Raw genomic sequence first — 114,065 nt, forward strand, 5'->3', positions numbered from 1 at the left:
GATCCAGATCATCCCCGGCCAACTCATGCGCCTCATCCTGACATCCACCAGGTGCTTTGATGGCCGCGTGGACTTCGAAGTACGAACGGCACCGTTTCGCCGCGAGCTGCTGGCCCTCTGCTATCGGATGTCCGGGTCCAACCACGATGCCGAGGACCTGCTGCAGGAGACGATGATCCGCGCCTGGCGGGCCTTCGACCGGTACGACGAGACGCGCGCCTCGCTGCGCACCTGGCTCTACCGGATCGCCACGAACACCTGCCTCACCGAACCCTCCGGCTCGCACTCATCGCCGCGCTGCAGTTCCTCCCGGCCAAGCAGCGCGCAGTACTGATCCTGCGCGACGTCCTCGCCTGGTCCGCGGCCGAAACCGCCGGCATGCTCGAGTTGAGCACAGCGTCGGTGAACAGTGTTCTGCAGCGAGCGCGAGCGAAGCTCAAGGAGACAGGTCTGGCGGAGGAGGACCTCCTCGAGCCCGACGACCCCAAGTGCGTCGACTTCCTCAACCGGTACATCGAAGCCTTCGAGCGCGCCGACGTCGCGGCCTTCACGGACCTGCTGACCGAGGATGTCCTGCTGGAGATGCCGCCGTTCTACAACTGGTTCCGCGGCCGGGAGTACCGCCTGCGGTTCGTCGCGCGGGTCTTCAAGCTCCGCGGTACCGACTGGAAGGTCCACACGATCGCGGCGAACGGCCAGCCCGGGCCTCCTCCCCCCATCGACAGCCCGAGTCGTCCACCCCCACCGGCTGACCGAGCGGTCCAGACCCAGGTGGGTCCGAAGTCGCATGCCCTGCCAGGCGCCTCCGGACCCACCTGCCTCCACCTCACTTCCGGTATCGCCCCAGCCTCCGCCCCCACACATTTCGGTGGTTAACCCCTCACCTTGTGGGTTGCCACCCCCGAACCCGGGGTGACAACCCACAAGGTGAGGGGTTAACCACCGAAATGGGGGACGGGGGACGGGGGCGATGGGGGATTGGGACGAGTAGACGGTGTCTACCTCGATGGTGTAGACACTGTCTACGTGATGGTTCTGGGGATTCTCACGGTGGCGGCGTTGTGTCATGCCGGGTGGAATTTGTTGATGAAGAGGTCGGGGGAGCAGGGGCCGCAATTCGTTTGGTTGTGTGCGGTCATTGCTGCGCCGGCGTCTGTGGGGCTGCTGGTGTGGGCCGGGGTGCAGGGGGAGTTGGCGAGGAGTTGGCCGGCTGGGGTGGTGAGCATGGTGTTGCACACCGTGTACTCGGTGGTGTTGCAGTGGGCTTATAAGAACGGCGACTTCAACGTTGTGTACTCCGTCAGCCGGGGGACGACCCCCGTCATCGTCACCCTCGCCGCCATCCCGTGGATCGGGAGGCCGTCCCCGCAGGCGTGGTGTGGTGTCGCGGCGGTCCTCATCGGTGTGATGGTGATGGATCGCGTCGCCTCCAGCCGCGGAAGCGTCCCAGGACTGGCCGTGGCGGCCTGCAGTGCTGCCTACACGCTCTGGGACGGGTATGCGATCGCCTCACTCGGTGCGAGTGTGCTGCCGTATCTGGCGGTGACCAATGTCGGCCAGCTACTGGTACTGAGCCTGGTCCTCGGTCCGCGCCGCCGCCTGGATCTCAAGGCCTGGCGGCGGGCCTTGCCGATCGCGGTTCTGACGCCGGCGAGTTACGGGCTGGTGCTCGTGGCGATGTCGCTCTCGCCGGTCAGCACGGTGGCGGTAGGGCGGACGCTTAACGTTGCCGTGGGCAATCTTCTGGGAGTTGTCGTACTCCGGGAACGCCTCACCCTCGTCACCCTGGCCGGCCTGGCCGCGGTGCTGGGCGGCGTCCTCCTCGTCTCGATGGGAACCTGATGAAACACCTCGTCTGCCTGCACGCCGCCGGAAGCAGCCCGGCCACCTGGGACCACCTCAAGCCTGCCCTGGTCGGCCTCGGCTATCGCGTGCACACGCCTACGCTGCTGGGACATGGGAGTGCCGAGCGGCGTACGGCGTACCCGCTGGATGCCTTCGCGGACCACGTGCTGAAGGAAATCGACGGCCGGTTCACCCTGATCGGGGCCTCGCTAGGCGCTTTCGTAGCGACCCTGATCGCTCAACGCGAGCCGGACCGGATCGACCGACTGGTACTAGAGGAGCTGCCCGTACCGCGACGGACCAGCGACGACGACCCACCAAGCAACAAACGCGGTACCGGCCTGGTACTACGAGCAATGGGCCTCCTCAACCGCGGCCGCTTCGACCCGGCGATGCTCCGCCAAATCGTCGCCGAGCTCCACAAGCCCCGCCCGCAATGGTGGGCCGCCCTACCGACGATCACCGCCCCCACACTCCTGCTCGCAGGCGGAACCACAAGCCACCTCGACCAGAGCCGCTTCGCACTCGTCGCCAAGGAGCTGCCGGCCTCGACCGTCACCACGATCGAGGCAGGCCACCGAATCCACTCCAAGGCGCCGGACCGATGGCTGGCCGCGGTCTCGCCCTTCATCGGTTAGCTACAGCTCAAGCGGGCCGAGCAATGCGCCGGCCGTGAACTCCGCGGTCCGGGAAGCCATCGTGTCGAGCTCAAGGACAACCAGTTCGTTCGCCCCACGAAGAACGACAGGCCCAGGTACGTACAGCGTGTGCTGAGGCCCGCGATGCCAGTACCGCCCCAGACAGAAGCCGTTCACCCACGCAAACCCCTTGCCCCAGGCATCGGTCTTGAGGAAGTGGTCGACCGGCCCGTCGGCCTCGAAGCTCGCTCGCCAGGCGGTCGGCCCTGGAACCAGGCCACCACCACCGACGGCCGCGGGGACAGCGTCGAGATCGATGACGCAGGTCTCCCAGTCGGTCAGCGGTGTCGAGTCCAGCAGGACCCCACCAACCAGCCCCTTCGGTTCGCCGATCCGCGGACCGTAGTTGACCCGCCCCTGATCCTCGACCACCAGCTCCAGCCGCCCGCGACCATGCGGAAGGAGGATCGCCCGGTCATGGTTCTCGCGTTCCAGAACGCCGACCGGCTGCCCGTCGAGCAACACGTGGGCCCGATCACGGACCTCACCAACCGAGAGCAGCGCGGGCCCGTCGACGGCGATCTCGGTCCGATAGATCGCGAGCCGGGCACCTAGCTCGTCCAGGGTCGGCAGCGACGCATGCGGCGTCCAGTTCCGTCGAACGGAAACCGGGTCGCCCAGTGGTACCGAGAACTCCGGCGCCGGCTCGACCGCATCCAGTGCGAGAGGCGGTACCGGCGCATAGCGCGAGATCACTTCCCGGAAGGCGTGGTACTTCGCGGTGAAGTTGCCCGCCTCGTCCAGCGGCGCGTCGTAGTCGTACGACGTGACCGTCGGCCGATAGACCCCTTTGTCATTGGCCCCATTGGTGAGGCCGAAGTTCGTACCGCCATGGAACATGTACACGTTGACCGACGCCCCTGCCGCCAGCAATGTGTCCAGCTCGGCCGCTGCCTCAGAGACCGAAGTCGTGTGATGTGGACCGCCCCAGTGGTCGAACCATCCGTCCCAGAACTCCATGCACATCAACGGCCCCGTCGGCTGATGCGCCCGCAACGTCCGCAGCCTCTCGGTACTACGGGAGCCGAACGACCCAGTACGCAGCACACCGTCCAGCCCGCCGGCCGCGAGCATCTCGTCCACCGGCTGATCCACGGTCACCAGTGGCACCGTGATCCCGCCCTGGCCGATCAGGTCCGCGACCGCCTTCAGGTAAACCTGGTCATCCCCGAAGGCGCCGTACTCGTTCTCGACCTGGACGAGCAGCACCGGGCCACCGTGATGGACCTGCAGCGGCTCCACGATGCGCAGTACCTGCTCCAGGTACTGCGCGATCGCGGCCATGAACTGCTTCTCGTACCGGCGAACCCCCACGCCCGACTCCCGGAAGAGCCAGGCGGGGAGGCCACCGTTGTCCCACTCCGCGCAGATGTACGGACCCGGGCGGACGATCGCGTACATCCCGGCATCGGCCACCAACCGCAGGAACCGCGCCAGGTCGAGGATCCCCGAGGTGTCGAAGACCCCCGGCCGCGGGCTGTGCGCGTTCCACGGCACGTAGGTGTCGATGGTGTTGAGTCCCATCAGGCGGGCCTTCTCGATCCGGTCCGCCCAGGAGTCCGGGTGGACGCGGAAGTAGTGCAGGGCGCCGGACAGGATCCGGAACGGCGCACCGTCGAGGAGGAAATCGGACTCACCGATCGTGAAGTCGGACATGGATCCCTTTCTGCGCGGGAAACGTGGAGGTCAGCCGTTGGTCTGGAAGCCCTGCTGGTTGCCGTAGCTCACCAGCGCGTCCTGCCAGGCCTTGAGCGCCGGGTTCAGGTCGGACTTGCTCTGGTACGCCTTGCCGACGGTGTCGCCGAAGATGCTGTTCGCGTAGAGCTGGAACGGCAGGTAGCTCCAGTCCTTCACGACCGAGTCGGCCGCGCCGGTGAGTACCTGGTTGATCTTCTGCCCACCGAAGTACGCGCTCGGCTTGTCGACGAAGGCGGGATCCTTGAGGTCGGCAACGGTCGACGGGAAGCCGCCGCTGGCCAGGAACGGCTTCACGCCGTTGTCATGGTTGAGCCATTTGACGAAGCCGGCCGCCAGCGCCGGGTTCGCGCTCTGCTTGAGGACCGACTGGGTGCTGCCGCCGTTCTCCGCGGTGGCCGGCTGTCCGTCGTACGTCGGGAGCGGCGCGACCGCCCACTTGCCCGCACCACCCTTGACCGACGATTCGAGCACGCCCGGCATCCAGGCGCCGACCGCTAGCGAGGCGATCGTGCCGTCGCCGAGCGCCTTGAACCACTCGTCCGACCAGCCCGGAATGCTCGCCACCAGACCGCCCTCGACGAGTTGGTTCCAGACCCCCGTCCACTTCTGGGTACCGGCGTCCGCGAGGTTGATCGTGACGGCTTTCCCATTGGTGCTGAAGGGCTTGCCGCCGGCCTGCCAGATCATGCTGGTCGCGAAGCCGGCGTCACCGGTGTCGTTGGTGAGGAACTTCTTGGGGTCGGCGGCGTGCAGCTTCTTCGCGGCCGCGACGTACTCGTCCCAGGTCTTCGGCACGGTGATGCCGTACTTGCCGAAGACCTCCTTGTTGTAGAAGAGGGCCATCGGGCCCGAGTCCTGCGGCAGGCCGAAGAGTCCGTCGCCGGCGTGGACCGCGTTCCAGGTCGACGGCGTGTAGGCGGACTGGAGGCTGTCGAACCCGTACTGGCGCAGGTCGACCAGCGAGCCCGGCAGGGCGAACTGCGGCAGCGCCTGGTACTCGATCTGAGCGACGTCCGGCGCGCCCGAGCCGGCCTTGATCACGTTCTGCAGCTTGGTGTACTGGTCGTTTCCGGTCCCGGCGTTGACGTAGTTCACCTTGACGTTCGGATACTCCTTCTCGAACGCCTTCACCTGAGCCTCGGCGGACGGCGTCCAGCTCCAGTAGGTGATGGTCCCGCCCTTCTCGAGCGCGGCCTTGACGGCGTCCGCCGAACCCGAAGGCTGACTGCCGGCGCCGGTGGTGTCCGATCCACCGCACGCGGCAAGCAGAAGCGACGCGGCCGCAACCGCTGCCGTGGCTACAACGAGCCGATGACTGGTCCTCATGTTGCTTCCCTTCACTGTTCCCACTGCTGGTTGTTCTGGCCGTTGCAGGCCGAGACGTTCACTGCGCTTCCGTTGCCGGTGTCGGCGGCCTCGAGGCACTGACCGGGACGGCCGACGCTCGTGACCGTTTTGGCGGGCTGGATCTCCCAGGCCTGATCGGTGCTGCCGGAGCAGGCGTCGATGGTCGCCGGGCTGCCGGCGGTCAGGCACTTGTTGCCGTAGATCCGAAGTTCCTTGGCGGCCGTGAGGTTCCACGATTGGTTGCCGCCGCCGTTGCAGTCCCACAGATCGAGAGCGGTGCCATTGGTGGTGGAGGCACCCGGTACGTCGAGACAGCGGCCGCTTGCCACTCCGCGCAGTTCCGCACCTGGTGGCGCGGGCGGAAGGTCGTTGACCGGTTCCTTCTTCAGGAGGCCCCAGCCCCATTGCAGCTGGGCCAGCCCGCTCGCGTTGTTGACTTCGAGGTCGCGCTCGCTGACCCGAGTGGTCATCGAGTAGGAGTCGCCGTCGCGCAGGCCTGGCCAGTAGACGATGCCCATCTTCTGCTCGCGGGCGACCTGGGTGAGCGCGCCGAGGTACGAGGTGGAGACGTTGCCCTCGTGGTTGCCGTAGTTCAGGCCGGTCGTCATGGGGGAGCCGGCCTCGTCGATGATGGTGCGCCAGCCGTACTGGCCGATCCGGGGCCGGAGGTTCGCGAGCCATTCCGCTTCGGTGGTGGCGTCGTCCCAGAAGCCGTAGAAGTGCAACGACAGCAGGGTTCCCTTCAGGGCGGGGACCGCGCCGACACCGGTGACGTTGTCGTTGTAGCCGGTACCTGAGATGACGACCCGGCCGCGCGGGACGTTCCGGTGCCGGGCCAGCCAGGAGGTCGTGACGCCGACCCACTCGTCCAGGGAGTAGCCGAACGGCTCGTTCATCGGCTCGAAGTACACGCGGGGGTTCTTGCCGTACTTCTTGACGACCGTGTCCCACATGGCGGCGTAGGCCACCGGGTCGTCCACCCGGCCGTCCTTGGCGTCGTTGGCCTCCCAGTAACTGAGGATGACCTTGAAGCCGTTGTTGGTGGAGGCGTCGATCGCAGCCTGGTACGAGCGCCACCAACTGGTCCCGACGCTCGACGGGTTGATCGGCAACCGGATCGTGTTGGCCTTCAGCTCCTTGCGGAACTCGCGCACGATGCCGGTGGACTTGCGGTAGGTGGTCGCGTAGTTGTCCGCGGTGCTGAGGCCGGACGGTACGACTTCGTCCGACGCGTAGTTGTCGCGCGGGTCCGCCCAGTTCACGCCGCGGTACTCGTTGGTGTTGGCCGGCGAAGCGGCTGCGGGGATGACCGCCACCACACCGGTCACCAGGACCAGCGCGACGGCGGCGTTCCGCCAGACTGCAGGTTTCGTCCACGTCTTTCTCATTGACGCTGCCCTTTCACTGTTTGACGCTGCCGGCGGACAGGCCGGACTGCCAGAACCGCTGAAGAAGGAGGAAGGCGACGACCAGCGGAACGATGGTCAGCAGCGACCCGGTGATCACCAGGTTGTAGATGGGTCGCGCGCCGACGCCGGTCGCCTGGTTGCTCCACTGGGTGAGGCCGACGGTGAGCGGATAGAGGTTCGGTTTGCTGAGCATGATCAGCGGCAGGAAGTAGTTGTTCCAGGTCGACACCACCGCGAACAGCAAGACGGTGACGATGCCGGGAGCCAGCAGCCGCAGGGCGACGGTGAAGAAGATCCGGATCTCCCCGGCGCCGTCGATCCGGGCCGCCTCGAGCAGGTCGTACGGCACGGCATCGGTCGCGTAGACCCAGATCAGGTAGAGCCCGAACGGACTGATCAGGGACGGGATGATGATCGCCCACACCGTGTTCGTCAGCCCCAGCTTGGAGAACATCAGGAAGGTCGGCACGGCCAACGCGGTGCCGGGGACCGCGACCGCACCCAGCAGCACGGCGAAGACGGCGCGCCGGCCCTTGAACTTGTACTTCGCCAGTCCGTAGCCGGCCGCGGTTGCCAGCAAGGTGGCGCCGCCCGCACCGACGACGACGTACAGCACCGTGTTGCCGAGCCAGCGCAGGAAGATGCCGTCGTCGTAGGTCAGCGTGTCGCGGACGTTGTCGAACAACGCGAACCGGTGACCGAACCAGAGTCCGGACGTGGAGACCAGGTCAGCCTGGGTCTTGGATGCGCTGAGCACCAACCAGATCAGCGGGACCAACGTGTAGACGAGGTACAGCACCATCGCCGCGGTGAGCAGCGGGGAGCGCTTCGGTCGCAGTGGCGACAACGTCCTGCTCACAGCGCCTCCCGGGATCCGCGCAGCTGGACGACGTAGGCGATCACCGCGGTGATGACGCCCATCACGATCGCGACAGTCGCTGAGTAGTTGAACTGCTGGCCCGCGAAGGACAGGTTGTAGGCGTACATGTTCGGGGTGAAGTAGGTGGTGATCACGTTCGGTGCCAGCGTGCGCAGGATGTTCGGTTCGTTGAACAGCTGGAAGCTGCCGATGATCGAGAAGATGGTGGCGATCACGATCGCGCCGCGCAGCGCCGGCAGCTTGACCGCCCGGATCGTCCGCAGGGCGCCGGCGCCGTCGATCGCAGCCGCCTCGTACAACTCCTCCGGCACGGTGCGCAGGGCCGAGTAGAAGATCAGCATGTTGTAGCCGACGAACTCCCAGGTGACGATGTTCGCGATCGACGGCAGCATCCACTTCCCGCTGAGCGGCTGGATCGCGGTGGTGCCGAGCAGGTCGTTGAGGTCGGCGGCCAGCCCGAAGTTGTTGCCGTAGATGAAGCCCCACATCAAGACGGCGACCACGCCCGGTACGGCGTACGGGAGGAAGATCACCACCCGGAAGAAGCTCGCGCCGTGCAGCCGGGCGCTGTCGATGGCGAGCGCGGCCAGCAGCGCGAGGATGAGCATCACCGGTACCTGGACGACCAGGAACAGCCCCACTCGCAGGAACGCCTCCCAGAGCTTCGAGTCCTGGATCGCGTCGACGTAGTTGTCGAGCCCGACGAACACGCTGCCGCCGAAGAACGCCTGGTCGCGGAACAGACTCAGGTAGATCGCGTAGCCGATCGGCGCCAGGAAGGTCAGCGCGAACACGACGAGGAACGGCCCGACGAACAGCCATCCCCTGGACTCTCGGTGCATCTGCCCACAGCCTCCATGTTTACGTCAACATTTCTGGCCAGAAGCTAACGTGTTTACGTCAACATGTCTATAGTTCGGCGGAGACCACCGAGGGGGACGCGATGACTACAGACGAGACGCCGGTACGCCGCCGGCGTGGACCGTCGATGGCCGACGTCGCGCAACTGGCCGGTGTCTCGGGCCAGACGGTGTCGCGGGTCGCGAACGGCCGGCGCAACGTCGACGCCGCCACCCGGGACCGGGTGCTGGCCGCGATGCGCCAACTCGGCTACCGCCCGAACAGCGCGGCGCGTGCGCTGCGCAACGGGCAGTTCCGCAGCATCGGCGTGATCGCTTTCGAGCTGTCCAGCTTCGGCAACACGCGGACGCTGGACGCGATCGCCGCGGCGGCTACGTCCAGCGGTTACGCCGTGAACCTGATTCCGGTGCTGGACGGTACCCCGCGCGACTTGTCGGGTGCCTTCGACCGGCTCGGTGAGCAGGCGGTGGACGGGGTCATCATCCTGATCGAGGCGCACCGGCTCGACGAGGCCGATGTCCAGATGCCCGACGGGATGCCGGTCGTGGTGATCGACTCGAACGCCGATCTCGACTACCCGGTCGTCGACACCGACCAGGCCCAGGGCTCCCGGCTGGCGACCGAGCACCTGCTCGAACTCGGGCACCGAACGGTCTGGCATCTCGGTGGTCCGGAGGACTCCTACGCCGCCTCGCGCCGGCTGCGATCGTGGCGACAGACCCTGACCGACCACGGCTGCCCGGTACCGCCCGTGCTGACCGGTGACTGGTCGGCCGGCTCCGGGTACGAGGCCGGCCGCAAGCTCGCTGCCGACCCTGAGGTCACCGCAGTCTTCGCGGCCAACGACCAGATGGCCCTCGGCCTGCTGCGAGCTCTGCACGAGGCCGGCCGGGCAGTTCCCGGCGATGTCAGCGTGGTGGGCTTCGACGACATGGAGGAAGCCGCCCAGTTCTGGCCGCCGCTGACGACGATCCGGCAGTTCTTCCCCGAGGTCGCCCGTCGCAGCGTCGACGCCCTGATCGAAGGGATCCGGACCGGCGAGCACCACCACCAGCCCGTTGCTGTCGGCACCGAACTGGTGGTGCGGGCCAGTACGGCGCCACCTCGACGCCGGTGACCGACAGAGGCCGCCGAAATGCGGGGTTAGGCGGTAGTGCGGCGCCGGCGGGTCTGGGCTTTGGTGGGGGATGACGGGGGCTCGTCGGGGGCGGCGCCGGCTTGGAGGTCGTGGTAGGCCTTGCGCGTGTGTTCCGTGTGTTCGCGCATGATCTGGGCGGCCTTGTCCTCGTCGCCGTCGGCGATCGCCTTGACCAGGCGGGTGTGTTCGCGCCAGGAGGCCGCGCCGCGGACGGGGGCTACGGGGGTGTAGTACCAGCGGACGCGGCGGTCGACCTGGCCGGCGAAGTCGACCAGGAAGCGGTTGCCGGACATCTCGGTGATCAGGGTGTGCAGTTCGGCGTTGGTGCGGACGGCGCCGTCGATGTCGCCGGCCTCCTGGAGATTCGCGCCGACCTTGCAGAGGTCCCGGAGCTTGGCCACCGCATCCTTGTCGGGATTCCGCGCAGCCAGCCGCGCGGACTCGGACTCGAGCGCGGCGCGGGCGGCCAGCAACTGGTCCACCTCGTCCTCAGCGGGGACATGCACCATCGCGCCGAAACCGGGCCGCAGATCCACCCAGCCCTCGTTGCTGAGCCGCTGCAGCGCCTCGCGCACCGGCTGGCGCGAGACACCGAGCATGCCGGCCAGTTCGACCTCGACCAGGTGCCGGCCACGCTCCAGCGTGCCGTCGATGATCATCTCGGTGAGGGCCTCGTAGACCGACTCCCGCAGCGGCGTCGGCCGCTTGACGTGCCGGACGCCAGGGGAGTCGGAGTTGGCTTCCGGGCCCGAACTGGTTGTCGCCATGAGGTCCTTCCCCGCCGGTGATGAAGAAGCGTAGTGCACTTGGTAGACAGTCTGCCAAGTGCACTACGCCCTGTCAGTGGGCCCTGCAGGGTGCGGCCGAGTGGGGTTAGTTCCTGGTGCGGGTTAGTCGGAGGGGATGGCGTCGAGGGTGGCCAGCTCGGAGGGGGTGAGGTGGATGGACCCAGCGGCGACGTTCTCCATCAGGTGGGTGGGGTTGCCGGTGCCGGGGATCGCTAGGACGTGGGGGCCTTTGGCCAGCGTCCAGGCGATGCGGATCTGAGCGGGCGTCGCGTTGTGGTCAGCGGCGATCGCGGCGACCGGGTCGGAGTGGGCTACTCCGCCTTGCTCGCGGCCGGTGGCGGTGACGGCGAAGAACGGTACGAACGCGATTCCCTGCGCGCCACACATCTCCAGCATGGCGTCGTTGACGCGGCCGAAGCCGACGCCGTAGCGGTTCTGCACGGCGACCACCGGCGCGATCTCCTGCGCCTGGGCAAGGTGTTCGACCCGTATGTTCGACAGGCCGAGGTGCTTGATCAGACCGGCCGCCCGCAACTCGGCCAGTACGCCGAAATGCTCCGCGACCGAATCGAGTCCGGCCTGTCGGAGGTACACCAGGTCGAGCGTCTCGAGCCCGAGTTGGTGCAGATCGTGTTCGACCAGCGCGCGGAGTTGGTCAGGCCGGGCCAGCCCGTGCTCCGTCGGCCCGACCTTGGTGGCGATGACGAGCTCGTCGGAGTACGGGGCCAGCGCGCGCCGGACCGCGTCGTTGGCCCACTCGAGACTGTCGAAGCCGTGCTGCTCGCCGGCTCGCCCGACGGAGGGGTAGAAGCCGGCCGTGTCGAGGTGATTGACGCCGAGGGTGACGGCCTGCCGCAACAACTCGATCGCCTGGTCGGCGCTGCTGCCGAGGCGCTTGGTGCCGAAGCCGATCCGGTTGACGGCCTGCTCGCCGAGCCGCCAAGCTCCCGCCTGATTCGGAGACTTGCGCTCTGCTTCATCAGATGCTATGGTTGAGCTTAGATCTGTGTTCACATCTGTTCTATGCATGTGGATAGGATAAGGCTCCGTTCACTTCCGGTCTAGTGCCGTTGAGGGTTCGGGGCCTGTTTTTTCTTCGGTGGGCGATGGAAACCAGGCGCCACTCGCCCCTCTGCGTGGGATTGTTCCTCCATGAATTCGGAGATGGTCGCGGCCGACCCTGGCCGCCACATGCTCAGTACCTATCGGCACGGCTGGGACGCACAGGGACAGGCCGTCCAGGCGCCGGTCGACTTCCTCGAGCAGGTCGCCGGCTCGCGTGAGTCGCTGCAGCCGCCGCAGGACGAGGACGCGGCCCGTACGGTCGAGCTGGGCGGTACCGAAGTACTGGTCGCCGCATCCCTGCTCCGGGAGCTGTCCGCGCGCCTGCGCCACGAGGCCGCCCGTGGTCTGATCAGCCCGGACGCCGAGCAGCTCGCCGCGCTGTCCGACGACCTCGTCGAGCGTTTCTACACCGCCGCCGGCCTGCGCGGCTGACCGAGATCACCGGAGGAACGAAAAGCATGTCCGATCCCTTCGAGGGACTGCCGAACACTGGTCGCCCGCTGCGCGTACTGGCTCTCGCTGACAAGTGGTACGGCGGTGGGCCGTTCGCGGTGAACCGTGAGGTCGCCCAGTCGCTGGCCAGGATGGGCCACCAGGTCACCGCCCGGGTCACCACGCCGACCGACCCGCACCCGCTGGTCGACATCCAGGTGCTCAAGCCGGTTCCCGGTATCAGCGACACCCGTGCGCAGCTGCTGCGAGCCGACGGCCTGCCGCCGGATATCGACGTGATCCTCGGCCACGGGCGGTTCTCCGGTGGCGCGGCGGGCTACCTGCGCGACAACTTCTACCCGAACGCCAAGGTCATCCACTTCATGCATGTCACGGCCGACGAGATGGACCGCGGCCGCGGCAACCCGCAGCAGTCCAACGAGCACACCATCACCGAGCGGGCCATCGTCGAGCGGGCCGACCTGGTGGTCGGCGTCGGGCCGCTGCTGACCGAGGAGGGCCGCCGGCTGGCGCGGATGTGCGAGAAGCCGCCGCCGGTCGTCGAGCTGAAGCCCGGCATGGTGATGGAGTCCCCGGCCGTTCATGACCCGAACCAGCGGATGAAGAACCTGCTGGTCTTCACTCGTACCGACGACCCGCTGAAGGGCGCCGACATCGCAGCGCGGGCGGCGGCCGAGTTGCGGGCCCGGGGACTGCAGGTGCAGCTGACAATGCTCGGCGCGCGGTCGGCCGAAGTACCGGAGCAGGAGCGGGCGCTGTCCGACATCGCCGGGTTCCCGGTCCGGGTGCGCGGCTATACCAAGGACATGAGCGTCATGGCCGCCGAGATCCGGGGTGCGGACCTCGCCATGCACACGGCCCGCTGGGGTGACTACGAGCTCGCACCGCTCGAGGTGGCCGGCTACCGGGTGCCAGTGATCGTCGGCAACCACACAGGCGTCGGTATGGACCTCAGCGACCCGAACAGCGTGCCGCAGGGCATCGGTGACGCGGCCGTCGTCGACACCACCGGGCTGTCCCAGGACCAGTACCACCTGGCCTTCGCGGACAAGGCGGAGTGGCACCTGCGCAACCCGGACGAGTCGAAGGCCTCTGCCAACCGGCTCGGCGACTACTTCGAGCAGAACCGGAGCTGGGACCACGGCACGGCTGGGCTGGTCAAGGAGATGGAAAAGCACGGCATGATGCCGGAGCCTGAGCCTGGCCAGCCGATCAAGGGCCCGGCCGACATGAGCCGCTTCCTCGGTACCGGTGGCGCGGTCGATTCGTCGAAGGGTGACGGTGCCCGGGACAAGCCGGCGACCGTCACGTCCATCGGCCGGCCGACCCTGGAGCGTTGATGGCGGGCCGCCCATGGGTGCTGGTCGACATCGACGGGGTGCTGAACCCGGAGAAGAACCAGGCCGAGCGGGGCTTCACGCCGTACCGGCTGAAGGGTGAGGAGTATCTGGTCTGGCTGCATCCCGAGCACGGGCGGATGCTGAACGAGCTGGATCGCGAGGGGCTGGTCGACCTCCGCTGGGGGACCACCTGGAACGATGCGGCCAACCGGATGGTCGGTCCGGCGATCGGTCTCGACCGGCGCTGGGAGTTCGTCAACATCGACCGGGCTGCGGCTGGGCCGGTGCGGTTCGGCCACAACTGGAAGGCGGTCAGCGTTCGGGAGGGGGTCGGCGACGAGGCGTTCGCCTGGCTCGACGACGCGATCACTGAGCCGGATCGGTTGTGGGCCGAGGATCGGGTGCTCGACGAGGGCATCCCGACGCTGCTGATGCCGATCGATCGGAACGTCGGCATGCAGGCCGCGCATCTGGATGAGGTGCGGCATTGGGCTCGGAGTGTGTCCGAGCCGTCGCCGGTCAGTGCTGAGCAGTTGCTCCGGCGTACGCCGGACCTCGCGGCCGACCCTGTCGCGGTGGAACGGGCGGAGTGGCTGGCCCGGACGGTGGCGGCTTTGCCGGATACGGTTGCTGCTGGCAACGGGTCGTTGAGTCGTAGTGAGTTGGCGTTGTCTGTCTGGGATCGGACGGCGCATGCGGTCACTGCGGAGTACAAGGCTTCTGATGGTTCGGGCAAGCCTGTGGACGACTTTGTGCGGCAGTCTCTGCGGCGGTATGTCCGTGGGCAGGGTGATGCGGCGGTGGCGTGGGCGGATCGGGCGGCGCTTCGTGCTTCGACTCCGCATGCTGGGCATGTGAGGCCGGTGGGTGCGCATGAGCATCGGTTGGTGTTGCCGGCCTCGCCTGGTCGCGAGCACGGGTACCAGGTACAGGCGTTGATCGACTCAGCTGCTGCGGTGATCGGTACGAATCCTGACTGGCAGCGGGTGCAGAAGTCCGTACAGGTTGGTGCTGATGGGCCGACGATGCTGGTCAACTTGCGGGCCGACCGCAAGACCACGTCGACCGGGCTGACCCTTGCCTTCGGCAACGCTGGGGCTGTTGAGCGTCCGTACGAAGACTTGTTGCGCGGTGGGCCGGAGGCAGCGCTCGAGGCTGTGCGGACGGCGACCGACTACGAGATCGAGCCGCTCGAACAGGTCAAGCACGTCGAGCAAGCAGAGGGTTTGCGTCTTTCGCCGCTGACCGACCCGGCGTTGCTGCCGCCGGGAGCGGCCCGGCCTGGAACTACCCTGCCGCAGGGGACGCGAGCAGAGAACAGCCGCTGGACCGGCACGACCGGCCGGCAGAAGACGACGAGGACGATGGAATGACTTTCGACCAGCCTGAGCGCAAGAGCCTGGCGCAGCAGTCGGTAGACGACTGGGAAGCGCTGCGTAGCGTGGGGGAGCTGTTCCCTGGCACCCCACTGGGTGACAGCGCTTCGCAGTTGCCCGCCTGGCCGGAGAACCTCCAGGGCACGCCTGTGGTGCTTGTTGAGGGCGCCGCGGACGCAGCACTGTACAAGGCGTTGGCTGCTGCTCGGGAACTTGCGCTGGTCGTCACTGACGACGTTGCCGCTGCTCGCGCATCACTGAACGAGTTGGGGCGCCAGGACGTCAAGGTAGCAGCGGAGGCTTCAGCGGTTGCTGACGTACCCGGTGAGGGGCCGGTGCGCTGGATCGGGGCTGGGCGAAACACCAGCCCGCTGGCGAGCCTGCTGGACTCGGAGGTCGCCGGGCGACTGCGGGTCACCCAGTTGCAGGTCGACGGGGGTGCGGGGCCGGTACTGGAGGCTGCAGCGGCTGGGCGGTTGAAGCTGGATCTTGTCAGCCCCAACCCGGACGATGGAGAGCTTGGGCCGGCAGTGGTGGTCGCTGCTGCGCTTGCGCTGCCATTCGTCGACTTCAGGCAGGTACCGGTCGGCGTGGACGGCCATGGCCGGTTCCAGCCGCAGCAGGGCGGTGTCGTCCTGTGGTGGGGCGTGAGTACCGAGGCTGGGGCGCTGCAGGCCTGGCTGGACCGAGTTGACGGCGGTAGGTGACCGTGGCCATCGAACAAGAGCTGCCACCGCTGGCGGCCATCAGTGACGCGTACGGGCTGAAGGACAAGGCCGACCGGGATGCGGTCGAGCGGATCTACAACGCCTTCCGCGCCCACCACGCACGCTTCGTCACCTCGATCGCCCGCGACATGCTGCGCGACCTTCGCCAGGAGGTGGCGGCCAACCCGCACACCCGGGTGGTCTTCCTCGGCCGGGACGGCTACAGCCTCGCCGTGGCGGCCCGGACACTCGATCCCGAGTTCTTCTCGGCGCACTGCCATGACGCTGTCCTGTCCCGGGCGGTCGCGGAGGCCGCAGTACAGGACCTGGAGCAGAACGGTGGGAAGTCCTTCCCCGACATCGCCGGGTACCGGGAGAACACGGCCAGTGTGTCGGCAGAGGACGTCTCCGGGTCGTATCAGCAGCTCACCCGGTACCTGCGTGGCGCCGGCGTCCCGGTCGGTACGCCGGGCAGCCGGGTCGTACTGATGGACAGCTGTCTCAAGGGGACCGTGCAGGAGCTCCTGTCGTCGGCATACCCGGAGACGAAGTTCGAGGGCCGGTACATGTTCTACGACGGCATCGCGTCGGACCCGCACCCGGGGACGAAGCGGGGCTACGTGCTGCACCGTGACGATGGCATCGGCGGCGGCATGAAGGAGCTGCCGCGGGACCCGTCCCTGACGTTCGCCAGCCTCGCGGCCATCCGGACGATCGAGAACTCGCTGCAGGGGCCGCTGAGCAGTCCGAAGGCTCTCGACGAGTCAGGCCCGGTGCAGCGCCGCCTCACCGAGGAGCAGGACCGTACCTTCGGCTGCAACCCGGTACTGGTCGATCCGCCGTACCTGAACCCGGCCGTCCGCGAGGCGTGCAAGGTGGCCGGCCTGCGGGCCGTGATGGACGCGGCAGCCGACGTACGGGACGGGGCACCGCTGGACACCGAGGCGGTGCAGCAGCAGTTCACCAACGACGTCCGTGCCTGGCTCACCCACGCCCCGGGCCAGGACCCCGAGCTGAAGGTCCTCCTGGACAGCTTCGTCCACCGCGACGACCACCGAATGGTCCGCCAGGTCGACAAGATGCTCCACGAGAGCTCCCTGACCCCAGAGGCCCACCACCAGGTCTGGCAAAGCTTCGAGGTAGCCCAAACCCTCCAGGAGAAGCAGGCCGTACTAGCAAACGTCCAGGTCCTGACCCAGCAACCCAAGCCACAAACCGCCGCCGACACCTCTGCGTCCCAGCAAGCCACCCAGCAGGCCGACCGCAGTCGCCGCCCAGGCCAGTCCTTCGAGGTCGGCTGAGCCCTCGACGTCGGCTGAGCCGGGCCGCCCGATCGACGCCTGACCAGCGGGTCCAGGTGGCGCGCCCGGCAGGATTCGAACCTGCGACCAACGGATTAGAAGTCCGACGCTCTATCCAGCTGAGCTACGGGCGCTCGGCCGGATCGGTGCCCGGCACGGATCAGAGTCTCTCAGATGGGGGGCCGATCATGCTCGTGGGTTCCTCCGGCGAGGCGGGTGCGGCGTACCGGCTGCCGGGTCGTCGCCGGACTCCGGCTCGGGCTACTACGAAGTACAGGGTTGTCGTTCCATCCCGGTAACGCCGAGTGGCCGGTCCTGCCGTGTGGAGGGCTCTACAACTAGGCTGCCTGCATGAGTTACCCCTCAGGAGGCCCGCCCGAGTCGCCGCAACCCGCGGTGGAGGCTGTCGGCGCGCCCGGTTCGACCGGCACGCAGCAACCGGAGCCCAACCGGCTCGGTACCCACCCGGTGCCCGGTCAGCGGCGGAACCAGAGCATCCTGATCGGGGTCGTCGTCGCGGTCGCCTTCGCGATCGCCGGGCTGGGCATCTTCGCGATCGTGGCGAAGTCGACCGGCGCCAGCGGGTTCATGTGGGGCCTGGTCTTCGCGTTCATCCCGGTGGTACCGGTGATCGCCCTGTACCTGTGGCTGGACCGTTACGAACCGGAGCCGGCCAAGTACATCCTGACCGCGCTGTGCTGGGGTGCGTTCATCGCGACCCTGGCGGCCATCTTCATCAACACCCAGGCGTCCGAGTGGCTGCACGAGACCGGCAGCGGTGGCAGCCGGGCCGCGGTGTTCGTGGCGCCGCCGGTGGAGGAGTTCGCCAAGGGCTCGATCATCGCGTTGCTGGCGCTGCTGCGGCGCAAGGAGTTCGACGGGATCATCGACGCGCTCGTGTACGCCGGCATGGTCGGCGTCGGCTTCGCCTTCACCGAGAACATCCTGTACTACGGCCGGCTGTTCCATCAGCTGTCCGAGGAGTCGGGCAGCGACGCAGGCCTGCGCGGGACGTTCTTCCTGTTCGTGTTCCGCGGCGGGATCTCGCCGTTCGCGCATCCACTCTTCACGTCGTTCACCGCGATCGGCATCGGGATCGCCGTGCGGCATCGCAGTACCGTCGTGCGGTACCTGGCCCCGATCGTGGGCTATCTCGCCGCGGTGCTCGCGCACGCGTCCTGGAACGGCGGGGCGAGCCTGTCCGGTGGCGGCGGCTTCCTGATCGTCTACCTGTTCCTGATGTTCCCGATCTTCATCGCGATGTTCATCTTCGCGCTGGTGATGAGGTCGCGGGAGGGGCAGATGATTGCCTCCCGGCTGTACGACTACGTGCGGTTCGGCTGGCTGGCGCCGCAGGACGTGCCGCTGATCGCGACGCTGCGCGGGCGCAAGGCGCTCCGGCAGAACGCCAAGCGGTACGGTCCGCAGGCGGCTGCCGCGGCCAAGGCGTTCCAGCAGAACGCGACCGAGCTGGCCTACCTGCGAGACAAGATCGTCCGCCAGGTGATCGGGCCGGACGCGCTGGTGACGGAGAAGGAGTTGCTCGACGAGCTCCGGGAGCGTCGGCCGAGTGTGCCGTTCCCGCCGATGCCGGCGTTTGCGCAGGCGGTTCCGCAGTACCGGGGAGCGCCGCAGGGGTATCCGGTCGGTGTGCCACAGGGTGGGCCGCAGGGGCCGGCGGGTGCGCCGTACCCGGGCAGTGGTGCTCCGGGGCCTCAGTACCCGGCCGGTGGGCCGCAAGGCTCGCAGTACCCGGGTGGTGGGCCGCAGGGCTCGCAGCAGCCGGCTGGTGGGCCGCAAGGGCAGCAGTACCCGGGTGGCGGAGCGCAGGGCGCGCCGTACCCTGGAGGGCCGGGATATCCACCGGGACAGGCGGGTTATCCACCGCCTCAGCCGGGGTATCCCTCCGGGCAGCCCGGCTACTCAGCGGGCCAGCCTGGTTACCCACCGGGACCCCCTGGACCGTCCGGAACGCCGGGAGGATACGGTCCCTATCCACCGTCGCAGTGACTGCCGCCCGTCCACGCCGCCAAACGGGGATGAAGATGACTTTGCTTCTGCGCTGTCCGACCGGGCACTCTGTGCTCGTGGGCGGTAGCCGTGGCTGACACCAGGCCAGCTGGTGAGGGTTCGGAGCGTTCGGGAGAGCCGAAGGTTCCGGCCCAGGATCAGCCTGTCTCCGAACTGGCCCGGCTGATCGCCGAATCCGATGCCAAAGGCAAAGGTTTCTGGCGCCGCCGCAAACGCAAGTCCGCCGGTACGACCGCCGCGCCGACCCTCCAGGCCGAGCCCCCGGCGCCCGCCGCCACAAAGTCCTCCACGGCATCGGCTCCCGAGCAACCGCCGGCCAACCAGCCGCCGGCCGACGAATCGACGCCCGAGAACCCAACGACCGACGAATCGACGGCCGCGAACCCGACGGCCGACGAACTGGCGGTCGACAAGCCGACGGCCGACGCTGCGACAGGCGCTGAGCCCGGGTCCGAGAAGGCCGAAGGCGACAAGGTCACCGATCCCGCCGCCGACAAGCCCGCGGACGCCCCCGCCGACCTGACGACCGAGAAGTCCGCCGATCCCGCAACCGACGCCCCAACCGAAGCTGACGCGCCGACCGAAGCTGTCGATTCGACGACCGAACCTGTCGAGTCGACGGACGCACAGCCGACCAACGGCGTAATGGCGACCGACGATGCACAGGCGACGGACGGCGTACGGGCGACCGATGGAGTACGGGCGACCGACGGCGATCAGCCGGCCGCGGAGAAGCCGGCCGACGACCAGCCGGCAACCCAGCCGCCATCCGAGGTACCGACAACCGACGTATCCGCCGCCTCGTCCCCTGAGGAACCCACCGATGCACACCAGTCTGCCGACCCCGAGCCCGCTACCGCGGTGACCCTGACGGCAGAGCAAGAGGCCTCCCGCCCCAAGGTTGGCATCGTCTACGAGCCGGATGAGTCAGCCGAAGGCTTCCCCCTCGAATACGGCGACATCATTATCGGCCTGCCCAAACAACCAGGCGCCCCCGAAGACCCCGCAGCCCTCCACGCCGAAGCAGAAGCCGAACTAGCCGCAGTCACCGCCGCCGAAGCCGAAGCAGACCCCGAGATCGACTCCCACTCGACCGAGCCTGTAGCCGAGTCCGAAGCTGCCCCAGAAGCGGAAGCCGAAGCTGGCCCCGAGTCGGAGGCCGAAGCTGCCCCCGAGTCGGAAGCCGAAGCCGACCCCCAGCCGGAAGCCGAAGGTGGCCCCGAGGCGGACGCCGAGTCCAAGCAGGATGCCGAAGCGGCCGACCCATCTCCGGCCGACCAGCCGTCCGACGCATCCCCGGTCGAGCCCGCCTCCGACGAGGCCGCCGGCGCCGACTCCGACGGGCCGGACTCCATGTCCGACTCCACCGAGCCCGACTCCGAGGTACCCGGCGAGCGCGAGCCCGCAGCCGACGGCGCGGCTGGGCAGAACGCCGAAGCTGCCGACGAGCCTTCGCCCGAGTCCGACGCCGAGGCTCCCACCGAGACCGACGCTGCCGCCGACCAGGATGGTCCAGCTAAGGCAGACGACGAGCCTGAACAGGACGCTGAACCCGCCGACGAGCCTTCGCCCGAGTCCGACGCCGAGATTCCCACCGAGACCGACGCTGCCGGCGACAACGCCGCCGAGGCCAGCGCGACGTCAGGTGCTGTAGAAGAAGACTCGGAGTCCACCGGCGAGGCGGACACCGAGGGCGAGCCGACCGCTGAAGCTGAGGCGGAACCGACCACCGAGGCCGACGCCGACGCTAGTGCCGTCACCGGCTCCAGCGCGCAGACCGAGAACGCCTCCGACACCACGGCCGATGGCGACGCCACCACCGACCCGGAGGCCAACTCCGACGCTGAGACCGGCCCGGACGGCGATACCGACGCTGGTACCGACGCCGATGCTGGTGCGGACGCCATCGTCGGCGCGAGTGCTGCGGCTGACGCCAGCTCCGAGGGTGACGCCAGCTCCGAAGGCGACGCTGCCAACGCCGACTCCGTACCCGACGCTGACTCCGACGCCACCGCCGAATCGGGGGACGGAGCGGACTCTGGTGCCGCCGCTGACTCCGAGGGCGCTGACTCCGCCGCCGATTCCGACGCCGCCGAGTCCGGTGCCGGCGTTACGGATGCGGTGGAGGCGCGGGAGAAGTCTGCGGAGGAGGTGGCTACTGAGCAGGCGGCTATGGCCTTGATTACCGCGTTGATGAAGTTGCGCGGCGCCTTGGCTGCTAGTCGGTTGCCTATTGATGTGGTGGGGGCTGATGAGGCTCGCCAGCAGCAGAAGGCGATGTTGGATCAGCTTGATGACTATGTGCTGCCGCGACTGGTGCAGCTCGAGGCGCCGGTACTGGCAGTGGTCGGCGGTTCGACCGGTGCCGGCAAGTCGACGCTTGTCAACAGTTTGATCGGGCAGGTCGTCAGCGAGCCCGGCGTACTGCGGCCGACCACCCGCTCCCCAGTCCTGATCCACCACCCGGCCGACGCCGACTGGTTCACCAACGACCGGGTACTGCCGGACATGGCGCGCTCCAGCGGTGACAGCCCGGGTGGGATGGAGGATCCCGGGCAGATCCGCTTGGTTGCCGCCGACACCATTCCGCAGGGCCTGGCCATCCTCGACGCGCCCGACATCGACTCGGTCGTCGAGGCCAACCGTGACCTCGCCACTCAGTTGCTGGCGGCTGCCGACCTCTGGCTGTTCGTCACCACCGCCGCCCGGTACGCCGATGCGGTCCCGTGGGAGTTCCTGCAGAGCGCCTCGGATCGCAGTACTGCGGTAGCCGTCGTCCTCGACCGCGCCCCCGCAGACACGATCGACGACATCACTGGCCACCTGGCCCAGATGCTCCTCGAACGCGGACTCGGCGACTCGCCGCTGTTCAGCATCAAGGAGACCGTTGTCGACGGCAACGGAATGCTGGCCAGCGATGTAGTTGCCTCGATCAAGGACTGGCTGATCGACCTCGCCGCCGACGCCGAGGCGCGATCGGCCGTCGTACGGCGAACTCTGCAAGGCGCCGTCACCGCGATGACCAAGAAGACGCCCCCGTTCGCCAAGGCCGTCAGGGCACAGGCCGACACACTCGTCGATCTGCGGTCGACCGCGGAAACGGCGTACGACCAAGCCGTCAAGGACATCGCCAAGGCGACCCAGGACGGCACCATGATGCGCGGCGAGGTGCTTGCCCGCTGGCAGGAGTTCGTCGGTACCGGCGAGCTGCTCAAGGGTCTGCAGACCAACGTCGGCCGCCTCCGCGACAAGGTCCGTACTGCGGTAGTCGGCGACCCACCGCCGACGCGTGACCTCAAGGACGCCGTCGAGTCGGGCCTGGAGTCCCTGCTGCGTGAGCACGCTGCGGCGGCTGCCGAGCGCGCCGAAGCGGCGTGGCAGTCGACGGCTCCTGGTCGCCAACTGCTCGCGGCCGGCGATCCCGCGATGGGTGGGATGTCCGAGGAGTTCCCGGCCGCGGCGGGTCTCGCAGTACGCGAGTGGCAGGAGTCCGTGTTCGAGCTGATTCGCGAAGAGGGCGCCGACAAGCGCAGCACGGCGCGGATCCTTGCCTATGGCGTCAATGGGCTCGGGCTGGCCCTGATGGTCACCGTCTTCGCCAGCGCTGCGGCAGTACCGGCCGGCGCGAAGGCCGCGACCGGAACCGGTACCGCCGTCGTCGGGCAGAAGTTGCTGGCGGCAGTCTTCGGCGAAGAGGCGGTCCGCGGCCTGGCCGCCAGGGCGCGGGACGACCTTGACGCTAGAGTTCATGCTTTGATGGATGCGGAATTCGCCCGCTACCTGGCTGTGCTCGACCAGCATCCGGTCGATCCCGATGCACCCAGGCAATTGACGGAGGCCGCGCGCGCGGTGGAGGACTGCACGTGACGGGAACTGTGGATACGGTCAAGGGCCTCGCGAGGGGCGCTACCGATGTCCTGACGAAGATCGAGGCAGTCGAGGACGCCGCCGCGGCCGGCCGGGGACGGCTGGACCAGGTGGTCCTGAGTGAGGCTTCGCAGATCGTGGACCGGGCCAGTCAGCGGCTCAGGATGTCCGGCGATCTGACAGTCGTGGCCCTGGCCGGCGCGACCGGTTCGGGCAAGTCGTCGCTGTTCAACGCGCTGACCGGGCTGGACCTGGCCGCGATCGGGACCCGGCGGCCGACCAGCTCGATGCCGCTGGCCTGTGTGTGGGGCGAGGAGCCCGCCGGTGAGCTACTGAACTGGCTGGGCATCCCACGCCGGCACCAGGTGCAGCACCGCAGCTCGCTCGAGGACGCGCACTCCGAGGACCTCGACGGGCTGGTCCTGCTGGACCTGCCTGACCACGATTCCACCGAGGTCGAGCACCGGCTCATCGTCGACCGGCTGGTCGAGCTGGTCGACGTACTGGTGTGGGTGGTCGATCCGCAGAAGTACGCCGATGCTGCGCTGCACAACCGGTACATCAAGCCGTTCGCCTCGCACTCGTCGGTGATGGTGTTCGCGTTGAACCACGCCGACAAGCTCACCGACGCCCAGCGCGAGAGCTGCCTCGCCGACCTCACCCGGCTGCTCAAGTCGGACGGCCTGAAGAACCCGCAGCTCGTGGCGACCTCTGCCATGAGCGGCGACGGACTGGACGACCTGCGCGACCTGCTGGTCAAGCGGGTCAGCGCGAAGCGGGCTGCACGCGAGCGACTGGCTGCAGACGTGGACCGCGTTGCGGACCGGATGGCTAGCCAGTGCGGCAACGCCAAGACGCCGGAGATCGCCCAGGCGGACATCACTGAGCTAGTGGACGCACTGTCGGACGCTAGCGGCCTACCGGTTGTTGTCGAGGCAGTACGCCGGTCCTACCTGCAGCGGGCGACTGCTGCGACCGGGTGGCCGGTCACCAAGTGGCTTGCTCGCTTCCGGCCGGATCCCTTGCGGCGCTTGCATCTGGACCAGGTGCCGCGTCAACAGGGCAAGGCGTTGCGGAAGTCGGCCTCCAACGAGGTGTCGATCGCCCGCTCTTCGTTGCCCGCGGCAACGCCGGTGCAGCGCGCCCGGATGGACACTGCCGTCCGCACGATCACCAACAAGGCCGCAGCCGGGCTGTCCCGCCCCTGGGCCGATTCAGTCCGTACTGCGATCCGCCGGCGCGAGGAGTCCCTCGGCGACGAGCTGGACCAGGCAGTGGCTCGTACTGACCTCGGCGCGAACAACAACCCGGGCTGGTGGGCGGCTGCGCGGTTCCTGCAGTGGCTACTGGTCCTGGTTGCGCTGGGCGGGGCCGTGTGGCTGGTGCTCGCCGCCTTCCTCGACGACCTGACGCTGCCTGAGTGGCAGGGCATCCCGTACGCGACGATGATGCTGGTTGGCGGGGCGATCCTTGGGATCGGTCTAGCGATCGCCTGCCGCCTCTTCGCCACCAGCGGCGCCAACCGTCGGGCTCGCCTGGTAGCCAAGGCGCTCCGCACCGAGCTGGAGAAGGTTGCTGACAGCCACGTTGTCGCCCCGGCTCGCGAGGAGCTCGACGCCTACACCGTCTGCCGCGACAAGCTGGCCATCGCCCGCGGCTAGTTCCCCGGGCTCTAGCTAAGCCGGCCAAGCGCGCTAGTCGATGCGGTTGGCCGGCGTCCCGTAGTACGGGTCAGAGGTAGTCGTCTGCCGAGGAGCCTGGGGCGAACTGGTTGGCCGAGGCCTCGACCGCGGCGCGCAGTTCTTCCTCGGAGACCAGGCTGGACTCGCGCAGTGCCTTGGTCCAGGCGTGGATGGACGCCGTGTTGAACGCGATGACCTCGGGGGAGTTGGCCATCTCCTGCGGATCGTGGTGCTCCTGGAGTTGGCCCTCGACGTATAGGGCGAGTCCAAGCAAGGCGCCGTCCCAGCCGGGGCCGACATGGAGCGCTCCGCTGGCGCCGCCGAAGTCGGCCGGTACGGAGTGGTCCATCTGGAGGTCGGTGGTCTCGCCGTTCTGGCTCAGGCTGATCTCGACCAGGCTGGCCGGGCCACCGAAGTTGACCTTGAAACGCTGTGGTGGTTCGCATTCGAGGATCTCGCCGCCCGCGTTGCCCTCCAGCTGGAAGCTGCCGCCGACCTTCAGCTCGCCGGTGATCGGCATCAGCCAGCGGCGGATCCGGTCGGGGTCGGTCAGCGCGTCCCAGACCTCCTCGACCTCTGCCCGATAGGAACGCCGGAGCACCACGCGGACCTCTTCGCCGGTCTGCTGCACCTGGCGCTGGATCGCGGCGATGTGCTCGAGGATGTCGATCACTGGTTTGCCCTCTCGATGGTGGTCCTGCGGGTTGCACCAGAGTGCCGGGGTTGGCTTATATAAGTCAAGCCTGAAATAGAGTTTTCCCCAGGCTGGAAAGTCGTTCCTGGAATCGGGGCGTTGGCGGGCACCTTCTCTGATGACAGCACAGATGCGACCCCGAGGAAGGCGGAGGACATGAGCATCAGCGAGACCTATGTGGCAGTGCAGGGGTGGATCGGCAGCGACATCCGGTACCGGGAGGTGTCCGAGGGAGTGCCGGTGGTGACGTTCCGGCTGGCCACCACACCGCGCCAGTTCGACCGAGCCTCCGGCGGCTGGATCGACCGCCCGACGAACTGGTTCACTGTGGAGTGCTGGCGAGCGCTGGCGACAAACGTCAAGCAGTCGATGGACCGCGGCCACCCGGTGGTGATCACCGGCCGCTTCCGCACCAACGAATGGCAGGACGAGGAAGGCGCCCCCAGATCCAAACTGGTCCTGGAAGCCTTCGGCGTCGGGCACGACCTCTCCCGAGGCACGTCCACCTTCACCAAAACCCCACCCCGGCCTCAACTCCAAGAACTCCCACCCCTCGACCAAGACGGCCCATCGCCCCTCGACGCGCCTCCGGCTGACGCAGCGCCCGAATCCCAAGCCGCCTGACCCCAGACGTCGCTCGGCTCGGGCTGCTCGATCCGTACCCGCTCGATCCATACCTGCTCGACCGTGGAGCGGTCGCGTGGCTGCTCGTGTGCCCGCGAGCAGGCATGCGGATGGGCTGGGGCAGGTCGGGCTGGGGGGTGCACCTGTCCCCAGACAAGATGTAGTGACGTAAGGAAGTAAGTGGGTGCCCGGCGGCCGGCGAGCCGGGCATGCAGTTCGGGCCGCCGGCGTCGCAGAGTTGGAGGTACTCCTGCTCTGCGAGGCGGTCGTTGTGTCCGGTTCAGAACCTGATGGGAGTCTTGATGGTCGATTCGCAGATTCTTGTGATGGGTGGTGGCGGTTTCTCCATGGAGCCGGACAACCCGTTGCTCGACGACTACCTGCTCTCGCTGGCGCCGGCGGGCCGCAAGCCACGGGTCTGTTTCGTACCGACGGCCAGCGGCGACTCCGACGGTTACAGCGAACGGTTCCGCGACGCCTTCGGTCCGGACCGGGCCGAAGCGACGGTGCTGTCCCTCTTCAACCGCACCGTCGCCGACCTCGACGCCTTCGTCCTGCAGCAAGACATCATCTACGTCGGCGGCGGCAACACCGCGAACCTCCTTGCGGTCTGGCGAGTGCACGGCCTCGACGTCGCGCTCACCAAGGCCTATCGGGAAGGCGTAGTCATGGCAGGCATCAGCGCCGGCATGAACTGCTGGTTCGAAGCCTCGGTCACCGACTCGTTCGGCACCAACGGCCTAGCCCCGCTACCCGACGGCCTCGGCCTGCTCCCCGGCAGCGCCTGCCCCCACTACGACGGCGAAGCCCTCAGACGCGGCACCTACCTCGACCTCATCCAGAACGGCTTCCCCACCGGCTACGCCGCCGAAGACGGCGCAGCCCTCCACTTCACCAACGGCGAACTCACCACAGTAGTTGCCTCACGCCCCCAAGCCACCGCCTACAAACTAACCCAAGGCCCCACAGCGCCAACCGAACAACCCCTACCCACCAGATACCTAGGCACCCCCGCATAACCAGACCACCCACACCCGCCAAGAACCCTCGGCGTCTGGAGACCCCACCCCAGAAGACGGCCTACTCGCGACGAACGACAAAGCACCCCGACAACAGCCCGGCGAAGGCCGCGCCGGTCGCCAGCCGCCCAAAACCGCCGCTCACCCTCCAGTGACCGAGGCTCCCGAAGCCCGCCCACCTGCATGCCCGACCGGCACCCACCCCAACCCCCTAGCGGCCAGCCGACCGCCGACCTACCCACATAAGGTCCACTGCTCCGGCTCCGGCTCCCGCACCCGCACCCGCACCCGCACCCACTGACCCCCAGCGGCTCCAACTACCCGCGGCCTCGGCGTACCTGGTTCGCTGGGCCTTGGGCCCGGGGTTCCTCAGCACTCCGTCGCTGAATGCTCGACGGATCCGAGCAGCCGCGAGGTCGCCGTACCGGAGCACCTCGAAGCACGAGGGTGTCGCAGTATCTCCAAGTCCGGAGCACCCGGCATCCCGGAGCACCCGACTATCCGCGAGCTCGGCCTACCGGCCTACCGGCCTACCGAGCCCAGCGTTCGCAGTACCGCCGGGCACGAATGCCGCCTACCGCTGTGCCGGAGTACTCCCCGGCATAGGCGACTAGCCGCCAGCTCGGCGTGCCGGAGTACCTACGGGCCCGGATGCCGCAGTACCTCCACGTCGGACTACTCGCTTTACCTTGCTTGCTTCGGCGCCGGTATGCCAACGCGCTCCAGGCCCGTCGTCGGAAGCGCCTCCGTGCCGGAGTACCTGGCATCCACACGGGAGTTCCCGCCATCCCGGAGTACCCGTTACGTCGGTGGATCGCAGTACCCACGCCGGCCTACCGACTCGGCGCGAGATCGGTATGCCGGAGTAGCCGACGACCCGCGAGTTCGACGTACCGGGGCTAGCGTTTGCAGTACCGCCGTGCGAAGTACCGAGTGGCCGTGGAGTTCTGCTCATCGCAGTACCTCCACGTCGGACTTGCCAGCTAGCTACGAAGGCGGCATGTCGGAGTACGAGAGGGCTGGCGTCTGCAGTACCTCCGTGGCCGAGTGCCTGGGATTCCCGCCGGACTCGAGTGCCCGTGAGCTGGGGTACCGGCGTACCGCGCCCGGCGGTCGCAGGAACTCCGTGGTGGAGTCGCCGATGTAGCTGGAGTGGCCGATGTGCCTGAGTGGGCGCGAGTCCGGCGTACGTCTGAGATCTGGTGTCGCAGTAGCTTCGTGTCCGCGTGTGCGGCATCGCCGAATAACCGCGAGGCTGGCGTATCTGAGTCTCCGAGCACTCGTGAGCCGTACGTAACCAGTTGATCGAGCCGGCGGTCCCAGTGTCTCCGTGGGACGTGGGTGGCTTGTGGGGTGGGCGCGGACTCGTAGTGGGTCTGTGTCGGGTGGCGGCGAGGTTGGTGGAGTTGGGTGGCGGGTGGGTTCTTGGAGGGGGAGTGGGGTGGGGGTGGTGCCGGATTGGGGTTGGGTGGGGGTGGGGACATAGGCTCTGGGGTATGGCGGAATTCATCTACACCCTTCGCAATGTCCGGAAGGCGCATGGGGACAAGGTCGTTCTCGACGACGTCACCCTGAACTTTCTGACCGGCGCGAAGATCGGCGTGGTCGGGCCGAACGGTACCGGCAAGTCGTCGTTGTTCAAGATCATGGCGGGGCTGGACCAGCCCAACAACGGTGAGGGGCGGCTGGCCGAGGGCGCGACGGTGGGGATCCTGTTGCAGGAGCCGCCGTTGACCGAGGGCAAGACCGTGCTGGAGAACGTCGAGGAGGGGGTCGGCGGCATCAAGAAGAAGCTGGACCGCTTCAACGAGATCTCCGCCGAACTGGCCGACCCGGACGCCGACTACGACACGCTGCTGGCCGAGATGGGTGACCTGCAGACCGAGCTCGACCACAGCAACGCGTGGGACGTCGATGCTCAACTGGAGCAGGCGATGGACGCGCTGCGTTGCCCGCCGCCGGACGTGCTCGTCGACAACCTGTCCGGTGGTGAGCGCCGCCGGGTCGCGCTGTGCAAGCTGCTGTTGCAGCAGCCCGACCTGCTGCTGCTCGACGAGCCCACCAACCACCTGGACGCCGAGTCGGTGCTCTGGCTGGAGCAGCACCTGCAGAAGTACCCGGGCGCCGTCCTGGCGATCACCCACGACCGGTACTTCCTGGACAACGTGGCCGAGTGGATCCTGGAGCTGGACCGCGGCAAGACCTACGGGTACGAGGGCAACTACTCGAAGTACCTGGAGACCAAGCAGCAGCGGCTGGTGGTCGAGGGCCAGAAGGACGCGAAGCGGGCGAAGATCCTGGAGCGCGAGCTCGAGTGGGTCCGGTCCAACGCGAAGGCCCGGCAGACGAAGAGCAAGTCCCGGCTGGCCCGGTACGAAGAGCTTGCGGCCGAGGCCGAGCGCTCCAAGCCCCGCGACATCGACGAGATCAACATCCCGGCGGGTCCGCGACTGGGCAGCACGGTGCTGGAGGCCGACAAGCTGACCAAGGGGTTCGGCGATCGGGTTCTGATCAACGGGCTGAGCTTCTCGCTGCCGCGGGCCGGCATCGTCGGCGTCGTCGGTCCGAACGGTGTCGGCAAGTCGACGCTGTTCCGGATGATCGTCGGCGAGGAGACGCCGGACAACGGCAGCCTCAAGCTCGGCGAGACGGTCCGGATCTCGTACGTCGACCAGTCGCGCGGCGGCCTGGACCCGAAGAAGACGGTCTGGCAGCAGGTCTCCGACGAGCTCGACTACATCAAGGTCGCGAACTTCGAGATGCCGAGCCGCGCGTACGTCGCGTCGTTCGGCTTCAAGGGCCCGGACCAGCAGAAGCCGACCGGCGTACTGTCCGGTGGTGAGCGGAACCGGCTGAACCTGGCCCTGACGCTGAAGATGGGCGGCAACCTGCTGCTGCTCGACGAGCCCACCAACGACCTGGACGTCGAGACCCTGCAGTCGCTCGAGGACGCGCTGCTCGAGTTCCCGGGCTGTGCAGTGGTGATCTCCCACGACCGGTGGTTCCTGGACCGCGTCGCCACCCACATCCTCGCGTGGGAAGGCACCGACGACGACCCGTCGAAGTGGTTCTGGTTCGAGGGCAACTTCGCGGCCTACGAGGCCAACAAGATCGAGCGCCTCGGCGCCGAAGCGGCCCGCCCGCACCGCGTCACGTACCGCAAGCTCACCCGCGACTGACATCGCCTCAGAAGCCCCCTCACCGCTCGGTGAGGGGGCTTCTGCGTTGGCCGACGCGCGGCCGGGCAACGGGCGGTCGCGTTGGCCGGCAGCTGGTTGACCTTGTTCGGAGGTTGGATGCTGGTATGAACGCACCCACACCTCGGACTGCTGTCGTCACTGGTGCCGCGAGTGGCATCGGTGAAGGGATTGCCTTGCATCTGGCCGGGCTCGGGCACCGGGTTGCCGTCGTCGATCGGGACGGTGAGGGAGCCACTCGGGTCGCCGCGGACATCGAGGCGGTTGGCGGGCGAGCGCTGGCAATCACGGCGGATGTCAGTGACGAGCATCAGGTGGAGCTGGCTGTGGCAACGGCGGCCACCGAGCTAGGGGAGATCGGCATCCTGGTGAACAACGCTGGGTTCGTCCGCAACGTGATGCTGGCCGACATGGCCACCGCGGATTGGGACGACGTCGTCGGCACTCACCAGCGAGGCGCCTTCCTGTTTACCCGGGCGGTTGTGGCAGGGATGAAGCGGCAGGGGTGGGGGCGGATCGTCAACATCTCGAGCATCTCTGCGCTCGGGGGGCTGAAGCGTGCCAGCTACGTGTCGGCGAAGGCGGGGATCGAAGGGTTCACGAAGGCCGTTGCGCACGAGTTGGCTGCTGACGGGATCACCGCGAACGCGATCGGGCCGGGCGTGGTCGTCACCGGGATGACGGCAGCCGGCGCGAAGGAGGCCGGCCGGACGCTGGACGAGCACGTCGCAGTGCTCGGACAGGGAGTCGCTGTGGGCCGGGTCGGTACGCCGTACGACATCGCGCGGGCCGTTGCGTTCTTCACCGACGATGAGGCCGACTTCATCACCGGGCAGGTCCTGTACGTGTCCGGCACCCCACACGGCTGACCTTCAGGCGCCGGCCGCGACCCCGACGGCTGCGCCAGGCGAGGCGCTGATCCTCAGGCGTCGTTCAGGGGCTGGGCGTTCGCGATGGCGTCGGCGAGGAAGGTGGAGATCACCCGGAGCTCGTCGTCCGAGCGGGCGGCCAGGACGGACTGCATGCGGCGGCCCTGTTCGGCGTACAGGGGGGCGAGCTTTTCCTGGATTGCCTCGAAGGAGGGGGTGACCAGGACTTTGCGGCGGTCGTGGGGGTCGGGCTGGCGGGTGATCAAGCCGATGGACTCCAAGCGGTCGATGACGCCGGTGACGGTGCCTGAGGTGAGGCCGGTGTGTTCCGAGAGTTGCCGCGGGGTCAGCGGGCCGTAGGACTGCAGCAGGGTCATGAACTGGGAGTCGCTGCCGCCCAGGCCGACCTTGGCGGAGACGGTGTGGTTGAACAGGATCACGTCCGCGATGAAGCGGATCATCCGCTCCTGCAGCTCGGCGGCCAGCTCTTCCCGGGTACTCATCACAGACCTCCACGACGACTGGGCTTGCATTTCTCTCGGATCTCCAAGATACTCGGATTACCGAGATACTTGTAGATCCGAGACAATCGTAGTGGAGGAGTGACCGATGAAGGTGTTGGTGATCGGCGGCGGGACCGGCGGGCTGGCGCTCGCCCATGGGCTGAAGCGGGCGGGCATCGAGGTGCGCGTGTTCGAGCGCGACGTACTCCGGACCGACGGCCTGCACGGCTACCGGGTCGGGATCGACCCCGACGGCAGCCGGGCGCTCAGCGTGCTGCTGCCCCAGGAGCTCTTCGACACCTTCGTCGCCACGAAGGCCCGCGACCCGAAGTACTTCAACATGGTCACCGAGGACCTCAACGAGGTGCTCTCGATGGAGCTGCCGCCGGTGACCGATCCGATCGAGAGCGAGAAGTCGATCAGCCGGATGACGTTGCGGCAGGTGCTGCTGACCGGGCTGGAGGACGTGGTTGAGTTCGGCAAGGAGTTCGTCCGGTTCGAGCAGCAGGGCGACGTCGTCACGGCGTACTTCGCCGACGGCTCGTCGGAGACCGGTGATCTGCTGGTGGCCGCGGACGGTTCGGGCTCCCGGGTACGCCGGCAGTACCTGCCGCAGGCGAAGACCGAGCCGACCGGGATCATCGCGCTGGCCGGCAAGCTGCCGATCACCGAGGAAAGCGCGAAACTCGTCTCGCCCAAGGTGTTCGAGGGCATCACGATGGTGCAGGCGCCGCGTGGATTCGGCTGCATCCTGCACGTGATGGAGTTCCAGTGGGATCGCGACGGCAAGGTCAAGGAGGGGATCGGGGGCAACACCGAGGACCTGATCCGCCGGTGGCCGGGACTGCAGTTCGACAACACCCGCGACTACATCAACTGGGGTCTGTGGGCGTCGGCCGACAAGCTGCCGGCGAACGTCATGGACCTGCGTGGCCAGGAGCTGATCGACGTCGCGGTGAAGGTGACGCCCGGCTGGAGCCCGAAGCTGCGGCGGCTGTTCGAGCTGACCGATCCGGGCACCTGCTTCCCGGTGAACATCTGGACCTCGGTGCCGCTCGACCCGTGGCCGACCACCAATGTGACGCTGCTGGGTGACGCGATTCACACGATGACGCCGGGACGCGGGGTCGGGGCCAATACGGCACTGCGCGACGCGCTGCAGCTGTGCAAGAAGCTGATCGAGGTCCGCGATGGTCGCGCCGAGTTGATCCCGGCGATCAGCGAGTACGAGAAGGCGATGATCGAGTACGGCTTCGACGCGGTGCTGAAGTCACGGGCCCAGATGACGTCGGCCGACCCGATGCACAAGCCGGTCATCGGCCGGGTGATGCTGGCGGGCATGCGTACTGCGATGCGCGCCGTCAACCACCTGCCCCCGGTGAAGCGCCGGATGCGCGAGTCGATGCTCGCCTACCGTGGCGCCGACCGCGACGAGGCCGCCTTCGAGATCACCCCAGCCGCGAGCTGACCAGGCCCCAGATCACGTCAGCTGCGAGCTGACCGCGGCTCGCGATCAGCTCAGGCGCGAATTGACCGCGGACAGCCACGCGTCGGCGAGGACCCGCTGGCCGGCGTAGGTCGGATGGATGCCGTCCCAGATCCAGTGCTCGGCCGGCGCCCGCAGTACGGCGGCGTCGAAAGCGGCCTGGTTGGGCACGAAGATCGCGTCGAAGGCGTCCGCCAGATCTCGCACGATCGCGGCGCGCAGGGCAACGGCGGCGGCCCATTCCTCGTGAAGGTCCGGGCTCGTCGGTAGGTAGAACGGCTCGCCCAGCACCAGAAGCGCGTCCGGCAGCGCAGTACGGGTGCGATCGATCAGCATCCTGTACTCCGCTCCGAAGGCGGAAGCCTCCTGCGGCTTCCTCTTGATCGCCTCGTCCGCGTCGTTGGCCCCGACGAGGATGCTCAGCACGTCCGGCCGCAGGTCGAGCGCATCAACCTGCCATCGGGCGGCAAGGGCCGCAACCGTGTCGCCGCTGACCCCGCGGTTCACGAATTGCCAGTCCCGATCCGGCTCGTCAGCAGCTGCCGACGACGCGATCAGGAACGGGTAGGAGTGGCCGAGGATGTGGTTCGGGTCCTCGGTGTCGCCGCGGCCCCCGTGGGTGATCGAGTCGCCTTGGAAGACGACCAGAGCACCCGTCGGGAAGCCCGGGGTGGTTCTCAGCGCTGCCCGACGTGTTCGGAGACGGCGTCGAAGATCCGGCCGAGGGCCGCGAAGTCCTCGGGGGAGACCAGGTCGACGAGGTTCTCCCGGACGCCCTCCACATGGAACGGCGCGGCGTGCTCCAGGAGGGAGAAGCCGGCGTCGGTGAGCTCGGCCCAGACGCCCCGCTTGTCGCTCTTGCAGGAGGTGCGGCGGACCAGCTCGGCTGCCTCGAGGCGGCCGACCGTGTGGGTCAGGCGGGACCGGCTCTGGTGCAGCCGGTCGGCCAGCTCGGCCATCCGGAGGCGGCGCTCGGGCGCCTCGGAGAGACGTACCAGGATCTCGTAGTCGTTGATGCCAAGGCCGAACTGTCGGAGATCGTCGTCGAGTTTGGCCATCAGGCGTGCAGTGCCCAGCAGGTAGGCACGCCACGCCACCTGCTGCTCGGAGTCAAGCCACCGGGTCCCAGTCGTCATCGTCACCCGATCAGTGTACCGGGAATGTAATTGACTTTTAAACAGTTCCTATCTACTGTCGACGCCGTTGGTTGAAGTTTTAACGAACCTCACGGCAGCGTCGCCCCCGAACCTGTCTTTCCGTATGAAAGGGACCCCCATGACCACCACCGCCACGACCACGATTCCCGGCCTCGTTTCCGGAACCTACGCCCTCGACGTCGCGCACTCGGAGATCGGCTTCACCGTCCGTCACCTGATGACCAAGGTTCGCGGCACCTTCCAGGAGTTCAGCGGCGAGATCATCGTCAAGGACTCGCTCGAGGAGTCGACCGCCAACGTCGCGGTCGAGCTGGCCTCCGTGCACACCCGGAGCGAGCAGCGCGACGGGCACCTGCGCTCGGGCGACTTCTTCGACGCCGAGAACAGCCCGAAGATGACGTTCGTCAGCACCGGCATCAAGCCCGAGGGTGACGACTACATCCTGGCCGGCGAGCTGACCATCAAGGACGTCACCAAGCCGATCGAGTTCGCCGTCGAGTTCCTCGGCGTGGAGCAGAACGCGTACGGCCAGACCATCATCGGCTTCGAGGGCTCGACCTCGATCAGCCGCAAGGACTGGGGCATCGACTTCAACGTCCCGCTGGAGGGCGGCAAGCTCCTCATCGGCGACAAGGTCGACATCCACCTCGACGTCCAGGCTGCCCTGCAGGCCTGACCTGTACTACGGAACGCCCCGCACCTCCCCTGAGGCTGCGGGGCGTTGCTATGCCTGGACCATGCGGAGGGCGAGGTCGGCGTACGTCGCGCCGAGGGCCTCGGGGGAAGCGCGGCGGGTGGGGTCGTACCAGCGGGCCACGTCGATCGACAACGACAGGACGGCCAGTGTGGTGCCGGGGAGATCTGGGACTGCGAAGGTGCCGTCGGTGACGCCGTCGGAGAGGACTGTCTCGATCAGGGACGAGATGGAGCGGCGGATGGCGGCTACCTCGGTGAAGTGTTCGGGGGAGAGGGCTGCCAGTTCGTACTGGACCACGCGGGCGATCGTGTGGTGCTCGGCGTGCCAGGCGGTGAAGGCGGCGACCATGGCGCGCAAGCGGTCCGCAGGAGTGTCGGCGGTGTTGGCAGCGGTCAGGATCTCCAGCGCGGCGCGGTGACCGTACAGGCTGATCTCGAAGAGCAGGCGTTCCTTCGACGGGTAGTGCACGTAGAGCGCCGCGGGGGACATGCCGGCCCGGGACGCGATGTCGCGCGTTGTCGTGGCCTGGAAGCCGCGCTCGGCGAAGGCGTCGATGGCGCCGGTGAGCAGCCGGCGGGCGGCTGCGGGCTGGACGTGCTCCCAGACGAGGGGGCTGGTGACTGCGGACACGTTGACACCATGCCCTAAGTTCGCGAAGCTAAGCAAGCGCTTAGCCACCAGCTGGCGACGCCAAGCAAGCGTGACCAGGCACACATCTCGGGAGGACAGCGATGGAACGGATCATCTTCAACGAGGACCACCACGCCTTCCGGGCCAGCGCCAAGGAGTACTGCGACCGCTCGCTGGTGCCGCGGATGGAGCAGTTCCTCGAGGAGAAGACGATCGAGCGGGCCGCCTGGCTCGAGGCCGGCAAGCAGGGCTTCCTCGGCCTCGACGTACCGGAGGAGTACGGCGGTTCGAGCGTCGGCGACTACCGGTTCAACCAGGTGTTCGCCGAGGAGGTGTCGAAGGTCTCGGCCTCGCTGTCGAGTTGTTTCGGCATCCACTACGACTGCGCCGCGCCGTACTTCGTCGACCTCGGGACCGAGGAGCAGAAGCAGCGCTGGCTGCCGAAGTTCTGCTCCGGCGAGGCGATCGCCGCGATCGGGATGACCGAGCCGTCCGGCGGCTCCGACCTGGCCGCGCTGAAGACGACCGCGAAGAAGGCCGACGGCGGCTGGGTGCTGAACGGGTCGAAGACCTTCATCACCAACGGCGACATGGCCGACCTCGTCATCGTCGCCGCCCGGACCACGCCGGAGAAGGGCGCGAAGGGCATCACGCTGTTCGTGGTCGAGGAGGGCATGGAGGGGTTCGCCCGCGGCCGCAAGCTCGACAAGGTCGGGCAGACCGAGTCCGGTACGTCCGAGCTGTTCTTCGAGGACCTCTTCGTCCCGGATGAGAACGTACTCGGCCAGCTCGACCGCGGTTTCATCCACATGATGGAGCGGCTGGCCCAGGAGCGGATCGGCGCCGCGGTGTCGAACATCGCGCACGCCACCCAGATCCTGGACGAGACGATCGAGTACGTGAAGCAGCGCAAGGCGTTCGGCCAGCCGGTCGGCTCCTTCCAGTACAACAAGTTCCTGATCGCCGAGCTCGTCACCAAGGCCGAGGTGACCCAGGCCTACGTCGACAACGCGGTGGTCGCGCACGACGAGTACCGGCTCTCCGCTGTGGACGCCGCCAAGGCGAAGTGGTGGAGTGCACAGGTACAGAACGAGATCCTCGACGCCTGCGTCCAGCTGCACGGCGGCTACGGCTACATGAACGAGTACCGGGTCGCCCGCGCCTGGCGGGATGCGCGCGTCACCAAGATCTGGGCCGGCTCGAACGAGATCATGAAGGAACTCATCGGCCGCGATCTGGGCCTGTAGAAAGGGACTCCGGAAAATGCCTGAAGCAGTCATCGTCTCCACTGCCCGGTCGCCGATCGGCCGGGCCAACAAGGGGTCGCTGACCTCGATCCGGCCGGACGACCTGGCCGTCCAGATGATCAAGGCGGCCGTCGACAAGGCCGGCCTGACCGGGGACCAGATCGAGGACCTGATGCTCGGGTGCGCCGAGCCGCACGACGAGCACGGCGGCAACATGGCCCGCCGGGTCGCCGTCCAGCTGGGCTGGGACAACACGCCCGCGACGACGATCAACCGGTTCTGCGCGTCGTCGACGCAGACCGCGCGGATGGCCTTCCACGCGATCAAGTCCGGCGAGGGCGACATCTTCGTCAGCGCCGGGGTCGAGTGCGTTTCGCGGTACAAGAACTTCGGCTCGGCGGGTGTTGGTGTCCCGAGCTCGTTCAACGAGGTCTTCGCGGATGCGGTCCAGCGCACGGTGAAGTACGCGGAGACCAACGAGACCTGGCACGACCCGCGTGAGGAAGGCCTGATCCCGGACGTCTACATCTCGATGGGGCAGACCGCGGAGAACGTGGCGACGCTGAAGGGCATCAGCCGGGAAGACCAGGACGCGTTCGGCGTGCGGTCGCAGAACCTGGCCGAGAAGGCGATCAACAACGGCTTCTTCGAGCGCGAGATCGTTCCGGTCACGCTGCCGGACGGCACGGTCGTGAGCAACGACGACGGTCCTCGGGCCGGTACGACGCTGGAGAAGGTCAGCCAGCTGAAGCCGGTGTTCCGTCCGGACGGTACGGTCACCGCCGGCAACTGCTGCCCGTTGAACGACGGCGCGGCGGCCGTGGTGATCATGAGCGACACCAAGGCCCGCGAACTCGGCCTGACCCCGCTGGCCCGGATCGTCTCCACCGGTGTGAGCGGCCTGTCGCCGGAGATCATGGGCCTCGGTCCGGTCGACGCGACCAAGCAGGCGCTGGCCCGGGCCGGGATGAGCATCGGCGACATCGACCTGGTCGAGATCAACGAGGCGTTCGCCGTCCAGGTGATCGGCTCGGCGCGTGAGCTCGGCATCGACGAGGACCGGCTGAACGTGCACGGCGGCGCGATCGCGCTCGGCCACCCGTTCGGCTCGACCGGCGCGCGGATCATGACCACGCTGGTCAACGGGCTGCAGTTCGAGGACAAGCAGTTCGGCCTGGAGACGATGTGCGTCGGCGGCGGACAGGGCATGGCTGTGATCCTGGAGCGCCTGAGCTGATGAGCCTCAAGGGCAAGACGGCGATCGTCACCGGTGCCTCCCGCGGCATCGGGCTGGCGATCGCCAAGCGGCTGGTGGCCGATGGCGCTCATGTGGTCATCACCGGCCGCAAGCAGGACGCGCTGAACGAGGCGGTCGCCGACCTGGGTGGCCGCGACTACGCCTTGGCCGTGGCAGGCAACGCTGCCGACGGTGAGCACCGGGCGAGCGTGGTGGCCGCTGCGGTCGCGACGTACGGGTCGGTGGATCTGCTGGTCAACAACACCGGCATCAACCCGATCTACGGCTCGCTGCTCGACGTGGACAGCGCGGTGGCGGCCAAGATGGTCGACACGAACGTGCTGGCGACCATTGCGTGGGTCAAGGCTTGCAGTGATGCGTGGATGCGCGCCCACGGGGGCTCGGTGGTCAACCTGTCCTCGGTGGCCGGCCTCTCGCCCTCGCCGGGCATCGGCTGGTACGGCGCCACGAAGGCGATGCTGTCGCGGGTGACGGCTGAGCTCGCGGTGGAGCTGGCACCGTTGATTCGGGTCAACGCCGTCGCTCCGGCGGTGATCAAGACCAGGTTCGCCGGCGCCCTCTACGAAGGCCGCGAGGACAAGGTCGCAGCGGCGTACCCGATGAAGCGCCTGGGCACGCCGGAGGACGTCGCGTCCCTGGTCTGGTTCCTGCTCTCCGACGAAGCCTCCTGGATCACCGGCCAAACCATCACCATCGACGGCGGCCTCACCCTCAACGGCGGCATCACCGGCTGACCTGTACTACGAGACGCCGTACTCCGCGTCCGTGACGTGCTCGCCCCACTCCGACTCGGGGACGTCCGGCTCACCGGCTTCCCAGATCGCCGTGTGGACCATGAAGTTGTCCGGCGAACCACCGTGCCAGTGCCACTCGCCCGGCGGCGTGTAGATCACGTCGCCCGGGCGGATCGTGGTGACCTCGCCACCACGCGCCTGGATCAGCCCGACCCCGTCGGTGACGTGCAGCGTCTGGCCCTGCGCGTGCTTGTGCCAGGCAGTGCGAGCACCAGGGGCGAAGCGGACCGTGTTGACCCGCACCCGGGACGGCTCCTCACCGCGGATGATCACGTCGAACCAGACGTCGCCGGTGAACATCTCGGCAGGTCCCTTGGTGCTCGGCGTCTTGGGTAGCAGTTGCACTGATTACTCCTTGCTGAGGGCAACGGGTTCGGTGGCGGCCCAGCTGGCGAGCAGCTTGAGCGCGTCCGCGGTCGGCGTACCGGGGGCCGCGGTGTAGACGAGCAGAGTCAGGCCGGGGGAGGACGGGAACTCCATCGCCTCGAAGTCGAGGTCGAGGGCGCCGACCACCGGGTGGTGCAGTTGCTTCTTGCCGGTGCGGTGGAAGCGGACGTTGTGGGCGGCCCAGCGGGTCCGGAAGATCTCACTGCGGGTGGAGAGTTCGCCGATCAGCTCGGTCAGCGCCTTGTCGTGGGGATTGCGGCCAGCGGCTGAGCGCAGGATGGCTGCGATGTCGTCAGCAGTGCGATCCCAATGGGGGAAGAAGTCCTTGGACGCCGGGTCGAGGTAGACGAAGCGTGCGGTGTTGGCCGGTCGCCGGGAGTCGGCCAGCATCGGTGCGTACAGGGCCAGTGCCAGCTTGTTGGCGGCGAGCAGGTCGTGCCGGTCGTTGCGGATCCAGGCAGGTGCGTCGGTGATCGCGTCCAGGATCTGCTGGATGGCAGGCTTCACACCCTGCGCCGTACTACGCCTGCGCCGGGCGGGCGTCGCCTCGCTCTCGCGGGCTAGGGCGAACAGGTGGGCTTGCTCGGCCTCGTCGAGTTGCAGGGCTCGGGCTACCGCCTCCAGCACGCTCTCGGAGGCTCCGCTGAGGTTTCCGCGCTCCAGCCGGATGTAGTAGTCCACGGACACTCCCGCGAGCAGGGCGACCTCTTCCCGGCGCAGTCCCTTCACCCGGCGGTTGCCGCCGTACGCCGGGAGCCCGGCGCGCTCTGGGGTGATCCGCGCACGCCGGGAGCTGAGGAACTCCCGGATCTCGGCTCTGTGGTCCATGCCCTCCACGCTACTTCGCCGCTCTGTTGTGAAGGAGGTACTGGCGTTACCTGGAACGACAGTCACTCCCCGCGGGGTCGCTGAGCGCCTTCACTGGAGTCATCAACCCCCTTGAGAGGAAGCAATGCGAGCCACTTACCTGTACGGCGCCGGCGACGTCCGCGTGATCGACGTACCGGACCCGAGCATCCAGCAACCCACCGACGCCGTCCTGCGCGTCGTCCGCTCCTGCGTCTGCGGGAGCGATCTCCACCCGTACCACGGCGCCCCGGTCCCAGCTGGTGGTAAGCCGATGGGCCACGAGTTCATCGGAGTCGTCGAGGACATCGGCAGCGAGGTCTCGACCGTCAAGCCAGGTGATCTCGTCATCACGCCGTTCGCCTGGTCGGACGGGACCTGCGACTTCTGCCGTGAGGGACTCCAGACGTCCTGCCGGCATGGCGGCTTCTGGGGTAGCAATGGCATCGGCGGTTTGCAGGCCGAGGCGGTCCGTGTACCACTGGCGGACGGGACTCTGGTGAAGGTACCGGTCGATGAGGACTCTGAGCTGTTGCCGTCTCTGCTCACTCTGTCCGATGTGTACGGCACCGGCTACCACGCGGCTTTGAAGGGCCGCGTCAATGAGCGGACGTCGGTGACTGTGGTTGGCGACGGCGCAGTTGGCCTGATGGCCGTCTTGTCGGCTCGCCAGCTGGGAGCCGAGCGGATCATCCTGATGGGCCGGCACAAGGAGCGTACGGATCTCGGGGTCGAGTTCGGTGCGACTGAGGTTGTCGCCGAGCGGGGTGATGAGGGGATCGCGACAGTGCGCGAGTTGACCGGTGGCGACGGCACTCACGTGGTGATCGACGCGGTCGGGTTCCGGGAGGCGTACGACCAGGCGCTTGGGGTGGTGCGCGCCGGTGGGGTGATCAGCCGGGTCGGCGTTCCGCAGTACGCCGAGGCGCCGGTGGGGTTCGGCGACTTCTTCGTCCCCAACATCACCCTCACCGGCGGTGCTGCGCCGGCCCGTGCGTACATCGAGCGGCTGCTCCCGGACGTACTCGCCGGCAAGGTTGCCCCCGGCAAGGTCTTCGACCAGACGGTCACCCTGGAAGACATCCCGGCCGGCTACCGCGCGATGGACGAGCGGACCGCCCTGAAGGTCATCGTCCGCCCGTGATCACCCGGCCGACCTACCGGCCGGGACCGGTCACGAGGGGAAGACCCGCAGTGAATTGAGGTCCTTCTTGGCGAGGGTCAGCAGGTCATAGGACCGCAGGATCACCCGGACCGAGGAGGCGCCGCCGGCAACGTTGGCCGGCACGGCGACAGCCTCGGTCCCGTCAGCGTCACAAGTTTTCACCGATGAGCTGTAGGCGGAATCGTTCATCTGGTGGCCGCGTGAGTTGAGCGCCACAACTGAGATGAAGCGGCAGTCGGTCTTGCTTACTGACCTGATCGAGAAACGGGCCACTACGCTGCGGCCATAGAAGGTCACGGTGCCCACCGCATAGGTGTTTCCGTACCTCACCTCGAACGGACCCGTCGGATACGCGGTGACGGCCGCTGGCTGGAAACTGGCGCGGTCAGACAGGCCAGTCCGGCCACAAGAGCCACCCCGGCGGCAACAGACCTTCTGATCATCTTCGAGACCCTTCATCGTCGTACCCGGAACTTCAGCCGTCACAGCCTGCAGCAGCGGGCGGCACGACAGAAGCCTTTTGCAGGTACTTGCAACGAGGGGGCTTCGTGGTGCGGCTCAGGGCTGGCGGCCCTGCCAGGCTGCTAGGCGGTCGTACGGGGAGGCGTCTGCGGGGACTTCGACCACCGGGCCGAAGGGGATGTGGCCGCCTCGCGGCTCAGCAGGTAGGAACTGCTGGGAGAGCGGTAGGCAGTAGGTGGCGATGGCGTCGTCGAGGAGGTCGGTGCGGCCGGTCGCCTTCGCCAGGTCCCAGGCGTGGGTGGCCAATTCGCTTGTGTAGGAGGCGATTGCGGCGGCGCCGGGGATGGTGCCCCAGGGGACTGTGCAGGTCATGGTGAGGACGGCTGGGTTGGAAAGTGTTTCGTCGACGGCGGCTCGGCGTTCCTTCCATTCCGCGGCGAAGTCTTTGATGCCGGGCGTCACGGTCGGGATCGACAGCGGGTTGTTGCCGGTCAGGGCGAGGTCGATCCGGGCGATGACGGTCATCAGGTGGCCGAGCAGGGTCTCTACGTCGTACTCCGGGCAGGGGGTCGGCAAGGCCAGGTCGTCGGCGCCGATGGTGTCGATCATCGCCTGGGTCTGGTCCAGGGCGCGGGCGAGCATCGGGCGTGGGTCCGTCACGGTTCCTCCAGTGATTGAGTGCTGGTTCCACTCTCGGTGCTGATCTATGACATCTGCTGTCTTATATTCGGAGCATGAGAGCCGACCGGTTGCTGCAGATCATCCTGTTGCTGCAACGGCATCCGCGGTTGAGCGCGCGTGAGCTGGCCGAGCGGCTAGAGGTGTCGACGCGGACGGTGATGCGCGACATGGAGGCGTTGTCGGCGGCCGGCGTACCGGTCTATACGGAGCGCGGGCGCAACGGTGGATGTGTGCTGCTGCCCGGTTATCGCGCCGATGTGAGCAGTCTGACGCCGCGGGAGGCGCAGGCGTTGTTTGCCTGGAGTGGCAGGGCATCGCTGTCGGCCGAGCTCGGGCTGCATGACGCACTGCAGTCCGCGATGGGCAAGCTGTCCTCTGCGCTGCCACTGCAGTTGCAGGACGATGCGGATGCGCTGTCCGATGCCATAGTCGTCGACCGGCGCCGGTGGTTCGCTGACGCCGAGGACACCGGTGCACTGCCGGTACTACGCCAAGCCGTGGTCACCCGCCGCCGAGTAGCCATCCGCTACGCCTCTGCGAGCGAGGGCCGGGCAGTACGCCGTACCGTCGACCCCTGGGGCCTGGTCGAGCAGGCCGGCCGCTGGTACTTGGTGGCAGCTCATCGCGGCGTCTCCCGGATGTACCGGGTGTCACGCGTCGAGCAGGTCGACGTACTGGACGAAGCAGCCGTGAGGCCGGAAAACCTTGACCTGCAAGAGGAATGGGACCGCCTGCGGTCAGGGCTGGAGCGAACCCTCCCGGCTCGCGGTGTCTACGTACTGCTCCGGGTGCGACCGGATCGGGCGGAGCAGGTCAGGCGCATCTCCGCGTCCATGCTGGCGAGGGGCGAGCACGCGCACGACGTACCGGCCGAGGGTGACGAGTGGGTGCGAATGTCGATGCGCTTCCGCATTCGGGAGGCCGCGTGCGGGATCCTGCTCGGCTTCGGCGATGTGGTGGAGGTGCTCGAACCCCTTGACCTCCGCGACGAACTCCTGCGGCTCGCGCACGCAGTGGTCGAGGTCTACAGCTGAGCGCGGGTGCCGGAGAAGCGTTGTCGGACGAAGATGCGACCGTCGGCGTCCTCGTCCTCATTGCGCCATTGGAAGCTCGTCTCGGTGATGTCCGTGAAGATCCACCGCGTTTTGGCCGCATCCGAGTCCCGAGCCTCGAGCGTGATGCTCCCCGGCCCGGCATGCCCGATGAAGGTCTTCACCAGCGCAGCCCTCGGCCCCATCCACGTGGATCGGAAGGCGTCCAGCTCAGGATCGTAGATGCGGATGCTGAGCCCCCACTCGCCGTCGTCCGGCGAGGTCCGAACAGCCCGGCTCGGCGTGATCCAGACGTCGGCCACTGCGCTCCCATCGAGCGCCCACGCGAAATGCCACTCACCCTTCGTCTCCCGGGTCAGCTGTCCCTCGTCGTCGTACCAGGTGACGTCCAGGTCCCAGCTGCCGATCAACGGCGCATACGGCTGGAACGCCTGCTCGAACTCGGGCCGCGGCGCATCAGAGACGAACAATCCTGCCAGCAGCAAAGCCGGTGACACTCCTGTCATCCCGGCAGGCTACAACAGCTACTCAACCGTGGAAAGGACGAACGTGCGGAGCCGGCAGCAGTTCGGGGAGTCTGCCGCCGGCGACCTGCCGACCGGGACCGGTCAGGAGGGGAAGACCCGCTGCGAAACGATGAACTTGATGGCACCGGTCACCGAGTTGTAGGCCATCAGATTCACCCGGACCGAGGCTGCGCCGCCGGCAACGTTTGCCGGCACCTCGACAGCCCAAGGCAGGTCTTCGCCACAGACGACCGGGGATTCGTCGACGGCTGTGGCGTCGATCTGGTGGCCTTGTGGGTTGAGTGCCTCGACCCGCACGAAACGGCAGTCACCCGGATCCACCGACCGGACCGAGGTGTAGGCCGTTACGCCGCGATTGAAGAAGGTCACGGTGCCCACCGCATAGGTGTTCCCGTGCCTCACCTCGAACGGAGCCGTCGGGTATGCGGCGACGGTCGCCTGGCTGGACAGCGGAGCGGCCAGGCAGACCAACCCGGCCGCGGTGGCCACCCCAGCGGAAACAGACCTTCTGATCATGGTGGAGACCCTTCGTCGACGTACCCGGAACTTCAGCCGTCACAGCCTGCAGGAGCGGGCGGCACGACAGAAGCTTTTTGCAGGTACTTGCAACGACTCGGCGGAGGGCTACTCGGCGGTGGAAAGGATGTGCGAGCGGAGCCGGGCGGTGGCGAGGGTCAAGCCGATCACGACGACGGCGGCGAGCAGGATGATGCCGATCGGGAGTTTGACGGCGGCCTTGACGTGCGGGGCGTCGCTGAGGTTCTGGATGACGGCCAGGGACCATTGCTGCACACTGAGGGCCTTGGCGCCGCCGACGTACTGGCCCATCACGCCTTCCCACAGGAGCGCGTAGATCAGGCCGATCGTGACCGCGTTGCCCGACATCACCGACAGGGCGATGAAGATGGCGGTGTACGCGATCCCGGCCACCAGGGAACCGATGCCGAAGGCAACGGCTGTTGTGGGGTCGTGGAGGTCGAGGATGAGGCCGGCCACCACCATCGGGACCGCGGCCAGGACCAGGATGACGCCGATCGCGACCAGTGCCTTGGTGATGATGATCGTGGAGCGCTTGATCGGCTTGCTGAGCAGGTAGACGATCGAGCCGTCGTCGATCTCGGACGCGAGCGCGCCGGTCGCCGCGAGCAGCGAGACCAGCGGCACGATCACGGCCAGCCCGAACATCTGCAGCAGCGCAGTACTGAAGTCGGCGGTGTCGTCGACGGTCAGCGCCAGCAGCACGCAGAGCGCGAGCAGGGCGCCGGGCAGGATGAAGAGCAGCAGCCCGCGCCGGTTGCCGAACAGGGTGGACATCGTCAGCCGGGCAATCGTCAGGTTCATCGGTCAGCGCCTCCCGACGAGGTAGGAGAAGACGCTCTCGAGGGACTCGTCGGTCGGGGCGACCTCGAGCAGCCGGATGCCGAGGTCACGGGCCAGCGACGGCACGAGCCGGCTGAAGCGTTCGAAGTCGACGACCTGTACTTGCAGGGAGCCACCGTCGAGGTCAGCGCCCGAGGTGCAGGGATCGCCGATCAGCGCGGACGCGAGCCGGCGGTCGTCCGACGAGCGCAGCCGGTACAGCACCGGCCGGTCTGTCATCAGCGTGCGGATGGCACGATAGTCGCCGGAGGCCGCATGCCGCCCGGACACGACGACCTCGATGTGGGTCGCGACCTGCTGCACCTCTTCGAGGATGTGCGAGCTGAACAACACTGTCCGGCCGTCGACGCCCATCTTGCGCAGCAGGTCCATCAGGTGCAGGCGTTGTCGTGGATCCATCCCGTTGAACGGCTCGTCGAGCAGCAGTACCGACGGCTCGTGCACGAGGGCCGCGGCCATCTTGATCCGCTGCTTCATGCCCTTCGAGTACGTCGAGATGCGCCGCCCGGCCGCGTCCTCCATCGCCACCGTCGCGATCGCGGACGCCGTGGCGGCCCCAGGATTCGGCAGTCCTTGCAGCTCGGCATTGGCGAGGACGAAGGCGGATCCGCTCAACGTGTCGTAGACGGCCTCGGTCTCCGGCACCAGCCCGATGTGGCGGTAGGACTCCTGGTTGCGCCAGACCGGGACACCGTCGAGCGTGACGTCGCCGGTCGACGGCGGCAGGAAGCCGGCCATCATCGTGATCAGCGTGGACTTGCCGGCGCCGTTCGGTCCGAGCAGGCCGGTGACGCCCGGGCCGATCGTCATCGTGACGTCGTTGACGGCCACCACATTGCCGTACCAGCGGGAGACCTTCTCGATCTGGATCACGCTCATCCGCGGGCCACCTTGGCGTACCGGGCGTTGACGCCCCAGGCGCAGGCGCCGACGATCACGACGTAGACAGCGCCGAAGACGAGTCCTTGCGGCACCGTCGGCAGCCAGTCGCCGCCGCCGCGCACGACGAAGGTCGACAACACCTCGACCAGGCTGAAAGGCGAAGCCAGATTGGCGTAGCGGGACGCGACACTCTTGTGCGTGCCGTCGGGGTCGAGGATCGCGGTGACCGCGATGACGGCCGTGAACGTCACCATCAGCACCGCGATGATGGCGGCGACGGCGAACCCGCGGCGTGGGGTGGCGGCCGCGATCAGGCCGCCGATCGCGGCCAGCAGGACAGCCAGCAGCAACGCGGTCACCAGGCCGCTGAGGAACTCCTTGGTCATCAGGTTGAAGTTGAACTTGGCCAGTAGCGCACCGGCGTACAGGATGACCATCGGCAGGCCCATCAGGACCATCAGTGCGAGGACCAGCGCGGTCAGCTTCGCCAGCGCGTAGTCCATCCGGCGCAGCGGCCTGGCCAGGTAGAGCACGATCGAGCCGTAGCGGAGATCACGCGAGAACAGTTGCGGCGCCTGCGAGGCAAGGTAGAGGGCGATGACCGCTTGCAGGAAGAAGACGTAGCGCGCCTGGGACAGCGGCGGGTTGTCGAAGTCCAGCGCGTTCTCGATCCCGACCATGATCGCCACCGGCACGACCATCACCGCGAGCAGCAGGATCGGCATCACCTTCGACTTGCCGGACCGGCCGAGCCCGTACGCGTGCCGCAGGCTCGACACCACCAGCGCCTGCCAGATCGCGAACCGGCCGAGCCGCGGACCATCGTAGTGCCGGTAGCCGATGTCGTGGATGACACCGGCCCCGCGTTGCTGGTCAGACACTGAAGACCTCTTCCAGCCGGTGCCGGTGCTGTTCGACCCGGACCAGTCCGAGGCCGAGGTCGGCGATCGCGTCGCGGACCAGGTCGTACGTCTCTTCGCCGCTGATCTCCACGAGTACCAGCGGACCATCGGTCCTGGCTCGCGCCCCGCCACGTTCCAGTGCGGCAGCCAATCGGTCGCGTCCACTGAGATCCCGTACTTCGACCGCCAGTACTCCGGTCTCGCCGGTCAGCGCTGCCTTGGACTCCGAGCGGAGCAGCCGGCCGCCGTCCAGTACGACGATGTGGTCGCAGACATGCTCGAGCTCGCCGAGCAGATGCGAGGTGATCAGCACGGGGATGCCGAACTCGGTGCCGATCCGGCGGACCAGCGTGAGCATCTCGTCGCGCCCGGCCGGGTCGAGCCCGTTGGTCGGTTCGTCGAGCAGAACAAGTTTGGGGTCGTGCACCAAGGCCTGGGCCAGCTTCACCCGTTGCTTCATGCCGGTGGAGTAGCCACCCATCGGCCGGTAGCGCGCCTCGTCGAGGCCGACGTGCCGGAGTACGTCGGCGGCTCGTTCCCGGGCGGCGGTCGCGGGCAGGCCGGACATCTGCGCGAGGTGCACCGCGAACTCGGTCGCGGAGACGTCGGGTGGCAGGCAGTCGTGCTCCGGCATGTAGCCGACGAGAGCGCGGACCGCCTCGCCGCCGGTGACCACGTCGTGTCCCAGCACGATGGCGCTTCCGGCGGTCGGGGCGATCAGTCCGAGCAGAATCTTCAGCAGGGTCGACTTGCCGGCACCGTTGGCGCCAACCAGTCCGGTCACGCCGGACCCCACTTCGACAGTCAGCTCGTCCAGGGCCGTCACACGCGGGTATCGCTTGGTCAACGATGTGGTCGCGATAACGGGCACCGGCCAACCCTAATGCCCACCCGGCCCACGACAGAATCACAGCCGCCCCACAGCTGTTGCGATCGCGTCCCAACTAATCCGCTGGCGACTCCTGATCGCCCTCGTTAGGGTCCGAAGATGCGGATCAGGGTGATGACGGCGGACGATGCCGGGGCGGTTTCGCGGTTGCGGCGGGAGACGTATTCGTACTCCGTGATGTCGCCGGCCTACCTCCGGCACCAGATGTCGACGCGGTCGCCGGCGGAACGGCATCTCGGGTTGGTCGCGGAAGACGGCGACCAGGTGGTCGGGATGGGAACTGCTGGGCTGAACATCTGGACGAGTGAGCCGGGGCAGAGCGAGGTGGCGATCCAGGTCCATCCGTCGTACCGCCGCCAGGGCATCGGTGGTGCGTTGGCCGAGCGGTTGCATGGTCACTTGAGTGAGGTCGGCGCGTTGCGGATCCGGACGTTCGCGACGCCTTTAGGACTGCGCTTTGCTGATGGCCTCGGGTATGAGCCGTCGCGGGAGATGCACTACTCGGGTTTGGATCCACGGGTACTACCGGAGCAGCCGGCTGTACCTGATGGGATTCGGATTGCGACGATGGACACCTTGGATCCACGGCAGATCTTTGTCGCGGACACGATCGCCACCCTCGACGAGCCGAGCGATTCGCCGATGGATTCGGTGGACTACGACGAATGGCTGAAGGAGATCTGGGAATCGCCGGCGTCGGACAAGGCGTTGAGTGTCGCGGCCCTAGCGGGTGACGAGGTTGCCTGCTTCACGACGGTCGTGGCGGACGGCGACCGGGCCTGGTCGGACATGACGGGCAGCGTTCCGGCGTACCGGGGTCGTGGACTCGCGAAGCTGGTGAAGTCGGTCGCGCTGCGCCGGTGCGCGCGGGCCGGTATCACCGGCGCGTTCACCTCTAACGACGATGCGAACCTGCCGATGCTCGCGATCAACAACTGGCTCGGCTATCGCCGGATCGAGACCCAGACCAGTCTGCTCAGGACGCTCTGAGATGGCGGTCGAGATCCGGACGGCCATGATCGACGACGCCTCGACGGTGCCCGCGACCTGGCGGAGTCTTCCGGGCGCTTTCTACCAGAATCTCTTTGTGGACAAGGACTTCCGCGGCCGGGGCATCGGGTCGGAGTTGATGAAACGGGCCGACGCGCATCTGGCGGAGTAGGACGCGAACGAGGTGTGGTCCGGCGGACCCTGCGAGTTCGGTAACTTTTCCAGCCGTCCAGACCAGTTTGCTCCTGACCGCGGGTATGTTCCGGTTGACTCTTCGCCCCTGAAGGAGTGCCCGATGGAGATCAGGCCTGCCGTACCGGATGATGCCGACGCCGTCATGGTGCTTTACGACCTCCTTGAGCCGTGGTCGGTCACCACCGTGGAAGTGATGCGGGCCGGCATCGCCAGGGACGCCGGGTCCGCGAGCCGCACGAGGCTTGCGGCCTTCGACGGTGATCGGTTGATCGGCTGGAGTTCGTCCGTGCTGACTGCGGGGTCCGATCCGGTCAGCGGTGAGCTGCGGGTCATGGTGCATCCGGAGTTCCGGGGGCGTGGGGCCGGCACCGGGCTGCTGGATCTGGCGCATGAGCGGTTGAAGGCGGCCGGCGCGATGAGTGTGCGGGTCTTTGCTGATCCTGCGGCGCGGGAGTGGGCGTCGCGCTGGGGGTACCGGCAGACGAGGCAGGTGCACTACGCGGGGATCGAACCAGAGCGGGCGCCGGAGCTTCCCGTAGTACCGGAGGGGGTGCGGTTGGCGCCGTTCACCGAGCTGGATCCGCGGCTCGTGTACATGGCCGATGAAGTTGCCCAGCGCATCAAACCCGGGGACGCGAAGATCGTCGGACGCCCGTACGAGGAATGGCTCGCGGATATCTGGGAGTCGCCGGCGATGATGCACGACCTGAGCGTCGCCGCGGTGCAGGACGACGAGGTCATCGCGTTCACCCGGGGCAACGGCAGCTACCGCAAGATCTGGTCGCAGATGACGGCGACGATGCCTGCGCACCAAGGGCGCGGCCTGGCCAAGCTGGTGAAGTGCGCGGCGCTACATCGGGCCGCCGACGCCGGGGTAATAGGTGCGTACACCGCGAACTACGACGGCAACGAGCCGATGCTTGCCGTCAACAACTGGTTGGGCTACCGGCGGGCGGCGACCCACTCCGTCCTGATCTGCCCTCTTTAACGGACGAGCAGTACTACGGTCTCCGCGACGCAGGCCGGCTTGGTGGAGTCCTCGAGCTCGATGACCCACTGCAGGGAAACCTGGACGCCGGCCGGGGTCTCCTGCGCGCCGGCGATCGAGGCGCTAGCGCGGACCCGGCGACCGACCGGGACCGGGCTGGGGAAGCGGACCTTGTTGACGCCGTAGTTCAGCTTCGCCGTCACACCCTCGACCGAGAACAGCTCCTCGCCGAAGCGGGCGATCAGGCTCAGCGTCAGATAGCCGTGCGCGATCGTGCCGCCGTACGGGCCCTTCGCCGCCCGATCGACGTCGACGTGGATCCACTGGTGGTCACCGGTCGCCTCGGCGAACTGGTTCACCTGCTCCTGGGTGATCTCCAGCCACGCGGTCTCGCCCAGCTGGGTACCGACCGCGTGGACGACCTCGTCGACACCGGTGAAGGTCTGCATTTGTCTGGCTCCTTAGTGTTCCGTGTTGGCGAGAACTTGACGCTGGAGTCGCCCAGGCACGCACCTCGCGGCACTTGACGAGCATCCACGATGCTCCGCATCGAGGACGCTCCTCAAGCACCGCGATGCACGCACCTGGACACCTCCATCGTTCAAGTTCTCGCCAACACGGAACACTAGTTGCGGGGTCCGCCGGCGACGTACAGGACCTGGCCGGAGACGAAGCCGGCCTCTTCGCTGCAGAAGAACGACGCGGCGGCGGCGATGTCCTCCGGCTTGCCGGTCCGGTTCACCGGGATGGTGGCCGCGGTGGCCTTCTTGAACTCCTCGAAGTCGACGCCGACCCGGGCCGCGGTGGCCGCGGTCATGTCGGTCTCGATGAAGCCCGGCGCGATCGCGTTCGCGGTGACGCCGAACTTGCCCAGCTCGAAGGCCAGCGTCTTGGCCAGCCCCTGCAGGCCGGCCTTCGCGGCGGCGTAGTTGGACTGACCGCGGTTGCCCAGGGCGGAAGTGGAGGAGAGGAAGACCATCCGGCCGTAGCCGGCGTCGACCATGTGCTTCTGGCAGGCCTTCGACATCAGGAAGCTGCCACGCAGGTGCACCGACATGACGGTGTCCCAGTCGTCCTCGGACATCTTGAAGAGCAGGTTGTCGCGCAGTACGCCGGCGTTGTTCACCAGGATCGTCGGCGCGCCCAGCTCGGCCACCACTCGCTCGACGGCCGCGGTGACCTGATCACCCTTGCTGACGTCGCAGCCGATCGCGACGGCCTTGCCGCCCGCCTCGGTGATCGCGTCGACGGTCCCGGCGCAGGCCGCTTCGTCCAGGTCGAGTACTGCGACGGCGTTGCCGTCGGCGGCGAGCCGCTGCGCCACAGCGGCGCCGATTCCCCGGGCTGCCCCGGTCACGATCGCCACGCGCTGCTCGCTCATACCGCCTGCTCCCTACTGATCGGTTCGTGTCCGGGGATGACATTACCCACGTTCGGTGATGGCCGGTGCGGTCAGGATGCGATGATCGCCGTGTGGATCATCACAACCGGCACGTTTACCACTGTCCGCTCCGCTGGGGTGACATGGACGCGCTGGGCCACGTCAACAACGGCCGGTACGTCGACTACCTCCAGGACGCGCGCGTCGACTTCCTGTTCCGGACCGCCAAGGAGCTCGGCGCCGACGACCTGGAGACCGGGCTGCTGGTCGCCCGGCACGAGGTCGAGTACCGGCGGCCGCTCGTCTTCCGGCCCGAACCGGTCCGGATCGAGCTGTGGATCAGCGAGATCAAGGCCGCTTCGTTCGTGGTCGACTACGAGATCCTGGACGTTACTGCCGGCGACCGGGTGACCTATGTGGAGGCGCGGACCCGGCTCGTTCCCTTCGATTTCGCCGCCAACCGCCTGCGCCGGATCACCCCGGTCGAGCGGACGGCGCTGGAGAAGCTGGTGGGATCGTGACCTTCAGTCATCCCGTTCTGGTCCGGTGGTCCGACATCGACTCCTACGACCATGTGAACAACGTCCGGTACTTCGACTACTTCCAGGAGGCCCGGATCCTGTTCCTGGCGTCATTGGTCGGTGTGGAGGGCGACTATTTTGCGCACTACCCGGTGGTACTGGTGAGTCAGACCGTCGATTACCTCCGCCCGATCCTGCTGCGGCACCCGCCGTACGACGTGGACGTCTGGGTCGAGGCGGTCGGGCGTACGTCGTACACACTGGGGTCCCGGATCGTCGACCGGACGGGTGGGGGCGAGGACATCTATGCGCGGGCGACGTCGGTACTGGTCGCGGTGGATGGTTCGACCCATGCGAAGCGGGAGCTCAGCGATGCCGAACGGGACGCCCTCGTGCGGCACGTTTCGGTGGCTTGAGACACTGATCACGATATGAGCGAGCCGATGAGTTTCTACGACGCCGTGGGCGGGGCCGACACCTTCCACCGGTTGGTGGCCGCCTTCTACCGCGGGGTCGCCGCCGACCCGGAGCTGCGCGCGATGTACCCGGAGGACGATCTCGGCCCGGCCGAGGTGCGCTTCCGGATGTTCCTCGAGCAGTACTGGGGCGGGCCGCGGACGTACTCCGAGCAGCGCGGGCACCCCCGGCTGCGGATGCGGCACAACCCCTTCGCCGTCACCCCGAGCGCCCGGGACAGCTGGCTCGGGCACATGCGGGCAGCCCTCGACGAGATCAAGCTGGAGCCGGATCGCGACGAGGAGATCTGGAAGTACATGGTGATGGCCGCGCACAGCATGGTGAACACCGACGAACCGAACTACCCGGGCGCGATCGACGTGGCCGGCAACTGACTTCTGAGGAGTGACAAAGAGCATGGCTGCTATTCGCACCGCCAAGGCCCACTGGGAAGGCTCGCTGCTGGAGGGGGCCGGCAAGGTCAACCTCGAGTCGTCGAAGCTCGGCTCCTTCGACGTGACCTGGGCCGCCCGGTCCAACGACAAGGCCGAAGGCATCACCAGCCCCGAAGAGCTGATCGCCGCCGCCCACTCGACCTGCTTCTCGATGGCCCTGTCGCACGCCCTGGCCGGCGCCGGCAACGCGCCTGAGTCGATCGACACCACCGCCGACGTCACCTTCGTCCCCGGCGAGGGCATCACCGGCATCAAACTCTCCGTCAACGGCAAGGTCCCCGGCCTGACCGCCGACGAGTTCGCCCAGTTCGCCGAAGAAGCCAAAAAGAACTGCCCCGTCTCCCAGGCCCTCTCCGGCACCACCATCACCCTGGACGTCACCTTCACCGCCTGATCTCCTGTACGCCGCCGGCGCCGACCTCCTGTGGGGGTCGGCGCCGGAGCTATTTCGGGGGTTATGGGTGGTAGCCGTAGAGGTGGGTCCAGTTGTGCGGCGAGGTGGAGAGCAGCTGGTGGGTGATGTCTTCGGCGGCTTGTGCGGGGTCTGCCTGGGTGCTGTTGAGGTGGAGTAGTTGCTGGCTGGTTCCGCTGAACGAAAGTACGACGCCTTCTGCTTTCCATGCCGGGGTTACCCATGTCAGGGGCAAGTCCGGCGGCAGGGTGAGATTCATCGGTGTGAGGCGTTCATCGAGGAGGCGGGCGAGCTTGCGTCGCGGAGTTTCCCAGGAGCGGTCGGCCGTCGCGCGCTGGACTTCGGCGACGTACTGGGCGTAGTCGAAGTGGAGATCAGGGAGCTGCCAGGGCTTGCCGTCGTGGTCGGCGGCCATAGGGGCGGTGGGGCCGGTGAAGACTCCGACATAGTCACGGAAGTCGACCCAGGAGATCCGCTTGCGGTCCGGGGAGGCGACGACGAACGGAGCGATGACGCCGCAGCCGGCCTCGCCGCAGGAGCATCGGTACAGGGCGACGCGGTGGCCGGCGTCATCGGGGATCAGCGGAGACGGCCGGCCAAGCATCTTGCCGGGATCGAAGCCCTGCCAGTCCTTTGCGACCTTCGCGAACGGGCTCTCGCCGTTGACCCGGATGCTGAGAACGGGCCAGTCCGGTACGCCGGGCGTTTCGAACTCGAGGGTGAGGACTGCAAGGTCGTGAGTGGCCTTGGATGCATCGTTCATGCGAGGGACGTTTTGCGGCACGCCGTAGCCATCGTCGAGGCTGACGAAGGGTGCCAGCCAGAAGCCGTGACTGTACCGTCGGCAACCATCCGCCGCGAGACATTTTCCGCGCCCGTACTTGTGTCGGGTGCATGGTGGACGCCGGGATCTCGGCCTACCCTGGCAGCAGTTGCGACCGGAGGTGGAGCGATGTCTCCTGTGGACTTTCCGACTGAGGATCCGGTGCCGCTCGATGTGACTGGGACTTGGGATCTGCAGCAGCAGGTCGACGAGATCACTGCACTGGTGGAGCGTGAACAGGCGCTCGATGGCGGGCTCTCGTGGGACACCGATGCACGTGCGGTGGTGGTCCGCCTTGTCGGGCCGGTCGATGAGGCGTCGGGCTCGGTGGGGCAACTCAAGGCATCCGTCCTCGCTGCGGCCGGGGACTTGAGTGTGGAATTCAGATCGGTGCGGTACTCCCGGGTCGAACTGCAACAGTTGGCTGACGACCTCTTCTACGACCCGGACCTCCGCGGGATCAGCGGCGGTTGGAATGCCTTTGCGAATCAGGTCGAGGTCATGGTCCGGCTCGACTCGGACAACTCGCAGTACTTGCTCGATCGGCTCCGGGCACTCGAGGACGACCGGATCCAGATCGTCCCGTTTACACCGACCCCGTATGACTGGGGAAGACGGAGGCGAACCCGACCCGCGGCTGACCCCGCCCTGGCTACCGGGTCGGTAGTGGTGCCGGGTCTGTCGGTTCAGCGCTTGATCGCCATTGAGGCGATGCAGGCGCAGTTGATCGGGGCTCTGGAGGTCGACGCGTCGACGAATTGTTTGATGTTCCGGGCTGGGAGCATGTTGCTGGAAGTCGCCTGGCCGTGGGGTTGGCGCGCAGAGCTCCGCTCGGGCGAGATCGCCCTCGTCGACGAACGCGGGGAGACGGTCTGCTGGGTAGGGGAGGAGATCTCCATCGGTGGAGGTTTTGTGGACGCCGCCACGGCAGACATCGTGTCGTGTGCAGGCCACAGTCGAGTCTTCATAGCGAGCGGGGCAGTTCGGGTGGACGAGGTCTGAGATGCCTGGGAAGCGCATTCGCGAGGAGCCGGCGACGGCCTCGGTGGATCTGCCGGTTGTGCGGAGGTGGGTCGAGCGCAATCCGGGTGTGGGTGCGCGGCTCACGGAAACCGTCGAGCACGGCGGTGGCCGAGTGGTTCTGGTGATCAGTGTCCCGCTTGAGGCGGAGATGCTGAGGGCGAAGGCCGAGCTCGTTCCGCTCGTACAGTCTCCCGAGTTGCTCCGCTTCAGACGCTGGCAGCCGACCGAGCAGGAAACCGAGTGGACCCTGCAATGGGTACTAGGCCTCATGCGCAGGCAGTGGGACCTCAATCTGCCAACCCAGATCACCTCGACGGGCCCCCACCCGGATTCCGGCCTCATCATGATCGCCCTCAACCGCGTAGACCCCGCCTACGCCACCGAACTAGAGGCCCGAGGCAACGGCCTCACCCTCGTCCTACCCGAACCAGAGAATCCCGTCCCGCTGACCGTCGTAGGCCCTTTCTCATGCGACAACCGCCTCCCTAACACGGAAACCCCAACCTGGGTCACCACAGAAAAACCCCGAGCCGACCGCTGACTTGAGCCGAGCATGCTGGCAAGAGCGCAGCAGCATCCAGCCCTCTGACCGCAGCACGCCGAGAAGGTGACCTACCGGCGCCTAGGCAATCGCCGACGCCGGGCGTGAGGCGCCGCCGCATCCGCGAGGAAGGTGGCGAGATCACTGGGGCGGAGACCTAGGCAGCAGATGGCCCGGACCAGGTCCCCGGCCAAGCAAAGGTGTTGCAGGCTTACCTCAGTGTCTATGCCGGCGCATGCGCCAGCGCCCGTCAAGCGACGTTTGCCCGGTGCCGGTGCCGGTGCCGGTGCCGGTGCAGACGGTCCCAGTGCCAGTGCCAGTGCCGACAGTGCTCGCGCCGGCAGACGTCGCGCCGGCAGAGGTCGCGCCGGCAGAGGTCGCGCAAGCGACAGTGCCCGTGCCCTGCAAGCGACAGTGCCCGTTTAAGCGACAGTGCCGGTGACCGTGCAAGCGACAGTGCTGACGGTGCCCGTGTAAGCGACGGTGCCGGTGCTGGTGGCAGCTCTAAGGCCGATGCTGACATCCCGGCCAGAAGGCGTGTTGGTGTCAGGCGCTGTCGGCCCAGGGGTCGAAGTCAGCTGTACCCCGGCTGCCGGAGGGGATGTCGGCGGCGGCTGGCGGTTCCGCTGCCGTGGTGTTGTCTCCCCAGGGGTCGACTGCTGCTACTTCCTCGGGGCTGATCCAACCGATGTCGTCGACATAGGACCACCGCCATCCGGGTCTGCCTGCCGGGCCGGTGTCGGTGCACACGCCTGCTATCTCGCCAGAGATGGACTGACCCCAAAGGGCAGCGTCAGAGGTCGCCGGTGCTGTTTCCGTGCCGCTCGCCGGAGGCCAGAAGGTATCGGCCGTCGTCGCGGGTGGCGAGCAGGGGTCAGTTGCCGTCGTCGCGAGTGCGGTGGCGGGAGTACTGCTGGGCTGGTTGAGTTTTCGTCCGGTGTTTGGTCGGGGTGGGTCGGCCCAGGTGGGGCGGGTGACTTGGACCTGGTTGTTGATGATGGTGATGGTCCAGTGGCCGTCGTGCAGGGATGTGTGGTCGACCCGGCACAGCAAGACGAGGTTGGCGAGGCTGGTGACACCGCCGTCGGCCCAGCTGATCAGGTGGTGGGCGTCGCAGTAGATCGGTGGAGCGTGGCAGACGACGCAGCCTCGGTCGCGCTGGTTCAGGGCGTTGCGCAGGCCGTCGGTGACGTACCGCTTCTCCCGGCCGACATCCAACGGCTGACTGTCTGAGCCGAGCACGACCGGGATGATCCCGGCGTCGCAGGCGAGGCGGCGGATCGCGGAGGCGGACAGGCCGTCGCCGTAGGTCAGGTCACCGGTCGCCTGCCGACCGGCTTCGAGGAGGTCGTCGAGGTTGATGGTGACGGTGATGTGCGGCTTGACACCGCCGCGGGTCGGGAGGTCACCGGAGGCCAGGGAGATGTCGAGGGCATCGATCAGCGCGTCGGCCTGGCGTTTGCCGCGCGACCGGGGATCCGGCTCACCCTCGGAGGTTTTGTGGGGTTTGGCGCCGGTCTGCAGGACTGTCTGCAGTTTCTCGGCGTTCTCGCCCGCGAGGTAGCCACCGAACTTCACCCCGTCCTCGGCCTTGGTCACCCACACTTCTTCGCGCTGGCGGGCGGCGTTTTCGCGGGGTTCGGGGCCGTCGGTGTCGAGGATGTTGCGGACCTGTACACCCATCGACTGCAGTTCGTTCGGCTTCATGTGGCGGGCGGCCTGGACCATCTGTGTCGCGGCTGCGTCGAGTTCTTCGACTGGGACGTTCGCGGACTTCGGGATCTGTTCCAGGGCGGACATGATGGCGCGTGCCTGGGCCAGGTTCAGCACTACGCCGTCCTCGGGGATCACGTTGCCCGGGGTGGGCAGCGCGGCGGCCACGGCCGGGTACTTGCGCAGGTCGACGGCCAGCTTCACGCGCCGGGTGGCGTCGGCCAGGTCGAGGCGGTAGCGGTGGGCGAGGAGCCGGGGAAGGTCGTGAGCGCCGAGGGTCTTGGCGTACCTGTTCTGTTCCAACCGGTCCAGGATCTTGATCTCGCGCGACTCCAAAACAGCTATTTTCGCGCGCGTGACATCGAGATCGGACAGCGCTTCGCTGTCGCTCATCGTCTCCACGTCACGATCGTCCATACCTCAAAGGCTAGACCGCGCCGCCGACAGTTTCTGGCCGGAATCCCCTTATCCACAAGGTGAATTCCTCACCACTTCAAACCACCCGAACACCTGTAGATTGAATGGACCGGTCACCGCCCGACCTCGATGTGGTGAACTCGATCGCCAAGCAGATCGCCGCTCATTCCTCGACTCGACATCGTCCGCGTTCGGGGCCAGTGCCGGGCTTTGGTCGCTCGGCGACCAGTCCGCCGGGCCACGCAGTACGAGCCGGCTGCTCGAGTGCGCTGCATCGGCGGGTTCGGGTGAGCTTGAGACGCTAACCGGCAATGTGGGCACGGGGGGAACACGCTGTCCCGGCGTGAGTGCGGCATGAGTGCGGCGTGGCTGTGGTGCCAGTCCGCCAGCGCCACGCGGGCTCGGTAGAGCTGGCGATGGATGCTCATGTGGCTCGGGCGGGGGCAATCCGCTAACGCGCCGAGCGAGTCGGGGTGAAGCTTATGCGCCGACCCGGGTGTGAGCACAGGCCGCGATGGCGCTAGCCAGCCAGCGCCATGTGGGTTCGGTTGCGCTGGTGGTGAATCCCCTTGTGGTTCGGGTGGGGGCAATTCGCCGGCGCGTCGAGTGGGTCGGGGTGGGGCTTATGCGCTGGCCCGGTGCGAGTGCGGGGCGGCGCTTGGTGTCAGCCCGCCAGCGCCATGCGGTTTCGGCGGGCAATGCGGCACACCGTTTGTGGCTCGGGTGGGGGCAATTCGCCGGCGCGTCGAGTGGGTCGGGGTGGGGCTTATGCGCTGGCCCGGGACGAGTGCGGGGCGGCGGTGGCGTCAGCCCGCCAGTGCTATGCGGTTTCGTCGCGCAATGCGGCACACCGCTTGTGGTTCGGGTGGGGGCAGTTCGCCGGTGCGTCGGGTGAGTCGGGGGGGGGGACAGTAGGAAGGCGCCGGGATCCCGCCCCCGGGGTCTCGGCGCCTTCCGGCTAGTGGAGTTGTTCGTTCATGATGAGGAAGGCGCCTAGGCCGTGGCGGTCGTTGGTGGCGCGGTCGCGGGTGGCGTAGTACGCGTAGTTGCCTACGTTGGTGCCGATGGAGATGTCTTTGAGGTTGGTACGGCCCTCACTGTCTAGAGAGAGTTTGGCTAGGACTCCCTGATACCCGCGTTGGGCGACGGAGGTGTAGGAGGCGTCTACGTAGCCGCGTTGGACGGCTCGGGAGATGACGAAGGTGTACATGCTGGAGCAGGAGGTTTCGGTCCAGTTGTCGGAGCGGGTGCCTTTGTCGACTATCTGGAACCAGCGGCCGGTGGCGGGGTCTTGGTAGTGCTTGTACGCGGCGATGAGCTTCCCCAGCACCTGCAGGAGCTCGGCGCGGCGAGGTTGGTTGGCAGGGATCACCTCTAGTACGTCGATCGCGGCCATGCCGTACCAGCCCTCGGCCCGGCACCACACCTCTGGCGACTGGCCGGTGGTCGGGTCGGCCCAGGTCTGCGTGTGCGATTCGTCGTACGCATGCCGCAGCAGCCCCGTGGACCGCTGCAAGTGACTCGCGTAGGTCAGCAGCTGGTCGACCGTCTCCTTGTTGGCATAAGCCGAGTCGCCGAACTCCCGCCCGTACTCCGCCAGGAACGGGTTCACCATGAAGACCCCGTCACCCCACAGCTGGTGCTCCCGGCTGGTCGCGTGCCAGAAGCCGCCGTCGGCCGTGCGCGGGTACGTCTTGAGCCGGTTGCGGATCTTCGTCGCCGCGATCTGGTACCGCGCCTGCCCGGTCTCGTGATGCAGGATCACCAGCAGCCGCCCGGACAACATGCTGTCCAGATTGCCGAAGCTGTTGTCGATGTTCCCGTTGCCGTCGACGAACCGGTCGACCCACGCCTTGATGTAGGCCAGGTACTTCGGGTTGTGCGTCCGTTGATAGACCAGGTACTGCCCGTAAAGATAAAGCCCGTTCGTGTACGACCACCCGCCGAGCGAACTGGGCGTGTACCGCGCCATCGTCGAGTCCACCATCGCCACCGACCAGTCGGTACTCCGGACAGCCGCGGCCCCCGCAGTGAGACCGGTGGTGAGGTTGGAGCGGAGGATCTTGTCGGACCCATCCGGCTGGCCGCCGTTGTTGTCGGCGTTCGTGGTGGTGAACCAGATCGCGTTCTCACCCGGTACCTTCGCGACTGCCCGCAGCCGCCCGTACGTCCCGTTCCAGTGCGACGTAACCGTCCCGACATTCTCGCCATTCAAGGCGATCCGCCACATCCGCTGACCCCGCAGCGCCGCCATGAACAGCGCGCCGTTGGCATAGGCGAGCCCGCTCGGTGAGGCCGATGCCACCGACCAGGTCTTCTTCGGATTCGTCATCCCGGCCGTGCTGCAACTGCCTTCGCAGGTCGGCCAGCCGTAGTTCTTGCCAGGCTGGATCAGGTTCAGCTCGTCCGACGTCGAGTCGCCGAGTTCGGAGGACCAGAGCCGCCCGGCCGAGTCCCACGCCAGTCCCTGCGGATTGCGGTGGCCGTAGCTGTAGACCGCAGTACCGAACGGGTTGCCCGGAGCGGCCGCGCCGGTCTTGGTGATGCGCAGGATCTTGCCGTTGAGGGCGTTCTTGTCCTGTGCCAGGTTGCCCTGCTGCGAGTCGCCGATCGCGACGTACAGGAAGCCGTCCGGGCCGAACCGGATCCGGCCGCCGTTGTGGTACCGGCTCTTCCGCATCCCGCTCAGGATGGTGCCGTACCCGGACAGCGCCGTCCCGTTGAAGTTCATCTTCGCGACCCGGTTGCCCTCCGACGCGGTGTGCATGAAGAACACCTGCTGGTCCGAGCCGCCGTTCCAGGTCGGCGAGAACGCGACGCCCATCAGGCCGCCTTCGCCGTCCGTGGTGACAGCGTTCGGTACGGTCCCGACCTGCGTCTTGCCTGAGCCGTTCTTGCTGATTTTGAAGACCTTGAACGAGTCCCGTTCGGTCACCAGCGCGAAGCTGCCGTCCGGTGCCCAGGCGATGTCCCACGGGATCGACCAGCCACTCGAGACCTGCGTCGGCGTCGCCGGGTTGTTGCCGCCTTCGCAAGCGCCAGTGGTGAAGCTCACCGTCGGGCTCTTCGCCGAAGTGTTGCCCGCGGCATCCTTCGCCACGACATGGATCGTGTACGCCGTATTGCAGGCCAGCGTGCTCAGCGTCTTCGACGTAGCGGGCGGCGTACCGGTCACAGAGTCCAGTACTGCGTTGTTGGCGCTTCGCACGTCGTACTGCGTAACGCCCCGATTATCCGTAGACGCGGGCCAGGACACGGTCGCCCCGGTCTGATTGACCGCCGTCACCGTGGGCTGCCCCGGAGCTGATGGCGCGGTGGGGTCACCCGGATCAGCCGTCGTGGTGCAGATCGCCTCCGGGCTGGTCGCCGACACGTTGCCGGCCGCATCCCGCCCGAACACCGACAGCTCGTACTGCGCATTGGGCCGCAACCCCGTCAACCGATACGGCGACCCCGGCGGATTCGGCGCCTCCGCGATCTTCTGCCCCTGGTTGTAGATGTCATAGGCAACGACCCCGACGTTGTCCGTTGACGCCGGGAAGCTCAGCGTCAGCGCGTTGAAGGTGATGTCGCTGCAGACCGGCTGCCCGGGTGCGGTCGGATGCTCGGTGTCCGACGGAGCGCCGACCTGCAGTCGGTCGAGGTTCGGGCCGCCGTTGGCCGTGGTGGCGGTCGCGCGGATCGTGTTGCTCCCGGCAACCAAGGTGGTGTTGACGACGGCGTCCTGCCAGGTCGTCCAGGCACCTGTCCCGGGGAACGAGCGGCCGGTCGCGATGGCCGTGCCGTTCACCGTGATCGTCATCGGCCGGTCGGTGGTCGTACCGTTGGCGAACCGGAAGGTGAGGCTCGCGGGCCCCGCCGACGCCGCGGAGACGGCGAACTGCACATAGCTGCCGGTCACATTGTCGTAGTTGACGAACCCGGTCCCCGTGTAGCCGGCGTGGTTGGACTCCACGACGCCCTTGGAGATCGTGCCGCTCTCTGCTTGGTAGTCGGTCGCCGCTGGAGCAGCAGACGCAGGAGTAGGTATCAGTAGCAGCGCAGCGAGCACTGCTAGCCAGCGTGCCTTCATCGTGCGACCTCCAGGTAGTCGAGGTTGGGCGTGCCGCCGGTACTGGTGGCAGTGGCGCGGATGACGTTCTGCCCAGCGGCGAGGTTCACCGTCGTGACGTTGTCGCGCCACAGCGTCCAGGCGCCGGTGTTCGGGAAGCTGACGTTCTTCTTGACCACGACGCCGTTGACGGAGATGTCCATCGGCCGGTCGGTGGTGGTGCCGTTGGCGTGGTCGAACACGAGAGTGGCGGCTCCGGCCTGCGCCTGCGCAACCGTCCACTCGACGTAGCTGCCGACGGCATTGGGCGTGTTGACGAAGCCGGTACCGGAGTACCCGGAGTGGTCCTTGTCCACTGTGCTTCTGGGGGTCGAGGTAGCCAGTTCGGCTTCGTAGCGCGTCGTGGTACCGGCTCGGGCGACGCGGTAGATGACAGTGCCGTGCGCTGGTACCGAGGAGCTGATACTGCCGCTGGTACTACGGGATGCCTTGCTCCACAGGTCCTTCAGCTCGTAGGACGCGGAGCCCCCGAGCCCTAGCGCAGCGGCCGTAGTACTGATGGTTGCTGCCGAGGTGGTCTCGTTGGAGAGGGCTACTGCGCGATCACCGTTGGCCAGGGTCTTGCCGTAGACGACCAGGCCGCCGGTGGAGCTGACTACCGTCGCCTGGCGGCCGAGCCGGTCCTGGTCGACAGCGATGACGTCCTGGTTGGTGAGGAGGCTGTAGGTCTCGTCCGAGGCCTTGTGGAGGTCAGTGCCGATCAGGAGCGGGGCGGACATCATCGCCCAGAGACTGAGGTGTGTCTTGTACTCCGTAGCGGTCATCCCACCGTTGCCGACCTCGAGCATGTCCGGGTCGTTCCAGTGCCCAGGGCCGGCGTACTGCGCCAGTACCCGGTTGGCCTGGGCCTTGCCGATCATGCTGGCCCAGTTGTCGCTGATGTCGCCCGTGGTGCGCCAGAGGTTGCCGACGTCGCCGCCCCACTCCCAGATGCGCGGCGGACCGGTCCGGCCCCACTCGCAGATCGAGTACGTGATCGGGCGGCCGGTGTCGCGCAAGGCGTCCCGCATGGCCTTGTACCGCTGCTGGGCGTCGACGTTCTGGTTGTTGCAGTTGTCGTACTTGAGGTAGTCGACACCCCAGGAGGCGAACAGGTTGGCGTCCTGCTTCTCGTGCCCGAGTCCACCCGGGAACCCGGCCTTGTCGCAGGTCTTGGTGCCAGCGCTCGTGTAGAGGCCGAACTTGAGCCCCTTGCCGTGCACATAGTCGGCCAGCGACTTGATGCCGTTGGGGAAGCGCGCTGGGTCGGGTACGAGGTTGCCCTGGGTGTTGCGCTGGGGGAGTGCCCAGCAGTCGTCGATGTTGACGTACTGGTACCCGGCCGCCTTCAGGCCCTTGCTGACGAACAGGTCCGCGATGCCCTTGATCATCGCCTCGTTGAACTCCGCCCGGCACTTGGTCGAGTTCCAGTTGTTGAACCCCATCGGTGGCGTCCGCGCCAGGCCATTGTCGAGTGCGGCCGCCAGTACTGGCCTTGCCGCCTCCGGGTAGTCGACGTTCGGTCCACCGAGTGCAGTAGTCGCGCTTAGCCGCACTACGTTCGCACCGGCCTGCAGCGTGGCAGTGGCCGGCACTGTCTGCCAGGTGGTCCAGGCGCCGGTACCTGGGAAGGCTTGGCTCGGTGCGACGACTGTGCCGTTGACGGAGACGCTCATCGGCCGGTTGACCGTGGTGCCGTTGGCATGGCGGATGCCTAGCGTGTATGTGCCTGCGGCGGGCGCATTGACCGTCCACTCGACACTGGCGCCTACTGCGTTGGTGGTGTTGCAGAACCCGGTACCGGAGAAGCCTGCGTGATCGCTGTCGACAGTGCCTTGGCAGACCGCGCTCTCTGCCTCCAACCGGGTACCGCTAGGTGGTGTGCAGTTGCCGCTAGAGCCTGTTGCGTTGACTCGCAGTGCTCCACCGGTTGTGTTCTGGCCCGTCGCGCAGTACCCGGTGACGGTCTGGAACCCGACGTCGTGGGGGCTGTTGCTGCCGCGCTCGGCGGTGAAGTTGTCGAGCTGGACGTTGTTGCTCTCGTTCGCGATCACCGCCGGGCGGCCGTCGTTGGACGTGAAGTCGACCGAGCTGTTGGTGAACTTCACGCCGTCCACCCGGCGCAGGTACCACCCGTACGCCGGCCGGGTGCCGATGCTGTTCGGGTTGTAGTTGGTCGGGTCGTTGCTGGGTACGCCGGTGCTCATCGTGCCGTTGCCGCCGGGCACGGTCAGCTTCACGTTGTCGAAGCTGATGTCGCGGATCCGGTTGGCCGCCGATTCGCCCCACAGCGTCGGGCTGTACGCGGTACCGGCTGAGCCGTTGTAGGTACCGGTGACGTTTTGGTAGGTGATGTTGCTGATGCCGCCGATGCCCGGGCTGTCGCCGCAGCGGCGGCGGGTGCCGATCTTCTGCATGATGTGACCGCGGGTACCGGACATCGTGATGTCGCGGTAGTGCACGTCGGAGATCTTGCTGCCGTCCATCGACACCAGGCCGAGGCCGGACTTGCCGGCGCCCGTGATGGTGATCCGCTCGAAGACGTAGTCGGTGAAGTCGCCGCAGGTCTCCGAGCCGAACATCAGCGCGTTGCAGCAGCCGGCCGACAGCTTGGAGTCGCTCACCCGGACATGGCCGTTGTCGATGGTTTGGCCGAGGGCCCAGTCGCTCTTGAAGACCAGGGCGTCGTCGTTGGCGGCGATGTTCGCGTTGGTGACCGTGACGTTCTTGGCATTGATCACGTTCCAGCCGTCGCGGTCGCCGGCCGTCTCGACCCGCAGGTTGTTCGAGGTGATGTTGTCGCAGCCGTTGGTGAGAATCGCGAAATGGCCGCCTTGGCGGAGCTTGATGCCGTCGAGCTTCAGGCCGTTGCAGCGGGTCAGCGAGATGATCTTGTCGGCCTGCCCGGCCTTGGGGTTGCCGGTGATCAGGTGGTCGTCGCCGTCGATCGTGCCGGTACCGGTGAAGATGACGTTGGTCAGGCGGTCGCCGTACAGCATCGCGTTGTGGAAGTGGCTGTGGCCGTAGTCCTGGTACTCGTCGTTCGGGTTCGGCTCGGCTGCGTCGTAAGAGTCGTTGCCTGCGCCGAGGATCGTTGAGCCGGCGTCGAGCTGGATGGTGAGGTTGCTCTTCAGGTGGATCGTGTTCGCCGAGCGATAGTTGCCGGCGGTGAAGCGGACCGTGCCACCGCCGACCGCGCTAGCGGCGTTGATCGCCTTGTTGATCGCCGCGGTGTCGTTGGTGGTGCCGTCGCCTTTGGCGCCGTAGTCACGGACGTCGAAGGTAGCGGCCTGGGCTGGTGAGGTCGGCAGGATGAAGAGGGTCAGCACTGCAAGGATCGCGAGGATCCATCGAGTTCGCACAACTGCCTCCTGGGGCGGGCGGAGTTGGTGTGTGACGGGTCGAGCTGGCCGACGGCATGCCGGCTGGGGCGCCGACGGCCGAGACGGCCGGCGGGCTGGGGTTGTCGGTAGAGATCGAGGCTGGCTGCGGCTCTAGCGGTCGAGGTAGTCGAGGTTGGGGCCGCCGGTGGCGGTGGTAGCCGCGAGGGTGATGGTGTTGGCGCCTGCTTGGAGGGTGGCGGCGACTGGAGCGGTCTGCCAGGTGGTCCAGGCGCCAGTGGGGGCGAATTGCTGGGTACCTGCCACGGTGCCGTTGACGGTGATGGTCATCGGCCGGGCGGTTGCAGTTCCGTTGGCGTAGCCGATGGCGAGGTTCGCCGGGCCGGCAGCGGTTGCGGTGACTGTCCACTGGACGCCGGCGCCGATGGCGTTGTCGGTGTTGCAGAAGCCGGTACCGGAGTACCCGGTGTGGTCACTGTCGACAGTGCCTTGGCAGGTGGCGCTCTCGGCCTCGTACCGGGTCGAGGGAGTGCCCGCGCCGGCGTACGCAGTACCGACCCAGGCTTCGTCGATGCGGAGGCGCTTGTAGCGGGTGGTGTCGGTGGAGGCGGCGTAGGTGTTGATCACCTCGAGCCTGACGTGCCGGGCGGTCTGTGCGGGAAGGTCTATGAAGTTGACGCCGCGGCGGCTCGGCAGGGTGCCGGTCTTGATCGGGCTGCCCCAGTTGGTGCCGTCGCTGCTGACGTAGACCTTGTAGTCGCGGATGCGGGCGGACTGCTCGGTCGACGAGCGGGCGTAGCTGACCGAGTCCTCACGCTGGTTGATCCCGAGGTACTGGATCCGCTTGGCCTGGCCGAGATCGAAGCGCAGGGACACGGGGGTCGTCTTGTTGCTGTCCCAGTACGTCAGATAGCTGCCGTCCGTGGCGTTGCCGGGGTTGCTGCCGGCCGAGGCGGTCGTCGTGTACGACGCGGGCGGGATGATCCCCTCGCGGCCGTCGGTCTCGACGCGGAGGACCGTGTCGTACGGGTCCCAGGTGGTGAGGCCGGTCATGGTGAGTGTGCCGGCGGCTTGGGTGTGGGCGATGGTGGCGCCGGTGCGGAGGTTGGTGACCTTGGTGACGGGGTAGCCGTTGTCGCGGATCTTGAGTGTGTTGCCCGCTGGCTTGGTGAGGACGTGGACGTAGTGGAGGTCCGGGTCGGTGCTGCTCACGGTGGTGACGCCTTGGGCGCCGTCGTTCCAGACGCCGGGTTGGAGGCCGCCATGGTCGTAGCCGCCTCCCGAAGTACCGGTGATGGACGGCCAGATCGGGTCCAGATATTTGTCAACAAGGTTGTTGAATTGCTCCTGCTGGGCCGGGAAGCGGCCGTTGATCATCGCGGTCTCGGCCATCAGGGACTTCACCGAGGAGCCCGTGTTGCTGATCAGCCGGCCGAGGCTGAGTTTGGTGTCGACGGCGGGGTCGCCACCGCCGTACCACCAGGAACCCGTGCTCGGGAGCTTGAAGTCCGCCTCGATCAGGCGCGGTGCGGCCGTGTAGATCGCTTGCGGGTAGTCGTACGCGGGGGTCATGCCGGTCTTCTGCTCGTTGCTGATCATGTCCATGATCGGCGTGTCCTCGTTGTTGTTGCTGAGGGTGAAACTGGGGCGGTCTTGGCGGATCTTCTCGTACAGCCCGTGGGTCTCCCAGTAGGCGTTGTCGTTGTCGATCCAGAAGCCACCGAGGCTCGGGTACCGCTGCATTACCTCGACGAAGTTGTCGTAACTGAACTCCCCGAACCCGTCACGCGTCGACAGGTCGACAGACTTGCCCTTGTACTGCGAGTAGGCGGCGGAGTCGAGCCAGCTCTTCCCTGCTGGAAGGCCTTCCGCATGCCATTGCGGGTCGTCGGTCATGTAGAGGATGACCTTCAGGCCCTTCGCGGTTGCCGCGTCGATGGTCTCCTTGAGGATGTCGCGCTTGGAGTGGCAGCTGCCGGGGATGGCGGACGGCCAGGGGCGGGCGTAGCCGAGGCGGCTGTGGAAGGTGGCTAGTACGAGGTACTGGGTGTGGAGTTTTTGGGCTTCGCGGACCCAGTAGGCCGGGTCCCAGTTGCCGGCGGTGACGGCGTTCTCCCAGGCGCTGCAGCTGGTGTAGCCGGGGGAGGTGCGCATGCCCCAGTGGAGGAAGAGCCCACCGGTCGCCTGGCGGAGAAACTCCTGTCTGGGATGCTGGAGTTCGGCGTTGGCTTTTGTGGCCGGGGTGCCGCTGAGGAGTGCGGCTGCTGAAAGAGTGGCGGCAAGCAGCGCGACAAGCGGGCGCCACAGCCGGGACGAACTGCGCATGACAAGCTCCAACCTGGGGGCGAACAGGTTTTGGTTAGGAAGGTTTCCTAATCATTGGCTCGTCCGATCATGACCCCGAGTACCAACCCGGTCAAGATCTGTGCCAGTGAATTTCTCAGGCACGCGTTTTCCACCCGGGCAGTGCTTAGGCCGGTCCCGTGGCGATGGGGGACTCGTTGCTGGCGACTCGAGGCCACTCGGTGGTGGGTCTTCCTCCCAGCCGCCGGCGCTATCTAGACCGGTGCTCCACGCGCCAGCAGCCAGCGCCGACCGAGTCGCCGAGGTCTCAGGGTCGAACCCACGTGGTTCGGGTGGGGGCTATGCGGTGGGTTCGTGGCCGCCGCTTGGGTGGTGGGCGGGGAGGGGGCGGGTGGGGGGTTCTTCGGTGGGGGCTTCGAGGGGCGCGACGTTGTTGTCGGCGGCTTCGGCGGCGCTGCCTACGCCGGTGGTGGAGGTGGTGGGGGCGTCGGGGTCGCGGGTGGTGAGGTTGCCTACGCGGAGGACTTCGCCGTTGCGGACGTACCAGGTGGTGCCGTCTTCGCCGCGGAGGCGGGTGACTCGGAGGCCTACTGCCTCGACGACGCCGGTGGCCTTTTCCATGTCGACGAGGTCGCCTACGCCGTACTGGTCCTCGAAGATCATGAAGATGCCGGCCAGGAAGTCCTTGACCAGCGTTTGGGCGCCGAAGCCCAGGGCGACGCCGATGATGCTGGCGGAGGCGACCACCGGGAGGATGTTGAAGCCGAGTTCGGCGAGCACCATGACGACCAGGACGGCGGTCAGGATGATCGTCACCGAGCTGCACAGGAGCGACGCGATGGTCTCGGCGCGCTGGGTTCGGCGTTCGCTCATCAGGGTCTGTTCGACGAACTCCTGGCCGCGCTTGGATCTGGCCAGTACGCCGGCCACGGCGCCGTTGCCGGTACGCCGGGCGAAGCGGCGGATCGCCTTGTGCAGCAGCCAGCGGATGATGAAGAACGCGAGGATCAGGCCGACGATCCGGGCCGGGACGGTGATGATCTGATCGGTCACCTCCAGCTTGCCGTCGTTGCCTCGCCGGAAGAACGTCGGGAAGGTGTCAGGGACGGAAAACAGGGGGTGACTGAGCAGGGACACGGGGTAACTGAGCAGAATAGGCATCTCGCCGCCCTACTGTAGTGATCGTCGCCAGGATCTCTGCATTTCCCCGACCGGAGATTTGCGAGGAGGAACGAACGGATATGCCGAGCCGGCTGGATGACGAGCTGACCAGGCTGGTGTCCGCGGGCGTGCTGCGCCCCCACCAGGCCCAAGCCCTCCGCACAGCCGCCGACGCAGACACGGGCGCCCCGACTCCTCCATCGCGCAGTACCGCTGAACAGCCCAGAACAGTCCGTACGCCGCCTGCCGCCGCGCACTCGTCTGCGTTGACGGAGGTGCTCGGGTATATCGGGGGTGCGTTGCTGCTCGGGGCTGTGGCGTTGTTGACGTTGGCCAACTGGGGCGAGATGGGGCGGGCGGCGCGGATCAGTACCGGGACCAGCGCGGCGGTGATTCTGCTGGGGACTGCGATGGTGCTGGCGTTGTTGCGGCGGCGGGAGCAGTTGAGTTCGGCGTTGGCGTCGCTGGGGTGTTGTGTCGCCGGGTTCGCCACTTATGTCGCGATCGAGGGGGCGACCGGCCGGGTCGCCGGAGTCGCCGTTGCGCTTGCGCTGGCGGTGGTCGGGGTCTGGTGGCTGGCGGGGTCTTCGTTGCTGGTGGCAACGTTTGGGATCCTGGCCGTCGGTGTGTTGGTGATCACCGCGGACGTCCTCACTCCGGACACCTCGACGTCCACCAACTCCGCCGGGATCGCCGGTACCGGGTTCATCCTGGTCGCGTTCGTGATGGCGATGATCGGTCTAGTCCGAGACCAGGTGACCGCATGGTCACTCGCCGGCGCCGCGATGTTCAGTTCCTCCATCTGCTGGCTCGTCCAGGAGCGTGGCGAGGTGATGGCCCTCGCCGTCGGTACTGCCGGCCCAGCAGCTCTCCTGGTCGCCTACGGACGCCGCCACGCGTCGGCGTACGCCGTAGTCGGCTGTTCGATCCTGCTGGTCATCTGGCCGATCTCCCTCTACCAGCTGACCAACAACGTGGCAGGCGTGGCCATCGGCCTAGTAGTAGCCAGTACTGCGCTCCTGCTGGCCGTCCTGCTCCTAACCCGCCGCCAGCGAAGACTGGTGGAGTGACCTAGGGAGTACGGGTGACCTTCAGACCACGGAGGGCGAGGCTGCCGTCCGTGGAGGCTCGGCCGATGTGGAGGTAGCCGCCTCGGTAGGCCGTGTCGGTGACCGTCACCTTGGCGGGCTGGTCGAGCCGGCTCCAGGTGAGCGTCGTCGGAGTGACGTCGAGGCGGAAGCGCATCCACACGCCGGCGAAGATCGCGGTGGTCTTCTTGACCGCCAGCCTGACGCCGGCCGGTCGACCGGTGCGGTGAGCCCACAGGCCCAGTTCGCCGTTGGCCTGCAGGATCGCGTGGTAGCCGTTGGTGGTGCCGATCCGGTGTTCGTAGTACGCGTCGTCGATATGCCCGAAGGCGAGAGTCAGGTTCGCGAGCGGATCGTCGGGCAGGGTGGCGAACGACGCCTCGAACTCGACCGAGTAGACCGGTGACGTGATCGGGCCGAGGTTGCCCAGGGTGAGGAAGTGCTGGGTGCCTTTCGCGCCGAGACCGAGGATTCCGCCGCGTCCGAAGCCGACGGCGAACCGGTCGTCGTACAGGTCCCGGGTGAGTTCGCCCTGTGCCAGCGAGCCAGTGGCCCACTGGTCGGTGACGGCCTGCTCGTTCTTGCCGAGGATGTAGCCGATGTTCGACGTGACCGCGCCCTGCATGCCCAGCGCGTTGTAGTGCGTGACGTCGGCACGACGATGCAACGGGTACGGCCAGATCGGGATGCCGGTCGCCACGGCCACCTCGGCGAGCGACGCATCGAGGTACCCGCCGGGACCGGAGTTCGGTACGACGATCGCGTCCGTCCGCGGCGACAGTTGCCCGGCGACCGCCTGCAGTGCCTCCGGCGTCATCTCGTCGGGCGTGGTGAAGTACGCGAAGACGCCGAGCCCGAGCGACTTCACGTCGGATATCAGGCTGCTCTTGAAGTAGGTCTTGACCATCACCGACGTTTCCAGCCGGTACTTCGCCACCATCGCCATCATCGGCCCGTACGCGCGTTCGTCCTTCGCCTCGAGCGCGAGGATCACCCGGCCGCCGTACTTGCGCAGCACGTCCTCGAACAACGGCACCTTCTGCTTGTCCTCGGCCCAGTGCGCGCCCAGCCGCGGGATCTGCAGCCAGCCCTTCTCGAGTTGGGAGTACTTCACCGCCCGCAGGTTGCCGCTCAGGTTGGTGGTGCGGTCGAGGGTCGTGTCGTGCATGCAGACCAGGACGCTGTCGGCGGTGATGCCGACACTGATCTCCATCGCCTGAGCACCCCAGTCGACCGCGGCGTCGTACGACACCATGCTGTGCTCGGGGAACACGTCACCGACGCCCCGGTGGGCGACCAGATAGTGGTCGCCGCGGTCGGCGACCCAGTCGCTGAGGGTGTAGTCGCCAGTGACGCCGATGCTGCCGGCGACGGTCTTACTGCGACAGCCCGTGGCCAGCGAGCCGACAGCGGCGGCGCCCAACAGGCCCAGCGTCGTACGGCGGCTGATCCGGGTGCGCGGCAGCAAGTCGTCCATCAATGCCCCCTCTTACTCCGCCGCAAGTCCCCCCTGCGCCGTGCTTAGCCGAAGACTAAAGGCATTGACCCGTTCTACGGCAGTGCTCGATGCGAGGTCGTGACGCAAGGAGAACCGCCAGTACTGGTACGCCTCCGGGCGGTGACGTACCAGACCCTTCTGGCGCGCGCCGTTGGGCCCCACGGCCCGGTATGCGGCAGACTCGCACGCGTGACTGCTCCCACGCCAGCCCTTGTCGAGCTTGCCGTCGCGCACGGAGTGGCGACCGAGTACTGGAACTGGCAGGGCGAACACGTGCAGGTGTCGTCCGAGGTGGTCTCCACAGTGCTGGCCGCGCTCGGTGTCGACGCGTCCACCCCCGAGCGAGCCGCCGATGCGCTGGCAGAGCACCAGCTTGCCCGCTGGCGCCGCGTACTGCCCCCCACGCTGGTGATGCGGGAGGGCTGGACGCCGTGGTTCGCAGTACACCTGCCGCACGGCTCCACTGCCGAGGTGTGGGTCGACCTGGAGGACGGCGGCCAGCGCCGCGACATCCCGCAGCAGGAGCACTGGGTAGAGCCCGAGTGGGTCGATGGCGTTCAGATCGGCGAAGCGACGTACCAGCTGCCGGGGGACCTGCCGCTCGGCTACCACCGGCTGTGCGCGCGCATCGGCACCAACCCGGAGATCTCGGTCGGCTCACTGATCGTCACCCCGCAGCGACTCGAGCCGCAGAAGCTGGAGCGGACCTGGGGCTGGGTACTTCAGCTGTACTCCGTACGCTCCCGCAGGTCATGGGGTATCGGCGACCTGCACGACCTGGCCGACCTGGCCGCGTGGTCCGCCAATGACCTGGGCGCTGGCTTCGTACTGGTCAACCCGCTGCACGCCGCCGAGACCGCCGGCCGGATGGAGCCGTCGCCGTACCTACCGGCCTCCCGCCGGTTCGCCAACCCGCTCTACCTCCGTATCGAGGACATCGACGAGTACGGCGACCTGGCGCCCGCCGAGCGCGACCGTGTCCGCACACTGGGCCTCCAGGCCCGGGCGCTGAGCGAGGACGCGGATGCGCTGGACCGCGACACCGTCTGGGCCGCCAAGCGCGAGGCCCTGCAGCTCCTCTTCGGCGTACGACCGTCGATCGGCCGCATCGCGGAGTACGGCGCGTACTGCGATCGCGAAGGCCAGGGTCTGATCGACTTCGCCACCTGGGCCGCGATCGCGGATGTGCGCGGACCCGAGTGGAGCAAGTGGCCCGAGGAACTGCAGGACCCGAACGCCCCCGCAGTCATTGCCTTCCGCAACGATAATCCGGACGCCGTCGAGTTCCACTGCTGGCTCCAATGGCAGCTCGACGAGCAGCTCGCCCGGACCCAGGCGCGAGCCAAGTCGGCCGGCATGTCGCTCGGGGTCCTGCACGACCTCGCCGTCGGAGTACACCCTGATGGCGCCGACGCGTGGGCGCTCAAGCGCGTGCTCGCCGCGGGCATCCACGTCGGCGCGCCGCCGGACGCGTTCAACCAGCAGGGCCAGGACTGGTCGCAACCTCCGTGGCGCCCGGACGCCCTCGCGGCGACCGGCTATGCGCCGTGGCGGGATCTCGTCCGCGCGGTGATCCGGCACGGCGGCGGACTGCGGATCGACCACATCCTCGGGCTGTTCCGGCTCTGGTGGGTCACCTCGCCCGAGCGCCCGACCGAGGGCACCTACGTGCGCTACGACCACGAGGCGCTGATCGGCATCCTCGTCCTCGAGGCATCACGCGCAGACGTGGTCGTCGTGGGGGAGGACCTCGGCACGGTCGAGCCGTGGGTTCGCGACTACCTCACCGAACGCGGCGTCCTCGGTACTTCGGTGTTGTGGTTCGAGCGCGATGCGAAGGGCAACCCGCTGCCGCCCGAGCGCTGGCGTGAACTCTGCCTGGCCACGGTGACGACCCACGACCTGCCGCCGACGGCCGGGTACCTCGCCGGCGACCACGTCGAGCTGCGAGACCGGCTCGGCCTGCTGACCCGCCCGTACGCCGAAGAGCTCGCGGTCGACGAGGCCGAGCGCGACTCCTGGCTCAACGCGTTGCGCGAGCGGCACCTGCTGGGCAACGCGGACGGCGATGTCGAGCGCATCGTCGAGGCGCTGCACCGGTACGTCGCGCACACCCCGGCCAAGCTGGTCGGTGTCGCCCTGACCGACGCGGTCGGCGAACGGCGTACCCAGAACCAGCCCGGCACCACGGATGAGTACCCGAACTGGCGGATCCCGCTCGGCGGCCCCGACGGAATGCCCGTGCTGATCGAGGACCTGCCCAACAATCAGCGTCTCCGCAGGCTGATCGGCGTCCTGCACAGTTAGCACCAGAGCAATATCTAGCGGAAAGTAAACAACCGCCTACGAGCTGTTGACAATAGATTTGAACGGTTGTTATCTATTGTCAACGAAGGCGCCTTCCTTCATTCCCCGACCGCCCCCACCACCGGGAATCAGAAGGAGTGTCCGCATGCCGCGAACACGCAAACTCACCCTGGCCGCAGTCGCCGCCGGAGCCTTGGCTCTGACGGTCTCCTCGACCATCTCCGTACCGGTGGCCTTTGGCCACGGGTATACCAACTCGCCGATCAGTCGCGCCAAGCTGTGCGCGAACACGACGGTCACGAACTGCGGCGCGATCCAGTGGGAGCCGCAGAGCACCGAGGGGCCGAAGGGCTTCCCCGGCGCGGGCCCGGCCGACGGGAAACTCTGCTCGGCGGGTCTGCAGCAGTTCAACGAGCTGAACGACCAGCGCGGTGGCGCCTGGCCGGCGACCCAGGTCAGCTCAGGCGCGAACTATGCCTTCAAGTGGCACCTGACCGCGCAGCACTCCAGTACGGACTTCAAGTACTACGTCACCAAGCAGGGCTGGAACCAGACTGCGCCGCTGAGTCGTTCGGCGCTCGACCTGACCCCGTTCCTGACGGTGCCGATGAACGGCGCCCGGCCGGCCGCCGACATCACCCACAACGGCCGGCTGCCCAGCCGTACCGGACGGCACATGATCCTGGCTGTCTGGACGATCGCGGACACCGGCAATGCGTTCTATCAGTGCTCGGATGTCCAGTTCGGCAGTTCGCTGTCGAAAACCGGTACTGATTTCGGGTTCTGACCACATTCGGCGCCCCCCGGCGTGGAGCCGAGCCGACTGCCCTCGGTTCGGTTCCACGCGGCCGGCGTCTGGTCGGCCAGTGTTCACGTTTGGTTAATAACTTTCCTGGGAATGGCACTCCTTGAAACCTTCCGCCCCGAGTTTCAAGGAGAGTCCCGATGAAATCCTTTCTCCGTCGCGTGACCGTGCCCTTGGTCGCCCTGATGGTCGGGCTGCTGCCCGGCCTGCTGGTGATCGAGAACGCCTCGGCACTCACCAAGCTGACCCACGCGCAGGCCGCGTCGATCTTCAGCGCCGCCGGCATCACCTGGTCGTCCAGTGGTGGTTGCTCCGACTGGAACAACTCCACTTGCACCTCGTTCACCAACATCAACGACAGCACCGTGTACGGCGTCCGCACGCTGCACACCGCCAGTGGGTGCGCGGTTAACATCACGGGTGGCACCGAGACCGGCCACGCCAGCGGCACCTACAGCCACCGCAACGGGTACAAGGTCGACATCTCGAAGTACACGTGTGTCGGCAACTACATCAAGAACACCTTCACCCGGATCGCCAACCGTGGTGACGGCTACCCGCAGTGGAAGGCCGCCTCCGGCAACATCTACTGCGACGAAGGCTCCCACTGGGACATCACGTACTACTCCTGTGGCTGCTGACTAGTTTCCTGTCGTCCGCACCCGTCCCGGTCGAGGCCCCGGGGCGGGTGCGGCTGTTTGTAGGACTAGTCTTCTGTCCGTGATCACTCTGCTCTCCGGCCACACCGTGCTGGTGTTCGTCGGTATCCCGGTGCTGGTCGTGGCGGTGCTGGCCTTGCTCGTCTTCGCCTCCTCGATCGCACAAGGTCCTCGCTACCGCCCGGGCCTGTCCTGGTGGGCCCCACCGGTCTGGATCGGCGGCCCGACGGCCACCCGGCCCGACCCGGCCAACCTGCCTGAGCTCCCGGCCGGCCCCACTCCCGCGACCGCCGGCACCGGCATCGCCCGTACGACCGGAGGCGCAAGTGCCAGCTGGTGACGCATTCACCCCTGACCAGCTCTACGACCTCGAGCGCGCCGTCCGGCATGCTGAGGACGCGTCGGGCCTGCACTTCTCCGTGTACGTCGGCGGCGCCGACTCCGAGACGCGCCCGTTCGCCCTGGAGCTGCTGAACGAGCTGGACGACCCGGACAACAGCGTCCTGGTGTACGTCGACCCGGCCGGGCGCCGGCTGGAGATTGTCACCGGCTCGAACGCACGGCGGCAGCTCTCGGATCACGCGGCCGGCCTAGCTGCGCTGACCATGCAGACGTCCTTCGCCACTGGTGACCTGACCGGCGGTCTGGTCACCGGGGTGCAGCAGCTCGGCACCCACGCGCACCAGCCGCCGCTGCTGCACGCGAACGAGCCTCACCAGCAGTAGTAGTGCGCACAGCTCACCCGGCGATCGGTCGGGTGAGCTGTCAGCCGGGCTTGGCGGCCGGTTCGTACGTGGGGCAGGCGATGTTCGAGTGAACCGCCTGCGTCTTCGATCCCTGGCAGAGGTCGAGCGCTGCCTCGGCGCTGGGTAGCGCGGACAGGTAGACGACCCACATGTCGGTCTCCGGCTCGAGGCTGCTGTTCGCGATCCCCGGGTACTGCCCGTTGAGGAACATCGCCCGGCCCGGTACGCCGGCTGCGATCAGCTTGGCGGCCAGCTCCTTCGCGAGTTGCTGGGCATCCATACCGGCGTCTGTCGGGTACTGGTCGAGCACTGCGATCCACTGGCCGCGACGGAAGACAGGCGTGGCCGGGCCGGTGTTCGGCGTCGCGGACGTCCTGGTGGTGGACGTCTTGGCCACGGTGGGCTTGGGCGCCGTCGGCTTGGTCACCGGAGGCTTGCGATCAGCCTTCGCCGTGTTGACCGCCGCGGGCGCTGCGGCCGCGGCCTTCGTCTTGGGCGGTGCTGAGGTCTGCGGCGCCGCAACCGGCGGCTTGGACCCGCTCTGTGGCGACGGGGAGTTGCTGTTCGTCAGGACAAAAACAAAAGTCGCGACCACCGCGGTGCCCGCGATGATCGCGGCTCCGACCGCGGCAGTGGATCGCTTCGATTTCTTCCGGCCCGAATGGCTGGCGCTGTGACCCGACCCATGACCCCCGCCGTGACCCGCTCCGCGGCCGGCCGAACGCTTGCCGGCCTCCATCCGCTCGCGGCGGTCGGCCTCGCTCTCCAACTGGGAGCCGGCCACATCCTTCGTCGGTACCGCGCGGCCGGCGCGGGCAGCCACCCGGCTGTCGCCGCCGTGGTTCAACGCACGCGCATTGGCCCGGCCTGTCGAGCGCCTCGTCCGGGTCGGTCCTTTCAGGTCATCCACGTGTGTCACGACAAAGGTCATCCCCAGAATCTCAGGTGAATATCTGGGTGCAGCTTAAACCGGGAAAGCGGAAAAGTGAGACCCCTTCAGGTGGTGAGAATCTCCTTCTGGACAAGGTGATCGCGGGCCGCGACCGGTTGACGACAGTGTGCCGACATCCAAGCGTTTGAATGTCACTGACCGCACATACGAAAGCACTGTCCGGAATTCAGGTCCCGGACGGGATTCCGCCCTGTTTCGGTGCCGGACGGGTGTCCAGGCAGTCGTCCAGCCAGGTCTCCACGTCGACCTCGGCGTTCAGGATGTGGCTGACGTACGAGGCTCGCTCGTGGCTGAGGACCTCTTGTTCCCAGACACAAGGGGCGACGCCGATCGGGGCCGGCCGGAGGTCGTCGACGTCCATGCCGCGGAAGATGCTCAGGCGGGACTGGAAGTCCTTCGCCCAGCTCTGTACGACCAGGTAGGTCGCGTCGTCACTCAGATGCAGGACCACCACGCCGAGCCCGATGGCGCCCATCGCGTCGTCGAACTCCAACTGCTTGGCAGCAGCGCTCCGGGCCACCGCCACCATCTGGTCGTCCCAGGAGCGCCCGCGGGCGGTGATCACGTACGGCTTCACCAGACGTCCGGTGAAGCGCCACGGCATCAGCGGTGTGACGGGACGCGGCCGGTAGGCCTCGGCCAGGCCGGTGAGGGCCACGGCCGAGGCGCCGGCTAACGAAGGGTCAGACCCCATCAGCCGACCGCGTCGCGACGCTGGGCCTCCAGCGCACGCTCCAGGTCGGCACGGGCCTCTCCGACGTACCGGAGGGTCGGTGCGTCGACCGACTCGGCCTCGGCGTCCAGCCAACTGGTCAGCGCCTCCAGCGTGGACTGCTCCGGCAGGCCGCGCGGTGACAGGTACACGAGCACGTTCTCGCCCATGGACGAGCCGAGGCGGGTGTAGACGTCCTTGGCCGCGGTGAGGTACTTGCCGACGTACGGCCGGAGCAGGTCCTCCTGGCCCGGCTGCTGGAAGCCCAGGATGGTCCGGAACTGCGTCTCGTTCGGGGTGTCCCCGGCCTCGACGGCGATCTGCCACGCGTCGGCCTTGGCCTCGGCGGTCGGCCGGGCGGCACGCGCCTGGGCGGCCCGCTCTTGGCCGGTCATCGTGGTGTCGTGGGTCAGCTCTTCGTCGATCGCGTCCGCGTCGACCCGGCCGAGCCTGGCCAGCGCGACGATCAGGGTCCAGCGCAGGTCGGTGTCGATCACCAGGCCGTCCGGCAGGTCAGTACCGGCGACCCAGGCGGCCAACCGGTCCGCACCGGCCTCGGAGAACACGCCACCGATGTACGCCCGGGCGAACGCGAGCTGGTGGTCACTCCCCGGCTCGGCACTGGCCAGCAGGTCGGCCAGCGTCGCCTCGTACTGCGCCCGCAGCTCCGCGCGGTGCTCCGGCGCTGCATAGCTGTTGATCGTCGACGTGGCCTGCGCGAGCAGCGACCGTACGCCGGTGAGGTCCGTCTCCGCACGAACGCCCTTGAGCACGATGCCGACGTACTGGCTGGCCGGCATCTCCGCGTCGCGAGTCATGTCCCACGCGGCACCCCACGCCAGAGCCCGGGCCAGCGACTGGTCGAGCTTGTCGATCGAGTCGACCAGGGTGAGCCGGGACCGCTCGTCCAGCCGGATCTTGGCGTAGGTCAGGTCGTCGTCGTTCAGCAGCACCAGGTCCGGCTGGGTCGCGCCGACCAGCTCGGCGAGCTCGGTCCGCGGGCCGTCGATGTCGACCTCGAACCGCTCGGTCCGGACCAGGCCGGCGTCCGTGAGCCGGTACAGGCCGACGGCGAGCCGGTGCGGCCGCAGGGTCGGGTGGTCGGCGGCGGCGGTCTGCTCGATCGCGAAGTTCTGGAACTTGCCGTCCGCGTCCACGCTGAAGTCGGCGCGCAGGGTGTTCACCCCGGCGGTCCGCAGCCAGCGCTCGGTCCAGTCGTCCAGATCGCGCCCGGACGCCTTCTCCAGCGGCTTGAGCAGGTCGGCCAGTTCGGTGTTGCCGAACGCGTGATCGGCGAAGTACTCCTTCAGCGCGGTGATGAAGGTGTCCTCACCGACGAAGGCGACCAGCTGGCGCAGGGTCGAGGCGCCCTTGGCGTAGGTGATGCCGTCGAAGTTCACCTCGACCGCGTGGAAGTCGACCATGTCGGCGGCGATCGGGTGCGTCGAGGGCAGCTGGTCCTGCCGGTACGCCCAGTTCTTCCGGGCGTTGCAGAAGGTCGTCCAGGCACCGGCGTACTTGGTCGTCGCGGTCGCCTGGGCCCAGTGGCTGGCCCATTCGGCGAACGACTCGTTCAGCCACAGGTCGTCCCACCAGGTCATCGTGACCAGGTCGCCGAACCACATGTGCGCGAGCTCGTGCAGCACGGTGTTCGCGCGGCTCTCCAGCTCGGCGTGGGTGGTCCGGCTGCGGTAGATGTACTCGTCCCGGATCGTCACGCAACCGGCGTTCTCCATCGCGCCCATGTTGTACTCCGGCACGAACGCCTGGTCGTACTTGTGGAACGGGTACGGCGTCCCGAAAGCGCGCTCGAACAGCTCGAAGCCCTGCTTGGTCACCTCGAAGAGGTCGTCGACGTCGAGCGAGTCGGCCAGCGACGGGCGGCACAGCAACGACATCGGGTACGTGCCGTTCGGGCCCTCGTAGGCGTCGGTGACCACGTGGTACGGGCCGGCCACGACGGCGGTGATGTAGGTCGAGATCGGCTCGGTCGGCGCGAACTGCCAGGTCGCCAGCTCCTCGCCGTTCTCACCCTTGTAGGGCTTCGGCTCAGGCGTCGGCGCGTTCGAGATGACGACCCAGCGGGCCGGCGCGGAGACGGTGAAGGTGAACGGTGCCTTCAGGTCCGGCTGCTCGAAGGTGGTGAACACCCGGCGGGCGTCCGGCACCTCGAACTGGGTGTAGAGGTAGGTCTCCTTGTCGGCCGGGTCGACCGAGCGGTGTAGCCCTTCACCGGTACGCGAGTAGATGCAGTCGGCGACCACGACCAGCTCGTTGCGCTCGGCCAGGTCGTCGAGCTGCAACCGCGCTCCGTCGTACACGCTGTCCGGGTCGAGCGAGCGTCCGTTCAGCGTCACCTCCCGGACCGTCGCCGCGATCAGGTCGGCGAAGGTGCTCGCGCCGGCTTCGGCGGCGAAGGTGAGGGTGGTGGTCGACGCGAACGTCGCGGCTCCGCCCGCGGCGGTGGTCAGGTCGAGCTCGATCGCGTAGCTCACGTCACTGACCAGGCCGGCGCGGGTGCGCGCTTCATTGCGCGTCAGGTTGGTTCCAGGCATGTCGGCATCCTATGCACCTGGATGCGTGCAGCGCCGAGGGATTCCCCGCGACTTGCGCAACCTGTGGGAAACCGTTGTCAGAGCTTGATCCGCTGCTGCCCCACGGTGACCGGCCGGTTCCCGCTGGTGACTGGTCTGGTCCGCTGCCCGTCCGCTGCTCGTCCGCTGGGCGAGACGCCACGCTGCCCGGAGTACGACATGGTTTCAGTTTGTACGATCGACAACATGACCCCCACCGCTGATTTCTGGTTCGACCCGGCCTGCCCCTGGGCCTGGATGACGTCTCGCTGGATGCTCGAGGTCGAGCAGGTCCGGGACGTGAAGACCGCCTGGCACGTGATGAGCCTGGCGATCCTGAACGAGGACCGTGACGAGCACGACGAGAACTGGCAGCGCAAGCTCGGCCGGGTCCGGGTGCTGATCGCCGCCGAGCAGGCGCACGGCAACGAGGTCCTGTTGCCGCTCTACACCGCACTCGGAAACCGCATCCATGTCGACGGTCGCGGCGGCCAGGACGACGCCGTGCTCGCCGAGGCACTCGAGGAGGCCGGCCTGCCGGCCTCGCTGCTGGACGCTGCGGACACGGACAAGTACGACGACGCGCTGCGCAAGTCGCACCTCGCCGGGATGGACCTGGTCGGCATGGAGGTCGGTACGCCGGTCATCGCCGTCGAGGGCACCGCGTTCTTCGGCCCGGTCGTCACGCCGGCGCCCAAGGGTGAGGCGGCCGGCAAGCTCTGGGACGGCGTCCGGCTGGTCGCGGCGACCGACGGATTCTTCGAGCTGAAGCGCACCCGGGACCGGAGTCCCAGCTTCGAATAATGCTTCGAACTCGCTGAGAAGGCTTGAACGTTCCACCGGTCCGAGCGAAGGTTACTCACCAAGTTAATCGTTCAATGGTGAGTAGGTTGCTAGTGGAGCTTCTGCAGAGTGACGAGACGGTCGTCGTGCCTCTGGGTGTGACGGCCGGCCTCGCGGTGTTCGACCGGGAGACCGGGCAGTTCACCGACGTGCTCAATCCGGATCTGCAGTTCCGGTCGGCGTCGGTGGTGAAGCTGCTGCTGGTGCTCGACTTCCTGTGGGACCGCGGGCCGGCGTACGACATCCCGGCGGCCGACCGGTCCCGGCTCGAGCTGATGCTCCGCAGCAGTGACGACGACGCGGCCAGCTACTACTGGGACCACCTCGGTGGCGCCACGATCATCGACCGGATGGTGACGCGGCTCGGCCTGACCCACACGGCCGGGCCGCCCGCCACCCACCCGGGCTTCTGGGGGTACGCGGCCTTCACTGCCGCCGACACCGTGCGGATCTACCGCTACCTGCTCGACCAGGCGCCCGAGCCGGTTCGGGACTTCGTGATGGGCAACCTGCACCAGGCAACCCGCTACGGCACCGACGGCTTCGACCAGTACTTCGGAATCGCGTCGGTCTTCGACCCCGCCTTCTCCATCAAGCAGGGCTGGTCGGGCTTCCCCACCTCGAGTGGGTTCGGGCATGACAAGAGCAAGCCCAAGCAGTCCGCCGTGGACCTCACCAGCGAGGCACTGCACACCACTGGGACCGCAGGCCCGAGTGACCGGACCATCGTCGCGGTCTACACGCTGCACCCCAACGGAACGGGATACGGCAAGGCCTACACCGACGTGACCCGGCTGACCCGGACGCTGAACGTGCCGGGCGCGGTGAAGACGCCAGGGAACTGGGTGACGACCACTGAGTCCGGCGTACGGGTTCGGTCGGCGCCCAACACGTCGGGCGGCGTCCTCGGGACCCTGCCGTCGGGGGTCGACGTACTGGTGAGCTGTCAGAAGAAGGGGCAGCTGATCGACGCTCCGCCGCGCAGTAGCGAGTGGTGGGCCTACCTGCCCAAGTACAACGGGTACGTGACCAACGTGTACGTCGGCAGCGGAGGGCCGAAGCTGCCCGGCGTACCGGACTGTCCGTAGAACCTGCAAGACTTCACAGCATGCGAGTGCACATCGGCTCTGATCACGCCGGCTTCGACCTGAAGAACCATCTGGTCCAGCACCTCAAGGGTGCCGGGCATGACGTTGTCGACCACGGCCCGGCCGTGTTCGACGCGGTGGACGACTATCCGCCGTTCTGCCTGCGGGCAGCCGAGGGGACCGTCGGTGACGAGGGCAGCCTCGGCATCGTGATCGGTGGCTCGGGCAACGGTGAGCAGATCGCCGCGAACAAGGTGAAGGGCGTCCGGGCCGCACTGGCCTGGAGTGCCGAGACCGCTGAGCTCGGCCGCCTGCACAACAACGCGAACGTGGTCAGCGTCGGCGCGCGGATGCACAGCGAGGCGGAGGCGACCACGTTCGTGGACGTCTTCCTCTCCACCGCGTACTCCGGCGAGGAGCGGCACACCCGGCGGATCGAGATGCTGTCCGCCTACGAGGAGACCGGCGAACTGCCGCCGTTGCCGTCCTCTTCCTCCTGATCCTTCCGCTTGCGGGCCGGCCGGTCCGGGGTACGGGGCCTGGAGACGTCCCGGGCCCGCATGGAACGGCCGGTCCCGACCACAGCCGGAGTCGGCGCGCCGCTACGGCCTTTACCTGATGTCAGACCCATAAGAGGAATCATGCCCGAAGGTCACACCCTGCATCGGCTCGCCAACGACGTCTGGGACGACTTCGGCGGCCGCGTGGTCCGCGCGTCGAGCCCGCAAGGCCGGTTCGTCGAGGGCGCCGCGCTGCTCGACGGGCACGTCCTGCGCGGGACCGAGGCGCACGGCAAGCACTTCCTGGCCGACTTCGAGGGCGCGGGCTGGCTGCACATCCACCTCGGGCTGATCGGCAAGATGGACTTCGGCACGATCGAGCCCGGCGTCGCCGCGCCGCAACCCGTGGGCCAGGTCCGGCTCAGGTTGCAGAACGCGTCGGCGTACTCCGATCTGCGCGGCGCGACCGTCTGCGAAGTACTGACCGACGGCGAGCGTGAGGCGCTGCTCAAGCGTCTCGGGCCCGACCCGCTGCGCGACGACGCCGATCCCGAGCCGGCCTGGAAACGGATCCACCGCAGCAAGCTGCCGATCGGCCAGCTGCTGATGGACCAGGAAGTCCTGAGCGGCGTCGGCAACGTGTACCGGGCCGAGGTGCTGTTCCGGGCGAAGCTGCACCCCAAGACGCCCGGCCACCTGGTCAAGAAGAAGGAATGGCAGGGGATGTGGACCGACCTGGTCGCGCTGATGAAGTACGGCGTCGAGACCGGCCGGATCGACACCGTTGCCGACGACCACACCCCCGAGGCGATGGGCCGCGACGCCCGCCAGGACGACCACGGCGGTGAGGTCTACGTGTACCGCCGGCAGGGTCAGCACTGTTACGTCTGCGACTCGGTGATCCGGACCGAGATCCTGGCCGGGCGCAACCTTTTCTGGTGCCCGAAGTGCCAGCGGACCGGTCTGACCCGGCGCGGCTGATTTTTCCCGTATCAATTGAGAAAAGGCTGCAATCAGTTTGTGACAATGTGATGCGCGGACCGGACGGCGCCGTTATCTTCATCTCACCATGAGTAGCGGCGGTGGCGGCAACGCTGTTGTGCGACGGGTCGGCAGGCGGGCCGAGTCGCTGCTTCGGCGCGCGCGGACATCACACCAGCTGGTCTTCGTCGGTCTGCTGGCGTTGACGGTCACGATCAGTTCCGCCGCACTGGCGATGCCGTCCTTCATACCCACTAGTTCGCTGGTCATACCTCTTCTGCTCGGCGGATTGATGCTGCGCTTCCGCCCGCTGGTGCTGCTGACGGTTTTCGCGCTGATCACCGGCACGTACGTCGTGTCGGAACGGGCAGCCGGATTGCCGAAGACGGGGTTCGTGGTGGTGCTCGGGCTGATCGCCTGGATCATCCTCACCGGGGCGAAGGTGCGCAGCCGGCTCGGAGTACAGGGCACCCGCGGCGAGATGATGCTGATGGAGCTGCGCGACACGCTGACGGCTCAGGGCGAGTTGCCGGAGCTGCCGTCGGGATGGCGGGCCGAGCAGGCCATCCGGTCGGCGGGTGGGGCGTCCTTCTCCGGCGACTTCGTGGTGTCGACGACGCGGGCGGACGAGGTACTCGAGATCGCGCTGGTCGATGTGTCAGGCAAGGGAATCGATGCCGGGACGAGGGCGCTGCTGCTGTCCGGGGCCTTCGGCGGGTTGCTGGGGGTGGTACCGGTCGAGGAGTTCCTGCCGGCGGCCAACCATTATCTGCGGCGGCAGGACTGGCACGACGACTTCGCGACCGTGGTGCATGTGACGGTGGACCTGCGGACCGGGGCGTTCGAGGTACGGACCGCGGGGCATCCGCCGGCGATCCAGTTCGACGCGTGGTCGGGGCGGTGGCAAACGCGGGTTGCCGACGGGCCGCTGCTCGGGCTGGTCGAGACGCCGGACTTCGTGGTGGATCGCGGCGAGCTGAAGATGGGGGACGCGCTGTTCCTCTACAGCGACGGCATGGTCGAGACGCCGCGGCGCGACATCGAGCGGGGGACCGACCGGCTGGTGGGGCACGCCGAGCGGCTGATCGCGACGGGCTTCAAGGGTGCGGCGCTGGAGTTGGTCGACGAGATCGGCGGGCCGGGCGACGACTCGGCGATCGTGGTCATCCACCGCAAGACGAACCCGTCGGAGTCGCCGGACCTCGCGACCGCGCGCCCAAGGTTCACCACGAAGACGCAACGTCGTAAGGCAGCAATGCTTCGCTACGCCCGCTAGCCAGGCGCATACTGCTGGAGAGAGCCACTCTCGTCGCTCGAACGGGGCAGTGCCGTGATCGCTAACTCGGCCAGGATGTTGCCGCTACTGCTGATCGCCCTTGCCACGCTCGCTTTCGGCCCGCAATCAGCTGTTGCCGCGCCGCCCGCCGCGTCGATGGGGTCGGGGGAGCTGCCACCGACGGTCCAGCTGGCGTCGGAGGAGCCACCCTCGCCTCCGGTGGCGTCGGATTCGCCGTCGCCTTCGGAGCCTCCGCCCAGTACGCCGCCGGTCACCCCGCCCACCACCTCGCCGTCGACTCCGCCGGTCACACCCCCTTCGACGCCACCCACCAGCCCGCCGGCGACGCCACCCAGCACGCCGGGCACCGGATGCCGGCCATCCGGGGCGCTCGCGATGGGGTGCCCGCCTAAGCCTGGGCGTCCTACGTTGTCCAACCGGCACTTGCCGCCCATTCCGTCGACCGCGCGGGTGGTCTCGTCCACCCCGTCGGCGACTACGTCCGACCCGGCTCCACCGGTTTGGCGGGGTGGGCCGAGTGACGGGCCCAAGCGCCAGTCGACTGGGGGCGCGGTGGAGGAGGCTACGGCCCCAGCCAGTGGGGTGACGTTGCCACCGCCGGCGGCGGGCGGAGTACGGGTTGAGGGGGTTGCTCTGGCTCGGAATGCTGCGCCGTTGCTGCCGTTCGGCGTACTGGGTGGCATCTTCCTGGCGTCCGGCGGCCTACTGCTCGCAGCGGCCGTCCTCCTGCTCCGCCGCCGAGGCAAACACTCCTACTGAACCCTGACCGCGGCATGGCGTACCGTGCTCGGTCGTGACGATAGATGGGGTGGACAGCGGCGCCGACCGGAGCGCACCAGACGTGTCGTTCGACGAACTCCTGGCGATGACACCGCCCTCGATGCGCGACGTCTTCCCCGAAACCCACTGGCAGTTGGGCAAACTCTGGGCCCTCGACCTGCGCGTCGAGCCCGTCGAGGTGGCCGACCTCCTCTGGATGTTCGACCTCCCCCTCTGGCAACTCAACGGCGAACGCTTCAAGGTCACCCCCAACCAGGTAGCCGCCACCCCCATGAACTTCCGCCCCCACTACGAACGAGTCATGGACGCCGACCTGGACTTCCCCATCCACCTGGTCGCCTACCGAGGCCGCCTGGTAGTCCTGGACGGCGTCCACCGCCTGCTGAAGGCCCACTTCCTCCGCCGCCGCTGGATAGAAGCCAAAATCGCCACCGCAGCCCAACTTCAGCAATGCACCCCGAGCTAGGTCGTCGCGGCGGGCCCGGACCGCCACCACTCACAAACCTGCCGTTCCACCCGGGAGCACGCCTGCGCGTGCTTGGCCCGATGCGATCAGTTGAGGTTTGTGAGTGGTGGCGGTCCGGGTAAGGCACGCCCGGAGCTGCTGACTCCAGTTGCTGGAGGGCTGCGTCGAGGTTGAGCCGGTACGCCGGCACCTGGTGAGCGGCTATGCGCATCAGGTGGTGGCGGCGGCGATTACTCGGGTTAGGGATTTGTGGAGGGCTTCTAGCTCTTCGAGGGTCATGCCTAGGCGGTCGATGATCGCGGGTGGGATCTTCAGGGCTTCGGTGCGGAGGGACTGGCCGGACTCGGTGAGGGTTACGGCTAGGGAGCGTTCGTCTCGGGGGTCTCGGGCTCGGGTGATGAAGCCGCTTGACTCCAGGCGCTTCAGCAAGGGGGAGAGGGTGCCGGGATCCAGTTGGAGCAGGTTGCTGAGTTGCTTCACGGACAACGGTGATTCCTCCCACAGGGCGAGCATGACCAGGTACTGGGGATGGGTCAGGCCCATGGGGTCCAGTAGCGGGCGGTAGAGGGCGATCACGCTGCGGGAGGCGACCGCTAGTGCGAAGCAGACCTGGCGGTCCAGGGCTAGTAGGTCGACCTCTTCGGATGTCCCGGGCATATCTCTCCTTCGAGCTGTGTTGACTACAGTATCAGTTGGTGTACAAACTATTGCCACACCAAGCAATTGGAGAGACCTGATGAGCAAGAAGATCGACGGCCTGAGCTTGCCGTACCGGATTCGCTGGCGGCTGACCTGGCTGCTGCTGCACATCGCCGGCCCCGCGACCCTGCCGGACCACCTCGACCCACGCCGCCGGATGGAGCGCGAACGCGCCGCCCGGGTGGCCCGCTTCCAGGCCGCCCACCACGCCTGAAGAGGCGGTCGGCTGTCCGATAGGGCAGGGTGGGTGACATGTCATCCTCTGAAGAAGAATATGCCCCCAGTACGACCGGTTGGGTCCGCGAAGCGGTCGAGAAGATGGTGGAGGCCGGCGACACCAGTGTCGGCGGCTTCAACGGTATGCACGTGGTGCTGATGACCATGCGCGGCGCCAAGTCGGGCAAGCTCCGCAAGGTACCGGTGATGCGCGTCGAGCACGAAGGCGTGTACGCCGCGGTCGCATCGCTCGGCGGCGCGCCGAAGAACCCGGTCTGGTACTACAACCTCAAGGTCGACCCCAAGATCCAGCTGCAGGACGGCGAGCGCACCGGCGAGTACGTCGCCCGCGAGATCGAGGGCGACGAGTACAAGCTGTGGTGGAAGCGCTCGGTCGAGGCCTTCCCGAACTACGCGGAGTACCAGACCAAGACGACCCGGATCATCCCGCTCTTCCTGCTCGAGCCCGTCTCCGGGAACTGATCCACGCCGCCGTCTGGATGACCGGCCGACGTCGGTCATCCAGAGGCGGTCACTGGTTCAGCACCCGCGCCATGAGACCCTGACTCCCTGAAGTCCGGTGCGTTGCGCCCGGCCGAGTTCTGGGAGTTCTCCTGACCACACACGACGCGGTGCGGGAACCGTTCGTCGGGTCGACGCGGTTGCGTCTGGCCGGACTTGCACTGCACGCCTATACCGCGAGCGGAACGGTGCTCGCGTTGCTGATCGTGATCGCGGCGATCGACGGGGACGCGGTCCGCGCGCTCTGGCTCGGCCTGGCCGCGCTCTGGATCGACGGCACCGACGGGATGATCGCGCGACGGCTCCGGGTGAAGGAGACGATCCCGTGGTTCGACGGCGCGATGCTCGACAACATCGTCGACTATCTGACGTACGCGTTCGCGCCGATCGTGCTGCTCTGGACCGGCGGCTACCTGCCGCACGGCTTCATCGGCGCCGCGCTCGCCGCGTTGCCGCTGCTTGCCTCCAGCTACCAGTTCTGCCGCACCGACGCGAAGACGGACGACCACTTCTTCCTGGGCTTCCCGAGCTACTGGAACGTGGTGGCCTTCTACGTCGTCGTGCTCGACCTCGGCCAGACCGCGACCGGCATCATCCTGCTGACCTGCTCGATCCTGGTCTTCATCCCGATCAAGTACGTCTACCCCTCGCGGACCAAGGCGTTCCGGACCACGAACCTGGTCACCACGCTGATCTGGCTCGGCTCGTACGCGGTCCTGCTGACCCAGATGCCGAACCCGAGCGCGATCGTGGTGGCGATCTCGCTGGCCTATCTTGTGTACTACGGGGTGCTCAGCCTGTACCTCACCTTCTGGGCCCCCAGACGCAAGGCAGCCTGACTTGATCCTCGGACTGGGAGCGGCGCTCGGAGCCGCAGTCGTCTTCGGCATCGCGTCGATCCTGCAGGCGGTCGGTTCCCGCAAGGTGCCGACCGGCTCGGAGCTCGACCCGCGACGCTTCGGCGAGTTCGTCATCGCGCTGCTCAAGCAACCGGCCTGGCTCGGCGCCCTCGTGCTCCAGCTGGCCGGCTTCGGACTGCACTTCGTCGCTTTGAGGCTCCTTCCCCTGTACCTCGCTCAGGCAGGTATCGCGGTCAGCCTCGTGGTCACCGCCTTGCTGGCGACGCGGTTGATGGCGGACAAGCTGTCGGCGATCGAGTGGTCGGCCGTTGTCGCGGTCTGCGCCGGACTCGGGCTGCTGGCGGTCTCGTCCGGCGACGCGGGGGAGGCCGCCGTCCATCACGGCCTGACGATCGGCGTGATCGTCGGGCTGATCGCGATCGCCGTACTCGGTGGCCTGGCGAGCCGTTCCCAGCACGCGAGCGCGACGGCGGCACTCGGGGTGCTCGCGGGATTCGGGTACGCCGGGGTCGCGATCTCGGCGCGAATGCTCGACGACAGCTCGATCGGCGCGCTGTTCTCCAGCCCCACGACGTACACGCTGCCTGTCTCGGCGGCGCTCGCATTCCTGCTCTACTCGCTCGCCCTGCAACGCGGCTCGGTGACGCTCGCGACCACCCCGATGATCGCCCTCCAGACGATCACCCCGGCTGCCATCGGCGTCTTCCTCCTCGACGACAAGATCCGCGACGGCTGGTGGGCCGGCGCAGCCGCCGGCTTCGCCGTCACCGCGATCGGCGCCCTCATCCTCGTCCGCTTCGAAAGCGTCAAGGACGAAGCACCAACCGAGCCGGCCGCCAACCAGGTGGTGGAAGGTACATAACCCCCACCCGTATCTCGTGCCGGCGTCTTGAGCCCACCCGAACCGATGGAGCGGCTGGACCGTTGCGCTGAGCCCCCTCCACTCACCGTGGATGTGAAGCGGGCAAGGGTATGTGGTGGGCTTCGTCAGCAGCCGGTCGCCTAGCGCGAGGGCCATTTCCACGGAGGCTCGTCCAAGGGGCGTTGGCCCTCGAGCACTGTTTGGCCGAATTCCTTCAGTAGTTCGTTGGTGTGGAAGTCGAGCCCGGTCTCCTCGGCGCCTGCCTGGAGCGCTGACTGGAACGGGCGGGAGTGGGTGACGACAATGACCTGGGTGTCTTTGGCGGCGGTGACGACGAGATTCGCCAGCGCTGGCAGGAGATCGGGGTGCAGGCTCGTCTCGGGCTCGTTGAGTACGAGGAGGGCCGGTGGTCGTGGTGTCAGCAAGGCGGCCACCCACAACAAGTACCGGAGCGTCCCGTCGGATAGTTCGGCGCCGGACAGCGGGCGGAGCAATCCGTGCTGGTGGAAGGCGATCTCGAAGCGGCCGGCGTTGTTGCGGATCTCGACCTTGCTGGCCGGGAACGCTCGCTCGATCGCCGCGTCGAGTCCGCCGCGCGGCCCGATCTCCCGGATCGTCTGGAGAGCGGCCGCCACGTCGGCGCCTTCGGGGCCGAGGATCGTCGTACGAGTTCCGATCTGTACTTGTCGCGCCGGGGCATCGGCATCCGTGCGCAGATGGTCGTAGAACCGCCACGACCGCATCCGCTCTCGCAGGGTCAGCAGCTCGGGCGCCCGCTCGGGGTCGGCGAACTCGCTCAGGACGCTGTCGAACGGCTGCAGCGCATGCCCACCGTCGTGCCATTTCCCGTCGCCGCCCCGGATCCGTACGCCGCCGCCCCCGCGCTCGACCAGCAACGCGGCCGGCCGGAGGAACGGGCCGGCCCAGAGCGCCTCCCGCTTGATCTCCGGATCCAGGCTGAAAGCCGACGGCTCCCCGAACTCGCCCTTCAGCGGCTGCGGCAACCCGAAGTCCATGGCATAGCCGTAGTCCTCGGACGCGAACCCCATCCGCAGGCTGACCGCCTTGCTCCGTACGGTCCCCTGCAACGGCTGCTCGCCCCGCCGAACCGCGTTCGAGATGTTCTCCGGTCCCGCCCACAACGTCGACGGCAACCCGCCTTCGCGAGCCAGCGCCGCGACCGCGCCGTTCCGCGACGCGTCAGCCAGCAACCTCAAGGCCCGGTACAAACTCGACTTCCCGGTCCCGTTGGCCCCGGTCACCACGTTGAGCCGCCCCAACGGCATCACCAGCCGCCGCAAGGACCGGTAGTTCTCGATAGCCAACGTGGTCAACATGCCAGCCAACGTAGCCGCCGCCGGGGACATGTCCCGAGCGACAGGACATAGTCCGGTTCCAGCCACCCTGGGACGGATCGCCAGGCGTGGCGCCGCGCTGGACAGCCGACTATGTCCTGTCGCTCGGGACGGCAGACTGTCTCCATGACCACACCGATCCGCCTCGGCATCGTCGGGCTCGGCGCGATGGGCCGGCATCTGCTGACCGAAGCTCTGAGCCACCCGGACTTCACCGTCACCCACGCGGTCGACCTCGCCCCGGCCACCGTCGCCGCTCTCCAGGCCGATCATCCAGACGTCAGCCTCAGTACCTCGACCGCTGACGTGATCGCGGCCGGTGATGTCGACGCGGTCTACGTCGCGACGCCACCGGCCACGCATGCGGCGCTCGTAGTACCGGCTCTTGAGGCTGGTCAGGCGGTGTTCTGCGAGAAGCCGCTGGCTGTATCGGCCGCTGATGCCGCGGCGATGCTCGAAGCGGCGGCAGGCAAGGCGGCCGGGGTGAACTTCTCGCTCTCCGACCGGCAGTCCACCCGGTACGTCGAACAGGCGATCGCGGACGGCCGGGTCGGCGACGTGCTCGGTGTTGAGGTCCGGCTCGCCTTTCCGGTCTGGCCGCGTGGCTTCCAGGCGGAGGCCACTTGGGTGGGCGGACGCGAACAGGGTGGGTTCGTCCGTGAGGTCTTCTCGCACTTCGCGTATCTCACCGACCGGCTGCTGGGCCAACTCAGCGCCGTTTATGTCGAGCTGGGGTATCGCGACGACGGTCTCAGCGAGACCTCGGCGTACGGGCTGATGAAGGCGGGGGAGATCCCGGTCCAGCTGAGCGGCGTCGTCGGCGCAGCCGGGCCGGAGACGTATGAGTGGATCCTGCGAGGGACCAAGCAGTCCTACAAGCTGACCGCCTGGCGCGACCTCTTTGTTGCTGAGGGCAATGAATGGCGACCGGTCGAACTCACCGGTGAGCTCGGCTCGGAGGCGACCCGGTTGACGCTGTTCGCCCAGGCGATCCGCGGCGAGCACCCACGCGATCTGGCCGACTTCGCGGCGGCCGAGCGGGTCCGGCAGGTCGTCGAGGCTTTCCACCTGTAAAGAGAAACCGCCCCGCACCCAAGCAGGGGCGGGGCGGTCCGACAGCGATCGCTAGGCCAGGGAGTCTTCCCAGGCCTGGTGGAGGTCGGCGTAGTTGCCGCCGGTGTCGATCAGGTCGGCGGGAGCGCCGTCCTCGATGATGCGGCCGTGCTCGAGCACGATCACCCGGTCCGCGGTCTCCACCGTGGAGAGGCGGTGGGCGATGACGATCGCGGTACGGTCGTCGAGGATGGTCCGCAGCGCGCGCTGGATCAGCCGCTCGCTGGGGATGTCGAGGCTCGACGTCGCCTCGTCCAGGATCAGTACCGCCGGATCCGCCAGGAACGCCCGGGCGAATGCGACCAACTGCCGCTGACCCGCCGAGAGCCGGCTGCCGCGCTTGGCGACCGCCGTCTCGTACCCGTCGGGCAGCGCCATGATGAAGTCGTGCGCGCCGATCACCTTGGCCGCCTCGACGATCTCGTCCATCGTCGCGTCCGGCTTGCCGAACCGGATGTTGTCGGCGACCGAGCCGGTGAACAGGAAGTTCTCCTGGGTCACCATCACCACCCGCTCGCGCAGGTCGTCCTCGGTCAGGTCGCGCAGGTCGATCCCGTCGAGCAGCACATGGCCACCCGTCGGGTCGTAGAAACGCGCGACCAGCTTGGCGATCGTGGTCTTGCCGGCTCCCGTAGTCCCGACGAGGGCAAGCGTCTGCCCGGCCGGTACGTCGAGGTCGAGCCCCGGTAGTACCGGCACGCCGTCGACGTACTGGAACTGCACGTTGCGCAACTCCAGATGCCCACGCGCATGCTTGGCGGGCGTCGCGGGCTTGACCGGTTCGGGGACGTCCGGCTTCTCGTTCAGTACCCCGGACAGCTTCTCCAGCGCGGCACTCGCCGACAGGAAGGTGTTGTAGAACTGCGAGATGTCCTGCAGCGGCTCGAAGAACTGCCGCAGGTACAGCAGGAACGCGGTCAGCACCCCGACGGTCACGTGCCCGTGGTACGCCTGCCACCCGCCGTAGGCCAGGATCGCGACGATCGTGATGTTGCCGACGCCCTTGATCGACGGCATGAAGATCGCGTTGATCCGGAACGACTCGAGGTTCGCCTCGCGGTACTTGTCGTTGACCCCGTAGAAGATCTCCTCGTTGCGCGGCTCCCGCCGGAACGCTTGCACCGCCCGGATCCCGTGCATCGACTCGACGAAGTGCACGATCACCAGCACGACGGCCTCACGCGTCCGCCGGTAGACGATCGCCGACCGCTTCCGGAACCACGCCGTCAGGATGAACAGCACCGGGAACGACAGCAACGCCAGCAACCCGAGCTTGACGTCGAGGGTGAGCAGCAGGATCGCAGTACCGACCAAGGTCAGCAGAGCCGTCACCAGCCCGTCGAAGCCGGTCTCCAGCATCTCGTCGATGACATCCACGTCGGACGTCAGCCGCGAGATCACCCGCCCCGACGTGTACTTGTCGTGGAACGACGGGCTGAGCCGCTGGAAGTGGTCGAACACCCGCCGGCGCAGACCGAGCAGGATGGTCTGCCCGAGCCGGCCGGACCGCATCAGGAAGATCTGCCGGGCACCGGCCTGGATCAGCGCCGAGGCCAGCACGATCAGCACGATGTCGATCAGCGTCGAGCTGCCCTGGCCCGCCAGGATCGGCGGGATGCCCTTGTCGATCCCGAGGTGGACCAGGTACGGCACCGACAGCCGGGCCGCGTTCTCCACCACGACGATCGCGACGAGCAGCCAGATCATCTTCTTGTACGGCCGGAGCAGCTCGCCGAGCAGTTTGCGGGACTGCGTCTTGAGTCGCAGGGTCGTTGCCTTCGACAACTCCCGGTCCGGGTCCTCGGCGTACCCGCGCCAGGACTCTTCCTGATCCGGTTGATCGGTAGGTTGAGGTGTTTGCTGAGTGGTCGTCATGCGTGCACCTCCTCCTCTTCCGCCGCGAGCAGCATCCGGTACGCCGGTACCGTCGCCAGCAACTCCTGGTGCGTACCGACGTGGGTGATCGTGCCGCCCTCCAGCAGCGCGACCTGGTCGGCCAGCATCACGGTCGAGGCCCGGTGTGCGACGACGATGCCGGTGGTGGCGGCGAGCACGTTGCGCAACGCCTCCTCGACCAGTGCCTCGGTGTGCACGTCCAGCGCCGACAACGTGTCGTCCAGGACCAGTACCGCCGGCCTGGCCAGTACTGCGCGCGCCAGCGCGAGTCGTTGCCGCTGGCCACCGGACAGCGACATGCCCTGCTCGCCGACCCGGGTCTCCAGCCCCCAGGGCAACTCGTTCGCGAAGGTCGCCTGGGCGATCTCCAGGGCCTGCTGGACCTCGGCGTCGGTCGCGTCGGGCCGGCCGAGGGTGATGTTCTCCCGGGCGCTCATCGAGAACAGCGTCGGGTCGTCGAACGCCGACGCGACCGCGCTGCGCAGCGACTTCAGGGTGAGATCGCGGACGTCATGCCCGTCGATCGTGATCCGCCCGCCGGTCACGTCGTACAGCCGGGGGACCAGCGAGGTCAGGGTGGTCTTGCCCGAGCCGGTGGCGCCGACCAGGGCGAGCGTCGTACCGGGCGCGAGGTCGAGGTTGATGTCGTGCAGGACGTCGGCCGAGTCCGGGCCGAACCGGAAGCTGACGTTCTCGAAGACCAGGTGACCGCGCGGGTTCACCAGCTCGTCGGGACCGTCGGTGATGGTGGACTCGGTGTCCAGGATCTCGCTGATCCGGTCCGCCGACGTCATCGCCTCCTGCGCCATCGCGAGGATGGTGCCGAGCGACTCGACCGGCCAGATCAGCGACAGCATCAAGGTGATGAAGGCGACCAGGGTGCCCAGGGAGATCGCGTCCCGGCCGACGGCCAGCGCGCCGAGCAGCAGCACGATCACCAGGGTCAGGTTCGGGATCACCTCCAGGAAGGTCCAGAACCGCGACGCCAGCCGGACCTTGTCGACCGAGGTCTCGTACAGCTTCACCGCACCGTCGTCGAACTGCTTCTTGACGTGCTCGCGGCGGCCGAACGCCTTGATCACCCGGAAGCCGACCGCCGACTCCTCGATCCGGGTGGCCAGGTCGCCCTGCTGGTCCTGCACCCGGCGGGAGATCGCCAGGTACTTCTTCTCGAACTTCAGCGAGACCACGATGATCGGCGCGGCGGCCACCAGGACCACGACGCCGAGCGGCCAGTACAGCTGCAGCAGCAGGAAGGTGACGACCACCAGCTGCAGCACGTTGATCACCAGGAACAGCAGGCCGAAGCCCATGAACCGGCGGATCGTGGACAGGTCGGCGGTCACCCGGGAGAGCAGTTGCCCGCTCTGCCAGCGGCTGTGGAACTCCATCGGGAGGGCCTGCAGCCGGATGTAGAGGTCGTTGCGGAGACTGGCCTCGAGGTCGCTGACCGCGCGCGACTGGGCCCACCGGCGGACCCAGACCAGCAGGACTTCGCTGATGCTCAGGCCGAGGGCCAGCAGGCCGAGGGGGAGCAGAAGGTCGATCTCACGGCGGGTGACCGGACCGTCGATGATCGCCCGGGTGACCAGGGGGACGGTGAGGCTGACGCCAACGCCCAGGATCGCCGTGGTGAACATGGTCACCAGGCGCCACTTGTGGGGGCGGAGGTAGGGGCGGAGTCGCCAGAGATTCTGGCTCCGCCTCGGGTTCGTACGATTGGAAGGGGCAGCGATAGACGGCGCTTGGGCAGGTGGCTCTGAGGGCATCTGGAGGGGCGCACTTCCCAACATGACTCGGCGCGGGATTTTGGCTGGCGACCGGAAAACGGCGCACTTTCCAGTATCGCGTAGTGGTAAGCGCTTGTCCTGCGAATTCCATTCCCCGGAGCTCAATTACCGCTTGTTGCAATGAGCGAGCCCCGCCACCGGGCGGTGACGGGGCCCACACTGATTACGAACCGTGATGAGTCTCAGCTGCGCAAGAAGGCGACGCCATCGATCACGGCCTGGGCGGCGCTGACCGAGACGATCTTGATCTCCCCGGTCCGGTACGGGGTGACCGGCATCAGCGTGACCGTCACCTTGCTGCTCGGCGCGAGCAAGGACACCCGGCCGATCTTCACCCCTGCGTGGTACACATCCACGCTGCCCTGTCCGGGGCCGTTGACGGTTACCAGCGCGATCCGCAGCCCGGCCTCGCCTGCCTTGGTGAGGGTCGCGCCGGACGCCTTCAGCTGCGAGATCGTGCCCTTGTACGTGATCGAGCTGGTCGCCCGGGTCACCGTGCCGGTAGCAGTCAGCGCCCGGTCGTCAAGCGGCGCAACCGCACAAGCCGGCGCCGACCAGCCGGACTCGTAGCCGGCGGCGTCCGTTGCCCGAACCATGAAGCACCGGTCGACCCCGGCCACCGGTGCCCAGGTGACGGACGTAGCGGTCGTCCCCTGCCAGGCGGCGGGGTACTGCCACTTGCCGTAGGCCTGACCGGCGATCGCGTCCCGGTAGACCACGTCGTACGACGCGACCTTGCCGCTGTTGTCGGTGAACGCGTACTTGAAGGTGCCGGTCGCTGCCGTGATGACGCGCTCGCCTGCACTGCTACTGGTCAGGGTCGGCGCGGTCCCGTCGATCTCGGTGCAGAACGACTGGCTCCATTCGCCTTGGTTGCCGGCCCGATCCCGTGCCCTCGCCTGGAAACAGGTGTCGGTGCCAGGAGGCGCGTCGCGGCTGACGTAGTTCTCGTGCTTGGGCAGCTTCTGCCAGGTTGGCGGCAGCACCCAGTCGCCGTACGGCGCACCCGGGGAGGTGCGCTGCTGGTACCGAACGTCGTACTCCGCGATGCCGCTGGCCTGGTCGTCCGGGGTGGCCGGGTCGGTGAACGTGAAGCGGAAGGTCGGGAACGTCCCGGTCTGGACCCGCGGACCGGCGTCCCCGGTGGCCAGCACCGGAGCGACGTGGTCGGTGTCGACGGTGGGCTGCGGCGCGAGCCAGTCGAGCGTGACGATCCGCGCCTGCCGGTTGCGGTCGTTGTAGACCAGCCGGGCGGCGTCGGCGTCGTCCGGCTGGTAGCTGGGTCGCGTCCAGAAGTACGCCGCGAGCGGTCCGTACCGGCGTTCGGTCAGGTTGAGGGTGTTCAGGTCGGTGACCTTGAGGTCGATCGGCACCGTCGGCGAGATGTCGCTCCCAGCTGTGTCCTGGACGAGGAAGTTGTAGCCGAGCTTCCAGCGGAGGCTGAGCGTGATCGTCCGGGTGGGCACCTGGCCCTGGACGTCGATGATCCGGTCGTCGGTGCCCGCGCAGTCGACCACGACCCAGCGGCCGGCCGCCTGGATGCCCTGGGCCGGCCCGCACCCGGGTCCGGCCGGATAGGTGGTGGAGAACCCGTTGGTCGTCGCGGTCAGGTTGTCGCGCCAGTCCGGCCCGGTCCAGATCGTCTGGCCGTTCAAGCCGACCGGCAGCGGGAAGCTGTCGATCATCTTCCGTGCGACCAGGTCGTAGACCTGCACCACCGTGCTGCTGTTCGCCATCCCCACTGCAACCAGCTTGCCGCCCCGGCCGAGGTGCGCCACCGGGCCGTCGAACTGAACGGTTCCCTTCGCGTCGGTCACCCACCCGTACTGGGTCCCGTCATTGTGGACGCGAGTGGTCGCCAGCGCGTTGCCGGCGAACTCCGGCGGATACCTGAACTGGTCGCGAGTGATACCCAACTCGGTCCAGCTCGCTCCGAGGTCCCTGGTCTGATGAACAGTGGTGAACCCGTCACTGACCAGGCCGCCTTGCGGCGGCACCGTCGCATCGGTGACCACCTTGTCGCCGGACAGCATCACGAACTCGGACTGACCGTGGAACGGCGGTACCGGGGCGATGCTCTGCAGTACTCCGTCGGCCCCGATGGAGGCCACCTGCGCCTGAGCAGTGACGAGCAAACGCCCGTTGCCCTGGTCCTCCGCGTCGTGCACGCCGGTGACGAGGTTCCTGGTCACTGTGCCGTCCTGGAGGCTGACCTTGGCCAGCTCCTTGGTGTCCGGCACTCGCACGGCGACGTCGTCACCCAGCGGGAGCAGCGGCTGCTTGAACGGTACGACGACTGTGCCGTCGACCGAGCCGGTCCGTTGCTTCCAGGCCAGCGTGGTCGTGGTGGCGTCGGTGGAGGTCTGCCAGATGACCCGGCCGGGGGTGAGCTGCGCCCACGGGGTCGCCGCGGTCAGAGTCGCCGCTTGCGTCGCCGTACCGGTGGCCACGTCGAGGACGAACAGACCGGTTGGCGTGCCGAGCAGGAAGGCGTCGTCGGTACGGTCCAGCACCTTCGCGGTGGTGGTGACTCCGGTGACGGGCGTCTCGGCGCCTGCGTAGGTACGGAGAGCGAAGGCGTCTCCGCGGGCCAGCAGCAGGCCGCCGGGGTAGACATTGCGAACCACGGTTCCGGCCGGAGCGTTGATGATTTGGAGATCGTCGGCGGTGTGCAGTCGGCGGGCCGCGGCGCCGCTGTCGCTCCACTTCACCGCGTACTCGCCGACGATGTCGGGGGTCGCGTTCATGTCGATGTTCTGGCGCGGGAAATCACCCTCGACGGTTCCGTCGAGGGTGCTCTTGATGCTCCACGGGGCCGGTGCGAAGTCAGTCGGCCAGCCGTAGTCGGTCAGGTAGTACTTGCTCGTCGCCGCCACGATCTGGACCGGCGGATCGGCCTCGAGCCGCGGCGCGACCAGCGTGCCCTCGCCGAGATGGACCGGCGGCTCGGCAGCATTGGCCGCGCTGGAGCCGACGGGTAACAGTGCCAGGACACAGGCGGCGGCGACCGCGGTACGCAACTTCAAAAGGACCCCTCCCACAGGACCGGCAAAGCCGGATCAGCGGGCGCAGCCTAAATCCCGGCGGATCGCAGTGTCGCCGGGATTGCAGCTAGTTGCAGAAATCGCTACAGCCGGAGGAAGGCGACGCCGTCGATCGTCGCCGGGGCCGTGGAGGTCGAGACGATCTTGACCGCGCCGGTGCGATACGCGGTGATCGGTAGGTAGGTGACCGTGCGTGCCGTGGTGGTCGCGGCCAGGTTGACCGTGCCGATCTTGATGTTGGCGTGGTAGACGTCGACCTTGCCCTGGCCCGGTCCGCTGATCCCGACGACCGCGATCCGTAGGGCGCCCTCGCCGGTCTTGGTCAGGTACGCGCCGTTGGCCTTCAGGATCGAAGTGGTGCCCTGGAAGGCGAGGGTGCTGGTGGACCGGGTCACCGTGCCGGACGAGGTGAGTGCGCGGTCGTCCTGCGGTACCACCGTGCAGAGCGGCTTCGACCAGGCAGACAGGTTCCCAAGCACGTCGCGGGCGCGGATCATGAAGCACTCGTCCATACCGATGCGTGGTGCCCAGGTGATCGCCCTCAGGTCGGTGTCCTGCCAGGCCGCCGGGTAGACCCAGCTGCCGAAGGCGGCTCCGGCCGCGGCGGTCTTGTAGACGACGTCGTACGACGCGACCGCGGTCTCGTCGGCGTAACCCCAGCTGACCGTGGCTGTCGCACCGAGCGCGACGCGGTCGCCGATCCTCAGCGTGACGGCGGTCGGCGCGATGCCGTCCACCTCGCTGCAGTACGACGTGCTCCAAGCGCTCAGGTTGCCTGCATAGTCGCGAGCCCGGACCTGCCAGCACGTGTCGGTGCCCGGTGCCGCGGTGTAGCTCGCGGCAGTCGTCTTGAGCCCTTGCCAGCCCACTCGCTCGTTCCAGGCGCCGTACGGCGAGGTGCGGTTGGGGCGCTGCTGGATGCGGACGTCGTACGACAGGATTCCGCTCGCTGGTGCGTTGGGGTCCTGTGGATCCGTGAAGGTCCAGTCGAACGACAGGCTGGTGTTGTCGCGCAGCCGGTCGCCTGCGGTCGCACTGGTCAGTACGGGAGCAGTGGTGTCCGGGCGCTGCTGCGGGTCGACCGCCAGCCAGGTGAGGCTGATGATCCGGGGCCGGGCGTCGGGATCCGCGTAGATGATCTTGGCGCCACCAGCGCCGTCGGGACGGAAGCTGGCCGGCTGCAGGAGCCGGCCGTTGATCGGTCCGTAGCGGCGCTGGCCCAGGCCTTGGTCGTTGAGGTCGGTGACCAGCAACTCCTTGGTGGACAGGCCATTGGCGTCTTCACCGGCAGCGGTCTGTACTACGAACCCGTTGCCGAGCTGGGAGTCTGCCGCGACTGTCAGGTTGCGCGGCGCCTCGGGGCCCTTGATGTCGATGACCTGGTTGCCGCCGGTGCAGCCGCTCAGCAATGCCCAGCGCCCGTTGACGTCGTCCGCTCCGACCGTGCAGGCGCTGGCCACCGCGATCGTCTTGGTCGCCTGGGTGCTGAGGTCCTTGCCGGTCAGCACACCGGTCTCGGTGACCTTCCAAACCGAGCTGTCGGCCAAGGCGAAGGGCACTGCGTAGTCCGCGAGCTTGGTCTTGCTCGCTACGTCATAGACCTCGGCCGTCGCGGCATCCGGCGTACGGTGCGAGACCAGCTTGCCGCCCTTGCCGAGCACGACCTCGTCGGTCGCGGGGAAGGTCAGGTCGCCACCAGAGCCGCGCACTCGGGCGATACCGGCCTGGTAGGTCACCAGGGTGGTCCCCTCGAGCTGGAGCGGCTTGCCGGAGTTGCTGGTGCTCAGTGATGACCAGGTGGTGCCGTTGGTGGTCGTCTCGTACACACCGTGGTCCGGCTGATAGTCAGCGGTCACTACGCGCGCACCGGACATCCCGACCGTGGTGACCTGAGCAGCGAAGGCAGGAGTCGCCTTGACGGTCGTTAGCACGCCGTCCGCTCCTACGCTGGCCACCTTGCTCTGGGCACTGATCAGCAGTCGGCCGTTGCCGAGGTCTGCCGCGTCGTGGACTCCAGTGACGAACGCTGCGGTGACGGTGCCGGTGGTCACCGCGATCTTGGCCAGCTGCTTGGTGTCAGGCACCAGTACTGCGAGGTCGTCGCCAACCGTGAGCAGTGGAAGCCCGAACGGGACCTCTACCGAGCCAGTGGTCGTGCCTTGCTTCCAGCCGACTGTCTTGGAGTTCGCCGTGGCAGCGGTCTGCCAGAGCACTCTGGTGGGAGTCAGGGCGGCCCAGGCCGGGTTGGCGGGCAGCGTGGCGACGGCGGTCGCAGTGCCGGTTGCTGTGTCGATGACTGAGAGGTGATCGGCGACGGTGATCAGGATCGAGGTGGCGGTCGTGTCGAGGATGACGGGGTCGCCGAAGGCTGCGCCGGTGACTGGCTTCTCGGTGTTGTCCACTGCGCGCAGGGCGAAGGAGCTGTCGGCTGCGCGGGACAGCAGGATGCCACCGGGGTAGGCGCCCTGGTACGTCGCGCCGGCCGGTACTGCGACCTGGCTGACCGCGTCGGTTGCGATGTCGCGGAAGGCGATCTGGGCGGCGGCCGGCGTCACGACGTACTTGCCGAGCAGGGTCGGGGGCTTGTCCGGGTCGTCACGCAGGCGCGGGGAGGTACGGGCCAGTGCGCCGTTGGTGCTGCTGAGGATCTCCCACGGCTCCGGTGAGTGGTCGTCGGGCTGGCCGTACGACGTCACGTAGTACGAGCTGGTCGCCTGCCTGATCTGCAGCGCGGGATCGGCCACGGACCGGTTGCCGACCAGTTGGCCCTCGCCGAGGTGCTGCGGCGGATCGGCCGCCATCACCTTGACCGCGGCGAGCGGCAGCAGGACGACCGCGCAGGCGGCAGCGAGCAGTTTTGAACGCAGCATCATCAGAACGTAAACCCCCTCGGCGGCTCAGCCGCCGTGTCTTCCGCTGATCGCGGCACCATAGCCGGTAACCCGGAGTAGCGGAAGCGCTTGCCGGAAAATCCGATGGACACGTGGAGTGACGTGGAGGACCCTCGAAGGTGTCTTCCGAACCCGCTGAAAGGATCCGATGCAGGCCGCCATCACCGTGACGCCGGCGCAGTTGCCCGACGTGTTGCTGAACGTCGCCGTCGTGCGGCCGGTGTTCGTCTGGGGCGCGCCAGGGATCGGCAAGAGCAGCCTGGTGCGTTCCTTCGCGGACTCGCTCGGGCTGGACTGCGTGACCCTGCTCGGGACGCAACTGGCGCCGGAGGACCTGATCGGAGTACCGCAGATCGTGGACGGGCGGAGCCGGTTCGCGCCGCCGGTGAGCATCGCCCGGGAGACGCCGTACTGCTTGTTCCTGGATGAGCTGAACGCGTCGTCGCCCGAGGTGCAGAAGGCGTTCTACTCGCTGATCCTGGATCGGCGGATCGGTGAGTACGAGCTGCCTGCCGGGTCCGTCGTGATCGGCGCTGGGAACCGGGCCACCGACAACGCGCTGGCCCGGCCGATGGCGTCGGCTCTGCTCAACCGGTTGGTGCATGTTCACCTGCGAGCGTCGGCGACCGATTGGCTGGCGTGGGCTGCCGGCGCAGGGATTCACCCGTGGGTGCTCGACTATTTGCTCAACCGGCCGGACCACTTGTGGACGGCGCCGCCGAAGACGGAGGAGCCGTTCTCGACGCCGCGCAGCTGGCACATGCTGTCCGACGCGCTGCACTCCTACGGAGAGGGCGTCGACGACGAGACCATCCGGATCCTTGCCTTCGGCACCTTGACCGCCGCGCACGCCTCGACGTTCCGTGCCTTCGTGAAGACGGTTCGGAATGCTTTTGGGCTGGAGGCGGTGCTCAAGGGCGAGGCTGCCTGGCCGGCCGCTCCTGAGGACCGGGATCTGCTCTACTTCCTGGCCGAGACCTTCCGGGCGCGGCTGGTGAAGGAACTGTCGGCTGACAAGGCCTCGGCGAGCCCGGCGGCCCGGCAGTTGGCTTATCGCGGCAAGGCGTTGCTGGTGGAGCTCGCAGAGATCTCATTGGAGGTTGCCCAGATCGTGATCGCATCTGACGACAACGGCCGCCCGGTGCTGCCGACCTGGTTCCTGGTCGAGGTCACCCGCGACCTGCCCCGTCTCGTGGCTGCCCGGTCCTGACATGGCTAGGTGGGCAAGCAAGCCGGGCTGGTGGGCGAAGACTCCGGTGCGGTGGCCGGAGAAGCTAGGGCGGTGGGAACGAGCGGCTCGCCGGGAGCAGAAGCCGCTCCGCTGGGACAAGCGGCCCGCCAAGTGGCTGGGCACGGCCCGCCGAGGGACCGGCTGATGGCTGGTCGGGGGAGCGACTGATGGCTCGGCGGGGGCCTAAGCGGGATCCGGCGGTGGAGGCGATCCGGGCTGGGTGGGGTGTGGTTGCGGCGCATCCGCTGTTTGCGCCGATGGTGGGTTACCGGAACGCGCCGCTGCGTTCAGCGGACGGGCCGTGTCCGGCCGACGGGTGGGCGGTCGTGACTTCGGATGGGACCTTCTACGCCCATCCGACCCGGTTGGCCGATGCGGACCAGTGGGCTTGGGTCTTTGCGCATCTGCTGATCCACCTCGGGCTCGGCCACGCGTCGCCGGGCAGGCCTGGTGCGGATCACGCGGCGGCTGCCGCTTGTGATGTGGCGGTCAACCGGTTCTTGGCGTCGTTGGGGATCGGGCGGGCTGTGGTGCGGCTGCCGGATGAGTTGCCGGGCACGGACGAGGATGTGCTGGCGCGGGAGTGGCGGCGTACCGGCGTACCGGCTGAGTTTGGGCAGTTGGGCGTGGCTGGGCATGTGAATGATGTGGTGGTGAGGCCCTGGACGGGATGGGGCGACCCGCCCGCCTGGGAGGACTGGTTTGCCGCTGGGCTCTCGGACGCGGCTGCGGCGGCTGTGGAGATCGCTGGTGGGGTGCGGTCCTCGCTGTCGGACGCTGGTGGCGCAGTAGCCGAGTGGGACCGGGCACTGGGCTGGTTCGTGTCGTCGTACCCGTTACTGGGCGCTCTGGCCGCCAGCATGAAGGTAGTAGCCGAGGCAGAGCTCGCCCGCGGGTGGGACATCCAGGTGGCGGCCGTGAACGCCGAAGCGGGGGAGATCTACATCAACCCGCTCCACAAGCTGACGCAGAACGAATGGCGCTTCGTGATGGCCCACGAGATGCTGCACGCCGCCCTGCGCCACGGTGCTCGCGTCGGCGGGCGTGACGCGTACCTGTGGAACGTAGCTGCCGACCTGGTCATCAACGGCTGGCTGATCGAGATGGCCGTCGGCACGATGCCGGACGGAGCCCTGTACGACGTATCGCTGCGCGGACTGTCCGTGGAGGCCGTGTACGACCGGATCACGACCGACCTGCGCAGGTACCGCAAGCTGGCGACTCTGCGGGGTGTAGGGCTCGGTGACGTACTGGGCCAGCCGCTGCCGCGAGTGGGTGAGGGTGCCCGGGCTACTGACCTCGACGACATCTACCGGCGTTCGCTGACGACCGGGCTGGCCTACCACGACAGCAGTCGGGGTCTACTGCCTGCAGGGCTCGTCGAGGAGATCAAGGCGCTCGACCATCCACCACTGGCTTGGGATGCGCAGCTGGCGCGCTGGTTCGAGGAGCATGTGCCGTCGGTGGCGAAGGTACGGACGTACGCTCGCGCCTCCCGTCGCCAGGCGAGCACTCCGGACATCCCGCGACCGGGGTGGGTGCGGCCGACCACGGTCGAGCGGCTGCCGACGTACGGGGTGGTGCTGGACACCTCGGGCTCGATGGATCGCGCCCTGCTGGGGAAGGCGTTGGGGGCCATTGCGTCGTACTCGATGGCACGGGATGTCCCTGCGGCACGGGTGGTCTATTGCGATGCTGCGGCGTACGACGCGGGCTATGTCCCGGTCGACGACATCGCTGGTCGGGTGAAGGTGCGCGGGCGGGGCGGGACGGTCCTGCAGCCCGGGGTCGACCTCCTGGAGCGCGCGGACGACTTCCCGGCGGACGGCCCGATCCTGATCATCACAGACGGCCAGTGCGACGTAGTACGGGTACGCCGCGAACACGCCTGGCTCGTACCGGCCGGCGCCACGCTGCCCTTCACTCCCAAGGGCCCGGTCTTCCGCGTCCAGTGAACAAGCTTCGCTGTCGGCGAACGACGGTGTCGGTTGAGCCCAGGTTGTTGCGAGGGTCCGGGGCATGTGGCGCAACCGCGAGTTCCTCAAGCTGTGGTCCGGGCAGGCGATCTCCTGGACGGGTACTGCGATCACTACCGTCGCGATGCCACTCGTCGCCGTTGTCACGCTGCACGCATCGGCTGTCGAGATGGGTGTCCTCGCAGCCCTGAATGTCCTTCCCCACTTGGTGTTTGGCCTACCTGCTGGACTGGTGGTCAGCCGCTTCTCCCTGCGCCGCTTACTGCTTGTGGCTGACCTCGGTAGAGCTGTGCTGCTCGGCGTAATCCCTTTGCTGGCGGCCATCGGGCACCTGCAGATTCTGCATCTCTACCTGGTCGCCCTAGCCGCCGGTATCCTGACACTGCTGTCCGATACGGCCTCACAGTCGCTGTTGCCGGTACTGGTTCCGCGCGACGACCTGATGTCCGCCAACAGCGCCACACTGTTCACACAGACCGTCGCCGGTACCGCGGGCCCTTCGCTGGCTGGTGTTCTGGTCGCAGCCGTCAGCGCTCCGTTCGCGATCGCCTTCGACGCTGCCTCCTACGCGTTGTCCGCCGTGACATCGATGCTGTTGAAGGAGCCTCCGCGCTCGTCTGCCGCCCGGGGCCCGGCGTTGACCCTCACTGGCGGCCTACGTGTCCTCTTTGATGACCCGTTGCTCAGAGCGCTGGTCATCTCCGCAACGGCAGCCGCAGCCTTTGGAGCACTCCAGGCGCCTTTGGTGGTTCTCTACCTGGTCCGCGAGCTCCACTGGTCGCCACTACTCGTCGGGGCCGTCATCACCGTCTCGGGAGTCGCCTCAGCGCTCGGCGCGCTCGCGGCACCGGCGTACGGGCGCCTCCTGGGCCTGGGGCGCGCTTACATCACCGGCCAACTCCTCGCGTCCCTCTCGGGCCTGGCCCTAGCGGCGGGCCTGACTCCACTCGCCTTCGGCAGCCAGCTCCTCACGGGCCTGGGGATGCCGTTGTACGGAGTACCGCAGCGCACTCTCCGCCAATCCCTCGTCCCGCCCGCCCTACTCGCACAGGCCACAGCTGCCTGGCGCACCCTCGTCATCGGCGGCCAAACGACCGGCATGCTGCTCTCCGGCGTACTAGCCACCACCCTCGGCCTCCGCACCACCTTCCTCCTCACCACCGCAGGCATGCTCACCGCAGCCGTGTACTCCGCTCGCTCCCGCCTGCGCCAGGTCTGAGCCCTGATCCCGCCGCTGGCTTAGGGTCTGGTGTGCAGTGGATCCATGAGCAGCGGTTGCGCTGGATGGTCGACTTCGTCGATCCGGACCCGACCCGACGCAGAGCGGCAAGGATGCGGCAGGACCGGTACCTGGCTCAGCAGCGCCAGGCGATCGACCGCCAGAACGCTCTGTGGTGGGCCAACGGTCAGAGCTACGACTTCCTGGATGTGCCCGCTCTCCGAGCGGAGTTCGACCGGCACCTCGCTGCGCAACGGAGCGCCGGGGCGCACACCATCTACTCCGCGCTGCACAGCTTCGTGGACGCTTCGTGGCAGGTAGACCAGAGAGCGACTTTCGAGCTGCTCGCGCCGTACGCAGTGCTCTTCCTGCGCTGGGAGACCGACTATCCCGACGAGTGGAGGTTGTCCAGCGGCTGGGGTACCAAGCAGCAGGTACTCAGGAGCTTCATCCGGGTCGGCGCGCCCGAGTCGACGCGCGCGGACCTGATCGAGCTCGTCGTCCAAGCCGTGTCGAGACAGCATCGATGCGAGGACCGCTGGTACGCCGCTCTGGCGCGGCGCGTCGATGGTCCGGAACTGAGAGCGGCGCTCGGCGAATGCCGGGAGTCGGCCGATAAGGTGGTGCGCCTCAGGGCGGAGTACGTGCTCATCGTCCTGGACGACGCCGAGCTGCCGGTCACCCTCGCGAGCTGGCGTAGTTGGCTCGCGCGCTCGGGGTCGAATGTGACAGCAGGCCCCTGGCCACGGAGTTCCGGTGCCGACTGACGGTGGCCCTCTGACCTCTGGCCACGGCGGGGGCGGGATGGCAGGCTGAGTCCCCGCCCCACAGTGAGGATCGACATCATGAACCGACGCTCCTTCCGCCGGCTGCTCGGCGCGGCCGCCGCGCTCGTCATCGCCGTCGCGTCGCCGGTGGTCAACCCGGCCGCCGCCTCCGCCGCCTCCACGCTGTACCGGGCGACCGAGGTCAGCATCATCCAGGAGGACGTGTGCACCGGGAACTTCCAGGCGTACATCTGCTTCCAGAAGTACGGTGACAACTTCTTCGTCGTGGACATGTACAACGACAGCTCCTCGGCCGCGGCGTACTTCGAGACCGACTACGGCCGTACCGGCGCGTGCTACAACCCGTACGGCAAGGGCCACGCGGGGGTCTGCAACCTGGACCTCAAGGAGGGCGCGCGCGTGTGCATGTACGTGGCCATCATCGACCGCGACGGCGCCAACAGCCTGATCATCGCCCTCGACTCCAAGAAGTGCTTCTACAACGACCACTGACCAGCGCTACGACACCGACCTGCCCTGTCGCACACGCGATGATGACCCGGTGACCCCGCTCCACTACGCCTTGGTATTGCTCCTCGCTGTGGTTCTCAGCGCGCAGGTCCTGATGTTGATGGAGAGCAATCGCTCGCTCCGGCAGCGACTGTGTGACCTGAGCTGGGGCGGCGACGCGTCCTCCGTACTACTCGCGGCCGCGCTCATCTGCGGAGCACTCGGTCTGCTGCTCGGCAGCCTGTGGTGGAGAGCCGGCCTCGGCGCGGGAGCGGGCCTGCTGCTCAGTGTGGCCGGCTGGGCGGCAGCAGTCGGCTGGGCTCACCGGAGTACAGACGGATGAACGAAGGGCCCTCAGCCGGTGGCTGAGGGCTCTTCGCGGTGCTGAGCGGGTGACGAGAATCGAACTCGCGTAGTCAGTTTGGAAGACTGGGGCTCTACCATTGAGCTACACCCGCATGCGCCCTGTTGTGGGCACGCGCACATGATTCCACATGGCCGGGCCAGGTCTCAAACTGGTTCCCGCTGATGCTCCCGATGGGGGTGGTGGCGCGAGCACTGGTCCGCGTCCACTAGACTCGTGCGGTCACTGCGGGGCGTAGCGTAGTGGCTAGCGCGCCTGCTTTGGGAGCAGGAGACCGCAGGTTCGAGTCCTGTCGCCCCGACAAACCCCTGCAGCACCGTGCAGCGTGGCCTGTCCGGCTACGGCTGTGAACGTCATCGACCAAGGAGAACCGCCACCGTGAAGAGCACCGTCGAGTCCTTGAGCCCGACCAAGGTCAAGCTCATCGTCGAGGTGCCGTTCGAGGAGCTCAAGCCGAGCCTCGACGCGGCGTACAAGAGCATCGGAAGCCAGATCGTCGTCCCGGGCTTCCGCAAGGGCAAGATCCCGCCGCAGGTCATCGACCAGCGGGTCGGTCGCGGTCCGGTGCTCGAAGAGGCGATCAACGACGCGCTGCCGAAGCTGTACTCGCAGGCCGTCCAGGACAACCAGGTCAAGGCGATCGGCCGGCCTGAGGTCGACGTGACCGAGTTCAACGACAAGGAGAGCCTGCAGTTCTCCGCCGAGGTCGAGGTCCGCCCGGAGATCACGCTGCCCGACCTCGAGGGTCTGGAGGCGAGCGTCGAGGACATCGCGATCGCCGACGACGAGGTGAACGAGCAGATCGAGGCGCTGCGCCAGCGGTTCGGCGCGCTGAACCCGGTCGAGCGCGCGGTCGGCGACAAGGACTTCATCACGATCGACCTGTCGGCCACCAAGGACGGCGAGAAGATCGAAGAGGCGCAGGCGACCGGCCTGTCCTACCAGGTCGGCAGCGGACAGCTGCTCGACGGCCTGGACGAGGCCGTCACCGGCCTGAACGCGGGCGAGTCGAAGACCTTCGTGACCCAGCTGGTCGGTGGTGAACTCAAGGGCGAGGACGTCGACGTCGAGGTCACCGTGACCGCGGTCAAGGAGCAGGAGCTGCCCGAGTTCGACGACGACTTCGCGCAGACCGCGTCGGAGTTCGACACCGCCGAGGAGCTCACCGCGGACGTCCGTACCCGGCTGGAGCGCGGCAAGCGCCTCGAGCAGGCCGGCGACGCGCGCGACGCAGTACTCGAGAAGATCCTGACCCTGGTCGAGGTACCGGTCCCCGAGGGCCTGCTGACCGACGAGCTGGCGGCCCGCCGGGAGAACCTGGAGCAGCAGCTCGGGTACTCCGGGATGAGCTTCGCCCAGTTCCTCGAGGGCGAGGAGCAGACCGAGGAAGAGTTCGACGAGGACCTGAAGAAGCGTTCCGAGGATGCGATCAAGGCCCAGTTCGTCCTCGACCTGGTGGCCGAGCAGCAGGAGCTGAGCGTCAACGACCAGGAGCTGACCGAGCACATCGTCCGGCACGCCCAGCGTTCCGGCGTCAGCCCCGACCAGTTCGCCCAGCACGCCGTCGAGAACAACCTGGTCCCGAGCCTCGTCTCCGAGGTAGTCCGCGGCAAGGCCCTCGCCCACCTGGTCGAGAACGCCAAGGTCACCGACGCCTCCGGCAACACCGTCGAACTCAAAACCCTCCAGCCCGACGGCACCTACGCCGACCCGGCCGACGAGACCGACGCCGAAGCCCCCGTGGCCCCGGCCGAAGAAGAACCCGCCAAGGCCTGAATCACCTGAACTAACAGTCGACGACCCCGAATCCCCAGCGGATCCGGGGTCGTCGCCTCTACCTGGTAACTAACTTGCACCTGGCGACGAAAAGTTTCCGCCCAGGGGGCATTGGCGGCTGCAGGGGTGGGCGGGGAGGTCGGGAGTCCGGCGGCGGAAGACCTCTAGTACCTGTACTGCGGCGTCGCACGGGCGGCTGGTGATGTCTAACCAGCCGTAGCGCAAGGTGGCCTCGGCTCGTAGGGTGGCGCGATTGTCGCGGTCGAGGTCGCGCCAGCGACGCTGCGGCGCGAGGTGGAAGCGTCCGTCGAGCTCGACCACCAGGCCGTACCGCGGATAGGCGACGTCGGTGAATTCCCGATCCACTGGGCGTTGGCGTATGCCGGTCGGCAACCTGTGTCGCCGCTCGACGTCGCGGAGGTAACGCAGCTCGAGCAGGGAATGCGAGCCGGATGCGATGTCGGCCAAGATCGGTCGCAGCACGGACCGATGACGCAGCCGGCCCCTTGCGTCGAGGGCTTGCAGGATGGCGGTGTGGCTGACTTGCCCGCTCTGGCAGGCCTCGGCGATGGTGGCTGCGGCATCGTCTGATGTGGCCGAGATTCCGACGATGTCCAGTACGGCGTGGGCCGGCTGGCGTCTTGGCGGGATGACGGTTGCCAGGCGGTTGGCCCAGTACTCGTCGCGGTGGATCTGGAGGCTGGGGCGACTCCTGACTCGCCGCTCGGTAGGAATGGTCACGTGGACCGGACGGCGCTCGTCGCGTTTGATCAGCCCGTGCTGCTCGGCGGCGGTGTAGTGGCTCCAGGCTGCATCCGGGCCGGCGTACAGGAGTGCTGCGAGTAGGCGTTCGTCGTACCCGATCGGGCCGGTGTGGGTGGCGTAGACACCGGGGTGGACCGTCTGCCAGGACCGGCGGCGCAGACGACGGCGGATGTCGACGTCCGTCCAGTCGGCGGCGAGGAGTTGGCTCCGCGCGACGATCTGGTCCTGGGTATGGATCAGGACGTCGAGGCCCTCTTCCTCAAGCTCTTGCCGCCACCACCAGTCCATCCGTACCAGGGTGCCTGAACTCGGCGGAGCGGCGCTGGGGCGGCTGTGGACAGCGATCTACTTGGTAACTAACTTGCACCAGGCGACGAAAAGTTTCCGCCTTAGCCGCGTTGCCCCTCACAAGTTTCGGGTCGGTCCGCACCTGGCCAGACGAGTGAGTCGGGGTGGGGGTAGAACGTCGCCCCGGGAGCGTGTTCTGGAGTTCGCTGAGGGCAGATGGCGTGCGCCGTGAGCGAACAGGTGGCTACCAGCCTTAGGTCTGTGGGCGCGGACCAGTAATGTCGGCTTCGTGAACGAGACATTTGCAGCCAGCCCCACCGCCGCGGGCGGCAACGGATCCGGCGGACTCGACGACCACATCTACCAGCGCCTGCTGAGCAACCGGATCATCTTCTTGGGGTCCGAGGTTCGCGACGACAACGCGAACGCTATCTGCGCTCAGATGTTGCTCCTCAACGCCGAGGACCCCAACAAGGACATCTGGCTGTACATCAACTCCCCGGGTGGCTCGGTGGACTCCGGCATGGCGATCTACGACACCATGCAGTGGATCTCCAACGACGTCGCCACGGTCGGGATGGGTCTGGCCGCCTCGATGGGCCAGTTCCTGCTCTGCGCCGGCGCGAAGGACAAGCGCTTCGCCCTGCCGCACGCGCGGATCATGATGCACCAGCCGTCGGGTGGCATGGGTGGTACCGCCTCCGACATCAAGATCCAGGCCCAGCAGTCGCTGCACATCAAGGCCCAGCTGTTCAAGCTGATCGCCGAGCACACCGGCCAGCCGCTGGAGCAGGTCGAGACCGACGCCGACCGGGACCGCTGGTTCACCGCGGACCAGGCGAAGGAATACGGCTTCATCGACCACGTCGTGGCCAGCGCTGCTCAGCTGAGCAGCGGCAGCCCGAACTCCTGACCTCTCCTGCGAAACTAAGGACACGAGCATGAACTACTTCATCCCGCAGTGGGAGGAGCGCACGTCGTACGGCATGCGCCGGATCGACCCCTACACCAAGCTGTTCGAGGACCGGATCATCTTCCTCGGCACCCCGATCACCGACGAGATCGCCAACGCCGTGATGGCGCAGCTGCTCTGCCTGCAGGCGATGGACTCCGACCGGGACATCAGCATCTACATCAACTCGCCCGGTGGCTCCTTCACCGCGCTGACCGCGATCTACGACACGATCCGGTACATCAAGCCGGACGTGCAGACGGTCTGCCTGGGCCAGGCTGCTTCAGCTGCCGCGGTACTGCTCGCAGCCGGTACTCCCGGCAAGCGGCTCGCGCTGCCGAACAGCCGGATCATCATCCACCAGCCGGCCACCGAGGGCACCTACGGGCAGTCCAGCGACATCGAGATCCAGGCGAACGAGATCCTCCGCCTGCGCTCGCTGCTGGAGAAGATGCTCGCCGAGGCCAGCGGCAAGTCGCACGAAGAGGTCTCCCGCGACATCGAGCGGGACAAGTTCCTGACCGCCGACCAGGCGATCGAGTACGGCCTGATCGACGACATCCTGCAGACCCTCAAGACCCCGGTCCCGGCCGGCGTCTGAGAACGACCGTTCCGCTTCGGCGGTACCGATACGGGCGGCCCAGCTGTCAAGCGACAGTGCGTTCGCCACCGGCGTAGTCACAACGCGTCGGTGAGCGCGGCGTTTCGGCCCCCGGCGCGGTACCGTCGAAGCGAGTTCCGGGTGGGGATCAGCCCCGATGGTTCAGGTTCGAGTCCGCCCGGTTCGACTGCTCAGAGAAGGGATCTGTCCCGGTGGCACGCATAGGTGACGGCGGTGACCTGCTCAAATGCTCGTTCTGCGGCAAGAGCCAGAAGCAGGTCAAGAAGCTCATCGCCGGTCCCGGCGTCTACATCTGCGACGAATGCATCGATCTCTGTAACGAGATCATCGAGGAGGAGCTGAACGAGGGCTCCGAGGTCGGTCTGACGGAGCTGCCCAAGCCCCGGGAGATCTACGACTTCCTCAATGCGTACGTCGTCGGACAGGACGTGGCGAAGAAGGCGCTCGCGGTAGCGGTCTACAACCACTACAAGCGGGTCCGCGACGGTCAGGGCTCGTCGAGCGCCGGCCGGCACGCGAAGGACGAAGCGGTCGAGCTGGCCAAGTCGAACATCCTGCTGATCGGCCCGACGGGTTGCGGCAAGACGTATCTGGCGCAGACGCTGGCCCGGATGCTGAACGTGCCGTTCGCGATCGCCGACGCCACCGCGCTGACCGAGGCGGGCTATGTCGGCGAGGACGTCGAGAACATCCTGCTGAAGCTGATCCAGGCGGCCGACTACGATGTCAAGAAGGCCGAGACCGGGATCATCTACATCGACGAGGTCGACAAGATCGCTCGCAAGAGCGAGAACCCGTCGATCACCCGCGATGTCTCCGGCGAGGGTGTCCAGCAGGCACTGCTGAAGATCCTGGAAGGCACCACGGCCAGCGTTCCGCCGCAGGGCGGCCGCAAGCACCCGCACCAGGAGTTCATCCAGATCGACACCACCAACGTGCTGTTCATCGTCGGCGGCGCGTTCGCCGGCCTGGACCACATGGTGGAGCAGCGGGTCGGCAAGAAGACGCTCGGCTTCAACGCCAAGCGCGAGCCGGAGAAGCCCAAGGAGCTCAGCGGCTACTCCGACGTGATGCCGGAGGACCTGCTCAAGTTCGGCCTGATCCCCGAGTTCATCGGCCGGCTCCCGGTCATCACCACGGTCTCCCCGCTGGACCGGGACGCGCTGATCAAGATCCTGTCCGAGCCGAAGAACGCGCTGGTCAAGCAGTACCGGCGGCTGTTCGAGATCGACAACGTCGAGCTGGAGTTCAGCGAGGACGCGGTCGAGGCGATCGCGGACCAGGCGCTGCTACGCGGCACCGGTGCCCGCGGGCTGCGCGCGATCATGGAAGAAGTCCTGCTCAACGTGATGTACGAGGTGCCGAGCCGCGAGGACGTCGCCAAGGTCGTCGTCACCGGCGAGGTCGTCCTGGAGAACGTCAACCCGACGCTGATCCCGCGCGACCAGATGGTCAGCAAGCGCGAGCGCCGCGAGAAGACCGCCTAAAACAAAAGCAATCCGTACTACGGGTGAGCTGCGCTCACCAGGTTCACTCCTGAGAGGGGCCGGCATCCGCTGAGAGGCGGACTGCCGGCCTCGTTCCGTTGGTGGACTCGCACCGAGCGGTCCCGGCCATAGCGTCGATGACGTCCAAATCATCGACTCGCTGGGGGAGAACCGTGCAGATCCGAAGAATCACGGCCGTACTGGCCGCAGCCGCCCTCGTAGTACCGACTACGGCGTCGGCTGCCAGTACTGCCCAACCAGTAGTGCCCAAGATCAACTGGGGGAGCTGTGGCGCCGCGCCGGCCCTAGAAGCCTTCCAGTGCGCCACTGTGGAGGTCCCAACCGATTACGACCACCCACGTGGCCCCACGACCACCATTGCGCTGACCCGGCTGCCCGCCAGCGACCCGGCTCACCGCATCGGCACCCTGTTCACCAACCCGGGCGGTCCTGGCGGCCCTGGCGTCGAGTTCATCCAGCAGGTGGGGCAATCCGCCTACACCTCGCAGGTACGGGCGCAGTTCGACATCCTCGGCTTCGACCCGCGAGGTGTGGGTAAGTCCGACCCGGCGACCTGCTACCGGACAGAGGCCGAGGAGCAGAAGGTACTGGCCAGCCAGCCGCCGTTCCCGGTGACCCGCGCCGAGGAGCGTGCCTACACCAGCTGGGGCATCAAGGTCGGCCTGCATTGCAGTGCTCTCTCGGGCGACAAGCTGGCCCACATGTCGACGGCGAACGTTGCCCGTGACATGGACCTGCTCCGGCAGGCGGTCGGTGACGAGAAGCTGAGCTACATCGGCTACTCCTACGGCACGTACCTCGGTGCCACCTACGCCAAGCTGTTCCCCACCAAGGTCCGCGCACTGGTCCTCGACGGGACGCTCAGCCCCACCGGGTACTCCGGTTCGGACGGCGACCGG

106 protein-coding genes, 3 tRNA genes and 2 pseudogenes (2 of these 111 only partly in view) are annotated in these 114,065 nt (G+C 67.5%); 65 read left to right on the forward strand and 46 right to left on the reverse strand.

Translation table 11 applies throughout. The features are described 5' to 3' along the window. On the reverse strand, positions 1-36 hold the beginning of the coding sequence (locus OHA70_RS23185) for a hypothetical protein (protein WP_328320986.1). It extends 762 nt beyond the left edge of the window; the window shows 36 of its 798 coding nt (coding positions 1-36); its start codon is at positions 34-36; its stop codon lies beyond the left edge, outside the window. Positions 37-67: 31 nt separating this feature from the next. On the opposite strand from OHA70_RS23185, the gene OHA70_RS23190 reads away from it, so the two are divergent. From OHA70_RS23190 to OHA70_RS23210, 5 genes and pseudogenes are all read left to right on the forward strand, one after another. Beyond that, complete coding sequence (locus tag OHA70_RS23190; protein WP_328320988.1) at positions 68-334, forward strand: sigma-70 family RNA polymerase sigma factor; 267 nt, start codon at positions 68-70, stop codon at positions 332-334. Between the two features lie 2 nt (positions 335-336). After that, a pseudogene (locus tag OHA70_RS23195) lies at positions 337-384 on the forward strand (hypothetical protein); the annotation flags it as partial. Between the two features lie 18 nt (positions 385-402). Beyond that, the gene (locus tag OHA70_RS23200) at positions 403-876 is read left to right on the forward strand and encodes a nuclear transport factor 2 family protein (protein WP_328320989.1); all 474 of its coding nucleotides are present in this window, start codon (positions 403-405) and stop codon (positions 874-876) included. A gap of 348 nt (positions 877-1,224) precedes the next feature. After that, complete coding sequence (locus OHA70_RS23205) at positions 1,225-1,842, forward strand: DMT family transporter (protein ID WP_328320991.1); 618 nt, start codon at positions 1,225-1,227, stop codon at positions 1,840-1,842. Next, a complete protein-coding gene (locus OHA70_RS23210; RefSeq protein WP_328320993.1) occupies positions 1,842-2,483 on the forward strand; it encodes an alpha/beta fold hydrolase in 642 nt (213 codons plus the stop codon). The genes OHA70_RS23205 and OHA70_RS23210 overlap by 1 nt, the downstream gene beginning before the upstream one ends. On the opposite strand, the gene OHA70_RS23215 is transcribed toward OHA70_RS23210, so the two are convergent. The 5 genes from OHA70_RS23215 to OHA70_RS23235 are packed head-to-tail and all read right to left on the reverse strand — an operon-like array spanning position 2,484 to position 8,719. Beyond that, entirely contained in the window at positions 2,484-4,199 is a 1,716-nt protein-coding gene (locus OHA70_RS23215; protein WP_328320995.1) for a glycoside hydrolase family 35 protein, read from the reverse strand. Between the two features lie 30 nt (positions 4,200-4,229). Next, entirely contained in the window at positions 4,230-5,567 is a 1,338-nt protein-coding gene (locus OHA70_RS23220; RefSeq protein WP_328320997.1) for an ABC transporter substrate-binding protein, read from the reverse strand. An 11-nt stretch (positions 5,568-5,578) separates the two neighbouring features. Next, the gene (locus tag OHA70_RS23225) at positions 5,579-6,976 is read right to left on the reverse strand and encodes a ricin-type beta-trefoil lectin domain protein (RefSeq protein WP_328320999.1); all 1,398 of its coding nucleotides are present in this window, start codon (positions 6,974-6,976) and stop codon (positions 5,579-5,581) included. A 13-nt stretch (positions 6,977-6,989) separates the two neighbouring features. Continuing rightward, complete coding sequence (locus OHA70_RS23230; protein ID WP_328321001.1) at positions 6,990-7,856, reverse strand: carbohydrate ABC transporter permease; 867 nt, start codon at positions 7,854-7,856, stop codon at positions 6,990-6,992. Continuing rightward, on the reverse strand, positions 7,853-8,719 hold the full coding sequence (locus OHA70_RS23235; RefSeq protein ID WP_328321003.1) for a carbohydrate ABC transporter permease: 867 nt from the start codon (positions 8,717-8,719) through the stop codon (positions 7,853-7,855). Before OHA70_RS23235 ends, OHA70_RS23230 begins: the two co-directional genes overlap by 4 nt. Before the next feature lie 101 nt (positions 8,720-8,820). Here OHA70_RS23235 and OHA70_RS23240 point away from each other — a divergent pair, with 101 nt between their 5' ends. Beyond that, positions 8,821-9,855, forward strand: coding sequence for a LacI family DNA-binding transcriptional regulator (locus OHA70_RS23240; protein WP_328321005.1), 1,035 nt, complete (start codon positions 8,821-8,823; stop codon positions 9,853-9,855). A gap of 26 nt (positions 9,856-9,881) precedes the next feature. Here OHA70_RS23240 and OHA70_RS23245 read toward each other — a convergent pair whose 3' ends face one another. Both OHA70_RS23245 and OHA70_RS23250 read right to left on the reverse strand, forming a co-directional pair. After that, positions 9,882-10,643 (reverse strand): GntR family transcriptional regulator, encoded by a 762-nt coding sequence (locus tag OHA70_RS23245; RefSeq protein ID WP_328321007.1) that lies wholly within the window; start codon positions 10,641-10,643, stop codon positions 9,882-9,884. A 123-nt stretch (positions 10,644-10,766) separates the two neighbouring features. Beyond that, complete coding sequence (locus tag OHA70_RS23250; RefSeq protein ID WP_328321009.1) at positions 10,767-11,693, reverse strand: aldo/keto reductase; 927 nt, start codon at positions 11,691-11,693, stop codon at positions 10,767-10,769. 123 nt (positions 11,694-11,816) lie between these two features. Here OHA70_RS23250 and OHA70_RS23255 point away from each other — a divergent pair, with 123 nt between their 5' ends. Genes OHA70_RS23255 through OHA70_RS23275 form a run of 5 tightly spaced genes read left to right on the forward strand, consistent with a single transcriptional unit; the run spans position 11,817 to position 16,906 of the window. Further along, the gene (locus tag OHA70_RS23255) at positions 11,817-12,161 is read left to right on the forward strand and encodes a hypothetical protein (RefSeq protein WP_328321011.1); all 345 of its coding nucleotides are present in this window, start codon (positions 11,817-11,819) and stop codon (positions 12,159-12,161) included. A 26-nt stretch (positions 12,162-12,187) separates the two neighbouring features. Further along, positions 12,188-13,522 (forward strand): glycosyltransferase, encoded by a 1,335-nt coding sequence (locus tag OHA70_RS23260; RefSeq protein WP_328321013.1) that lies wholly within the window; start codon positions 12,188-12,190, stop codon positions 13,520-13,522. After that, on the forward strand, positions 13,522-14,895 hold the full coding sequence (locus tag OHA70_RS23265) for a hypothetical protein (RefSeq protein ID WP_328321015.1): 1,374 nt from the start codon (positions 13,522-13,524) through the stop codon (positions 14,893-14,895). The genes OHA70_RS23260 and OHA70_RS23265 overlap by 1 nt, the downstream gene beginning before the upstream one ends. Continuing rightward, complete coding sequence (locus OHA70_RS23270) at positions 14,892-15,605, forward strand: hypothetical protein (RefSeq protein WP_328321017.1); 714 nt, start codon at positions 14,892-14,894, stop codon at positions 15,603-15,605. Before OHA70_RS23265 ends, OHA70_RS23270 begins: the two co-directional genes overlap by 4 nt. 2 nt (positions 15,606-15,607) lie before the next feature. Further along, positions 15,608-16,906, forward strand: a complete 1,299-nt coding sequence (locus tag OHA70_RS23275; RefSeq protein ID WP_328321019.1) for a hypothetical protein — start codon at positions 15,608-15,610, stop codon at positions 16,904-16,906. Between the two features lie 57 nt (positions 16,907-16,963). On the opposite strand, the gene OHA70_RS23280 is transcribed toward OHA70_RS23275, so the two are convergent. Then, a tRNA-Arg gene (locus tag OHA70_RS23280) sits at positions 16,964-17,040 on the reverse strand. A gap of 217 nt (positions 17,041-17,257) precedes the next feature. On the opposite strand from OHA70_RS23280, the gene OHA70_RS23285 reads away from it, so the two are divergent. From OHA70_RS23285 to OHA70_RS23295, 3 genes are all read left to right on the forward strand, one after another. Then, a complete protein-coding gene (locus OHA70_RS23285; protein WP_328321021.1) occupies positions 17,258-18,916 on the forward strand; it encodes a PrsW family intramembrane metalloprotease in 1,659 nt (552 codons plus the stop codon). Between the two features lie 90 nt (positions 18,917-19,006). After that, positions 19,007-22,804, forward strand: coding sequence for a dynamin family protein (locus tag OHA70_RS23290; protein ID WP_328321023.1), 3,798 nt, complete (start codon positions 19,007-19,009; stop codon positions 22,802-22,804). Continuing rightward, positions 22,801-24,465, forward strand: a complete 1,665-nt coding sequence (locus tag OHA70_RS23295) for a GTPase (protein ID WP_328321025.1) — start codon at positions 22,801-22,803, stop codon at positions 24,463-24,465. Before OHA70_RS23290 ends, OHA70_RS23295 begins: the two co-directional genes overlap by 4 nt. Positions 24,466-24,535: 70 nt before the next feature. On the opposite strand, the gene OHA70_RS23300 is transcribed toward OHA70_RS23295, so the two are convergent. Continuing rightward, positions 24,536-25,159: an SRPBCC family protein gene (locus OHA70_RS23300; protein WP_328321027.1), complete on the reverse strand. Its 624-nt coding sequence runs from the start codon at positions 25,157-25,159 to the stop codon at positions 24,536-24,538. Between the two features lie 177 nt (positions 25,160-25,336). Between OHA70_RS23300 and OHA70_RS23305 the strand changes: the two genes are divergently transcribed. The 4 genes from OHA70_RS23305 (at position 25,337) to OHA70_RS23320 (ending at position 30,889) form a co-directional block, all read left to right on the forward strand. Beyond that, on the forward strand, positions 25,337-25,804 hold the full coding sequence (locus tag OHA70_RS23305) for a single-stranded DNA-binding protein (RefSeq protein WP_328321029.1): 468 nt from the start codon (positions 25,337-25,339) through the stop codon (positions 25,802-25,804). Positions 25,805-26,106: 302 nt separating this feature from the next. Continuing rightward, positions 26,107-26,823: a peptidase E gene (locus OHA70_RS23310; protein ID WP_328321031.1), complete on the forward strand. Its 717-nt coding sequence runs from the start codon at positions 26,107-26,109 to the stop codon at positions 26,821-26,823. A 1,496-nt stretch (positions 26,824-28,319) separates the two neighbouring features. Continuing rightward, complete coding sequence (ettA, locus tag OHA70_RS23315) at positions 28,320-30,002, forward strand: energy-dependent translational throttle protein EttA (RefSeq protein WP_328321033.1); 1,683 nt, start codon at positions 28,320-28,322, stop codon at positions 30,000-30,002. 125 nt (positions 30,003-30,127) lie between these two features. Then, the gene (locus tag OHA70_RS23320; protein ID WP_328321035.1) at positions 30,128-30,889 is read left to right on the forward strand and encodes an SDR family NAD(P)-dependent oxidoreductase; all 762 of its coding nucleotides are present in this window, start codon (positions 30,128-30,130) and stop codon (positions 30,887-30,889) included. Between the two features lie 53 nt (positions 30,890-30,942). On the opposite strand, the gene OHA70_RS23325 is transcribed toward OHA70_RS23320, so the two are convergent. Continuing rightward, a complete protein-coding gene (locus OHA70_RS23325) occupies positions 30,943-31,392 on the reverse strand; it encodes a MarR family winged helix-turn-helix transcriptional regulator (RefSeq protein WP_328321037.1) in 450 nt (149 codons plus the stop codon). 106 nt (positions 31,393-31,498) lie between these two features. On the opposite strand from OHA70_RS23325, the gene OHA70_RS23330 reads away from it, so the two are divergent. Continuing rightward, entirely contained in the window at positions 31,499-32,860 is a 1,362-nt protein-coding gene (locus OHA70_RS23330; protein ID WP_328321039.1) for an FAD-dependent oxidoreductase, read from the forward strand. Between the two features lie 45 nt (positions 32,861-32,905). Here OHA70_RS23330 and OHA70_RS23335 read toward each other — a convergent pair whose 3' ends face one another. After that, complete coding sequence (locus tag OHA70_RS23335; protein ID WP_328335190.1) at positions 32,906-33,559, reverse strand: SGNH/GDSL hydrolase family protein; 654 nt, start codon at positions 33,557-33,559, stop codon at positions 32,906-32,908. Next, positions 33,556-34,014, reverse strand: a complete 459-nt coding sequence (locus OHA70_RS23340) for a MarR family winged helix-turn-helix transcriptional regulator (protein WP_328335192.1) — start codon at positions 34,012-34,014, stop codon at positions 33,556-33,558. Before OHA70_RS23340 ends, OHA70_RS23335 begins: the two co-directional genes overlap by 4 nt. Positions 34,015-34,153: 139 nt before the next feature. On the opposite strand from OHA70_RS23340, the gene OHA70_RS23345 reads away from it, so the two are divergent. Continuing rightward, positions 34,154-34,711 carry a YceI family protein gene (locus tag OHA70_RS23345; RefSeq protein ID WP_328321042.1) on the forward strand — a complete coding sequence of 186 codons (558 nt, stop codon included), beginning with the start codon at positions 34,154-34,156 and terminating at the stop codon, positions 34,709-34,711. A 48-nt stretch (positions 34,712-34,759) separates the two neighbouring features. Here the strand turns inward: OHA70_RS23345 and OHA70_RS23350 are convergent, their stop codons facing one another. Further along, a complete protein-coding gene (locus tag OHA70_RS23350; protein ID WP_328321044.1) occupies positions 34,760-35,362 on the reverse strand; it encodes a TetR/AcrR family transcriptional regulator in 603 nt (200 codons plus the stop codon). Positions 35,363-35,463: 101 nt separating this feature from the next. Between OHA70_RS23350 and OHA70_RS23355 the strand changes: the two genes are divergently transcribed. Genes OHA70_RS23355 through OHA70_RS23365 form a run of 3 tightly spaced genes read left to right on the forward strand, consistent with a single transcriptional unit; the run spans position 35,464 to position 38,601 of the window. Further along, positions 35,464-36,609 carry an acyl-CoA dehydrogenase family protein gene (locus OHA70_RS23355; RefSeq protein WP_328321046.1) on the forward strand — a complete coding sequence of 382 codons (1,146 nt, stop codon included), beginning with the start codon at positions 35,464-35,466 and terminating at the stop codon, positions 36,607-36,609. A 16-nt stretch (positions 36,610-36,625) separates the two neighbouring features. Next, positions 36,626-37,846, forward strand: a complete 1,221-nt coding sequence (locus OHA70_RS23360; protein WP_328321048.1) for an acetyl-CoA C-acetyltransferase — start codon at positions 36,626-36,628, stop codon at positions 37,844-37,846. After that, a complete protein-coding gene (locus OHA70_RS23365; protein WP_328321050.1) occupies positions 37,846-38,601 on the forward strand; it encodes an SDR family oxidoreductase in 756 nt (251 codons plus the stop codon). The genes OHA70_RS23360 and OHA70_RS23365 overlap by 1 nt, the downstream gene beginning before the upstream one ends. Before the next feature lie 6 nt (positions 38,602-38,607). On the opposite strand, the gene OHA70_RS23370 is transcribed toward OHA70_RS23365, so the two are convergent. Next, the gene (locus OHA70_RS23370) at positions 38,608-39,006 is read right to left on the reverse strand and encodes a (R)-mandelonitrile lyase (protein WP_328321052.1); all 399 of its coding nucleotides are present in this window, start codon (positions 39,004-39,006) and stop codon (positions 38,608-38,610) included. A 3-nt stretch (positions 39,007-39,009) separates the two neighbouring features. Further along, positions 39,010-39,876, reverse strand: a complete 867-nt coding sequence (locus tag OHA70_RS23375) for a helix-turn-helix domain-containing protein (protein WP_328321054.1) — start codon at positions 39,874-39,876, stop codon at positions 39,010-39,012. A 124-nt stretch (positions 39,877-40,000) separates the two neighbouring features. On the opposite strand from OHA70_RS23375, the gene OHA70_RS23380 reads away from it, so the two are divergent. Then, positions 40,001-41,038 carry a zinc-binding dehydrogenase gene (locus OHA70_RS23380; protein ID WP_328321056.1) on the forward strand — a complete coding sequence of 346 codons (1,038 nt, stop codon included), beginning with the start codon at positions 40,001-40,003 and terminating at the stop codon, positions 41,036-41,038. A 30-nt stretch (positions 41,039-41,068) separates the two neighbouring features. Here OHA70_RS23380 and OHA70_RS23385 read toward each other — a convergent pair whose 3' ends face one another. Together OHA70_RS23385 and OHA70_RS23390 are read right to left on the reverse strand one after the other, a co-directional pair. After that, positions 41,069-41,518, reverse strand: coding sequence for a hypothetical protein (locus tag OHA70_RS23385; protein WP_328321058.1), 450 nt, complete (start codon positions 41,516-41,518; stop codon positions 41,069-41,071). A gap of 99 nt (positions 41,519-41,617) precedes the next feature. Continuing rightward, entirely contained in the window at positions 41,618-42,181 is a 564-nt protein-coding gene (locus tag OHA70_RS23390) for a TIGR03086 family metal-binding protein (RefSeq protein WP_328321060.1), read from the reverse strand. 74 nt (positions 42,182-42,255) lie between these two features. Here OHA70_RS23390 and OHA70_RS23395 point away from each other — a divergent pair, with 74 nt between their 5' ends. Next, positions 42,256-43,236 (forward strand): helix-turn-helix transcriptional regulator, encoded by a 981-nt coding sequence (locus OHA70_RS23395; protein ID WP_328321062.1) that lies wholly within the window; start codon positions 42,256-42,258, stop codon positions 43,234-43,236. Here OHA70_RS23395 and OHA70_RS23400 read toward each other — a convergent pair. The 6 genes from OHA70_RS23400 to OHA70_RS23425 form a co-directional block, all read right to left on the reverse strand. After that, entirely contained in the window at positions 43,227-43,760 is a 534-nt protein-coding gene (locus OHA70_RS23400) for a hypothetical protein (RefSeq protein WP_328321065.1), read from the reverse strand. The genes OHA70_RS23395 and OHA70_RS23400 overlap by 10 nt on opposite strands. A 102-nt stretch (positions 43,761-43,862) precedes the next feature. Next, a complete protein-coding gene (locus tag OHA70_RS23405; RefSeq protein WP_328321067.1) occupies positions 43,863-44,297 on the reverse strand; it encodes a hypothetical protein in 435 nt (144 codons plus the stop codon). A gap of 108 nt (positions 44,298-44,405) precedes the next feature. Then, positions 44,406-45,122 carry an ABC transporter permease gene (locus OHA70_RS23410; RefSeq protein ID WP_328321069.1) on the reverse strand — a complete coding sequence of 239 codons (717 nt, stop codon included), beginning with the start codon at positions 45,120-45,122 and terminating at the stop codon, positions 44,406-44,408. Between the two features lie 3 nt (positions 45,123-45,125). Beyond that, entirely contained in the window at positions 45,126-46,040 is a 915-nt protein-coding gene (locus OHA70_RS23415; protein WP_328321071.1) for an ABC transporter ATP-binding protein, read from the reverse strand. Further along, positions 46,037-46,924, reverse strand: coding sequence for an ABC transporter permease subunit (locus tag OHA70_RS23420; protein ID WP_328321073.1), 888 nt, complete (start codon positions 46,922-46,924; stop codon positions 46,037-46,039). The genes OHA70_RS23415 and OHA70_RS23420 overlap by 4 nt, the downstream gene beginning before the upstream one ends. Then, the gene (locus OHA70_RS23425) at positions 46,917-47,816 is read right to left on the reverse strand and encodes an ABC transporter ATP-binding protein (protein WP_328321075.1); all 900 of its coding nucleotides are present in this window, start codon (positions 47,814-47,816) and stop codon (positions 46,917-46,919) included. The genes OHA70_RS23420 and OHA70_RS23425 overlap by 8 nt, the downstream gene beginning before the upstream one ends. 117 nt (positions 47,817-47,933) lie before the next feature. Here OHA70_RS23425 and OHA70_RS23430 point away from each other — a divergent pair, with 117 nt between their 5' ends. From OHA70_RS23430 to OHA70_RS23440, 3 genes are all read left to right on the forward strand, one after another. Then, positions 47,934-48,824: a GNAT family N-acetyltransferase gene (locus OHA70_RS23430; protein ID WP_328321077.1), complete on the forward strand. Its 891-nt coding sequence runs from the start codon at positions 47,934-47,936 to the stop codon at positions 48,822-48,824. A 1-nt stretch (position 48,825) separates the two neighbouring features. Further along, positions 48,826-48,996 carry a GNAT family N-acetyltransferase gene (locus OHA70_RS23435; protein ID WP_328321079.1) on the forward strand — a complete coding sequence of 57 codons (171 nt, stop codon included), beginning with the start codon at positions 48,826-48,828 and terminating at the stop codon, positions 48,994-48,996. 123 nt (positions 48,997-49,119) lie between these two features. Then, positions 49,120-50,007: a GNAT family N-acetyltransferase gene (locus OHA70_RS23440; RefSeq protein WP_328321081.1), complete on the forward strand. Its 888-nt coding sequence runs from the start codon at positions 49,120-49,122 to the stop codon at positions 50,005-50,007. On the opposite strand, the gene OHA70_RS23445 is transcribed toward OHA70_RS23440, so the two are convergent. Together OHA70_RS23445 and fabG are read right to left on the reverse strand one after the other, a co-directional pair. Beyond that, complete coding sequence (locus OHA70_RS23445) at positions 50,004-50,456, reverse strand: MaoC family dehydratase (protein WP_328321083.1); 453 nt, start codon at positions 50,454-50,456, stop codon at positions 50,004-50,006. The genes OHA70_RS23440 and OHA70_RS23445 overlap by 4 nt on opposite strands. Before the next feature lie 176 nt (positions 50,457-50,632). Then, positions 50,633-51,388 (reverse strand): 3-oxoacyl-ACP reductase FabG, encoded by a 756-nt coding sequence (gene fabG / locus OHA70_RS23450; protein WP_328321085.1) that lies wholly within the window; start codon positions 51,386-51,388, stop codon positions 50,633-50,635. 92 nt (positions 51,389-51,480) lie between these two features. On the opposite strand from fabG, the gene OHA70_RS23455 reads away from it, so the two are divergent. The 4 genes from OHA70_RS23455 to OHA70_RS23470 are packed head-to-tail and all read left to right on the forward strand — an operon-like array spanning position 51,481 to position 53,214. Then, positions 51,481-51,909 carry an acyl-CoA thioesterase gene (locus OHA70_RS23455; protein WP_328321087.1) on the forward strand — a complete coding sequence of 143 codons (429 nt, stop codon included), beginning with the start codon at positions 51,481-51,483 and terminating at the stop codon, positions 51,907-51,909. Then, on the forward strand, positions 51,906-52,325 hold the full coding sequence (locus OHA70_RS23460) for an acyl-CoA thioesterase (protein ID WP_328321088.1): 420 nt from the start codon (positions 51,906-51,908) through the stop codon (positions 52,323-52,325). Before OHA70_RS23455 ends, OHA70_RS23460 begins: the two co-directional genes overlap by 4 nt. A gap of 27 nt (positions 52,326-52,352) precedes the next feature. Next, positions 52,353-52,760, forward strand: coding sequence for a globin (locus OHA70_RS23465; RefSeq protein WP_328321090.1), 408 nt, complete (start codon positions 52,353-52,355; stop codon positions 52,758-52,760). 22 nt (positions 52,761-52,782) lie between these two features. Further along, positions 52,783-53,214, forward strand: a complete 432-nt coding sequence (locus tag OHA70_RS23470) for an OsmC family peroxiredoxin (RefSeq protein WP_328321092.1) — start codon at positions 52,783-52,785, stop codon at positions 53,212-53,214. Positions 53,215-53,275: 61 nt separating this feature from the next. On the opposite strand, the gene OHA70_RS23475 is transcribed toward OHA70_RS23470, so the two are convergent. Then, positions 53,276-53,995, reverse strand: coding sequence for a hypothetical protein (locus tag OHA70_RS23475; RefSeq protein WP_328321094.1), 720 nt, complete (start codon positions 53,993-53,995; stop codon positions 53,276-53,278). Between the two features lie 189 nt (positions 53,996-54,184). On the opposite strand from OHA70_RS23475, the gene OHA70_RS23480 reads away from it, so the two are divergent. Beyond that, complete coding sequence (locus OHA70_RS23480; protein WP_328321096.1) at positions 54,185-55,057, forward strand: hypothetical protein; 873 nt, start codon at positions 54,185-54,187, stop codon at positions 55,055-55,057. Position 55,058: 1 nt separating this feature from the next. Beyond that, positions 55,059-55,619, forward strand: a complete 561-nt coding sequence (locus OHA70_RS23485) for a hypothetical protein (RefSeq protein WP_328321098.1) — start codon at positions 55,059-55,061, stop codon at positions 55,617-55,619. Positions 55,620-56,165: 546 nt separating this feature from the next. On the opposite strand, the gene OHA70_RS23490 is transcribed toward OHA70_RS23485, so the two are convergent. From OHA70_RS23490 to OHA70_RS23510, 5 genes are all read right to left on the reverse strand, one after another. Beyond that, on the reverse strand, positions 56,166-57,749 hold the full coding sequence (locus OHA70_RS23490; RefSeq protein WP_328321100.1) for an HNH endonuclease signature motif containing protein: 1,584 nt from the start codon (positions 57,747-57,749) through the stop codon (positions 56,166-56,168). A gap of 958 nt (positions 57,750-58,707) precedes the next feature. Further along, positions 58,708-61,821 carry a glycoside hydrolase family 88 protein gene (locus tag OHA70_RS23495; protein WP_328321102.1) on the reverse strand — a complete coding sequence of 1,038 codons (3,114 nt, stop codon included), beginning with the start codon at positions 61,819-61,821 and terminating at the stop codon, positions 58,708-58,710. Then, the gene (locus tag OHA70_RS23500) at positions 61,818-65,201 is read right to left on the reverse strand and encodes a CBM35 domain-containing protein (RefSeq protein ID WP_328321104.1); all 3,384 of its coding nucleotides are present in this window, start codon (positions 65,199-65,201) and stop codon (positions 61,818-61,820) included. Before OHA70_RS23500 ends, OHA70_RS23495 begins: the two co-directional genes overlap by 4 nt. A gap of 132 nt (positions 65,202-65,333) precedes the next feature. Continuing rightward, on the reverse strand, positions 65,334-67,505 hold the full coding sequence (locus OHA70_RS23505) for a discoidin domain-containing protein (RefSeq protein WP_328321106.1): 2,172 nt from the start codon (positions 67,503-67,505) through the stop codon (positions 65,334-65,336). A 318-nt stretch (positions 67,506-67,823) separates the two neighbouring features. Continuing rightward, on the reverse strand, positions 67,824-68,621 hold the full coding sequence (locus OHA70_RS23510; RefSeq protein WP_328321108.1) for a mechanosensitive ion channel family protein: 798 nt from the start codon (positions 68,619-68,621) through the stop codon (positions 67,824-67,826). A 104-nt stretch (positions 68,622-68,725) separates the two neighbouring features. Between OHA70_RS23510 and OHA70_RS23515 the strand changes: the two genes are divergently transcribed. Continuing rightward, on the forward strand, positions 68,726-69,715 hold the full coding sequence (locus tag OHA70_RS23515) for a hypothetical protein (protein WP_328321110.1): 990 nt from the start codon (positions 68,726-68,728) through the stop codon (positions 69,713-69,715). Position 69,716: 1 nt separating this feature from the next. On the opposite strand, the gene OHA70_RS23520 is transcribed toward OHA70_RS23515, so the two are convergent. Further along, positions 69,717-71,210 carry a glycerophosphodiester phosphodiesterase gene (locus OHA70_RS23520; protein ID WP_328321112.1) on the reverse strand — a complete coding sequence of 498 codons (1,494 nt, stop codon included), beginning with the start codon at positions 71,208-71,210 and terminating at the stop codon, positions 69,717-69,719. A gap of 210 nt (positions 71,211-71,420) precedes the next feature. Here OHA70_RS23520 and malQ point away from each other — a divergent pair, with 210 nt between their 5' ends. From malQ to OHA70_RS23545, 5 genes are all read left to right on the forward strand, one after another. Then, entirely contained in the window at positions 71,421-73,538 is a 2,118-nt protein-coding gene (gene malQ, locus OHA70_RS23525; protein ID WP_328321114.1) for a 4-alpha-glucanotransferase, read from the forward strand. A gap of 145 nt (positions 73,539-73,683) precedes the next feature. Continuing rightward, complete coding sequence (locus tag OHA70_RS23530; RefSeq protein ID WP_328321116.1) at positions 73,684-74,325, forward strand: lytic polysaccharide monooxygenase auxiliary activity family 9 protein; 642 nt, start codon at positions 73,684-73,686, stop codon at positions 74,323-74,325. 158 nt (positions 74,326-74,483) lie between these two features. Further along, positions 74,484-74,984 carry a hypothetical protein gene (locus OHA70_RS23535; RefSeq protein ID WP_328321118.1) on the forward strand — a complete coding sequence of 167 codons (501 nt, stop codon included), beginning with the start codon at positions 74,484-74,486 and terminating at the stop codon, positions 74,982-74,984. Positions 74,985-75,063: 79 nt separating this feature from the next. Beyond that, positions 75,064-75,342, forward strand: coding sequence for an aa3-type cytochrome oxidase subunit CtaJ (gene ctaJ, locus OHA70_RS23540; RefSeq protein ID WP_328321120.1), 279 nt, complete (start codon positions 75,064-75,066; stop codon positions 75,340-75,342). Continuing rightward, positions 75,329-75,727, forward strand: coding sequence for a DUF5130 family protein (locus OHA70_RS23545; protein WP_328321122.1), 399 nt, complete (start codon positions 75,329-75,331; stop codon positions 75,725-75,727). Before ctaJ ends, OHA70_RS23545 begins: the two co-directional genes overlap by 14 nt. Positions 75,728-75,767: 40 nt before the next feature. Here OHA70_RS23545 and OHA70_RS23550 read toward each other — a convergent pair whose 3' ends face one another. The 4 genes from OHA70_RS23550 to OHA70_RS23565 form a co-directional block, all read right to left on the reverse strand. Next, a complete protein-coding gene (locus OHA70_RS23550; protein ID WP_328321124.1) occupies positions 75,768-76,658 on the reverse strand; it encodes a hypothetical protein in 891 nt (296 codons plus the stop codon). Between the two features lie 208 nt (positions 76,659-76,866). Then, positions 76,867-77,394, reverse strand: coding sequence for a hypothetical protein (locus OHA70_RS23555; RefSeq protein ID WP_328321126.1), 528 nt, complete (start codon positions 77,392-77,394; stop codon positions 76,867-76,869). Next, entirely contained in the window at positions 77,394-79,967 is a 2,574-nt protein-coding gene (gene pepN, locus OHA70_RS23560) for an aminopeptidase N (RefSeq protein ID WP_328321127.1), read from the reverse strand. The genes OHA70_RS23555 and pepN overlap by 1 nt, the downstream gene beginning before the upstream one ends. Before the next feature lie 77 nt (positions 79,968-80,044). After that, positions 80,045-80,167 carry a hypothetical protein gene (locus tag OHA70_RS23565; protein ID WP_328321129.1) on the reverse strand — a complete coding sequence of 41 codons (123 nt, stop codon included), beginning with the start codon at positions 80,165-80,167 and terminating at the stop codon, positions 80,045-80,047. A 25-nt stretch (positions 80,168-80,192) separates the two neighbouring features. On the opposite strand from OHA70_RS23565, the gene OHA70_RS23570 reads away from it, so the two are divergent. The 5 genes from OHA70_RS23570 (at position 80,193) to OHA70_RS23590 (ending at position 84,673) form a co-directional block, all read left to right on the forward strand. Next, complete coding sequence (locus OHA70_RS23570; RefSeq protein ID WP_328321131.1) at positions 80,193-80,789, forward strand: mycothiol-dependent nitroreductase Rv2466c family protein; 597 nt, start codon at positions 80,193-80,195, stop codon at positions 80,787-80,789. Between the two features lie 77 nt (positions 80,790-80,866). Continuing rightward, on the forward strand, positions 80,867-81,916 hold the full coding sequence (locus tag OHA70_RS23575; RefSeq protein WP_328321133.1) for a hypothetical protein: 1,050 nt from the start codon (positions 80,867-80,869) through the stop codon (positions 81,914-81,916). 20 nt (positions 81,917-81,936) lie between these two features. Then, entirely contained in the window at positions 81,937-82,416 is a 480-nt protein-coding gene (locus OHA70_RS23580) for a ribose-5-phosphate isomerase (protein ID WP_328321135.1), read from the forward strand. A 141-nt stretch (positions 82,417-82,557) separates the two neighbouring features. Beyond that, a complete protein-coding gene (locus tag OHA70_RS23585) occupies positions 82,558-83,397 on the forward strand; it encodes an Fpg/Nei family DNA glycosylase (protein ID WP_328321137.1) in 840 nt (279 codons plus the stop codon). 88 nt (positions 83,398-83,485) lie between these two features. Then, the gene (locus tag OHA70_RS23590; protein WP_328321138.1) at positions 83,486-84,673 is read left to right on the forward strand and encodes a PP2C family protein-serine/threonine phosphatase; all 1,188 of its coding nucleotides are present in this window, start codon (positions 83,486-83,488) and stop codon (positions 84,671-84,673) included. On the opposite strand, the gene OHA70_RS23595 is transcribed toward OHA70_RS23590, so the two are convergent. Then, positions 84,670-85,158 (reverse strand): hypothetical protein, encoded by a 489-nt coding sequence (locus OHA70_RS23595; RefSeq protein ID WP_328321140.1) that lies wholly within the window; start codon positions 85,156-85,158, stop codon positions 84,670-84,672. The genes OHA70_RS23590 and OHA70_RS23595 overlap by 4 nt on opposite strands. An 88-nt stretch (positions 85,159-85,246) precedes the next feature. Here OHA70_RS23595 and OHA70_RS23600 point away from each other — a divergent pair, with 88 nt between their 5' ends. Further along, a complete protein-coding gene (locus OHA70_RS23600; RefSeq protein WP_328321142.1) occupies positions 85,247-85,453 on the forward strand; it encodes a hypothetical protein in 207 nt (68 codons plus the stop codon). A gap of 34 nt (positions 85,454-85,487) precedes the next feature. After that, entirely contained in the window at positions 85,488-85,940 is a 453-nt protein-coding gene (locus OHA70_RS23605) for a hypothetical protein (RefSeq protein WP_328321144.1), read from the forward strand. A gap of 210 nt (positions 85,941-86,150) precedes the next feature. Here OHA70_RS23605 and OHA70_RS23610 read toward each other — a convergent pair whose 3' ends face one another. Next, on the reverse strand, positions 86,151-86,597 hold the full coding sequence (locus tag OHA70_RS23610; protein WP_328321146.1) for a MarR family winged helix-turn-helix transcriptional regulator: 447 nt from the start codon (positions 86,595-86,597) through the stop codon (positions 86,151-86,153). Between the two features lie 79 nt (positions 86,598-86,676). Between OHA70_RS23610 and OHA70_RS23615 the strand changes: the two genes are divergently transcribed. The 4 genes from OHA70_RS23615 (at position 86,677) to OHA70_RS23630 (ending at position 89,099) form a co-directional block, all read left to right on the forward strand. Beyond that, positions 86,677-86,853 carry a hypothetical protein gene (locus OHA70_RS23615; RefSeq protein ID WP_328321148.1) on the forward strand — a complete coding sequence of 59 codons (177 nt, stop codon included), beginning with the start codon at positions 86,677-86,679 and terminating at the stop codon, positions 86,851-86,853. A gap of 38 nt (positions 86,854-86,891) precedes the next feature. Further along, on the forward strand, positions 86,892-87,338 hold the full coding sequence (locus tag OHA70_RS23620) for a nitroreductase family deazaflavin-dependent oxidoreductase (RefSeq protein WP_328321150.1): 447 nt from the start codon (positions 86,892-86,894) through the stop codon (positions 87,336-87,338). A gap of 149 nt (positions 87,339-87,487) precedes the next feature. Further along, positions 87,488-88,216 carry a CDP-alcohol phosphatidyltransferase family protein gene (locus tag OHA70_RS23625; RefSeq protein WP_328321152.1) on the forward strand — a complete coding sequence of 243 codons (729 nt, stop codon included), beginning with the start codon at positions 87,488-87,490 and terminating at the stop codon, positions 88,214-88,216. Position 88,217: 1 nt separating this feature from the next. Beyond that, positions 88,218-89,099 carry a hypothetical protein gene (locus OHA70_RS23630; protein WP_328321154.1) on the forward strand — a complete coding sequence of 294 codons (882 nt, stop codon included), beginning with the start codon at positions 88,218-88,220 and terminating at the stop codon, positions 89,097-89,099. 140 nt (positions 89,100-89,239) lie between these two features. Here the strand turns inward: OHA70_RS23630 and OHA70_RS23635 are convergent, their stop codons facing one another. After that, positions 89,240-90,436: an AAA family ATPase gene (locus OHA70_RS23635; RefSeq protein WP_328321156.1), complete on the reverse strand. Its 1,197-nt coding sequence runs from the start codon at positions 90,434-90,436 to the stop codon at positions 89,240-89,242. A 144-nt stretch (positions 90,437-90,580) separates the two neighbouring features. Here OHA70_RS23635 and OHA70_RS23640 point away from each other — a divergent pair, with 144 nt between their 5' ends. Continuing rightward, positions 90,581-91,528, forward strand: a complete 948-nt coding sequence (locus OHA70_RS23640) for a Gfo/Idh/MocA family protein (protein ID WP_328321158.1) — start codon at positions 90,581-90,583, stop codon at positions 91,526-91,528. A gap of 51 nt (positions 91,529-91,579) precedes the next feature. Here OHA70_RS23640 and OHA70_RS23645 read toward each other — a convergent pair whose 3' ends face one another. From OHA70_RS23645 to OHA70_RS23660, 4 genes are all read right to left on the reverse strand, one after another. Beyond that, a complete protein-coding gene (locus OHA70_RS23645; RefSeq protein ID WP_328321160.1) occupies positions 91,580-93,442 on the reverse strand; it encodes an ABC transporter ATP-binding protein in 1,863 nt (620 codons plus the stop codon). After that, positions 93,439-95,103 (reverse strand): ABC transporter ATP-binding protein, encoded by a 1,665-nt coding sequence (locus OHA70_RS23650; RefSeq protein WP_328335194.1) that lies wholly within the window; start codon positions 95,101-95,103, stop codon positions 93,439-93,441. Before OHA70_RS23650 ends, OHA70_RS23645 begins: the two co-directional genes overlap by 4 nt. A 332-nt stretch (positions 95,104-95,435) precedes the next feature. Then, on the reverse strand, positions 95,436-98,279 hold the full coding sequence (locus OHA70_RS23655) for a hypothetical protein (protein WP_328321162.1): 2,844 nt from the start codon (positions 98,277-98,279) through the stop codon (positions 95,436-95,438). Positions 98,280-98,380: 101 nt separating this feature from the next. Further along, positions 98,381-101,167 (reverse strand): hypothetical protein, encoded by a 2,787-nt coding sequence (locus OHA70_RS23660; protein WP_328321164.1) that lies wholly within the window; start codon positions 101,165-101,167, stop codon positions 98,381-98,383. A gap of 169 nt (positions 101,168-101,336) precedes the next feature. Here OHA70_RS23660 and OHA70_RS23665 point away from each other — a divergent pair, with 169 nt between their 5' ends. From OHA70_RS23665 to OHA70_RS23695, 7 genes are all read left to right on the forward strand, one after another. After that, entirely contained in the window at positions 101,337-102,398 is a 1,062-nt protein-coding gene (locus OHA70_RS23665) for a MoxR family ATPase (protein WP_328321166.1), read from the forward strand. Between the two features lies 1 nt (position 102,399). Next, a complete protein-coding gene (locus tag OHA70_RS23670; RefSeq protein WP_328321169.1) occupies positions 102,400-102,564 on the forward strand; it encodes a hypothetical protein in 165 nt (54 codons plus the stop codon). Between the two features lie 22 nt (positions 102,565-102,586). After that, entirely contained in the window at positions 102,587-104,374 is a 1,788-nt protein-coding gene (locus OHA70_RS23675) for a vWA domain-containing protein (RefSeq protein ID WP_328321171.1), read from the forward strand. Between the two features lie 64 nt (positions 104,375-104,438). Further along, a complete protein-coding gene (locus OHA70_RS23680) occupies positions 104,439-105,614 on the forward strand; it encodes an MFS transporter (RefSeq protein WP_328321173.1) in 1,176 nt (391 codons plus the stop codon). A gap of 32 nt (positions 105,615-105,646) precedes the next feature. Beyond that, on the forward strand, positions 105,647-106,381 hold the full coding sequence (locus OHA70_RS23685) for a hypothetical protein (protein WP_328321175.1): 735 nt from the start codon (positions 105,647-105,649) through the stop codon (positions 106,379-106,381). 78 nt (positions 106,382-106,459) lie between these two features. Beyond that, the gene (locus tag OHA70_RS23690) at positions 106,460-106,894 is read left to right on the forward strand and encodes a hypothetical protein (protein WP_328321177.1); all 435 of its coding nucleotides are present in this window, start codon (positions 106,460-106,462) and stop codon (positions 106,892-106,894) included. Positions 106,895-106,943: 49 nt separating this feature from the next. Next, complete coding sequence (locus tag OHA70_RS23695) at positions 106,944-107,234, forward strand: hypothetical protein (protein WP_328321179.1); 291 nt, start codon at positions 106,944-106,946, stop codon at positions 107,232-107,234. A 44-nt stretch (positions 107,235-107,278) separates the two neighbouring features. Here OHA70_RS23695 and OHA70_RS23700 read toward each other — a convergent pair. Further along, a tRNA-Gly gene (locus tag OHA70_RS23700) sits at positions 107,279-107,349 on the reverse strand. Positions 107,350-107,483: 134 nt separating this feature from the next. Here OHA70_RS23700 and OHA70_RS23705 point away from each other — a divergent pair. Then, positions 107,484-107,556, forward strand: a tRNA-Pro gene (locus OHA70_RS23705). Positions 107,557-107,633: 77 nt separating this feature from the next. Then, entirely contained in the window at positions 107,634-109,031 is a 1,398-nt protein-coding gene (gene tig, locus OHA70_RS23710) for a trigger factor (protein ID WP_328321181.1), read from the forward strand. A gap of 69 nt (positions 109,032-109,100) precedes the next feature. Here the strand turns inward: tig and OHA70_RS23715 are convergent, their stop codons facing one another. Beyond that, on the reverse strand, positions 109,101-110,084 hold the full coding sequence (locus OHA70_RS23715) for a hypothetical protein (RefSeq protein ID WP_328321183.1): 984 nt from the start codon (positions 110,082-110,084) through the stop codon (positions 109,101-109,103). A gap of 289 nt (positions 110,085-110,373) precedes the next feature. On the opposite strand from OHA70_RS23715, the gene OHA70_RS23720 reads away from it, so the two are divergent. From OHA70_RS23720 to OHA70_RS23735, 4 genes and pseudogenes are all read left to right on the forward strand, one after another. Next, complete coding sequence (locus OHA70_RS23720) at positions 110,374-110,997, forward strand: ClpP family protease (RefSeq protein WP_328321185.1); 624 nt, start codon at positions 110,374-110,376, stop codon at positions 110,995-110,997. 22 nt (positions 110,998-111,019) lie between these two features. Continuing rightward, a pseudogene (locus OHA70_RS23725) lies at positions 111,020-111,637 on the forward strand (ATP-dependent Clp protease proteolytic subunit); the annotation flags it as partial. 212 nt (positions 111,638-111,849) lie between these two features. Then, positions 111,850-113,145 (forward strand): ATP-dependent Clp protease ATP-binding subunit ClpX, encoded by a 1,296-nt coding sequence (gene clpX, locus OHA70_RS23730; protein ID WP_328321187.1) that lies wholly within the window; start codon positions 111,850-111,852, stop codon positions 113,143-113,145. Positions 113,146-113,318: 173 nt separating this feature from the next. Continuing rightward, a protein-coding gene (locus OHA70_RS23735) for an alpha/beta hydrolase (protein ID WP_328321189.1) crosses the window boundary here: on the forward strand, positions 113,319-114,065 show its 5' end (the start). It continues 834 nt past the right edge of the window; 747 of the gene's 1,581 nt are visible here — the first part of the coding sequence; its start codon is at positions 113,319-113,321; the stop codon falls past the right edge of the window.

Source organism: Kribbella sp. NBC_00382 (assembly GCF_036067295.1).
Lineage (GTDB): Bacteria > Actinomycetota > Actinomycetes > Propionibacteriales > Kribbellaceae > Kribbella.

Bases quoted from the DNA above. Each gene is read 5' to 3' on its own strand.
- OHA70_RS23205 (WP_328320991.1), top strand. From the start codon at position 1,225: ATGGTGTTGCACACCGTGTACTCGGTGGTGTTGCAGTGGGCTTATAAG.
- OHA70_RS23210 (WP_328320993.1), top strand. From the start codon at position 1,842: ATGAAACACCTCGTCTGCCTGCACGCCGCCGGAAGCAGCCCGGCCACC.
- OHA70_RS23215 (WP_328320995.1), bottom strand. From the start codon at position 4,199: ATGTCCGACTTCACGATCGGTGAGTCCGATTTCCTCCTCGACGGTGCG.
- OHA70_RS23220 (WP_328320997.1), bottom strand. From the start codon at position 5,567: ATGAGGACCAGTCATCGGCTCGTTGTAGCCACGGCAGCGGTTGCGGCC.
- OHA70_RS23225 (WP_328320999.1), bottom strand. From the start codon at position 6,976: ATGAGAAAGACGTGGACGAAACCTGCAGTCTGGCGGAACGCCGCCGTC.
- OHA70_RS23235 (WP_328321003.1), bottom strand. From the start codon at position 8,719: ATGCACCGAGAGTCCAGGGGATGGCTGTTCGTCGGGCCGTTCCTCGTC.
- OHA70_RS23240 (WP_328321005.1), top strand. From the start codon at position 8,821: ATGACTACAGACGAGACGCCGGTACGCCGCCGGCGTGGACCGTCGATG.
- OHA70_RS23245 (WP_328321007.1), bottom strand. From the start codon at position 10,643: ATGGCGACAACCAGTTCGGGCCCGGAAGCCAACTCCGACTCCCCTGGC.
- OHA70_RS23250 (WP_328321009.1), bottom strand. From the start codon at position 11,693: ATGCATAGAACAGATGTGAACACAGATCTAAGCTCAACCATAGCATCT.
- OHA70_RS23255 (WP_328321011.1), top strand. From the start codon at position 11,817: ATGAATTCGGAGATGGTCGCGGCCGACCCTGGCCGCCACATGCTCAGT.
- OHA70_RS23260 (WP_328321013.1), top strand. From the start codon at position 12,188: ATGTCCGATCCCTTCGAGGGACTGCCGAACACTGGTCGCCCGCTGCGC.
- OHA70_RS23265 (WP_328321015.1), top strand. From the start codon at position 13,522: ATGGCGGGCCGCCCATGGGTGCTGGTCGACATCGACGGGGTGCTGAAC.
- OHA70_RS23270 (WP_328321017.1), top strand. From the start codon at position 14,892: ATGACTTTCGACCAGCCTGAGCGCAAGAGCCTGGCGCAGCAGTCGGTA.
- OHA70_RS23285 (WP_328321021.1), top strand. From the start codon at position 17,258: ATGAGTTACCCCTCAGGAGGCCCGCCCGAGTCGCCGCAACCCGCGGTG.
- OHA70_RS23305 (WP_328321029.1), top strand. From the start codon at position 25,337: ATGAGCATCAGCGAGACCTATGTGGCAGTGCAGGGGTGGATCGGCAGC.
- OHA70_RS23310 (WP_328321031.1), top strand. From the start codon at position 26,107: ATGGTCGATTCGCAGATTCTTGTGATGGGTGGTGGCGGTTTCTCCATG.
- ettA (WP_328321033.1), top strand. From the start codon at position 28,320: ATGGCGGAATTCATCTACACCCTTCGCAATGTCCGGAAGGCGCATGGG.
- OHA70_RS23320 (WP_328321035.1), top strand. From the start codon at position 30,128: ATGAACGCACCCACACCTCGGACTGCTGTCGTCACTGGTGCCGCGAGT.
- OHA70_RS23325 (WP_328321037.1), bottom strand. From the start codon at position 31,392: ATGAGTACCCGGGAAGAGCTGGCCGCCGAGCTGCAGGAGCGGATGATC.
- OHA70_RS23330 (WP_328321039.1), top strand. From the start codon at position 31,499: ATGAAGGTGTTGGTGATCGGCGGCGGGACCGGCGGGCTGGCGCTCGCC.
- OHA70_RS23340 (WP_328335192.1), bottom strand. From the start codon at position 34,014: ATGACGACTGGGACCCGGTGGCTTGACTCCGAGCAGCAGGTGGCGTGG.
- OHA70_RS23345 (WP_328321042.1), top strand. From the start codon at position 34,154: ATGACCACCACCGCCACGACCACGATTCCCGGCCTCGTTTCCGGAACC.
- OHA70_RS23355 (WP_328321046.1), top strand. From the start codon at position 35,464: ATGGAACGGATCATCTTCAACGAGGACCACCACGCCTTCCGGGCCAGC.
- OHA70_RS23360 (WP_328321048.1), top strand. From the start codon at position 36,626: ATGCCTGAAGCAGTCATCGTCTCCACTGCCCGGTCGCCGATCGGCCGG.
- OHA70_RS23365 (WP_328321050.1), top strand. From the start codon at position 37,846: ATGAGCCTCAAGGGCAAGACGGCGATCGTCACCGGTGCCTCCCGCGGC.
- OHA70_RS23375 (WP_328321054.1), bottom strand. From the start codon at position 39,876: ATGGACCACAGAGCCGAGATCCGGGAGTTCCTCAGCTCCCGGCGTGCG.
- OHA70_RS23380 (WP_328321056.1), top strand. From the start codon at position 40,001: ATGCGAGCCACTTACCTGTACGGCGCCGGCGACGTCCGCGTGATCGAC.
- OHA70_RS23385 (WP_328321058.1), bottom strand. From the start codon at position 41,518: ATGAAGGGTCTCGAAGATGATCAGAAGGTCTGTTGCCGCCGGGGTGGC.
- OHA70_RS23395 (WP_328321062.1), top strand. From the start codon at position 42,256: ATGAGAGCCGACCGGTTGCTGCAGATCATCCTGTTGCTGCAACGGCAT.
- OHA70_RS23400 (WP_328321065.1), bottom strand. From the start codon at position 43,760: ATGACAGGAGTGTCACCGGCTTTGCTGCTGGCAGGATTGTTCGTCTCT.
- OHA70_RS23405 (WP_328321067.1), bottom strand. From the start codon at position 44,297: ATGATCAGAAGGTCTGTTTCCGCTGGGGTGGCCACCGCGGCCGGGTTG.
- OHA70_RS23410 (WP_328321069.1), bottom strand. From the start codon at position 45,122: ATGAACCTGACGATTGCCCGGCTGACGATGTCCACCCTGTTCGGCAAC.
- OHA70_RS23415 (WP_328321071.1), bottom strand. From the start codon at position 46,040: ATGAGCGTGATCCAGATCGAGAAGGTCTCCCGCTGGTACGGCAATGTG.
- OHA70_RS23430 (WP_328321077.1), top strand. From the start codon at position 47,934: ATGCGGATCAGGGTGATGACGGCGGACGATGCCGGGGCGGTTTCGCGG.
- OHA70_RS23435 (WP_328321079.1), top strand. From the start codon at position 48,826: ATGGCGGTCGAGATCCGGACGGCCATGATCGACGACGCCTCGACGGTG.
- OHA70_RS23440 (WP_328321081.1), top strand. From the start codon at position 49,120: ATGGAGATCAGGCCTGCCGTACCGGATGATGCCGACGCCGTCATGGTG.
- OHA70_RS23445 (WP_328321083.1), bottom strand. From the start codon at position 50,456: ATGCAGACCTTCACCGGTGTCGACGAGGTCGTCCACGCGGTCGGTACC.
- fabG (WP_328321085.1), bottom strand. From the start codon at position 51,388: ATGAGCGAGCAGCGCGTGGCGATCGTGACCGGGGCAGCCCGGGGAATC.
- OHA70_RS23465 (WP_328321090.1), top strand. From the start codon at position 52,353: ATGAGTTTCTACGACGCCGTGGGCGGGGCCGACACCTTCCACCGGTTG.
- OHA70_RS23470 (WP_328321092.1), top strand. From the start codon at position 52,783: ATGGCTGCTATTCGCACCGCCAAGGCCCACTGGGAAGGCTCGCTGCTG.
- OHA70_RS23475 (WP_328321094.1), bottom strand. From the start codon at position 53,995: ATGAACGATGCATCCAAGGCCACTCACGACCTTGCAGTCCTCACCCTC.
- OHA70_RS23480 (WP_328321096.1), top strand. From the start codon at position 54,185: ATGTCTCCTGTGGACTTTCCGACTGAGGATCCGGTGCCGCTCGATGTG.
- OHA70_RS23485 (WP_328321098.1), top strand. From the start codon at position 55,059: ATGCCTGGGAAGCGCATTCGCGAGGAGCCGGCGACGGCCTCGGTGGAT.
- OHA70_RS23490 (WP_328321100.1), bottom strand. From the start codon at position 57,749: ATGGACGATCGTGACGTGGAGACGATGAGCGACAGCGAAGCGCTGTCC.
- OHA70_RS23495 (WP_328321102.1), bottom strand. From the start codon at position 61,821: ATGAAGGCACGCTGGCTAGCAGTGCTCGCTGCGCTGCTACTGATACCT.
- OHA70_RS23505 (WP_328321106.1), bottom strand. From the start codon at position 67,505: ATGCGCAGTTCGTCCCGGCTGTGGCGCCCGCTTGTCGCGCTGCTTGCC.
- OHA70_RS23515 (WP_328321110.1), top strand. From the start codon at position 68,726: ATGCCGAGCCGGCTGGATGACGAGCTGACCAGGCTGGTGTCCGCGGGC.
- OHA70_RS23520 (WP_328321112.1), bottom strand. From the start codon at position 71,210: ATGGACGACTTGCTGCCGCGCACCCGGATCAGCCGCCGTACGACGCTG.
- OHA70_RS23530 (WP_328321116.1), top strand. From the start codon at position 73,684: ATGCCGCGAACACGCAAACTCACCCTGGCCGCAGTCGCCGCCGGAGCC.
- OHA70_RS23535 (WP_328321118.1), top strand. From the start codon at position 74,484: ATGAAATCCTTTCTCCGTCGCGTGACCGTGCCCTTGGTCGCCCTGATG.
- OHA70_RS23555 (WP_328321126.1), bottom strand. From the start codon at position 77,394: ATGGGGTCTGACCCTTCGTTAGCCGGCGCCTCGGCCGTGGCCCTCACC.
- pepN (WP_328321127.1), bottom strand. From the start codon at position 79,967: ATGCCTGGAACCAACCTGACGCGCAATGAAGCGCGCACCCGCGCCGGC.
- OHA70_RS23565 (WP_328321129.1), bottom strand. From the start codon at position 80,167: ATGTCGTACTCCGGGCAGCGTGGCGTCTCGCCCAGCGGACGAGCAGCG.
- OHA70_RS23570 (WP_328321131.1), top strand. From the start codon at position 80,193: ATGACCCCCACCGCTGATTTCTGGTTCGACCCGGCCTGCCCCTGGGCC.
- OHA70_RS23580 (WP_328321135.1), top strand. From the start codon at position 81,937: ATGCGAGTGCACATCGGCTCTGATCACGCCGGCTTCGACCTGAAGAAC.
- OHA70_RS23585 (WP_328321137.1), top strand. From the start codon at position 82,558: ATGCCCGAAGGTCACACCCTGCATCGGCTCGCCAACGACGTCTGGGAC.
- OHA70_RS23590 (WP_328321138.1), top strand. From the start codon at position 83,486: ATGAGTAGCGGCGGTGGCGGCAACGCTGTTGTGCGACGGGTCGGCAGG.
- OHA70_RS23610 (WP_328321146.1), bottom strand. From the start codon at position 86,597: ATGCCCGGGACATCCGAAGAGGTCGACCTACTAGCCCTGGACCGCCAG.
- OHA70_RS23615 (WP_328321148.1), top strand. From the start codon at position 86,677: ATGAGCAAGAAGATCGACGGCCTGAGCTTGCCGTACCGGATTCGCTGG.
- OHA70_RS23620 (WP_328321150.1), top strand. From the start codon at position 86,892: ATGTCATCCTCTGAAGAAGAATATGCCCCCAGTACGACCGGTTGGGTC.
- OHA70_RS23635 (WP_328321156.1), bottom strand. From the start codon at position 90,436: ATGTTGACCACGTTGGCTATCGAGAACTACCGGTCCTTGCGGCGGCTG.
- OHA70_RS23640 (WP_328321158.1), top strand. From the start codon at position 90,581: ATGACCACACCGATCCGCCTCGGCATCGTCGGGCTCGGCGCGATGGGC.
- OHA70_RS23645 (WP_328321160.1), bottom strand. From the start codon at position 93,442: ATGACGACCACTCAGCAAACACCTCAACCTACCGATCAACCGGATCAG.
- OHA70_RS23650 (WP_328335194.1), bottom strand. From the start codon at position 95,103: ATGTTCACCACGGCGATCCTGGGCGTTGGCGTCAGCCTCACCGTCCCC.
- OHA70_RS23660 (WP_328321164.1), bottom strand. From the start codon at position 101,167: ATGCTGCGTTCAAAACTGCTCGCTGCCGCCTGCGCGGTCGTCCTGCTG.
- OHA70_RS23665 (WP_328321166.1), top strand. From the start codon at position 101,337: ATGCAGGCCGCCATCACCGTGACGCCGGCGCAGTTGCCCGACGTGTTG.
- OHA70_RS23670 (WP_328321169.1), top strand. From the start codon at position 102,400: ATGGCTAGGTGGGCAAGCAAGCCGGGCTGGTGGGCGAAGACTCCGGTG.
- OHA70_RS23675 (WP_328321171.1), top strand. From the start codon at position 102,587: ATGGCTCGGCGGGGGCCTAAGCGGGATCCGGCGGTGGAGGCGATCCGG.
- OHA70_RS23680 (WP_328321173.1), top strand. From the start codon at position 104,439: ATGTGGCGCAACCGCGAGTTCCTCAAGCTGTGGTCCGGGCAGGCGATC.
- OHA70_RS23690 (WP_328321177.1), top strand. From the start codon at position 106,460: ATGAACCGACGCTCCTTCCGCCGGCTGCTCGGCGCGGCCGCCGCGCTC.
- OHA70_RS23715 (WP_328321183.1), bottom strand. From the start codon at position 110,084: ATGGACTGGTGGTGGCGGCAAGAGCTTGAGGAAGAGGGCCTCGACGTC.